Origin of the sequence: Arcobacter lacus (assembly GCF_003063295.1) — a bacterium.
Taxonomy (GTDB): Bacteria; Campylobacterota; Campylobacteria; order Campylobacterales; family Arcobacteraceae; genus Aliarcobacter; species Aliarcobacter lacus.
In genome coordinates this window covers 1-115,343 of record NZ_MUXF01000003.1, presented here as the reverse complement: position 1 = coordinate 115,343, position 115,343 = coordinate 1, and the positions used below count along the sequence as shown (strand labels likewise).

At 26.5% G+C, this 115,343-nt stretch carries 111 protein-coding genes and 1 pseudogene (1 of these 112 running past the window's edge); 62 read left to right on the top strand and 50 right to left on the bottom strand.

The window, feature by feature from the left end; all coding sequences use genetic code 11:
* On the bottom strand, positions 1-149 hold the start of the coding sequence (locus B0175_RS02890; RefSeq protein WP_108527198.1) for a HAMP domain-containing methyl-accepting chemotaxis protein. 1,879 nt of this gene lie to the left of the window's left edge; the window shows 149 of its 2,028 coding nt (coding positions 1-149); its start codon is at positions 147-149; its stop codon lies beyond the left edge, outside the window.
* Between the two features lie 104 nt (positions 150-253).
* Here B0175_RS02890 and B0175_RS02885 point away from each other — a divergent pair, with 104 nt between their 5' ends.
* The 5 genes from B0175_RS02885 to B0175_RS02865 all read left to right on the top strand — a co-directional run bounded on the left by B0175_RS02885 (position 254) and on the right by B0175_RS02865 (position 6,576).
* On the top strand, positions 254-3,028 hold the full coding sequence (locus B0175_RS02885; RefSeq protein WP_108527197.1) for a DEAD/DEAH box helicase: 2,775 nt from the start codon (positions 254-256) through the stop codon (positions 3,026-3,028).
* Between the two features lie 77 nt (positions 3,029-3,105).
* Positions 3,106-5,025, top strand: a complete 1,920-nt coding sequence (gene tkt / locus B0175_RS02880) for a transketolase (protein ID WP_108527196.1) — start codon at positions 3,106-3,108, stop codon at positions 5,023-5,025.
* Positions 5,026-5,142: 117 nt separating this feature from the next.
* Positions 5,143-5,496 (top strand): CidA/LrgA family protein, encoded by a 354-nt coding sequence (locus B0175_RS02875; protein WP_108527195.1) that lies wholly within the window; start codon positions 5,143-5,145, stop codon positions 5,494-5,496.
* Positions 5,486-6,208 carry an LrgB family protein gene (locus B0175_RS02870; protein ID WP_108527194.1) on the top strand — a complete coding sequence of 241 codons (723 nt, stop codon included), beginning with the start codon at positions 5,486-5,488 and terminating at the stop codon, positions 6,206-6,208. Before B0175_RS02875 ends, B0175_RS02870 begins: the two co-directional genes overlap by 11 nt.
* A 14-nt stretch (positions 6,209-6,222) precedes the next feature.
* Complete coding sequence (locus tag B0175_RS02865; RefSeq protein ID WP_012012063.1) at positions 6,223-6,576, top strand: gamma-glutamylcyclotransferase family protein; 354 nt, start codon at positions 6,223-6,225, stop codon at positions 6,574-6,576.
* Between the two features lie 37 nt (positions 6,577-6,613).
* On the opposite strand, the gene B0175_RS02860 is transcribed toward B0175_RS02865, so the two are convergent.
* Complete coding sequence (locus tag B0175_RS02860) at positions 6,614-7,960, bottom strand: cation:dicarboxylate symporter family transporter (RefSeq protein WP_108527193.1); 1,347 nt, start codon at positions 7,958-7,960, stop codon at positions 6,614-6,616.
* Positions 7,961-8,131: 171 nt separating this feature from the next.
* Here B0175_RS02860 and B0175_RS02855 point away from each other — a divergent pair, with 171 nt between their 5' ends.
* Positions 8,132-11,614 (top strand): acyl-[ACP]--phospholipid O-acyltransferase, encoded by a 3,483-nt coding sequence (locus tag B0175_RS02855; protein ID WP_108527192.1) that lies wholly within the window; start codon positions 8,132-8,134, stop codon positions 11,612-11,614.
* A gap of 3 nt (positions 11,615-11,617) precedes the next feature.
* Here the strand turns inward: B0175_RS02855 and B0175_RS02850 are convergent, their stop codons facing one another.
* From B0175_RS02850 to B0175_RS02835, 4 genes are all read right to left on the bottom strand, one after another.
* Positions 11,618-14,149: a [protein-PII] uridylyltransferase family protein gene (locus B0175_RS02850; RefSeq protein ID WP_108527191.1), complete on the bottom strand. Its 2,532-nt coding sequence runs from the start codon at positions 14,147-14,149 to the stop codon at positions 11,618-11,620.
* Positions 14,146-14,898: a transcriptional regulator gene (locus tag B0175_RS02845; RefSeq protein ID WP_108527190.1), complete on the bottom strand. Its 753-nt coding sequence runs from the start codon at positions 14,896-14,898 to the stop codon at positions 14,146-14,148. Before B0175_RS02845 ends, B0175_RS02850 begins: the two co-directional genes overlap by 4 nt.
* A gap of 62 nt (positions 14,899-14,960) precedes the next feature.
* Complete coding sequence (locus B0175_RS02840) at positions 14,961-15,830, bottom strand: hypothetical protein (RefSeq protein WP_108527189.1); 870 nt, start codon at positions 15,828-15,830, stop codon at positions 14,961-14,963.
* Between the two features lie 69 nt (positions 15,831-15,899).
* A complete protein-coding gene (locus tag B0175_RS02835) occupies positions 15,900-17,834 on the bottom strand; it encodes an ankyrin repeat domain-containing protein (RefSeq protein ID WP_108527188.1) in 1,935 nt (644 codons plus the stop codon).
* A gap of 202 nt (positions 17,835-18,036) precedes the next feature.
* Here B0175_RS02835 and B0175_RS02830 point away from each other — a divergent pair, with 202 nt between their 5' ends.
* On the top strand, positions 18,037-18,375 hold the full coding sequence (locus B0175_RS02830; RefSeq protein ID WP_004510256.1) for a P-II family nitrogen regulator: 339 nt from the start codon (positions 18,037-18,039) through the stop codon (positions 18,373-18,375).
* Positions 18,376-19,401 carry a dihydroorotase gene (pyrC, locus tag B0175_RS02825; RefSeq protein ID WP_108527187.1) on the top strand — a complete coding sequence of 342 codons (1,026 nt, stop codon included), beginning with the start codon at positions 18,376-18,378 and terminating at the stop codon, positions 19,399-19,401. It begins immediately after the preceding gene.
* A 21-nt stretch (positions 19,402-19,422) separates the two neighbouring features.
* Here pyrC and fliM read toward each other — a convergent pair whose 3' ends face one another.
* A complete protein-coding gene (gene fliM, locus B0175_RS02820) occupies positions 19,423-20,529 on the bottom strand; it encodes a flagellar motor switch protein FliM (protein WP_108527186.1) in 1,107 nt (368 codons plus the stop codon).
* Positions 20,530-20,532: 3 nt separating this feature from the next.
* Positions 20,533-21,588 (bottom strand): flagellar basal body P-ring protein FlgI, encoded by a 1,056-nt coding sequence (locus B0175_RS02815; RefSeq protein WP_226797429.1) that lies wholly within the window; start codon positions 21,586-21,588, stop codon positions 20,533-20,535.
* A 98-nt stretch (positions 21,589-21,686) separates the two neighbouring features.
* On the opposite strand from B0175_RS02815, the gene B0175_RS02810 reads away from it, so the two are divergent.
* The 11 genes from B0175_RS02810 to B0175_RS02760 all read left to right on the top strand — a co-directional run bounded on the left by B0175_RS02810 (position 21,687) and on the right by B0175_RS02760 (position 29,803).
* Positions 21,687-22,952: a hypothetical protein gene (locus B0175_RS02810; protein WP_108527185.1), complete on the top strand. Its 1,266-nt coding sequence runs from the start codon at positions 21,687-21,689 to the stop codon at positions 22,950-22,952.
* Positions 22,953-22,954: 2 nt separating this feature from the next.
* Positions 22,955-23,215, top strand: a complete 261-nt coding sequence (locus tag B0175_RS02805; protein ID WP_108527184.1) for a flagellar biosynthetic protein FliQ — start codon at positions 22,955-22,957, stop codon at positions 23,213-23,215.
* A 1-nt stretch (position 23,216) separates the two neighbouring features.
* Positions 23,217-23,621: a hypothetical protein gene (locus tag B0175_RS02800; protein WP_108527183.1), complete on the top strand. Its 405-nt coding sequence runs from the start codon at positions 23,217-23,219 to the stop codon at positions 23,619-23,621.
* Between the two features lie 10 nt (positions 23,622-23,631).
* A complete protein-coding gene (locus B0175_RS02795) occupies positions 23,632-24,123 on the top strand; it encodes a MotE family protein (protein ID WP_108527182.1) in 492 nt (163 codons plus the stop codon).
* 1 nt (position 24,124) lies between these two features.
* Complete coding sequence (locus B0175_RS02790) at positions 24,125-24,652, top strand: flagellar basal body-associated FliL family protein (RefSeq protein WP_108527181.1); 528 nt, start codon at positions 24,125-24,127, stop codon at positions 24,650-24,652.
* A complete protein-coding gene (locus tag B0175_RS02785) occupies positions 24,652-25,080 on the top strand; it encodes a hypothetical protein (RefSeq protein WP_108527180.1) in 429 nt (142 codons plus the stop codon). The genes B0175_RS02790 and B0175_RS02785 overlap by 1 nt, the downstream gene beginning before the upstream one ends.
* Positions 25,077-25,781 (top strand): flagellar basal body L-ring protein FlgH, encoded by a 705-nt coding sequence (locus B0175_RS02780; RefSeq protein WP_108527179.1) that lies wholly within the window; start codon positions 25,077-25,079, stop codon positions 25,779-25,781. Before B0175_RS02785 ends, B0175_RS02780 begins: the two co-directional genes overlap by 4 nt.
* A gap of 54 nt (positions 25,782-25,835) precedes the next feature.
* Complete coding sequence (flgK, locus tag B0175_RS02775; RefSeq protein ID WP_108527178.1) at positions 25,836-27,743, top strand: flagellar hook-associated protein FlgK; 1,908 nt, start codon at positions 25,836-25,838, stop codon at positions 27,741-27,743.
* A gap of 27 nt (positions 27,744-27,770) precedes the next feature.
* Complete coding sequence (gene fliD, locus B0175_RS02770; RefSeq protein ID WP_108527177.1) at positions 27,771-29,108, top strand: flagellar filament capping protein FliD; 1,338 nt, start codon at positions 27,771-27,773, stop codon at positions 29,106-29,108.
* 93 nt (positions 29,109-29,201) lie between these two features.
* Positions 29,202-29,558: a flagellar export chaperone FliS gene (gene fliS, locus B0175_RS02765; RefSeq protein WP_108527176.1), complete on the top strand. Its 357-nt coding sequence runs from the start codon at positions 29,202-29,204 to the stop codon at positions 29,556-29,558.
* A complete protein-coding gene (locus tag B0175_RS02760) occupies positions 29,534-29,803 on the top strand; it encodes a hypothetical protein (protein WP_108527175.1) in 270 nt (89 codons plus the stop codon). The genes fliS and B0175_RS02760 overlap by 25 nt, the downstream gene beginning before the upstream one ends.
* On the opposite strand, the gene tilS is transcribed toward B0175_RS02760, so the two are convergent.
* The 4 genes from tilS to B0175_RS02740 form a co-directional block, all read right to left on the bottom strand.
* A complete protein-coding gene (tilS, locus tag B0175_RS02755; RefSeq protein ID WP_108527174.1) occupies positions 29,792-30,772 on the bottom strand; it encodes a tRNA lysidine(34) synthetase TilS in 981 nt (326 codons plus the stop codon). The two genes, B0175_RS02760 and tilS, sit on opposite strands and share 12 nt — an antisense overlap.
* 2 nt (positions 30,773-30,774) lie before the next feature.
* Positions 30,775-32,115 carry a 30S ribosomal protein S12 methylthiotransferase RimO gene (gene rimO / locus B0175_RS02750; RefSeq protein ID WP_108527173.1) on the bottom strand — a complete coding sequence of 447 codons (1,341 nt, stop codon included), beginning with the start codon at positions 32,113-32,115 and terminating at the stop codon, positions 30,775-30,777.
* 67 nt (positions 32,116-32,182) lie between these two features.
* Positions 32,183-33,001: a pantoate--beta-alanine ligase gene (panC, locus tag B0175_RS02745; RefSeq protein WP_108527172.1), complete on the bottom strand. Its 819-nt coding sequence runs from the start codon at positions 32,999-33,001 to the stop codon at positions 32,183-32,185.
* 19 nt (positions 33,002-33,020) lie between these two features.
* A complete protein-coding gene (locus B0175_RS02740; RefSeq protein ID WP_108527171.1) occupies positions 33,021-33,980 on the bottom strand; it encodes an ABC transporter permease in 960 nt (319 codons plus the stop codon).
* A gap of 29 nt (positions 33,981-34,009) precedes the next feature.
* Here B0175_RS02740 and acpS point away from each other — a divergent pair, with 29 nt between their 5' ends.
* The gene (gene acpS, locus B0175_RS02735; protein WP_046996960.1) at positions 34,010-34,366 is read left to right on the top strand and encodes a holo-ACP synthase; all 357 of its coding nucleotides are present in this window, start codon (positions 34,010-34,012) and stop codon (positions 34,364-34,366) included.
* A gap of 35 nt (positions 34,367-34,401) precedes the next feature.
* Here acpS and gltS read toward each other — a convergent pair whose 3' ends face one another.
* Genes gltS through B0175_RS02720 form a run of 3 tightly spaced genes read right to left on the bottom strand, consistent with a single transcriptional unit; the run spans position 34,402 to position 36,938 of the window.
* Positions 34,402-35,628 (bottom strand): sodium/glutamate symporter, encoded by a 1,227-nt coding sequence (gene gltS / locus B0175_RS02730; protein ID WP_108527170.1) that lies wholly within the window; start codon positions 35,626-35,628, stop codon positions 34,402-34,404.
* Positions 35,629-35,649: 21 nt separating this feature from the next.
* Entirely contained in the window at positions 35,650-36,030 is a 381-nt protein-coding gene (gene ruvX, locus B0175_RS02725; protein ID WP_012012090.1) for a Holliday junction resolvase RuvX, read from the bottom strand.
* Complete coding sequence (locus tag B0175_RS02720) at positions 36,027-36,938, bottom strand: methylenetetrahydrofolate reductase (RefSeq protein WP_108527169.1); 912 nt, start codon at positions 36,936-36,938, stop codon at positions 36,027-36,029. The genes ruvX and B0175_RS02720 overlap by 4 nt, the downstream gene beginning before the upstream one ends.
* Before the next feature lie 80 nt (positions 36,939-37,018).
* Between B0175_RS02720 and serB the strand changes: the two genes are divergently transcribed.
* The 3 genes from serB to B0175_RS02705 all read left to right on the top strand — a co-directional run bounded on the left by serB (position 37,019) and on the right by B0175_RS02705 (position 40,059).
* Positions 37,019-37,645 (top strand): phosphoserine phosphatase SerB, encoded by a 627-nt coding sequence (gene serB, locus B0175_RS02715; RefSeq protein ID WP_020847261.1) that lies wholly within the window; start codon positions 37,019-37,021, stop codon positions 37,643-37,645.
* 2 nt (positions 37,646-37,647) lie between these two features.
* Complete coding sequence (locus B0175_RS02710; RefSeq protein WP_108527168.1) at positions 37,648-38,640, top strand: transaldolase; 993 nt, start codon at positions 37,648-37,650, stop codon at positions 38,638-38,640.
* A gap of 66 nt (positions 38,641-38,706) precedes the next feature.
* On the top strand, positions 38,707-40,059 hold the full coding sequence (locus B0175_RS02705) for a class II 3-deoxy-7-phosphoheptulonate synthase (protein ID WP_108527167.1): 1,353 nt from the start codon (positions 38,707-38,709) through the stop codon (positions 40,057-40,059).
* 32 nt (positions 40,060-40,091) lie between these two features.
* On the opposite strand, the gene B0175_RS02700 is transcribed toward B0175_RS02705, so the two are convergent.
* The 3 genes from B0175_RS02700 to tgt all read right to left on the bottom strand — a co-directional run bounded on the left by B0175_RS02700 (position 40,092) and on the right by tgt (position 42,042).
* Complete coding sequence (locus tag B0175_RS02700; RefSeq protein ID WP_108527166.1) at positions 40,092-40,433, bottom strand: arsenate reductase family protein; 342 nt, start codon at positions 40,431-40,433, stop codon at positions 40,092-40,094.
* 150 nt (positions 40,434-40,583) lie between these two features.
* The gene (gene gatC, locus B0175_RS02695) at positions 40,584-40,874 is read right to left on the bottom strand and encodes an Asp-tRNA(Asn)/Glu-tRNA(Gln) amidotransferase subunit GatC (protein WP_108527199.1); all 291 of its coding nucleotides are present in this window, start codon (positions 40,872-40,874) and stop codon (positions 40,584-40,586) included.
* Between the two features lie 46 nt (positions 40,875-40,920).
* Positions 40,921-42,042 carry a tRNA guanosine(34) transglycosylase Tgt gene (tgt, locus tag B0175_RS02690; protein ID WP_108527165.1) on the bottom strand — a complete coding sequence of 374 codons (1,122 nt, stop codon included), beginning with the start codon at positions 42,040-42,042 and terminating at the stop codon, positions 40,921-40,923.
* Positions 42,043-42,149: 107 nt separating this feature from the next.
* Here tgt and B0175_RS02685 point away from each other — a divergent pair, with 107 nt between their 5' ends.
* The 4 genes from B0175_RS02685 to murC are packed head-to-tail and all read left to right on the top strand — an operon-like array spanning position 42,150 to position 46,609.
* Positions 42,150-43,586, top strand: a complete 1,437-nt coding sequence (locus tag B0175_RS02685) for a COG3400 family protein (protein ID WP_228156053.1) — start codon at positions 42,150-42,152, stop codon at positions 43,584-43,586.
* Between the two features lie 8 nt (positions 43,587-43,594).
* On the top strand, positions 43,595-44,725 hold the full coding sequence (locus B0175_RS02680; RefSeq protein ID WP_108527163.1) for a succinyldiaminopimelate transaminase: 1,131 nt from the start codon (positions 43,595-43,597) through the stop codon (positions 44,723-44,725).
* Entirely contained in the window at positions 44,718-45,302 is a 585-nt protein-coding gene (locus B0175_RS02675) for a hypothetical protein (RefSeq protein ID WP_108527162.1), read from the top strand. The genes B0175_RS02680 and B0175_RS02675 overlap by 8 nt, the downstream gene beginning before the upstream one ends.
* Positions 45,302-46,609 carry a UDP-N-acetylmuramate--L-alanine ligase gene (gene murC, locus B0175_RS02670; RefSeq protein ID WP_108527161.1) on the top strand — a complete coding sequence of 436 codons (1,308 nt, stop codon included), beginning with the start codon at positions 45,302-45,304 and terminating at the stop codon, positions 46,607-46,609. Before B0175_RS02675 ends, murC begins: the two co-directional genes overlap by 1 nt.
* Before the next feature lie 8 nt (positions 46,610-46,617).
* On the opposite strand, the gene B0175_RS02665 is transcribed toward murC, so the two are convergent.
* Positions 46,618-47,238, bottom strand: a complete 621-nt coding sequence (locus B0175_RS02665) for a DNA-processing protein DprA (protein WP_228156052.1) — start codon at positions 47,236-47,238, stop codon at positions 46,618-46,620.
* Between the two features lie 247 nt (positions 47,239-47,485).
* Between B0175_RS02665 and B0175_RS02660 the strand changes: the two genes are divergently transcribed.
* From B0175_RS02660 to B0175_RS02635, 6 genes are read left to right on the top strand one after another with little or no spacing between them, the layout of a single operon-like run.
* The gene (locus B0175_RS02660; protein ID WP_108527160.1) at positions 47,486-48,592 is read left to right on the top strand and encodes an AAA family ATPase; all 1,107 of its coding nucleotides are present in this window, start codon (positions 47,486-47,488) and stop codon (positions 48,590-48,592) included.
* Positions 48,593-48,614: 22 nt separating this feature from the next.
* Complete coding sequence (locus tag B0175_RS02655; RefSeq protein ID WP_108527159.1) at positions 48,615-50,786, top strand: S8 family peptidase; 2,172 nt, start codon at positions 48,615-48,617, stop codon at positions 50,784-50,786.
* A 15-nt stretch (positions 50,787-50,801) separates the two neighbouring features.
* Entirely contained in the window at positions 50,802-51,446 is a 645-nt protein-coding gene (locus tag B0175_RS02650; RefSeq protein ID WP_108527158.1) for a TnsA endonuclease N-terminal domain-containing protein, read from the top strand.
* A complete protein-coding gene (locus B0175_RS02645; protein ID WP_108527157.1) occupies positions 51,443-53,284 on the top strand; it encodes a Mu transposase C-terminal domain-containing protein in 1,842 nt (613 codons plus the stop codon). The genes B0175_RS02650 and B0175_RS02645 overlap by 4 nt, the downstream gene beginning before the upstream one ends.
* Positions 53,285-53,296: 12 nt before the next feature.
* Positions 53,297-54,235, top strand: coding sequence for a TniB family NTP-binding protein (locus tag B0175_RS02640; RefSeq protein ID WP_108527156.1), 939 nt, complete (start codon positions 53,297-53,299; stop codon positions 54,233-54,235).
* Positions 54,232-55,380, top strand: coding sequence for a TniQ family protein (locus tag B0175_RS02635; protein WP_108527155.1), 1,149 nt, complete (start codon positions 54,232-54,234; stop codon positions 55,378-55,380). Before B0175_RS02640 ends, B0175_RS02635 begins: the two co-directional genes overlap by 4 nt.
* A gap of 5 nt (positions 55,381-55,385) precedes the next feature.
* Here the strand turns inward: B0175_RS02635 and B0175_RS02630 are convergent, their stop codons facing one another.
* Together B0175_RS02630 and B0175_RS02625 are read right to left on the bottom strand one after the other, a co-directional pair.
* Positions 55,386-57,095 carry a hypothetical protein gene (locus B0175_RS02630; RefSeq protein WP_108527154.1) on the bottom strand — a complete coding sequence of 570 codons (1,710 nt, stop codon included), beginning with the start codon at positions 57,093-57,095 and terminating at the stop codon, positions 55,386-55,388.
* Between the two features lie 3 nt (positions 57,096-57,098).
* Positions 57,099-57,794, bottom strand: a complete 696-nt coding sequence (locus tag B0175_RS02625; protein WP_108527153.1) for a metallophosphoesterase — start codon at positions 57,792-57,794, stop codon at positions 57,099-57,101.
* A 256-nt stretch (positions 57,795-58,050) separates the two neighbouring features.
* On the opposite strand from B0175_RS02625, the gene B0175_RS02620 reads away from it, so the two are divergent.
* Positions 58,051-58,707 (top strand): endonuclease, encoded by a 657-nt coding sequence (locus B0175_RS02620; protein WP_108527152.1) that lies wholly within the window; start codon positions 58,051-58,053, stop codon positions 58,705-58,707.
* Positions 58,708-58,836: 129 nt separating this feature from the next.
* Here the strand turns inward: B0175_RS02620 and B0175_RS02615 are convergent, their stop codons facing one another.
* Positions 58,837-59,058, bottom strand: coding sequence for an excalibur calcium-binding domain-containing protein (locus tag B0175_RS02615; protein ID WP_108527151.1), 222 nt, complete (start codon positions 59,056-59,058; stop codon positions 58,837-58,839).
* Positions 59,059-59,779: 721 nt separating this feature from the next.
* Between B0175_RS02615 and B0175_RS02610 the strand changes: the two genes are divergently transcribed.
* Positions 59,780-61,801, top strand: a complete 2,022-nt coding sequence (locus tag B0175_RS02610) for a hypothetical protein (RefSeq protein ID WP_108527150.1) — start codon at positions 59,780-59,782, stop codon at positions 61,799-61,801.
* A gap of 432 nt (positions 61,802-62,233) precedes the next feature.
* Positions 62,234-63,130 carry a DUF4365 domain-containing protein gene (locus tag B0175_RS02605; protein ID WP_210004242.1) on the top strand — a complete coding sequence of 299 codons (897 nt, stop codon included), beginning with the start codon at positions 62,234-62,236 and terminating at the stop codon, positions 63,128-63,130.
* Between the two features lie 292 nt (positions 63,131-63,422).
* Here B0175_RS02605 and B0175_RS02600 read toward each other — a convergent pair whose 3' ends face one another.
* Genes B0175_RS02600 through ilvC form a run of 3 tightly spaced genes read right to left on the bottom strand, consistent with a single transcriptional unit; the run spans position 63,423 to position 65,842 of the window.
* Positions 63,423-63,617: a DNA-processing protein DprA gene (locus tag B0175_RS02600; RefSeq protein WP_228156051.1), complete on the bottom strand. Its 195-nt coding sequence runs from the start codon at positions 63,615-63,617 to the stop codon at positions 63,423-63,425.
* Positions 63,618-63,662: 45 nt separating this feature from the next.
* On the bottom strand, positions 63,663-64,745 hold the full coding sequence (locus B0175_RS02595) for a divergent polysaccharide deacetylase family protein (protein ID WP_108527148.1): 1,083 nt from the start codon (positions 64,743-64,745) through the stop codon (positions 63,663-63,665).
* A 41-nt stretch (positions 64,746-64,786) separates the two neighbouring features.
* The gene (ilvC, locus tag B0175_RS02590; protein ID WP_257122309.1) at positions 64,787-65,842 is read right to left on the bottom strand and encodes a ketol-acid reductoisomerase; all 1,056 of its coding nucleotides are present in this window, start codon (positions 65,840-65,842) and stop codon (positions 64,787-64,789) included.
* Positions 65,843-65,933: 91 nt separating this feature from the next.
* Between ilvC and B0175_RS02585 the strand changes: the two genes are divergently transcribed.
* A complete protein-coding gene (locus B0175_RS02585) occupies positions 65,934-67,787 on the top strand; it encodes an RNB domain-containing ribonuclease (RefSeq protein ID WP_108527147.1) in 1,854 nt (617 codons plus the stop codon).
* On the opposite strand, the gene B0175_RS02580 is transcribed toward B0175_RS02585, so the two are convergent.
* A complete protein-coding gene (locus tag B0175_RS02580; RefSeq protein WP_108527146.1) occupies positions 67,782-68,156 on the bottom strand; it encodes a flagellar assembly protein FliW in 375 nt (124 codons plus the stop codon). The two genes, B0175_RS02585 and B0175_RS02580, sit on opposite strands and share 6 nt — an antisense overlap.
* Positions 68,157-68,221: 65 nt before the next feature.
* On the opposite strand from B0175_RS02580, the gene holA reads away from it, so the two are divergent.
* The 5 genes from holA to B0175_RS02555 all read left to right on the top strand — a co-directional run bounded on the left by holA (position 68,222) and on the right by B0175_RS02555 (position 70,732).
* Positions 68,222-69,202 carry a DNA polymerase III subunit delta gene (gene holA / locus B0175_RS02575; protein WP_108527145.1) on the top strand — a complete coding sequence of 327 codons (981 nt, stop codon included), beginning with the start codon at positions 68,222-68,224 and terminating at the stop codon, positions 69,200-69,202.
* Positions 69,203-69,289: 87 nt separating this feature from the next.
* Complete coding sequence (gene rpsF / locus B0175_RS02570; RefSeq protein ID WP_012012106.1) at positions 69,290-69,646, top strand: 30S ribosomal protein S6; 357 nt, start codon at positions 69,290-69,292, stop codon at positions 69,644-69,646.
* Positions 69,647-69,666: 20 nt separating this feature from the next.
* Positions 69,667-70,179, top strand: a complete 513-nt coding sequence (locus B0175_RS02565) for a single-stranded DNA-binding protein (protein WP_108527144.1) — start codon at positions 69,667-69,669, stop codon at positions 70,177-70,179.
* Positions 70,180-70,193: 14 nt separating this feature from the next.
* On the top strand, positions 70,194-70,460 hold the full coding sequence (gene rpsR, locus B0175_RS02560; RefSeq protein WP_004510297.1) for a 30S ribosomal protein S18: 267 nt from the start codon (positions 70,194-70,196) through the stop codon (positions 70,458-70,460).
* Between the two features lie 71 nt (positions 70,461-70,531).
* Positions 70,532-70,732, top strand: a complete 201-nt coding sequence (locus B0175_RS02555; protein WP_004510298.1) for a hypothetical protein — start codon at positions 70,532-70,534, stop codon at positions 70,730-70,732.
* Here B0175_RS02555 and cysS read toward each other — a convergent pair.
* Both cysS and nusA read right to left on the bottom strand, forming a co-directional pair.
* Positions 70,727-72,130, bottom strand: coding sequence for a cysteine--tRNA ligase (gene cysS / locus B0175_RS02550; protein ID WP_108527143.1), 1,404 nt, complete (start codon positions 72,128-72,130; stop codon positions 70,727-70,729). The genes B0175_RS02555 and cysS overlap by 6 nt on opposite strands.
* A gap of 4 nt (positions 72,131-72,134) precedes the next feature.
* Positions 72,135-73,310 carry a transcription termination factor NusA gene (nusA, locus tag B0175_RS02545; RefSeq protein WP_108527142.1) on the bottom strand — a complete coding sequence of 392 codons (1,176 nt, stop codon included), beginning with the start codon at positions 73,308-73,310 and terminating at the stop codon, positions 72,135-72,137.
* Between the two features lie 154 nt (positions 73,311-73,464).
* On the opposite strand from nusA, the gene B0175_RS02540 reads away from it, so the two are divergent.
* Genes B0175_RS02540 through B0175_RS02525 form a run of 4 tightly spaced genes read left to right on the top strand, consistent with a single transcriptional unit; the run spans position 73,465 to position 77,234 of the window.
* Complete coding sequence (locus B0175_RS02540; protein WP_004510301.1) at positions 73,465-73,707, top strand: HP0268 family nuclease; 243 nt, start codon at positions 73,465-73,467, stop codon at positions 73,705-73,707.
* Between the two features lie 20 nt (positions 73,708-73,727).
* Entirely contained in the window at positions 73,728-75,038 is a 1,311-nt protein-coding gene (gene miaB / locus B0175_RS02535) for a tRNA (N6-isopentenyl adenosine(37)-C2)-methylthiotransferase MiaB (RefSeq protein ID WP_108527141.1), read from the top strand.
* 2 nt (positions 75,039-75,040) lie between these two features.
* Positions 75,041-75,655, top strand: a complete 615-nt coding sequence (locus B0175_RS02530; protein WP_108527140.1) for a lysophospholipid acyltransferase family protein — start codon at positions 75,041-75,043, stop codon at positions 75,653-75,655.
* 10 nt (positions 75,656-75,665) lie between these two features.
* Positions 75,666-77,234, top strand: a complete 1,569-nt coding sequence (locus B0175_RS02525) for a hypothetical protein (protein WP_108527139.1) — start codon at positions 75,666-75,668, stop codon at positions 77,232-77,234.
* A 12-nt stretch (positions 77,235-77,246) separates the two neighbouring features.
* On the opposite strand, the gene mqnE is transcribed toward B0175_RS02525, so the two are convergent.
* From mqnE to B0175_RS02490, 7 genes are all read right to left on the bottom strand, one after another.
* Positions 77,247-78,308: an aminofutalosine synthase MqnE gene (mqnE, locus tag B0175_RS02520; protein WP_108527138.1), complete on the bottom strand. Its 1,062-nt coding sequence runs from the start codon at positions 78,306-78,308 to the stop codon at positions 77,247-77,249.
* A gap of 5 nt (positions 78,309-78,313) precedes the next feature.
* Positions 78,314-78,631, bottom strand: coding sequence for a hypothetical protein (locus tag B0175_RS02515; protein WP_108527137.1), 318 nt, complete (start codon positions 78,629-78,631; stop codon positions 78,314-78,316).
* A gap of 4 nt (positions 78,632-78,635) precedes the next feature.
* Complete coding sequence (locus B0175_RS02510) at positions 78,636-79,274, bottom strand: carbonic anhydrase (RefSeq protein WP_108527136.1); 639 nt, start codon at positions 79,272-79,274, stop codon at positions 78,636-78,638.
* Positions 79,261-80,367, bottom strand: coding sequence for an aminotransferase class I/II-fold pyridoxal phosphate-dependent enzyme (locus B0175_RS02505; protein WP_210004239.1), 1,107 nt, complete (start codon positions 80,365-80,367; stop codon positions 79,261-79,263). Before B0175_RS02505 ends, B0175_RS02510 begins: the two co-directional genes overlap by 14 nt.
* A gap of 177 nt (positions 80,368-80,544) precedes the next feature.
* The gene (locus B0175_RS02500) at positions 80,545-80,877 is read right to left on the bottom strand and encodes a YraN family protein (protein WP_108527134.1); all 333 of its coding nucleotides are present in this window, start codon (positions 80,875-80,877) and stop codon (positions 80,545-80,547) included.
* A gap of 3 nt (positions 80,878-80,880) precedes the next feature.
* On the bottom strand, positions 80,881-81,081 hold the full coding sequence (gene thiS, locus B0175_RS02495; RefSeq protein WP_108527133.1) for a sulfur carrier protein ThiS: 201 nt from the start codon (positions 81,079-81,081) through the stop codon (positions 80,881-80,883).
* Positions 81,082-81,140: 59 nt separating this feature from the next.
* Complete coding sequence (locus tag B0175_RS02490; protein WP_108527132.1) at positions 81,141-81,866, bottom strand: OmpA family protein; 726 nt, start codon at positions 81,864-81,866, stop codon at positions 81,141-81,143.
* Positions 81,867-81,992: 126 nt separating this feature from the next.
* Here B0175_RS02490 and pyk point away from each other — a divergent pair, with 126 nt between their 5' ends.
* A complete protein-coding gene (pyk, locus tag B0175_RS02485; RefSeq protein WP_108527131.1) occupies positions 81,993-83,468 on the top strand; it encodes a pyruvate kinase in 1,476 nt (491 codons plus the stop codon).
* 18 nt (positions 83,469-83,486) lie between these two features.
* Here the strand turns inward: pyk and B0175_RS02480 are convergent, their stop codons facing one another.
* Together B0175_RS02480 and B0175_RS02475 are read right to left on the bottom strand one after the other, a co-directional pair.
* A complete protein-coding gene (locus tag B0175_RS02480; protein WP_108527130.1) occupies positions 83,487-84,677 on the bottom strand; it encodes an aspartate aminotransferase family protein in 1,191 nt (396 codons plus the stop codon).
* Positions 84,678-84,737: 60 nt separating this feature from the next.
* Positions 84,738-87,059, bottom strand: a complete 2,322-nt coding sequence (locus B0175_RS02475) for a fatty acid cis/trans isomerase (protein ID WP_108527129.1) — start codon at positions 87,057-87,059, stop codon at positions 84,738-84,740.
* 95 nt (positions 87,060-87,154) lie between these two features.
* On the opposite strand from B0175_RS02475, the gene B0175_RS02470 reads away from it, so the two are divergent.
* Genes B0175_RS02470 through B0175_RS02460 form a run of 3 tightly spaced genes read left to right on the top strand, consistent with a single transcriptional unit; the run spans position 87,155 to position 89,578 of the window.
* Entirely contained in the window at positions 87,155-88,042 is an 888-nt protein-coding gene (locus B0175_RS02470) for an aspartate carbamoyltransferase catalytic subunit (RefSeq protein ID WP_108527128.1), read from the top strand.
* Positions 88,039-88,998: an aminodeoxychorismate synthase component I gene (locus B0175_RS02465; protein WP_108527127.1), complete on the top strand. Its 960-nt coding sequence runs from the start codon at positions 88,039-88,041 to the stop codon at positions 88,996-88,998. Before B0175_RS02470 ends, B0175_RS02465 begins: the two co-directional genes overlap by 4 nt.
* Before the next feature lie 10 nt (positions 88,999-89,008).
* Positions 89,009-89,578: an aminotransferase class IV family protein gene (locus B0175_RS02460; RefSeq protein ID WP_210004237.1), complete on the top strand. Its 570-nt coding sequence runs from the start codon at positions 89,009-89,011 to the stop codon at positions 89,576-89,578.
* Here B0175_RS02460 and B0175_RS02455 read toward each other — a convergent pair.
* Positions 89,575-90,129: a PhnA domain-containing protein gene (locus B0175_RS02455; RefSeq protein WP_108527125.1), complete on the bottom strand. Its 555-nt coding sequence runs from the start codon at positions 90,127-90,129 to the stop codon at positions 89,575-89,577. The two genes, B0175_RS02460 and B0175_RS02455, sit on opposite strands and share 4 nt — an antisense overlap.
* 57 nt (positions 90,130-90,186) lie before the next feature.
* On the opposite strand from B0175_RS02455, the gene B0175_RS02450 reads away from it, so the two are divergent.
* From B0175_RS02450 to B0175_RS02440, 3 genes are all read left to right on the top strand, one after another.
* Positions 90,187-90,678 carry a YgjP-like metallopeptidase domain-containing protein gene (locus B0175_RS02450; protein ID WP_004510322.1) on the top strand — a complete coding sequence of 164 codons (492 nt, stop codon included), beginning with the start codon at positions 90,187-90,189 and terminating at the stop codon, positions 90,676-90,678.
* Positions 90,679-90,698: 20 nt separating this feature from the next.
* Positions 90,699-91,448 (top strand): TSUP family transporter, encoded by a 750-nt coding sequence (locus B0175_RS02445; RefSeq protein WP_108527124.1) that lies wholly within the window; start codon positions 90,699-90,701, stop codon positions 91,446-91,448.
* Positions 91,449-91,520: 72 nt separating this feature from the next.
* Positions 91,521-92,087 carry an HPP family protein gene (locus B0175_RS02440; protein WP_020847287.1) on the top strand — a complete coding sequence of 189 codons (567 nt, stop codon included), beginning with the start codon at positions 91,521-91,523 and terminating at the stop codon, positions 92,085-92,087.
* A 2-nt stretch (positions 92,088-92,089) separates the two neighbouring features.
* Here B0175_RS02440 and B0175_RS02435 read toward each other — a convergent pair whose 3' ends face one another.
* Positions 92,090-93,295, bottom strand: coding sequence for a L,D-transpeptidase (locus B0175_RS02435; RefSeq protein WP_108527123.1), 1,206 nt, complete (start codon positions 93,293-93,295; stop codon positions 92,090-92,092).
* A 113-nt stretch (positions 93,296-93,408) separates the two neighbouring features.
* Between B0175_RS02435 and B0175_RS02430 the strand changes: the two genes are divergently transcribed.
* The 4 genes from B0175_RS02430 (at position 93,409) to B0175_RS02420 (ending at position 96,336) form a co-directional block, all read left to right on the top strand.
* Positions 93,409-94,608, top strand: coding sequence for a MotA/TolQ/ExbB proton channel family protein (locus B0175_RS02430; protein ID WP_046998179.1), 1,200 nt, complete (start codon positions 93,409-93,411; stop codon positions 94,606-94,608).
* Positions 94,609-94,614: 6 nt separating this feature from the next.
* Complete coding sequence (locus tag B0175_RS02425) at positions 94,615-95,604, top strand: OmpA family protein (RefSeq protein WP_108527122.1); 990 nt, start codon at positions 94,615-94,617, stop codon at positions 95,602-95,604.
* Positions 95,601-95,723 carry a hypothetical protein gene (locus tag B0175_RS11345; protein ID WP_265735061.1) on the top strand — a complete coding sequence of 41 codons (123 nt, stop codon included), beginning with the start codon at positions 95,601-95,603 and terminating at the stop codon, positions 95,721-95,723. Before B0175_RS02425 ends, B0175_RS11345 begins: the two co-directional genes overlap by 4 nt.
* Before the next feature lie 109 nt (positions 95,724-95,832).
* Positions 95,833-96,336, top strand: a complete 504-nt coding sequence (locus B0175_RS02420; RefSeq protein WP_108527121.1) for a hypothetical protein — start codon at positions 95,833-95,835, stop codon at positions 96,334-96,336.
* 36 nt (positions 96,337-96,372) lie between these two features.
* Here B0175_RS02420 and B0175_RS02415 read toward each other — a convergent pair whose 3' ends face one another.
* Together B0175_RS02415 and B0175_RS02410 are read right to left on the bottom strand one after the other, a co-directional pair.
* Positions 96,373-97,299 (bottom strand): D-2-hydroxyacid dehydrogenase, encoded by a 927-nt coding sequence (locus tag B0175_RS02415; RefSeq protein WP_108527120.1) that lies wholly within the window; start codon positions 97,297-97,299, stop codon positions 96,373-96,375.
* Between the two features lie 15 nt (positions 97,300-97,314).
* On the bottom strand, positions 97,315-98,292 hold the full coding sequence (locus B0175_RS02410; protein WP_108527119.1) for a hypothetical protein: 978 nt from the start codon (positions 98,290-98,292) through the stop codon (positions 97,315-97,317).
* A 177-nt stretch (positions 98,293-98,469) separates the two neighbouring features.
* Between B0175_RS02410 and prpB the strand changes: the two genes are divergently transcribed.
* The 5 genes from prpB (at position 98,470) to B0175_RS02385 (ending at position 105,032) form a co-directional block, all read left to right on the top strand.
* The gene (gene prpB / locus B0175_RS02405) at positions 98,470-99,357 is read left to right on the top strand and encodes a methylisocitrate lyase (protein WP_020847294.1); all 888 of its coding nucleotides are present in this window, start codon (positions 98,470-98,472) and stop codon (positions 99,355-99,357) included.
* 50 nt (positions 99,358-99,407) lie between these two features.
* A complete protein-coding gene (locus B0175_RS02400) occupies positions 99,408-100,517 on the top strand; it encodes a citrate/2-methylcitrate synthase (protein ID WP_108527118.1) in 1,110 nt (369 codons plus the stop codon).
* 90 nt (positions 100,518-100,607) lie between these two features.
* Positions 100,608-103,202, top strand: a complete 2,595-nt coding sequence (acnD, locus tag B0175_RS02395) for a Fe/S-dependent 2-methylisocitrate dehydratase AcnD (RefSeq protein ID WP_108527117.1) — start codon at positions 100,608-100,610, stop codon at positions 103,200-103,202.
* An 89-nt stretch (positions 103,203-103,291) separates the two neighbouring features.
* Entirely contained in the window at positions 103,292-104,467 is a 1,176-nt protein-coding gene (gene prpF / locus B0175_RS02390; RefSeq protein WP_046996463.1) for a 2-methylaconitate cis-trans isomerase PrpF, read from the top strand.
* Positions 104,468-104,540: 73 nt separating this feature from the next.
* Positions 104,541-105,032 carry a DUF4878 domain-containing protein gene (locus B0175_RS02385; protein ID WP_108527116.1) on the top strand — a complete coding sequence of 164 codons (492 nt, stop codon included), beginning with the start codon at positions 104,541-104,543 and terminating at the stop codon, positions 105,030-105,032.
* Positions 105,033-105,066: 34 nt separating this feature from the next.
* Here B0175_RS02385 and B0175_RS02380 read toward each other — a convergent pair whose 3' ends face one another.
* From B0175_RS02380 to B0175_RS02340, 9 genes and pseudogenes are all read right to left on the bottom strand, one after another.
* Positions 105,067-105,609 carry a hydrolase gene (locus tag B0175_RS02380; protein WP_108527115.1) on the bottom strand — a complete coding sequence of 181 codons (543 nt, stop codon included), beginning with the start codon at positions 105,607-105,609 and terminating at the stop codon, positions 105,067-105,069.
* A gap of 59 nt (positions 105,610-105,668) precedes the next feature.
* Positions 105,669-107,414 carry a DUF4153 domain-containing protein gene (locus B0175_RS02375; protein ID WP_108527114.1) on the bottom strand — a complete coding sequence of 582 codons (1,746 nt, stop codon included), beginning with the start codon at positions 107,412-107,414 and terminating at the stop codon, positions 105,669-105,671.
* Between the two features lie 24 nt (positions 107,415-107,438).
* On the bottom strand, positions 107,439-108,377 hold the full coding sequence (gene hemC, locus B0175_RS02370; protein WP_108527113.1) for a hydroxymethylbilane synthase: 939 nt from the start codon (positions 108,375-108,377) through the stop codon (positions 107,439-107,441).
* Between the two features lie 15 nt (positions 108,378-108,392).
* Positions 108,393-109,223, bottom strand: a complete 831-nt coding sequence (locus tag B0175_RS02365; protein WP_108527112.1) for a DsbA family protein — start codon at positions 109,221-109,223, stop codon at positions 108,393-108,395.
* A gap of 61 nt (positions 109,224-109,284) precedes the next feature.
* Positions 109,285-111,216, bottom strand: a complete 1,932-nt coding sequence (locus tag B0175_RS02360) for a DNA polymerase III subunit gamma/tau (RefSeq protein ID WP_108527111.1) — start codon at positions 111,214-111,216, stop codon at positions 109,285-109,287.
* Positions 111,213-111,998, bottom strand: a complete 786-nt coding sequence (gene murI, locus B0175_RS02355; RefSeq protein WP_108527110.1) for a glutamate racemase — start codon at positions 111,996-111,998, stop codon at positions 111,213-111,215. Before murI ends, B0175_RS02360 begins: the two co-directional genes overlap by 4 nt.
* A 223-nt stretch (positions 111,999-112,221) precedes the next feature.
* Positions 112,222-113,574 carry an NADP-specific glutamate dehydrogenase gene (gene gdhA / locus B0175_RS02350; protein WP_108527109.1) on the bottom strand — a complete coding sequence of 451 codons (1,353 nt, stop codon included), beginning with the start codon at positions 113,572-113,574 and terminating at the stop codon, positions 112,222-112,224.
* A 141-nt stretch (positions 113,575-113,715) separates the two neighbouring features.
* The gene (rho, locus tag B0175_RS02345; RefSeq protein WP_108527108.1) at positions 113,716-115,038 is read right to left on the bottom strand and encodes a transcription termination factor Rho; all 1,323 of its coding nucleotides are present in this window, start codon (positions 115,036-115,038) and stop codon (positions 113,716-113,718) included.
* A 161-nt stretch (positions 115,039-115,199) separates the two neighbouring features.
* Positions 115,200-115,343 (bottom strand): annotated as a pseudogene (locus tag B0175_RS02340) (peroxiredoxin); the annotation flags it as partial.

Below are 115,343 nucleotides of genomic sequence, written 5' to 3'. Positions count from 1 at the left end.
AAACTTAAAAGAGCAGGAATTCGTTCTTCACCTACACTATGCATATCATCAGACCAAGTTTTTGCACTATTAAATGCAACCAAACCAATTATAATTAATCCAGCAATTAAAATTATAGACAAAAGTCGTAAACGATTTTTTACTAACATTATATTATCCTTATGTAGTCAATTTAATGATAATAATCAATATAGAGTTAATTAAAAGTTAATTTTGTATTATAAGTAAAACTTTTGGATAGAATAATAATTAAATGAATAATTTAGTAACAAATAATCAAATAACAAATTTTTATAATCATATAACTGAATTATTAAATGAATGTGAAAGTTTCTGTTTTAACGTAGCTTTTATAAATTTTTCAGGAATTCAACTGCTTCTTGATAGTTTTAAAAAATTAGAAGAGAAAAATATAAAAGGTAAAATTTTAACTTCAACTTATCTAAATTTTACGGAAATAAAAGCTTTAGAAAAAATCAAAGAGTTTAAAAATATAGAATTAAAAATCTATGATTGTAATGTTTCAAATATAGGTTTTCATAGTAAATCTTATATTTTTGAATTTAAAGATGATTATAAAATCTTAATTGGTTCATCAAATATAACTGCAAGTGCATTTAAATCAAATATCGAATGGAATGTAAAAACAATAGCAAAAAAAGATGATGCTTTTTTAAATGATGTTTTAAATGAGTTTGAAACTCTTTGGAAAAGTTCAAGAGAAGTAAATGATGAGTTTCTTACTTCATATTCAAACTTTATAATTAGTCAAAATAAAGAGTTTAAATCTTTTAGTTTAAATCAAATAAAAACAAATTTTATGCAAGAAAAAGCTTTGGAGAAATTAGAGAATCTAAGAAAAAAAGGTGAATCTAAAGCTTTAATCATTGCAGCAACTGGTTCAGGGAAAACATATCTAAGTGCTTTTGATGTAAAAAATTTCAAAGCTAAAACTATGCTTTTTTTAGTTCATAGGGAAAATATCTTGATAAAAGCAAAACAGAGTTTTGAAAATATTTTGCCACAAATTAACTCTTTTGGTTTATATACGGGAAATAAAAAAGAGCAAGATAAAAACTATTTGTTTTCAACTATTCAAACTATGAGTTCAAATTTTTCAAATTTTTCGCAAGATTTTTTCGAATATATAATTATTGATGAAGCTCATCACGTAATAAGTCCAAGTTATAAAAAAATCTTAGAGTATTTTAAACCAAAGTTTTTATTGGGACTAACTGCTACCTCAAATCGAATGGATGGAAACTCGATTTATGAAATTTTTGATGAAAATATAGCTTGCGATATAAGACTAAATGATGCATTAGAACATGATTTGATTGTTCCTTTTCATTACTATGGAATAAGTGATATACAAAGTATAGATTATGAAAATGTGGATTTAACAAAAATAGATTTATTAGCGAAACTTTTAAGTGTAAATAAAAGGGTTGATTTTATTATTGATAAGATGAATTTTTATTCAAATAGTGGAAATAAGAGAAAAGTTCTAGGCTTTTGTGTTTCAAAAGAGCATTGTAATTTTATGAGTGAAGAGTTTAATAAAAAAGGTATAAATTCTATAACTCTAACAAGTGAAGATTCTATTTCTAAAAGAGAAGAGTATATACAAAAACTAGAAAATGAAAACGATAGTTTAGAAGTGATCTTCACAGTTGATATTTTCAATGAAGGTATAGATATTCCTTCAATTAATATGGTTTTGTTTTTACGACCAACAAATTCTCCTATAGTTTTCGTTCAACAATTAGGTCGAGGTTTACGAAAATATCAAAATAAAGAGTTTTTAACAGTTCTTGATTTTATTGGAAATCATAAAAAAGCTTATTTAATAGCTCTTGCACTTGTTGGAAATAAGATGATTGATAAAGAAAGCATTAAACTTTCACTACAAAATAATTTTGCAGATTTTAAAAATGCTTTTATAAGTATGGATGAAATTTCAAAAAGTAGAATTTTAGAGCAGATAAATAAAGAAAATTTTGACAAAATAAAATATTTAAAAGAACAATATTTTGAAGTAAAAAATATCTTAGGAAAAATTCCTAATTTAGTTGATTTTTTACAATTTGAAGATGTAATAAATCCTTTAAAATTCATAGATGAAAGTAAGTCATATATTGAATTTTTGGCAAAAGTTGAAGATGATAAAAAACTAAAAGAGTTGATTTTAGATGAGAATTTTATAAAAGCTATAAGATTTATAGAAAATGAACTTCCTATAAAAAGAGTTTATGAATTTGTGATTTTAAAATATCTTTTAAATAATGATTTTTGTGATGAAAATATAGCTTTTAAGATTTTAAATAAGTATTTAGATAGAGTTGATGAAAAAACAATATATCACAGTTTTTTATATCTAAATCAAAATTTTTTAGATTCAGCCCAAAGTAGTAGATATTTAAAATTAATAAATTATGAAAATAAAATCGCACGAAAAACAAAAGAGTTTGAAGAACTTTTGAAAAATGAAAATTATAAAAAAATATTTGAAGATAGCTTGAATTTTGGAATTTATAATTATGAAGAGGAGTTTGGTTCAAGTGATTTTGGAAAACCATTTTTAAAACTTTATTCTAAATACAATATGCTAAAAATTGCAAAACTTTGTAATTTCCCAAAAATTCATAGTTCTTTTAGAGGAAGTGGATTTTTAAAGTATGAAAATGACTTCTTTTTATTTATAAATTTAGAAAAAGAGAAGTTTTCAAAATCTGCAAATTATCATAATGCCTTTTTATCAAAAGATGTTTTTACCTATCAAAGTAAACCTTCACATTCTTTTGATAAAGGTGATGGAAACAGATTGAGTGAAAATAAAAGATTTGGAGTTAAACTTCATATATTTGTGCGAAAATTTGTCCAAGTTGATAAAAAAACGCAAGATTTTATTTATCTTGGAGTTGCGAATACTCTAAAATATTGGGATAATAAACCTATAAATTTAGAGCTAAAACTTGAAAATCCTCTTAGTGATAAACTTTTTGAAGAGTTTACTAAAATAGTTTAGTAACTTAAAAAATTAAATACTTTTTAGATATAATCGCTTAAAAATTTTAAATAACTCACCAAACAATTAGGATAATTATGTCAAAACAACTTCTACAAAAACAAGCAGATACTATCAGATTTTTAGCAGCTGATATGGTTCAACAAGCAAACTCAGGACATCCTGGTGCTCCAATGGGATTAGCTGATATTGCAACAGTTTTAAGTAAACATTTAAATGTAAATCCAGCTGATGAAAAATGGTTAAATAGAGATAGATTAGTATTTTCAGGTGGTCATGCTACAGGTTTAGTTTACTCTTTATTACATCTTTGGGGATTTGATGTATCAGTAAATGATATGAAAAATTTTAGACAAACTCACTCTAAAACTCCAGGACATCCTGAATATGGTCATACTCATGGAATTGAAATTACAACAGGACCTTTAGGACAAGGAATTGCAAATGCAGTTGGATTTGCAATGGCAGGAAAATATGCACAAAATCTTCTTGGAAGTGATGTAATCAATCATAAAGTTTACTGTTTATGTGGTGATGGAGATTTACAAGAGGGTATTTCTTATGAAGCAACAGCAACAGCAGGACATTTAAAACTTGATAATCTTGTAATAATTTATGATTCAAATTCAATCACAATTGAAGGTGATACAAGTATTTCTTGGAGTGAAAATGTTAAAAAAAGATTTCAAGCTATTGATTTTGAAGTAATAGAAATAGATGGACATAATTTTGATCAAATTGATAAAGCTTTAGTTGCAGCTAAAGCATCAACTCTTCCAGTATTAATTATTGCAAAAACAGCAATTGCAAAAGGTGCAGTTACTATGGAAGGAAGTCATCATTCACATGGAGCTCCTTTAGGTGAAGATGAAATTGCTAAATCAAAAGAGAAAGCTGGATTTGATCCAAAAGAAAAATTCTTTGTACCTGCTGATGTAAAAGGTGCTTTTGATAAATTAATCGTTGGTTCAACTGCACAGAATGCTTGGTTTGAATCACTATCAGCTGAAACAAAAGCAAAAATTGAAGAGTTAAAAAATCCAAATTTTGATTCAGTTGTTTATCCTACTTTTGAAGCTGATTCAAGTGTTGCAACAAGAGATTCAAATCATAAAATCTTAAATGCAATAGCAAAAGCAATTCCAGGATTTCTAGGTGGAAGTGCTGATTTAGCACCATCAAATAAAACTGAATTAAAAGATATGGGTGATTTTCCAAAAGGAAGAAATATTCACTTTGGTATCAAAGAACATGCAATGGCAGCTATTACAAATGCAATGAATTTATATGGATTATTTAGAGTTTATTCTGCAACATTCTTTGTATTTAGTGATTATTTAAAACCAAGTGCAAGAATAGCAGCACTTGCAGGTATTCCTCAACACTTTATTTGGACACATGATAGTATTGGAGTTGGGGAAGATGGACCAACTCACCAACCAATTGAACATTTATCACAATTTAGAGCATTACCAAATTTCTATACATTTAGACCAGCAGATGCAAGTGAAAATATTGAAGCTTGGAAAGTAGCACTTAAAATGAAAGCACCAACTGCATTTGTTTGTTCAAGACAAGGGTTAAAAGTATTAAAAGATGAAAGAGCTTATGGAAATGTATCAAATGGAGCTTATTTATTAAAACAAAGAGAAAATGCAAATATTACTATCATGGCAAGTGGAAGTGAATTAATGCTTGCACTTCAAACAGCTTGTTCATTAGAAGAAGAAGGAATTATTGCAAACGTAGTTTCTGTTCCTTGTTTTGATTTATTAATGGAACAAAGTAAAGAGTATGTAGAAAAAATTATTGACCCAAAAACTAAAGTATATGCAGTTGAAGCAGCACGAGGTTTAGAATACTACAAATATGCTGATGTTGTGTTTGGTATGGAAACATTTGGAGCAAGTGGACCAGCTAATGATTTATTTGAAGAGTTTGGATTTACAAAAGAAAAATTAAAAGCAAAAATTATTGCTGACTTCAAAAACAATTAAATAGGTGAGAGTTAAAACTCATCTATTAATTTCTTAATTAATTTAAAAATCTCATCTTCTTTTTATATTAACTTCATATAATCTGTTTTTTTAAAAACTTAATAACAAGGAAAAAGTTTGTTAAAAGGTATTATAGTTTTATTAGTTTTCCAATTTTTAGGTGAGTGTATAGCAAAATTTTTCACTCTTTTAGTTCCAGGTCCTGTAATTGGAATGGTTTTACTTTTAGTTTTTTTAATTATAAAAAAAGGAAGTTTTCATAGTCTTGATAATGCAGTTGCACTTCATTTAAGATATCTTCCATTACTTTTTATTCCTGCAGCTATGGGAATAATCACTCAAATAGATATTATTACAAAAGAGTTTTGGGCAATATTTATAGCTTTATTTTTTGGAACATTAATAGCATTGGTTTTTGCAGCAAAATTTATGGATTTTTTAACTTCAAAGGTGAATAAAGATGAATTATGAAGCATTAACAAACTATATTAGTTCAACTCCTCTTACTTGGTTGATTATAACAATAGCAGCTTTTAAATTTGGAATAATAATTTATGAAAAGTTTAATAAACATACACTGTTACAACCAATTATTATTGCTTATGTGATTATTTTATCTTTGATTGTTTATACAAACACTCCTTTTGAAAAGTATTTTAAAAGTGTTGAAATAATTCATTTTTTTCTTGGCCCTGCAACTGTCGCACTTGCACTTCCTTTATATAAAAATTTGAAATATATAAAATCACTATTTTTACCAATAGTTCTAACTTTGTTTATAGCTGGAGTTTTTTCAATAGTAATTGCAGTTAGTTTACTTTATATTTTTGGAGCACATCTTCCAACAATTTTATCAATGACAACAAAATCAATTACTGCTCCAATTGCAATAATAACTTCGCAACAAATTGGAGCAATTCCATCACTTGCAGTTGGTTTTGTTTTAATAACTGGAATTGTTGGAGCTTTATTTGGAACAATAGTATTTAAGATTTTTAAAGTTAAATATGAAACTTCAAAAGGTTTTGCACTTGGACTTGTATCTCATGGAATTGGAACTGCAAGAGCAATTGAAATAAGTGAAAAAGCAGCAGCTTTTGCAGCACTTGCTATGGGGTTAAGTGGAATATTTACTGCAATCTTTCTTCCAATAGTAATTACATATTTTAAAAATATTTTCTAAAATAAGGAATAAAAGTGAAAGAAACTCTTTTTGTTTATGGAACTCTTATGCCAAATTGTCCAAATGCTCATATTCTAGAAAATATTGTTGGAAAGTTTCTTCCAGCAACTGTAAAAGGAAAACTAGTTGATGCTGGTTGGAGTGCAAGTATGGGATATCCAGGTATTAGACTTGAAGATGGTAGTGATACAATACATGGTTTTTTATTTTATTCAGATAATCTTATAAATCATTGGGATTTTTTAGATGAATTTGAAGGAGAAGAATTTATAAGAATGCCTATAAAAGCTGAAAGATTTGATGAAATTGAAGTTGATACTTATATATATACTTTAAAAGATGAAATTATAGAAGAAGAGCTATATTAATATAATCAATGAGTTTAGTAACTCATTGATTAAAAGTTTATTTTGTCGCTTTTGCTCCAATAACACTTTCAATTTTATCTGGATTGTTAAGTGCATATTGGAATCTTTCCATATCAATTTTTTTATCCCAAACACCTACAACAACAGCAGCAACTGCATTTCCACAAAGATTCCCAACTGCTCTCATCTCAGACATAAATTTATCAACACCAAGTAAAACAGCAACTGTTACAACAGGAATTGCTCCACCCATTGCTCCTAAAGTTCCTGCAAGTACAATAAATCCAGAACCTGTAACTCCAACTGCTCCTTTTGATGTAACCATCAAAATTATAATAATAAACAACTGTTGTTCAATAGTTAAAGGAATATTAAATGCTTGTGATAAAAATATAATACAAAGTGCCAAATAAATATTTGTACAATCAAGGTTAAATGAGTAACCAGTAGGTAATACTAATCCTGTTACAGATTTTTTTACTCCAGCTGCTTCAAGTCTTCTCATAAGTGGTGCTAAAGCAGATTCACTAGAGCTTGTTGCAAATACAATTAATACTTCTTTTTGGATGTATCTCATAAATTTAAAGATATTAACTTTAAAGAATGACATGATAATACCTAATATAACAAAAATAAATGCAAGAACAGATATAAACATAACACCTAATAAACTTGCCATATTAATAAGTGAATCAATACCAAATTTTCCAATTAAAAAAGCCATAGCACTGAAACTTGCTAAAGGAGATAACCACATTAAAATGATTAATATTTTAAAGAAAAAGTTTTGTGCAACTTCAACTGGTTTTAAAATTCTTGCTTTATATTTTCCACCAAAGATAGAAATCAAAATAGATAAAGTTAAAGCCATAAATAAAACTTGTAAAGTTTGTCCTGTTAAAAATGGTGTGATTGGATCACTTGGAATTGCATTTTTTAGGATTTCTAAAACATTTCCTACCTTATCAGGATCTACTTGAGTATATTTATCAACAGTGCTAACACTTTTTTCATCTAAATGATTAACATCAAGATTCATACCATTTCCTGGTCCAAATAAATTACCAAAAATAACACCAATTGCTAAAGCAAATGTACTCACAACTTCAAAATAAATAAATGCCTTAAATCCTAATGAACCTAATTCTTTAAGAGATTCTAGTCCAACAATTCCTGAAATTATCGTAAGAAAAATAATAGGTCCTACAAGCCATTTCAATATTTTAATAAACCAGTCAATACCTGGTTTTGCTTCTATTCCTAATGCAGGATTAACATATCCTACTATGATACCTGCGATGATACCAAATATAACCCAAAAAGCTAAGCTTTTAATGGTATAATCCATCCAAGTTCTTTTTTGTAAATCTACCTCTTGTTCCAAAGTTTGCGTCCTTTTTTTTAGTCTAAGCTTTAATAATAGCGAATATCTTTTTAAATTTTGTTTTAATTTTTATCTTAGTTTTTTAAATAAATGATTATTCAGTTTCATGAAAATTATTGACTTTTTAATCAAATTCATATAAATTAAAAAATATATAAAGGATAATAATAAATGAAAAAAATAGATAATTTATTAATAATAAAAATTGCATTTTTATTTGTAGTTTTTTGTAATGCTGTTGTTGATGTATCTCATAAAGTTTTACTTCAAAATATTGCTTTTAAGATTTTTGATGGAACAACACAAGTTATTTGGGTATCAATTATAAATGTTTTATTGATTATTCCTTTTTTACTTTTGTTTACATTTAGTGGATATTTATCTGATAAATATAATAAAAAAGATATTTTGGTTTATGGTGCATTATCATCTTTTTTATTATCAAGTTTGATGATAGCTGCTTATATTAGTGGAAATTTTTATTTTGCAATGTTTGCTTTATTTTTATTAGCAATTCAAAGTGCCATTTATGGACCTGCAAAACTTGGATTGATTCTTGATATTTATGGTAAAAAGAATTTATCAAGAGGAAATGCAGCTCTTCAAGCAATATCTATAATAGCAATATTATTCGCTATTGGTGTTACTTCATTTATATTTGAAAAATTTTATAACTTAAATAATCTTCAAAATATAACTTCTAAAGATGAGTTATTATTAGCAATTTTACCTTTGACTTATTATATTTTACCAGTTGCATTTTTAGAGATGGTAGTTTCGTTTTTATTTTTAAGAAGAGTTAATACAAATTATGTAAGGAATGAGACAATATCTTTAAATAAACAAGAATTTTTCAAAGGTAGATTATTAATAAATAATATAAAAAATATCTATTCTCAAAATGTAATATTTTTATCAGTAATTGGTTTATCAGTATTTTACGGAGTTTCTCAAGGAGTAATTGCAGTTTTTCCATCTTTTGCAAAAATGTATTTAAATATTCACGATGTTTTTGTAATAAATGGAGTTATAGCAGCTTCTGGAATAGGTATTGCTATTGGGTCAATAATTTATTCAAGAGTTTCAAAGTTTTATATTGAAGTAGGAACTATTCCTTTTGCATCATTTGGAATGGCTACGATGATATATATTTCAACTGTTGTTGAAACTCCTTTTATGTTAACACTTACTTTTTTAGTATTTGGTATTTTTGGTGGAATGTTCGTAGTTCCCTTAAACTCTTTGATACAGTTTAATGCAAAAAAGAAATTTTTAGGAACTATTTTAGCAGGGAATAATTGGTTTCAATCTTTATTTATGTTTTTGATGCTTTGTATAACTACGATAGTCTCTTTTTACGATTTAGACCCATTAAATACAATTTATTTGATTTTATCAATTATTGTAATAGGAACTTTATATACAGTTTATAAATTGCCACAATCTTTACTTTTACTATTTTTAAAAGCTTTTGTTGGTTTAAAATATAAACTTGAAGTTGATGGAATAAAAAATATTCCTTCTCAAGGTGGAGTTCTACTTTTAGGAAATCACGTTTCTTGGATTGATTGGGCTATTATTTTGATGGCAGTTCCAAGAGAAGTAAAATTTGTAATGGATAAAACTATTTATAATAAATGGTATTTAACTTGGCTTTTAAAAATGTTCAAATGTATTCCTATTTCAAATGCTTCAAGTAGAACAACTATGCAAACTATTGCAAAAGAGTTAGATGATGGTAATATGGTTGTTCTTTTCCCTGAAGGTGCTATTACTAGAAATGGACATTTAGGAGAGTTTAAAAGAGGTTTTGAAAAAATCTTAGAATTTACTACAAATGAAGAGATAAAAGTAATTCCTTTTTATATAAGAGGACTTTGGGAATCTATGTTTAGTAGGGCAAATAAAAGATTTAAAGATTCAAATAAAACAAATAGAGTAACAGTATCTTTTGCAAGAATGATGAATAAAAACGACGCAAATGCTATAAGTATAAAAAATGAAGTTTTTGAACTATCTGCTAAATCTTGGAAAGAGCATATAAATCATTTAAAACCTTTAAATGAAGTTATTTTTGATAGATTAAAAGAAGTTTCAAATGAGGTAATTTTTGCTGATTCAACAAATACACAATTAAGTGGTAATAGATTTTTAACGGCCTCAATTTTATTTAAAAATTTGCTAAAAAAAAATTTAAAAGAACAAAATATAGCATTATTACTTCCTTCAAGTGTAGCTGGAGCATTTATGAATTATATGGTTTTATTGATGGGAAAAACAGCAATAAACCTAAACTATACAAGTCAAGTTGAAGCTTTAAAATCTGCTATTATTCAATCTCAAACAAAAAGTGTAATAACTTCAAAAAAATTCGTTGAAAAACTAAAACTAAAAGGTTTTAAAATTGATGAGGTTTTAGAAAATGTAAATGTTTTTTATATGGAAGATTTAAAAACAAAGATATCTAAAAAACAAGGAATAATAACTCTAATTTGCGTAAAATTACTTCCAAGTTTTATTTTAAAATGGCTTTTTTTAACTAAAACAAAAAAAGATGATACAGCTATGATTTTATTTTCTTCAGGAAGCGAAGGAAGCCCTAAAGGAATAGAATTAAGTGGAGATAATATTTTAGGAAATGCTCAACAAATTGCAAATATTATAAATGTAAATAATAAAGATGTAATTTTAGGTTCATTACCACTATTTCATGCTTTTGGAATAGTTGTAAATACATATCTTCCATTAATTGAAGGAATAAAATGTGTAGCACATCCAGATCCAACTGATGGATTTGAAATAGCAAAATTGATTTTTAAACATAAAGTAACTTTTATGTGTGGAACTTCAACATTCTTTAGATTATATGTAAGAAATCAAAAAATTCATCCTTTAATGTTTGAAAGTTTAAGACTTGTTGTTGCAGGTGCAGAAAAATTAAGAGAAGATGTAAAAATTGACTTTAAAAAACGATTTGGAAAAGATATTCTTGAAGGTTTTGGTACAACAGAAACTTCACCTGTTGCAACTTGTAATTTACCAAATGTCATGTCTCCTGATTTTACAGTTCAAATTGGACAAAAGGCTGGAACAGTTGGTATGGCAATTCCAGGAACAACTATAAAAATAGTAGATCCAATAAATTTAGAAGAACTGAATTCAAATGAAGAAGGAATGATTGTAATCTCTGGAATACAAGTAATGAAAGGTTATCTGGGAAATGAAGAAAAAACAAAAGAGGTTTTAAAAACTATAAAAGGAAAAACTTATTATATAACGGGAGATAAAGGTAAAGTTGATGAAGATGGTTTTTTAACTATTATTGATAGATATTCAAGATTTGCAAAAGTTGGTGGAGAAATGGTAAGTTTGACTTCAGTTGAAGATAAAATATCAAAAATATTGGAGTTAAAAGAAGATAGTTCTGTTGATTTTATAGCAACAAATCTTGAAGATGAAAAAAAAGGAGAAAAGATTATTTTACTTATCTCAAATGTTGATGAAAATTTTGTAGCAAATTTAAAAGAGAAAATATTAAATAATTTTGATAATAAATTAATGGTTCCATCAGAAATAAAAATAGTAAAAGATATACCAAAACTTGGAAGTGGAAAAAAAGATTTTAATGCTTCGAAGATTTTAGCAAAAGGTTAAATTTTAACCTTTGCTACAAATTAGATTTATAATTTCTTCTTGTTTTGAACAAAAGTTACCATCTTTTTCAATCAATAATAAATCTCTAGCAACTCCTTTTAGAGTGTGAAGTTTAGCACTTTCTATTTCAACATTAAAATCATCAAAGATTTTAGCAATATAAGCAAATAAACCTTTTTGATCTTTTGTAACTATGTGCATTGAAGCCAAATAAGCTGTATGATTACAATCTATTTTTATATCTTCTTTTTTTATAATTGGAGTTATTAAGTTTGTTCTTTTTGTCATATCAAAAGAGTCATTTATAATATTCTCAATTAAATATATATCTTCAGGATCTATTTTTTCACTAAATGAAATCTCAAAAGCTTTTTTATTGTCATAAAGTTTATATATATTCATAGAATCTATATTTAAAAACTCTAATTTTCCAAGTAAATAACCTAAATTTAAAGGTTGTTTTCTAATAATTCTTATTGTAAGTTGAGCTTCATTTATTATTTTATAAATATATGAATCTACATCTTTTGCTTTAATTGCAATATCTAAAATATCTTCCGCTTTCATTCTTAGAAATATTTGATTTGAAGATATATACATAATCTTTTTTTGCAAAATCATTGGAAGTTCTTTATATCTTTCAAGATTTTTTATAGCATTTTGTTTTGCAGTTCTTCTTTTGCTCTCTTTTAAAAATTCTTGATTGTCAAAAGCTGGAAGTGCTTGATAATATAACTGTTTTAGTAAAGAAGCAGTTGAACTATTAAAAATATTTTGACCAACAGCAGAAATATCACAATAAGTTACAACATAAAGCATTTTTAATGAATCTTTATTTTTCACTATTCCCATAAGATTTAAAATAGTTTTTTCTGAATAAATATCCTCATTTGTAGCCATATATGACATCATATTATGGTATCGAACTAAGTTTGCCCCAACTTTTATAAGTTCTTCATCAAAACCAAAAGATTTCAACATATTTTTAAAAAGTTTTTCTCCAACTATATGATGATCCTCTTTTCTTCCTTTTCCCACATCATGAAAAAATGCCACTAGTCTTACCAACATTTTTTGTTCATTTGTAAGTTCATTAAAGATTGATTTTACATGATCATTTTCTATATTTTGTGCAAATTTTAATGTTTTAATAGAATGAATATCAACAGGATGTCTATGGTAACCATCGAATTGTGGTTGATTGAGTAACATTTTTGTAATAGGAATAATTGATTGAAATAATCCTGCATTATAAATTAGTTTCATCAAAGGATATAATTTTGGTTTTGTTAGTAGCAATTTTATACTTTTTTTTAACTCTTTTGATTGAGTTGCTGGTAACTTTGTTTTACTTGCATAATAAATATAAGATCTATCAAATCTATCAACATCTAAGGGAAGCTCTATTAGTTCTTTTATAAAATTATTTAAACTTTGTGGTTTTGCACTAAAAGAGCAAAATAGTTCATTATTTATAATATAAAGATTTTTTTTGTATCTTAGTTTTTTTAGTTTTGGTATATTTGTAGCTTCAAATAAAGCAACTCTTGTAAATTTTTTTATCATTGTTGCAGTGAAGTTATGAATAATATGTAAACTTGAAATTATCTTTGACATACAAAGTCTATCTTTTGTATATCTTGGTTGATTTTTAAAACCTAGTTTTGCACTTAAATCTGGCAAAATATCAAAAGTAACTTGATCTTGTTTTTTTCTTGCAATACTATGTAAAGCTGTTCGTACTTGAAAAATAAATTCTAAAGCTTGTCTATATTTTTTGTATTCATCTTCACTAAATTGAAAACCTACAAGTTCTTTTACATTATTTAATCCATATAAAATATTTGCTATCCAATACATCATATTTGCTTCTCTAATTCCACCATAACCATCTTTGATATTTGGTTCCATTTTTAAAGGGAATTTTAAAAGTCTTTGTTTATGTTCTTCGAGTTTTTCTAAAATAAACTCTTTTTGGTCAGTTTTTCTTATCTTTTTTAGAATATTTTCATAACTAACCCATAAAGTTTTTGAACCATAAATTATTCTTGATTCTAAAATAGCACTTTTTATTGTTATATCTTCTTTTACTACATTTTCTATATTTTTTAATTCATCAACACGTGATCCAAGTTTTAAACCACAATCCCAAGTTAAAGTTATAAATTCTTCAATAATTGTTTTTAGATTGTAACCCCTTGTTTCTTCATATAAAATCATAATATCAATATCAGAATATATACAAAGTTGTTCTCTTCCATAAGAACCTAATGCTATTAAAGTTATTGGAATAGAGTTACTCATTGGTTGATGTACACCAAAATTTTTTCTCAAAATATATTTATATAAAAGTATTAAAAATTTATCAGTATGTTTTGTGTGTTTTATAAAAAAATCTTTTCCACCAGTTGTTTCAACTGTTGTATCAATAGAATCTAAATAGTTTTTATAATAAGTTTTGAATACTTTTGAAATCTGAAAATCTGTTGCGTTGTTTGATATTAATTCTTCAATTTGAATATTTAGCTCTGTCATAAGGACTCTTTATATATTTCTAGTTTTTTTCTTAATGTAATTCTATTCAAATCTAGATGTTTTGCAACTTGAACTTGAGATTTATATTTTTTTATTGCAGCTTTTAGCAAAGGTATTTCAAAAAGATACAATAAATCTTTATAAGAACTATTTTTAGATAGATTTTCACTTAGATATTTTTCCAAAAATGTCAAAATTTCATTTTCTCCGATTGTTTCAAAAAGGTATGAAAAGTAAATAGATTTTCTTAGGCTATGAGTATTATTTGAGATATTTGTTATAAGTCTTGAAGAGCTTACTAAAGGCATTTCTAGAATAGAACTAGCTTCTAGTGAGAATTTATTTATCAAAGCTTTGGTATCTTCAACTCTACTTTTTAAAGGTGGAATTTCTAAAGTAATTATAAATAAATCTTTTAGTTTTTGATTTAAATTTGAAGCTTGAGAAGTTGCTATTACTCTTATTTGATTTTTTTCTATCCAATTAACAAATATATCAATATTTGTAATTTCATTTATTTTATCAATAATTATTGATTCATTTTGTATAGTTAAAATATTGTCAATAATATCTTTTTGTAAAGCTTTTGCTTCATAAATTTTTGAATTTGGTAAGATATATTTTGCTAAAGATTTTTTCCCAACTCCATTTTCACCCAAAACTAAAGCATTAACTTCAACTGATTGAAGAAGTTTCGCTGAATTTAAAATCTCTTTAGAGATACTATCTAGTGCTATATATTCTTGCATTTATTCTACCTTCTTAAAATATATACTACATCATATGATTATAATGTATAAAAAATAAACAATCAAGACTGTATATATTTTTTTTGTGAAAAATATATAAAGATTGTCAATGACACCAAAATTAGAGCAATACCAGCTATTAAATAGAAAGCATTAATCATCTGAACATAATCATTAATCGCAATTTTAAATACAACAATTAAAGCTTCAATAGAAAGAGCAATTATAATTGTAGTTAAAAATTTTGTTAATATTTTTGTTTCAACTCTTGAATTTTTTGAATATGATTTGAAAAATACCTCTTGTTCTAAAATAGTTTTTGCTAAATCAAATATAGCAATACTTAAAGTCAAAGAAATTATAGGTTTAAAGATCATTTCCAATGATAAATCATGATTTGAAAATATATATAGCATAAAATCATATAAAGAGAAAAAAATTGTAAGAATTGATAAAACTATCATAGAAAAACCAGCAATAACATAAAAACCTTTTGTAACACTATGAAAAGGTTTATTTAATTCGATTAAATTTAACTTTTGAAGTAAAATATCAATTCTAAAATCTAAAAAAAATATTTCATTTTCCTCTTTTATAGTTACTGTTACACAAGTACTTCTCGTAGCACTACTTATATAAGGTTTTGAAAAAGCTATGTTTGAGTCAGTAAAATGAAGTTTAGAAATAAGATGAGATCTATCTTTGTTTTTTGCATTTTCATCAATTTTATATCTATAAAAGTTATTTGATGTTTGAATTTTTGTGTGTTTATCAATAATATAAACCAATTCTAAAGAAGGAAATATTTTATAAAGTTGTTTAAAATCATTTTTTTTATGATTTGATAAACTCCCAATATTTTTAAGACTCTCTTGTAAAAAATACTCTATATCCTCTTGGTGTTGATTATATGTTTCAAAAAACTCTTTCATACAATTTCCTATACTTTTCTTTATTATATAAAAAATAAAAAAATGTATAAATAAAAAATTGTATAAAAATTAAACAGATGTTTTTATATTAAACTCTTTTATCATATTTTGTGCAAGTAGATTGAGATTTGCTTTGTCTGATTCATCTTTTACACCAATAGTAAGATTTAGTATATTTTTATGATATTTTTCAAGAAAAGATAAAATCTTTGGCGATTTTTTATGATGATTATTTATTAAAGCACCCATTGCTAACATTTCAAGAACTAAATCTTTTTTGCCCATAAATGCAGCATAATTTATAGGCCTTGTTCCAAAAGAATCTGCTAAATTTATAATTTCTTGATTAGATTGATGAATTTCTTTTATATAAAGTGTTTTATCTTGAAAAATACAAGTATGAATTAAAGTTCTACCTTTTTCATCAATCAGATTACAAGATGCTCTTAATTCCAATAAAAGTTTAACAGTTTCTTTACAATTATTAAAAATTGCAAGCTGCAAAGCTGTAAGTCCATCTTTATTTGTTGCATTTATATCAACACCTACATTTACAAGATTTTTTATAGTATTTAAGTAAATCTTTTTATTTTGTATTTTATTTTCATAATTTAAATTCATTAATTTAAAAATAATATTATCTTCATTTTCATCTTTTTTATTTAAATCTGTATTTTTTGTTCGTAAAATTTTAAATAAAGAAAAATTGAAATTTAAAAGAGAAGAGAAAAATAAAGGTTCACCTTTAGAATTTAGTTCATTTATTTCAACATCATAATTTTTTATAAATAATTCCAAAATATCTTTATACTGTGCATCTTCAACTAATAAAAGTTTGTATTCTGGTTCAATCTCAATTTTATTGTCTTGATGTAAAATTATGTCTATTAAAATTTCTATAGTTGTTTTTCCAAATTTATTTTTTGTATTTAGGCTTGCACCTTTTTCTAAATATAATTTTATTAAATCACTATTTTTTATTCCATTTAAAACTAAAATAGTTAAAGGAGTTAATCCTATATTATTTTGTTTGTTTAAATTAATATTTAGTCCATTATTTAAAAAATAGTGAATTAAATCTCTGTCCTCACTTCTTGTAATATTGAAAAAAACAGTTTCATTATCATTGTCAATTGCTTGAATATTGATATTCATTTGAACTAACTCTTTTATCAGTTCAGCTTGGCCATTTACTGTTTTTTTATCATCTTTTGGAAGATTTAAAAAATGATTTGTTGCTTCCATTAAAATATTTCTATTATCTTTATTTTTCAAATTTAAATCAAAACCAAAAAAACTTGCTCTTTTTATAAGATTCATATTTTTTATTCCATTTAAAACAGAATAAAAAAGGAAACTTTTCCCATTTCTATCATCTATCGTTGGATTTGCTCCTGATTCTAATAAAAACATCGCTAATTCATTGTTTTTTAAAACATTTTCTAAGTGTAATACACAATTACCTTGATTGTTTATCTCATTTATATCAATTTTTTTTAAAGAAACAATATTTTTTATGAGATTAAAATTTCCATTTGAAATTGCATCAAAGATAAGATTATTTCCATTTGTATCTTTATTATTTAGAACTTTAGTAATTTGTAATAAATACCTTATTACTTTATTATTTGAGTTATTTATTGATTCTTGTAAAGCAGTTCTATTTTTATTGTTGATATGATTTACATTTACATTAAAATCAACTAAAGTTTTTAACATTTTACTGTCTTTTGAATATATAGCATAAAAAATAGCTGTCTCTTTTTGTTCCGTTTCAATTTCAGTATTAATATTATGTTCTAATAACCAAAGTACTGAGTCAAATAAATCTTTTTTACAACAAGTATGTAAAATAGGTTCATTATGGTGATAAAGAGAATTTAGTTCAATATTTGAATTTTGATATATTTTATTTAGTTGTTCAACTGAAGGGCTTGGATTTATAAGTTCTTTTACTAAATCATCTTCTGTAAATTTTGATTTATTTGTTAATATATTTAACATATTTTCCTATAACTAGTTTTCATAAATTTGGCTAGATTATATAATAAATTTATTAATTATTTACTTTATGAAATATTAAACAAAGTAAATGTAGTTTTTAATTTCTATATATTTTATGAGTTGCTGTAATCTAAAATTTACTTAATAATATTAGTTTAATAATCTTTTGTTAAAATAATGCGAATTTAAAAAAGGATTTGTAGTGAAGAGAATTGAAGCTGTAATCAAGCCATTTAAACTTGAAGATGTAAAAGATGCTTTACAAGAAGCAGGAATTACTGGTATGACTGTATCTGATGTAAAGGGATATGGAAGACAACAAGGACATAGTGAACTTTATAGAGGTGCTGAATATGTTGTTGATTTCTTACCAAAAATCAAAATTGAGTTAATTGTTGCAGATGAAAATGTTGATAACATAATTTCAGTTATTATAGAAGCTGCAAGAACAGGAAAAATTGGAGATGGAAAAATATTTGTTTCTCCTATTGAAAAAATTGTAAGAATTAGAACGGGTGAAGAAGATGAGGAAGCTATTTAGATGAATAACTTTCAATCATTTGAAATAAATGAACCTTTGGATATGCATCTTCATTTAAGAGATGCAGATATGCTAAAACTTGTAGGACCTCTAACATCAAAAACATTTAGTGGTGCTTTAGTTATGCCAAATTTAGTTCCACCTATTACAACAAAAGAAGCTTTATTATCATATAAACAAAGAATTAAAGAAGCCTGTAAAAATGATCAATTTGAGCCTTTTGTAACACTATTTTTCAAAAATGATTACTCTTATGAATTTTTAAAAGATATAAAAGACGAGATAATCGCTATTAAACTTTATCCTGCAGGAATTACAACAAACTCTGAAACAGGAGTTTCTTCTATGGATATCGAAGTTTTAAGACCTACTTTAGAATCTATGAGTAAATTAGAAATCCCACTTTGTATTCATGGTGAAACAAATGGTTTTGTAATGGATAGAGAAAAAGAGTTTATGCCAATTTATGAATCAATTGCAAAAGCCTTTCCAAAATTAAAAATTATTATGGAACATATCACAACAAAAGATGCAATAGAGTTGTTAGATAAATACGATAATCTTTTTGCAACTGTAACTCTACATCATTTACTTATAACTTTGGATGATGTAGCTGGTGGTATGTTACAACCACATCTATTTTGTAAACCAATAGCAAAAACTCCTATTGATAGAACTGCTTTATTAAATGCTGCATTAAAAGCATATCCAAAACTTATGTTTGGAAGTGATAGTGCTCCTCATCCAAAACATAAAAAAGAGTGTTGTGGTTGTGCAGCTGGAGTTTTTACTTCTCCTATAGCTTTACAAGTACTAACACAACTTTTTGAAAAGCATAATGCTTTAGAAAATCTAAATGCTTTTGTTTCTTTGAATGCACAAAAGATTTATAATTTGAAATTGGATAAAAAAACTGTAAAGTTAGTAAAAAAAGATTTTGTAGTTCCAGCAATTTATGAATACAAAGAAGAAAAAGTTGTGCCTATGTATGCAGGAGAAACTTTGTCTTGGAGTTTAGAAGATTAAATTAAAAAGAGCTAGTTTTTATTAGATAAAATTACTAGTTCTTTCATTCAATAATTTTTTCAGAGTTTCAGCAGATTCTTTTGCTTTTTGCTCTCTATCCTCTCTCATTTCTCTTAAAGTATCAAGAGTTTCTTGTTTTTCTTTATCTAGATTTGCTTTTATTTGAACAGCTTTTCTATTATTTGAAATTCCTGAAACTGCCGAAAATTTCTCTTTTTTATTGACATAAATTGTTGCAGATGATGACGAAGCATTTTTATTAAATACTATAATATCATTTTCTTTTAGATTAAGAATTTCTGCAGTCGTAAGTTCAGTTTCAGCCATAATTGCTTCAACTTTCATTCTTGCTCCAGAAATAAGAGTTTTTATATCTTCTTTTCTACTAAGCTTTTTATTTTTACCTTCACTAAAAATTTTATCAACGATTTTATTTAATAAAGGTTCAATATAAGAAATAGGATAGCAAATCGATAAGAACCCTGAATCTTCATCAATAGTGATTTCAAAAACAACAAGTAAAACTATATCGTGGTCAGATACTATTTGTATAGCATTTGCATTTGTATCACTTGATTCTATTCTAAAGTTCAAACTTGAAATATCACTCCAAGTTTTATATAAAATTTTTATAAACATTTTATAAAAGTGTTCTAAAACCTTTATTTCTATTTCTGTTAATTCTCTATCTAAATTGTCCATAGTATTTACAGCACCACTACCCAATAAATCAGCGATTACTTTATGTGAAATAGTTGGGTTACACTCAATTACTATCTTTCCATCAAGTGGTTTCATAGAGAGTGTACTTAAAGATGTAACTTGTGGAATAGATAAAATAAATTCTCCATAAGTCATTTGTTCAATTGTTGTAAGTTTTATGTCTACAATTTTTCTAAGCATTGAAGATAGATCATTTATGAACTCTCTTAGCATTTTATCATGCATTGTAGTTAATGCTTTTAATTGGTCAAGTGTAACTCTATTTGGTTTTTTAAAGTCATAAATAGAATAGTTTTTTTCTTTTGCGGTAAACTTATCTAAAGGATTTGTTCCATCAATGTCATCGCCTTGTTCAGCGATATCTAAAAGTGCATCAATCTCATCTTGACTTAAAAATTCTGCCATTTATTACTCTCTTAATTCAATATCAACATCAATTGCACCCATATCTTTTATCATTTTTAGGGTATCTATTATCTCTTTCATTGGAAGTTTCATAACTTTCATTGAACGAACTAAATCAGCAACTGTTGGAGGATTTTTTGTATTTATCATTGCATTATTTATATCGATAACTGGTTTATCTGCAATTCTTACATCATCGCCAATATCAACACCTGTATTTATTGTAGGATTATTCCAATCAACTTCACCTAAGCCCGTTTTATTTATTCTAATAGTAAAAGTATCTCTTGCTATTGTAACTGGATCGATTACTATATCTCCTCCTGCAAGAATTGATTCTCTATTCATATCAATTATAAGTTTCTTTTTAAATGAAGACTCTAATTCTATATTTTGAACAAGAGAAATAAATTTTACAATAGACATACCATCAGGTTTTTTTACATCAATAGTTCTTGTATCCAATGCAGTTGCAAGCTTTTTCCCAAAAGTATCATTGATTTTTGTTTCAATTAAATCAGCGTTTTTTGCAGAATTTTTTAAAAGACTTAGTTGGATTGAGTCTTCACTTTGTAAATCAAAATTTATTTCATTTTCAACAGTTGCTCCATCATAAATAAATCCAGTAGTTTTATTATTTTCATTTGCAACAATTGTTCCTTGGGCCAAGGCATAAACATTTCCATCAACACCTTTTAATTGAGTTATTAAAAGTTCTCCATGGTCAACAGATTTTGCATCACCAATAGTTGAAATATTTACTTTTATTTTATCACCTTGTCTTGCAAATGGTGGTAAATCAGCAGTTACCATAACTGCTGCAATATTTTTTGAATTGATTGAACCTGCTGGGATTTTAATATAAGAATTTCTAAGAAGATTTTGCAAAGATTGCATAGTAAACTTTGATTTGTCACCAGTTCCAGCTAATCCAACTATCAAACCATAACCAATCAGTTGGTTTTCTCTAATTCCGATGATATTTGAAATGTCTTTAATTGTTTGAGAATATAAAGATGATAATAATAGTGTAATAATAAAAAAATATTTCAATATCATCCTCCTAAGTTATTTTAATATATATTTTAACGAAAATTTAATAAAAAAAGGTATAATCTGAATTAAAATAAAATTATCTTTAATAGGATTTATAAGAATTGAATATTTATATATATGGTAATCAAGGTTTTAAAAAAGAGATTTATAAGATATTAGAAAATTCTCAAATTAAAAAATTTGATAATAATGTAATCATAAAAGAAATTAACAATTTAAAAGATTTAAAAGAGATAATAAAAGAACAACCTAAAGATATTTATTTAATTGATGATGAAAAAATAATAAAAAAAGATTCATTGAAGTCAAAATTCTTTCGCCCAAAAGATGGAATTGAAGAACAATTCTTAGTAGAAAGTGGAGTAAGCGATTTAACAATCGATTCTTTAAATGAAATACCAGTATATATAATCAGAAAATATGAATTAGAAAAGAACTTGAGTGAGATAAAAAAAGAGAACCAAATGGAACTCGATGATGAATTATCTAAACTTCTTACTAATGAAAATGAAGTAGGAAATATTTCTGAAATAAAAGAAAATGAGGCTTTAAGTGGTGTAAATTTAAATGAATTGGAAAATCTAATAGACTCACCTATTCAGGAAATAAATGTAGAAGCTAACCATGATAATAAAACAAATGAATTAGAAAATTTTAATAATGATTTTGGATTAAATAATATATCATTTGATTACGATGATGATAATATTTTAAATGATAATTCTTTAAGTGATGAAGATTTGTTGTCTCAAATTTTAAATTCAAGTAGTATGGATGAAGATAATTATGAATTTTTAGGTGAAACGTTTGAAGAAGTGAATTTTTTAGAAGAACTTTTTCCTGAAAAAGCTGAATTTCTTGCAACTTTTGAAAAACCTGAAAAACCTGAAAAGCAAATTGAAAATTTTGAAAATGAAATAGAAGATGACTTTGAACATTTTGATGAAGATGATGAAGATGTACAAATTCCTAAAGAAGAAAATATCCAAAATTTAAAAGAAGATGAAGAAGAGGAAGATACTTTAGAAAATGAGAGAAAAGAAGTTATCATAGAGCCGATAGAAAATGAAGAATTAGATGAAGAAGAAAAAGATGAAATTTGTGAAAATTTTGAAGGAGAGATTATGGATGAAAATGACTTTTCTGAATTAGATAGCTTAAATGAAAAAGATTTAATGGAAGCTTTGAATTATAATGCTGATGAAATAGTTCAAGTGCCTAAAAATGAAGAAACTTCTAATATAGTTTCAGGTAAAAATAAAGAAACTGTAACTTTAAATAGTTCAAATGTTGATGAAATCTCACAATTAATTTCTAAATTATTAAATAATAAAACTTTAGAAATAACTATAAAATTAAAAGATTAATTATGGATTTAATAGGAATTGCAGAAAATACGGTAAAAATAATTTTAATATTGGGTTTACCATCTTTAATCGTGAGTATGATTATAGGTTTAGTAATTTCTATTTTTTCAGCTGTAACTCAAGTAAATGATGCATCTTTATCATTTGTTCCTAAAATGATTTTTGTATCAGCATTTATTTTAATTAGTCTTCCTTGGGTTGGAGAGCATCTTGAAACTTTTACGAAAGATTTGTGGGATATAATTTTGACATTCGGACATTAAATTGATTGAAAAATTATATAAATTAAAAAAAAATCAAACAGACCAAAAATTAATAGAAAAAGCTACTTTAGAGCAAGAAGTAGAGAAAATTGATTCAGAAGTTGTTTTTACCCAACATAAAATTGATACAGCAACAGTTGATAAATTTGGTGCAATTTCTGATTTTTTAATTTTAGCAATGCATAAAGATACAATGAGATTACATATCCAAAAGCTTTTAAATAGAAAAAATAGTTTAGTCTCTCAAATAGCAAATTTGGTAAACGAAATAATAGAATTACAAAAAGAGAGTGAACAGTTTAAATATATTTTAGATGAAGAAAAAAAAGAAAAATTTAAAAAGATTTTGGCTGCAGAAGAAGAGGCGGCAAGTGAATATGTACAAAGTAAATATATAAGAGCATAGGAGAATTAATTTGATTTATAAATTTATAATATTAACTATTTTTTTTGTAGTAGAAATAAATGCAGTTGAAACAAGTAGTTCTTTAACTAGGCAAAAAATGGAAGTTTTAGAACTAAAAAATGAGTTAAATAATTTTTATAATGAAAAAGAAAAAGAGTATCAATCACAAAAAAAAGAGTTAGAAAATCTTCTTGCTCAAGTAGAAAAAGAAAAAGCAGAAACTAAAAGATTACATGATAAAAATTTGGCACTTTTAAAAGATATTAGAGCGGAAGTTCAAAGTAAAACTGTAAAAATTTATGATGGAATGAAAGCTAAAAATGCAGCTGAAATTTTTGATCAAATGATAAATGAAGGCAAAATTGAAGATGTTTTTGATATAATCTTAAGATTAAGAGAATCTAATGTTACACAAATTTTAAAATTTTTAACTGTAACAAATGCATCAAGGTTGACACAAAAACTTGAAAAGTACAATTTAGATAAAGAAAAAAAGGATTAAAATGGCAGAAGAAAACGGTGAAGTAACAAAAAAATCTTCAGATGGGAAAGGGCTATTAATCGTATTAATGGTTCTAATTGTAATTTTAATTATGGCTGTTGCTGGCGGAACATATTTCTTATTAGACAGGATTTCAAATACAGCAAACAATGGACAAAAAACAGAAGATACAGCTCAATCGGCAACTCCTTCTAATACAGCTGAGGCAACTTTTAAGGCAGATGTAAATGATTTAGTTTTAAATTTAACGGATTCAAGAGGAAAAGAAAAAGTTATGAAATTGTCTTTTTCTATAAGAAGTAATGATCCGTTAATAGCAACAGTAGTAGAAGAGTATAAAGCAGAAATTACTGATGTTGTAATATCACAAATTAGTTCAAGAAGTTCAGAAGAACTTTTAACAGTTGGCGGAAAAAACTTATTGAAAGATGAGTTGATAGCCGAAATAAATAATGTTATAAATTATGTTACAAAGTCTAATCGTAATGTAGTTAGTACAATATTATTTACTACTTTTGTAATTAAATAATGATAGTAGCTGTTAAAAGAAACAAAAATCAAAAAATTTTAAAAATTATAATAATTGCTCTATTAGTTTTTGGAGGAATTTATTTCTATAATGACTATAGAGAAACTGTTAGAATAAATGCTGAAAAACAAAAAATTGAAGAACAGCAAAAAAAAGAGTTAAAAGCAAAAGAAGAAGAGCAAGAAAGAATAAAACAAGAAGCTCAAAGAGCAATATTAACAGAAGTTGAAAAAGCTGTAAATTTAATTGGTCAAGAATATATAAAAGATGTAAAATTAATTAAAAATAAAGTTGTATTTGTTTGTGATCCTGATACAAATATTGATGCTTTAATCGTAAGATATGGTGCTATGGCTTTAGTTAAAAGAACTTTTGATGAAATAGTTATAGTTGTTGATATTGATTTTATTTTAAAGAATAAATTATGAAAATAACTTTATATTTATTATTAGCAGGATTACTATTTATTGGTTGTGCTTCTCAAGAACCACAAATAAATTTTGAAAAACCAGAAATTCAAATTCCAAAAAAACCTCCTGAAGCTAAAAAAAATAAGGGTTCATTGTATTCTATGCAAGGAACATCATTGTTTGCTGATAAAAAAGATTTACAAATTGGAGATATTATTCAAATTGTGATAAATGAAGATTTGACAGCAAAAAGTGATAATAAAAGAGAATTAACGAATGATAGAAATAATAGTTTAGGTGGTGGATTACTTACTCCTATGGGTACTAATACTTTGGGTGGAGCAGTAGGAAATATTACAAATAAAGTTAATGAGAACTTAGGAGTTAATTTTGGAACAGAAAGTTCAACTTCAGATAAAGGAAAAGTTAAAACTCAATATAATGAAACTTTTGAAACAACGATTTCTGCTATTATAGAAGAGACTTACCAAAATGGAAACTATTATATAAGAGGTGAAAAAGAGATGTTAATTGAAGGACAAAAACAAAAAATTATTATAAGTGGAGTAATAAGACCTTATGATATAACTTCAGATAACTCTATAAATTCTTCTCAAATAGCAAATTTAAAGCTTTTATATAATAAAGACGGGACTGAATCTGATATTTTAGATACACCATGGGGATTAAATTTTGTACGTAAGATTTGGCCATTTTAATCTAATTTTAAGAAATGTTCTGTAATAATTTTAAAGATTATAAAAGGAGTTAATATGAGTTTGTTTGGTACGTTTAGTGTTGCTCAAACTGGACTTAGTGCTTCAAAATATGGTATTGAAACTGTAAGTAATAATATCGCAAATAAAGATACTGATGGATATAAAAAACGTGTAACAGATTTAAGTGAAGTTGGGCAAATGGGGTCTAGTATCACTGGAAGAGGTGTAAGCGTTGATGGTGTATCTAGAGTTACTTCTCAATATTTGTATGATAATTATATGAAAGAATATACTAAAACTAGTTACTATGATAAAATGACTAGTATGCTGGGTAGTGTTGAAAAAGTATTTGCTGAAACTGATACTGCAGGATTATCGGTTGATTTAAATAACTATTTTACAGCAGTTGAACAGTTAAGATCTAATCCAAATTCTCAAATTTATAAAAGTTATTTACAATCACAAGGACAAGTCCTTGTTGAAAGTTTACAAAGACTCTATTCAAGTGTTGAACAACAGCAAGCACTTGAAAAAGTTGAATTAAAAACAGATGTTAAAGAAGTGAATTCTATTTTAAAAGAAATTGCTGATATCAATAATAAACTTGAAAATTCTACAACTTCTTCAAATGATTTATTAGATAAAAGGGATGCTTTAGAACTTAAACTATCAAAATATGTAGATGCAGATATAAATAGGGATAATGGTTATGAAATAAAAATTGGTGGAGCAGTTGCATTAAGCAATGGAACATTCAATAGAGAAATCGAAATTAATTATAAAGATACTAAACAAATAGACAAATTTAATTATATAGATAGTACTACAGGAAAAGTATTAGATTCTTTAAAATATAATGAAGATGGAACAGCAAAAACAGTTTATGACACAAATGATGTAATTACATATACATTAAATAATGATGATAATCTTTCTGTATCAATTCAAATTGGAGAGGTGTTACCTGCAGGTTGGGATGGTAATCCATCAACACCTGCAACTACAGTTGATAATGACAATTTAACTAGAGCTTTAGCTTATAAAATAAATAATAATCAAAATTTGAATCAATATGTTACTGCATATAATGGGGATTACAATAATGATTATATGGTTTATGCAGATGATGATAGAGGTTTGAGTACAGCTTCTGATAAATATTTAACAGTAATATCAAATGAAGCAGGTATAAATAATGAATTTACAGGAACAATTAGTGTAGTTAGATATGATGCAGCAAATGAAGTTCAAGAGAGAGAGGCATTGTATAAAAATGAATCTCAAAGCACAACAGCAGAATCAGATGTAGTTCTTAAAATACTCGAGCAAAATGTGAATTTATCAAGTGGAAGCATAAAAGCTCAAGTTGAAAATTTATCTTCATCTTCACCAAATAATAAAATTCAATCGTATCTTGATGGCTTAGATTCTTTGGCAGCAACTTTATCGGATATTTATGATCAATATATTCAAGTTGGTGAAAGTGATTATATTTATGGACAAAATGCAGCCAATGATTATAATGGAACTCCTATGGGAGAAATAGTTTCTGTTGGATTATTCACAGGAACAAGTGTTAAAACATTAGCATTTAATAAAAATGCTGTAAATGATTTAAAACAAGATCAAATAGAATATTTAGCGACAATACAGTGGAAAACTGATCTGTCTTTTGATGAAAAAGGGCAAGATTCAACAGCTACAAATACAACTTCTCTGAGTGAGTATTTTAGAAATATAAAAGTGAACATTTCAAGTGATACTGAAAGTGCAAAATATTCACAAGAAATTCAAAGTAATGTTGCACAAACAATAGGAACAGCATATAATAATATTGTAAAAGTTGATGAAGATGATGAAATGGTAAATTTAATGAAATTGCAAGCAGCATATACTGCAAATGCACAAATGATAACAGCTATTGATGAGATGATACAAGTTATACTTGGATTAAGAAGTTAAAAGTTAAATTAAAAAAAGGAGTATAAAATGGCTGGCGTATTAGGACTAGGTTCAAGTGGATCAACAAGTTTAAATAGTGAAATGATTGAAAAATTAAAAGAAGCAGATAAAGCGTCTAGTGTAACACCTTTAGAAGAAAAGCTAGAAAAATTTACTACAGAAAAAGAAGTAGTTGCAAATATTCAAACAAAAGTTAGTGAACTATTATCTGCTGTAAAAGTATTTAGTTTAAATCAAACAACTGGAGTAAATGCGTTTCAACAAAAAAGTGCAAATGTAACGGGAGATGGTGTATCTTTTGATTCTGATGATCTAAGCGCTTTAAAGAATGGAACACTTAGTGTAAAAGTAGAACAATTAGCACAAAAAGATGTTTGGCAAACAAATCAATTTGATGGAACAACTGTAACAAAAGATAGTTTAGTAAATCAAGGTAGCTTAACTATTAATGGAACTACAATTGACACAAGTGACAAATCATATAGTGATTTAGTTACAGAAATAAATAAAATTGATGGAGTTCAAGCTTCTTTAGTTGAAGATTCTGCTGGTAAATTTAGAATTTCTATAAAAAGTAGCGAAACTGGAGAATCAAATAAAATTGATTTTACTGGTTCAGATTCTACAGCTTTGTCTCATTTTGGATTTGATAATAGTGCAAACAATGTTTTACAAGCGCAAGATATGAAAATGAAAGTTGATGGGGTTGATTATTCTGGTAGCTCAAACACTATAACAATAGATGGAATTAAAATAACAGCAACTAAATCTACTGGAGAATCTACTATTAGTATTGAAGATGATAGTTCTAGTCTTACTACACAGATGCAAGCATTTGTTACAGCATATAACAATTTAAATTCATTAATATCTGATGAAGTATATAATACAGATTCTTCTTTAGGAGATAAAGCTTCTATTAGAGATATTATGTCTCAATTAAAAGAACAGCTATTTGGTACAGGAAATAACGACAAAACAATATTTAGTTATGGATTTTCTTTTGATTCATCAAATGGAAATTTAGTTTTGAGTACAACAGAATTTGAAAATGCAATTAAAAATGATAAGGAAGGATTACAAAGTTTATTTGTTGGAGTTCCTGAAAAAAAAGGTATAGCGACAGCATTAGATGAATTAATTTCTAATAGTGGAATAAATAAAGCTTTAATTGATTATGAATCAAATATGTTATCAAGAGAAACAAAATTAACAGAACAAAAAGATGCTGCACAAGAAGCATTAGATGCTAAATATGAGTTAATGGCACAACAATTTGCTGCATATACAACAATAATAACTCAGATGGAGAATTCATTTTCTGGATTGAAATTATTAATCCAACAGTCAACATCAAGTAGTTAAGTAAGAGGGAATAGATAAAAATCTATTCTTCTTTTATATTTTAAGTAAAAACTTTATATACTATATAAAGAATTATTTTGGAGTTATGAATTTATGGGAATTGAAGAATACAATCAGCAAAATGCCATATCAGATGATCCTTATGTTTTAGTATTAAAACTGTATGAGGGAGTTATCAAGTTTCTTTCTTTTGCAAAAAGTGCAATACAAGATGGAGATATAGAAAAAAAGTTTACTTATATAAATAAAGCAATTGCAATCTTTGATGAATTAAGAAGTGTTTTAGATTTTGATGGAGGAGATGTAGCTTATTATTTAGATGGACTATATTTATATCAAATAGAAACACTTTTTTCTGCTGGTATTGATGACAATGTTAATTCAATTAATCAAGTTATGAAAGTTACACAAGGACTAATGGAAGCATGGAAAGACGAAACTGGTCTTTAAAAGCATTAAATGAATTGATTTATATTGATTCACTTGATTCATTTGAAAAAGGCGATGCTTTAGTAAATTGGTACAATGACTATTTGAGTGAAAATCCAATTGAGAAGTTTGATTTAGAACTTAAAGATTTAAAAATGTTAGAAGAGTTGTTTTTTAGAAATATTAACTTTTTAAAAGAGATAAAAGAAGAAGCTAGACAAGAGTTAATAAGAATAAGAAAAGTAAAAAATTTTTTAAAAAACTAATTCATTTATCTGAATTTTATTAGTATAAATATAGTTTCTAATATTTTTAGGTATATTATTAACTCTACACAATTCTTTAAACTTTTTATCCATTGACTTCTCAATTTTAGGTGCTATCCAGATAAATTTTTCTGTAATAGAAATATTTATTTTATGACTAATAGTTATCTCTTTTTGTTTTAAAATCTCTTCCCTTTGCGCTGAGCTTAATAAAAAACCTCTTTTTTTTAAACTATTATCTATAATTCTAATATTTAGATTATTGTCATTTTGATTTTTATAAATTTCTAATTCATTAAAATTTTTTATAGGTTTAATTTCAATATTTAAAGAATTTATATCATCTTGTAGATACTTAAATGATTTTTTTATTCCATTAGTATATTCACTCAATAATTTATCAGAAAAATTATGTCTAAAATAGTTTCTTTTATATTTTTCATCAAAATTTGAATTATCTATAAAATATTTTATATTTTCTTGTTTTAAAAAGTTTTCTAACTCTTCTTTTGTAATTTCAAGTAAAGGTTTATAAACTTTGTAGTTTTCTTTTTGTTCAAATTCATTAAATCCAATTAGTTCAACTAAACCTGCACCTTTTGTTAATTGCATTAAAAACCACTCTAATTTATCATTTAATTGATGAGCTGTGATTAGAGTTTCATAAGAGTTTTCATCTATTACTTCTTCAAAAAACTTATATCTTATATCTCTTGCTGTTTTTTCAAAATTTGAAGTCGATTCCAATTTTATATCTTTTATATAAATTTGTTTATTATATTTTAAAGCTAACTCTTTTGCATAATTAACTTCATCTTTTGATTGAACTCTTACGTTATAGTTTACAATTGCAATATCAAAGGGAATATTTTGTTTTAAAAGTAGGAAAAATAGTGCAGAAGAATCAACTCCAGCAGAGAATGCTAGAAGATTTTTTGACTCTTTTATTGCACTAAAATTTAAGTTCATAATTATTTGATTACTGTTGCAAGTAATTTATCTCCAACAAGTTCAGTTACTTTTACAGTATAAATTTGACCAAATTTGATTTGCTCACCTTCACTTAATTCATTATCATTTATATAAATTTCACCATCAATACTTGGAGCCCAAATAGTTTTTCTAGCACTCAATAGATATTCGTGTTCTTCACTTTCACCATCAATATAAACTTCAAAAGTTTTTCCAATTTCATTCTCAAGTGATTCTTGTGTAGTTTGAGAAATGATTTCTCCTAAAACTTCAGCTCTTTCATCGATTAGTTCTTGTTCAACTTTATCTGTTCTAGTTTCAGCAGTCGTTCCCTCTTCATCAGAATATGAAAATACATTTGCTCTATCGAATTTAAAGTTTTCTACATAATCGCAAAGTGCTTCAAAATCTTCTTCCGTCTCTCCTGGATGTCCAGCAATAAATGTTGTTCTTACAAAAGAGTTTGGTTTACTTTTCATGTGATTCATAAGCTCATTTAATTGTTCAACACCTTTTCCTCTTTTCATAATTTTTAACATTGAAGGAGTTATATGTTGTAAAGGCATATCAAAATAGTTTACAAAAACTTTTGAATCAGCAATTTTGTCTATTAAAGATGAAGTTGTTGTTGATGGATATAGATATAAAATTCTAGCTGTTTTAATACCTTCGATTTTTTCAACTTCTTCTATTAGAAGTTCAAGTCCATTTTTTACATCTAAATCTCTTAAAAATGAAGAAGAGTCTTGAGATACAAAGGAAAAATCAACATAACCTTTTGCTACAAGTGCTTTTACTTCTTTTACAAGTGACTCTAATGTTCTTGAGTGAAGTTTTCCTTTAAATGAAGGAATAGCACAAAATGAACAGGCTTGGTTACAGCCTTCGCTTAGTTTTACATAAGCATGATATGAAGAACCTGTTATTACTCTTTCATTTGTTTCACTTGCTAAAAATACTTCAGAAGTAAAGTTGCTTCTTTTTTCATTTACAAGTTCATCGATTTTATCATAATCACCAACTCCAGTGAAAACATCAATTTCTGGAAGCTCTTTTTGTAACTCTTCTTTATATCTTTCACTTAAACATCCAGCCATAACTAAAACAGATTCATTTTTTCTATCTTCATGAAGGCTTAAAATTGTATTGATACTCTCTTGTTTTGCGCTATCTATAAATCCGCAAGTATTTACTATAATCACATCTGCATTTTGTGCATCATCTGTTAGTTGATAATCACTTAATCGTCCAAGCATAACTTCACTATCTACTAAATTTTTTGTACAGCCAAGGCTTACCATATGCAGAGTTTTTTTAGGTTTTTGTATTGAAAATTTCATTAATTTAATTTATCCATATTATTTTTCGCGAATTTTAGCATAATCGATTGTTTTTGTAAAATTTATTTTAAAGCCAAATATTATCAAGTAATCTTGTATTTCCAAATCTAGCAACTACTAAAATGATTGTATTTGTAGGCTCAATAGTTTCAAGTTCATTAAATTCTTTATCTACAATAGCTACATATTCAACATCTAGTATTGACATAACTTCATAAATTTTATCTTTTACAGCTTTTACACTTCTTTCTCCACTTGAAATTAATGAACCAGCCATATAAAGTGATTTTGAAATTAATAGTGCATCTTTTCTTTGTGTTGGGTTTAGATAAATATTTCTTGAACTAAGTGCCAATCCATCTTCTTCTCTTACAATATCACATGGAACAATATTGATTGGTAAAAAGAAATTTTTTACCATTTGTTGAATAAGTGTTAGCTGTTGAGCATCTTTTTTTCCAAAATAAGCATTTGTTGGTTGAGTTAAATTAAATAGTTTTAAAACAACTTGTAAAACACCATCAAAATGTCCTGGTCTTGTTTTTCCTTCTAAAATATAACTTTTATTTGGAGCTTTTACTAAAACTTCTTCTTTTGTATACATTGTTGAAATTTCAGGCATAAAAACATAATCAACTTTACACATTTGACAAATCTTTTTATCAGCTTCATCACGTCGAGGATATGCGTCTAAATCTTCACCTGGTAAAAATTGAGTTGGATTTACAAAAATCGAAACTATTACAATATCATTTTCATTTCTTGCTTGTTTGATAAGAGAAATGTGTCCATTATGTAAAGCACCCATTGTTGGTACAAGACCAACTTTTCCTAAAGAGTTTTTTCTTATGTTTTGTAACTCTTCAATAGTTTTTAAAACTTGCAAAATTTATCCTTTTTTATATTTATTTTTCTTGATAGTTTGGATTTAATTTTAGTAAAAATAAATCAGCAATCATATTTCCAATAAGTGTTAAAAATGCTCCAATTATAAGTATTCCCATAATAACTGGATAATCATGGCTTAATGCACTTTGATAAAATAGTAATCCCATTCCATCTATTGAAAAAATTGTTTCAAGTATTACTGAACCACCAATGATTCCTGGAAGAGAAAGTCCTAGTAAAGTTATAACTGGTGGATATAAGTTTGGTAAGATATAAAATCTTAAAATCTGTTTTTTATTTAATCCTCTAGCATGAGCAAAAAATATGTAATCACTTTTTAAAATCTCAACAGTCAGACTTTTAATATATAAAATTAAACTTCCTATTCCACCAAAAACAATAATAAAAATAGGCAAAACTAAATGCCAAGTATAATCTAAATAATAAGTTAAACTTCCATCGTTTGGAACACTATGAAGTCCAGCTATTGGAAAAATCTCAAAATTTATTGCGAAAACTAAAACTAAAATAAGTGCTAAATAAAAAGATGGCATTGCAAAACTTAAAAGTGAAAGTTGTTCTGTAGCTTTATCAAAAAATGAGTTTTTGTTTAAAGCTGATTTAATACCAAAATATAAAGAAATGATGAAAATTAGAAACATCGATAAGAGATTTATTGTAAGAGTGATTGGGATTCTATTTAAAATCTCATCTTTTACCATCTCTCCACTTGAAAAAGAGATTCCAAAATCAAGTTTTAAAATAGAATAAATCCAAGAAAAAAATTGTACATACAAAGGTTTATCAAGCCCATAAATAGCTTTTAATTGTTCGATTGATTCAGGAGTTATATTTGGATTTAATTCTCCACTTGCAAAAAAAGAGTTTGGTGCAGCATTTATTGCAATAAATGAAATCAAGCTAATGATAAATAACATAACTATAAGATATAATAATTTTTTTATAAAAAGTTTCATGGTCGAAATTATACAAAAGATAGGTTTAAATGATAGGTATAGATATAACTTCAACAGATAGAATAAAAAAAATGTATGAAAAATTTGGTGATAAATTTTATGAAAAGTTTTTAAATCCTGATGAAATTGAATTAATCAAAAAGCCAGAAACAGCAGCTGGATTTTGGGCGGCAAAAGAAGCGGCTTCAAAAGCAATAGGAACTGGAATTGGCGGTAGTTGTAGTTTTCATGATATTAAAATAAAAAAAGATGAGTTGGGAGCACCAAAAATAAAGTATAAAAAAGAGATTAGAAAAAAATTTGGTATAAAAAAATCTCACCTTACAATAACTCATGATGCAGGTTTTGCAATAGCAGTTGTTGTAAATGTTTTGAAAAAAAAGTAAAGATACTATAAGAATTACTTCTTATAGCATTTTTATTAAAACAATTTCAAAATAACTTGAATTATTGTAGCATTTATTAAATCGACAAAAAACGCTCCACAAAGAGGAACAATTAAGAAAGCTTTGTGAGAAACTCCATATACGTTTGTTATAGCTTGCATATTTGCAACTGCTGTTGGAGTAGCACCTAATCCAAAACCACAATGACCAGCAGCTAAAACACTAGCATCATAATTTTTACCCATAGCTCTAAATGTTACAAAATAAGCATATAAAATCATAACAATAACTTGAGTAACTAAAATTACAGATAATGCACCAGCTAAATTCGATAATTGCCAAAGTTTAAGTGAAAGCAGTGCCATTGCAAGAAATAAAGATAAAGAAGCATTTCCAAATACGTCTATAGCTCTATCAAAAATTTCTACTTTTAGTATATTTTCTAAAACATTCCTTAAAATTACACCACCTGCTAATGCCCAAACAAAAGTAGGTAATTCAAATGATGTTCCTTTTGAAAAACCTGTCATAAAATCAGCAAAAGCTAAACAAGCTGCAAAAAGTCCTAAAGTTGTAATTGCACTATTTGTAGTGATTAACCTTACTGCTTTTGGATACTCAAATGGTACAAATTCATCAATTACTTTTTTATTTCCAGTGTCATTCTCGTCTTTTTGAAGATGTCCATTTTTAATTTTATATCTATTTATTAGAAGTTTTGCAAGTGGTCCACCAATAATTCCACCCATTACAAGACCAAAAGTAGCACCTGCCATACCAAGAGCAGTAGCATTTTCTATACCATATTTTGTTTCTAATATACTTCCCCAAGCACCAGCAGTTCCATGTCCTCCCGTAAGAGTTATTGAACCAGCGATTAATCCAATAAGTGGATCAATACCTAAAATTGTAGCAAGTGAAACACCAACAAAATTTTGAACTACAATAAAACTAGCTATAACAAAAAGAAAGATTACAAGGCTTTTTCCACCTTCTTTTAGTTTATAAAAGTTTGCACTAAGTCCAATTGATGCAAAGAAAATTAGCATAAAACTTGTTTGAAGTTCTGTACTTGTTGTTATACTATATCCAAAAAAGTAGTGTACAACAGTCGTACAAAGTGCTGCAACAAGACCTCCAGCAACTGGTTCTGGAATATTATATCTTTTTAGAAAGTCTATTTTATTTACTAAGACTTTTCCTATAAGTAAAACTATAACGGCTATAATTAGTGTGTAATATGGATTAAATGTAAAATTCATAAGTTTTTTTCCTTTATTAAATTATTTATTTTTTAAATATCGTTCTAATATTATTTTAGCAGCAAGTGAGTCAACTCTGCCATCTCTTTTATATTTTATTTCACCTTTGATTAATTCTTCTGCTTCAATTGAACTCATATTCTCTTCACAAAATTCATATGGAATTTGAAGTTCAAGTAGGTTAACAAAGTGTTTGATTCTGTTTTGCATATCTTCACTTGAAGTGGGGAAACCAACGATTAGTTTTTCAATTTCCCACTCTTTTAAAAAAGTATTTACATCATTAGCAGCTTGATTTCTATTTTTTCGTAAAATTGCATTTTGTGGAGTTACTATATCACTTGTAAGACAAATGGCAACGCCAATTCTTTTAAGACCTACATCAATCGAAGCTAATTTCAAGAGATAATCTCATTTGCAACATCAAATCTATTTGCTGTCATCAAGTGAATTTTTGGATGAAGTTTATTTAACTCTTTAAATAAATTGTTACTTAATTCCATTCCTACTTTATACTCTTCTTCTTCACCAATATTGTGAGCTTTCTCAAGAGCATCAATCCAAAATTGTGGAACATGAATTCCAGGAACTTGTGCAGATAAAAATAGTGCTGTTCGTAGTTTTGTTATAGGGAAAAGTCCAAAAATTAATTGAGATTTTCTTTTATCTCCTTCAACATTTTCTTTAGCTATATCAAAACTTTCAAGAAGTTTTTGTGCATTTTCTATATCGAAAATAGGTTGAGTGATAATTCCTATTGCTCCATTTTGAATTTTTAAGTGCATTTTTTTCTCTAAAGAAGAGAAATTTTTTGCATAAGAGTTTACAACAGCAAAAGGAAATATTTGTTTTGGTTCGATTTTAAAAGGATGTCCTGCAAAGTCCATTCCATAATTAAATGATTTTATCATTTTCAAAAGCATTAAAGAGTTTGCCTCAAAAACACCTTTACTATTTGGCTGATCACTCATTTTAGCTGGATCACCTGTTAATGCTAAAATTGCACGAACATCAAAATCATTTGCTCCAAGTAAATCTGATTGCAAAGCAATTTTATTTCTATCTCTCATAGTCATTGTTGCAATTACTGGTTTTTTAAACTCTTGTTGTAATTTTAAAGCAGCAAATAAAGAGTTGTATCTTAACTTTGCCAAAGGATTATCTGTGCATGAAAAACCATCAATTTTATCTTGTAGATTAAATTTTTTTATTTTTTCAATGATATTGTGCATTGAAGGCTCATGTTGAGGAGTTGTTTCAAGAGTTAAATATTTATCTTCTTGCAGTTTTTGTATAAGTGTTTCAAACATTAGAAAAAAGTTTCCTTTTATATATTTAGTTAAAATTGGGTATTATTATACCTTTTAAAGACTAAAATTAGGGAAAATTGATGAAATTAGCTGTTTTTGATTTTGATTCAACACTTATGGATGGTGAGACAATAGATTTTTTAGCACAAGAGTTAAATCTTGGTGCAAAAGTAGCAAAAATCACTGAAGAAGCTATGAGTGGAAGATTAGATTTTTTTGAATCTTTAACTACAAGAGTAGCTTTATTAAAAGGTTTAGAATATAAAAAAGTTGTAGAGATTTGTGAAAATCTTCCTTTGATGAATGGTTCGTATGAACTTATTCCTGAATTAAAAAAGATGGGTTATAAAGTAGTTTGTTTTTCAGGTGGATTTAGAGTTGGAACAACACCCGCTAAGATAAAATTAGGTCTTGATGCTGATTTTTCAAATGTTTTACATGAAAAAAATGGAGTTCTAACAGGACTTGTTGGTGGAGATATGATGTTTGGTTTTTCAAAAGGTGATATGCTTCAAAGACTTCAATCAATTTTAGGTGTTTCAAGAGAAAATACTTTGGTTTGTGGTGATGGAGCAAATGATTTATCTATGTTTGAACATGCAGATACAAGAGTTGCTTTTTGTGCAAAAGAGATTTTGAAAAAAGAAGCAAATATCATAGTTGATACAAAAGATTTAACAAAAATTTTAGATAATATAAAGGCTTAATAATGGGATTAAAAGAAGAAATAAATTACTCTTTATGGTGTGATTTTATTGAAAGAGATTTTTTAGAAAATAGATTTAAAGAGATAATCAACAAAGGTATTATTCAAGGTGCAACTTCAAATCCTGCTATTTTTGAATCATCAATTACAACATCGGTTGCATACAAACAACAACTTGATATGTTACAAGCAAATAATGAAAAAACTATTTATGAAGAGTTGGCATTAACTGATATTAAAAGAGCAGCTTTTTTACTAGATGATTTACACAAAAAAGATGCAGATGATGGGTTTATTTCTATTGAAGTTGATCCACTTTTATGTGATGATGCTGCTGGAACTATTGAAGAAGGAATTAGACTTTATAGCTCTATAAATGCTGAAAATGTTATGATAAAAATACCTGCAACAAATGCTGGATATATAGCTATGAGAGAGTTGACTTCAAGAGGAATAAATGTAAATGCAACTTTGATTTTTTCTCCTTTTCAAGCTATTAAATGTGTACAAGCTTTAGATGAAGGAATAAAAGATTCAAATAAAGATATAAAAGCTGTTATTTCGGTATTTGTTTCAAGATTTGATAGAATGATGGATAGTGAACTTTCTAGCAAGGGACTACAATCATCAAAACTTGGAATCATCAATGCAACAAAATGTTATTATGAAGTAAATAAATTTGAAAATGCTAATATTAGAACTTTATTCGCAAGTACAGGTGTAAAAGGAAATGAATTAAGTCCAAGCTATTATATAGATAATTTGATTTATCCAAATTCTGTAAATACTGCACCACTAGCTACTATTGAAGATTGGTTAACTGATGGAAAAAAAGAACAAACAACAATTATGAGTGAATCAGATTGTGACAAGTATTTTGAACTTTTAAAAGATAAAGGTATCAAAATGGAAGAAGTTTATGAAAAACTTTTAACTGATGGTTTAGAAGCATTTAAGAACTCTTTTAAAGATTTGCTTTCAAAATTAAAACATTAAAAAGATTTTAAGATATATTGGATAAAATTTTTCCAATAATAAAATAATATAATAAAGGTAAACAAAATGAATAACTGGACTCCAAGTAGCTGGAGAAATTTTCCTATAAAACAACAACCAACTTATAATGATTTAGAAACTTTGGCACAAGTAGAAAAAGAACTTGCTTCTTATCCTCCTTTGATATTTGCTGGTGAAGCATTAAATTTAAAAAAACAACTTGCAAAAGTTGTAAATAGAGAGGCATTTTTACTTCAAGGTGGAGATTGTGCTGAATCATTTAATGTTTTTAATGCAACAAATATAAAAGATTTATTCAAAGTAATGATGCAAATGGCAGTTGTTTTAACTTTTTCAGGTGGTTGTCCTGTTGTAAAAGTTGGACGAGTTGCAGGTCAGTTTGCAAAACCTAGAAGTGCTGATTTTGAAGATATAAATGGATTAAGTCTTCCTTCATATAGAGGAGATATTATAAATGATATTGATTTTTCTTTAGAATCAAGAGAACCAAAAGCAAAAAAACTTTTAAAAGCATATAATCAAAGTGCTGCAACAATGAATCTTTTAAGAGCATTTGCAAGAGGTGGAATGGCTGATTTAAATCAAGTTCATTTATGGAATTTGGATTTCGTAAAAGATAATACTTTAGGTACAAAATATGAAGAACTTGCAAATAAAATAAGTGAAAGTTTAGCATTTATGAAAGCCTGTGGAATTACAAGTGAAAATACTCCACAATTAAATCAAACAACACTATTTACTTCTCATGAAGCATTGTTGTTAAATTATGAACAAGCATTAACTAGACGTGATTCAATAACTGGTGATTGGTTTAACTGTGCCGCTCATATGTTATGGATTGGAGATAGAACAAGAGAACTTGATGGTGCTCATATTGAGTATTTTAGAGGAATTAATAATCCAATAGGATGCAAAGTAGGACCATCTATGAAAGAAGATGAATTACTTAAATTAATAGATACTCTTAATCCAAATAATGAAGCTGGAAGATTAAACTTAATAGTTAGAATGGGTGCAAATAAAATAGCAGATCATTTCCCTAAACTTCTAAAAAGAGTTGAAGAAGAGGGTAAAAAAGTGCTTTGGTCAAGTGATCCAATGCATGGAAATACAATCAAAGCTGAAAATGGTTATAAAACAAGAGATTTTGAAGCTATTTTAAGTGAAGTAAAACAATTTTTCCAAATACATAGAGCTCAAGGTTCTTATGCAGGTGGAATTCACCTTGAAATGACAGGGCAAAATGTAACAGAGTGTACAGGAAGTAAATCTTCTGCTGTAACTGAAGGAGATTTAGCAAGTAGATATCATACTCAATGTGATCCAAGATTAAATGCTGATCAAGCTTTGGAATTGGCGTTTATGATAGCTGACACACTAAAAGAAGCAAGAAAGTAGTAAAAGAAAAATTTCTTTTACTGCATAATCATTTATAAAAAAATCTTTTTATACTCTTCTTCATCCCAAGCTACAACTAACTTATCACCATATTCAATAACAGGTCTTTTAAAAAGCATTGGTTCTTTACAAAGCCACTCATATTTTCCATTATCATCAAGATTTAGTTCTTTTAGATTTAAAGTTTTATATTTTGTACCTTTACTATTAAAAAGAACATTTATATCTACTTTTGTAGTCCAATTTTTTATTTGAGAAGCTGTTGGAGAATTCTGTTTAAAATCAAAAAAATCAACTTCAATATTATGGTCTTTAAAAAATTTTAGAGCATTCCTTACACTTCCACAAGTTTTTATTCCATAAACTGTAATCATATACTATTCCTTTAAAAAAGTTCCCTTTTTAAAGGGAAACCAAAATATTTTATGACTACTTTTTAGCAGGATTTATAAAAAATCCTTAAAAGTAGCTTGTTCTTTAGAACTCTCTTTGAAAAAATTCTAAAGAGCTTTATGAATAAAGCTTTACTCGATTATTTTTGGAACTATGAAATAACCATCTTCACTTTTTGGAGCATGATTTAAAATATGATTTGATAGTTCTAAATTTTGTTTTGAAGTATCTTCTCTTAGTGGAGTTCCACCTTCAATAGTGCTGAAAGTAGCTTCGATATTTGATACATCAATATCATTTAAGTTTTCAACAAAGTTTATAATATCAGCTAATTCTGATTTTAGTTTCTCTTTTCTTTCATCATCAACTTGTAAACTTGATAATTTTTCTAATTTTGCAATTAATTTATCATCAACTGTAATCATTTTTTATCCTTAATTTTTCTCATTTATTTTATCAAAAAAGTGTTTATTTGCTTCTTTTAGCGTAAAACTCTTTTTTAAATTCACCCCAATTATCTGCTAATATAGCTTCTCTAGCTTGTTTCATAAGATTTAAATAGTAGTGAATATTATGAATTGAAGCTAGTCTAAAATATGTTATTTCTGCTGCTCTAAATAGATGATTTAGATAAGCTCTACTGAAGTTTTTACAAGTGTAGCAATCGCATTCGTTATCTATTGGATTTGCATCATCTTTAAATTCGGCTTTTTTGATATTTAGCTTTCCAAAACTTGTAAACAATGTTCCATTTCTTGCATTTCTTGTAGGCATAACACAATCAAACATATCAACACCACGTTCAATATTTTCAACTAAATCTTCAGGTGTTCCAACGCCCATAAGATATCTAGGTTTATCTTTTGGCATAAATTGAGTTGTCCATTCAACAGTTTCATACATATCTGCATTTGGTTCACCAACACTTAATCCACCAATTGCAAAACCATCATAGTCAGTCATTGCACAAAGTTGTTGGGCACTCATTTTTCTAAACTCTTTATCTGTACCACCTTGAATAATCGCAAAGATATTTTGATGCGTTCCAATACCTTTTGATTTTTGTTCCATATGATAATCAATAGCTTCTTGTGCCCATTTTGTGGTTCTTTCAATTGATTTTTGGATTCTTTCTTTGGTATTTGGAAGAGCTACTAAATCATCTAAAATCATCATAATATCGCTATTTAAATCATATTGAGTATCCAAAACACTTTGTGGTGTAAAGTAATGTTTACTTCCATCGATATGAGATTTAAAAGTGATTCCATTTTCATCTGGTTTACTATTATCACTTAATGAAAATGCTTGAAATCCACCACTATCAGTTAAAAATGAGTTAGGAAATTTTGAAAAGCCATGAAGTCCACCAAACTTTTTGATTAGTTTACTTCCTGGTCTTAAATATAAGTGATAAGTATTTCCAAGAATTATTTTTGCTCCAAGTTCAAGCATATCATTTGCATCAAGAGCTTTTACCGTTCCTTGTGTTCCAACTGGCATAAAAACAGGAGTTAAAATAGTGCTATGAGCAGTTTTAATTGTACAAGCCCTAGCTCCTTGTGAAGTTGCATCGATTTTAAATTCCATAAATTATAAAAACCTTTTTTTTAGATAAGCTGTTATTGTATCTAAAGTAAGATTTATCTATCGTAACTCAAATATAGAATTAATTTTTTTAAGATATAATTTTGCCTATGAAAAAAATATTGATTATATTAGATGGAATAGTTGCAAAAAAACTATTACAAAGAATTGTAGAAGCAAATACAGGTGATAATAGTTATGATGTTATTTACATAAATGATGTTATTTTACCTGTTCAAAAACCTTCAAACTTTACATTTTATAAATTTGACCCAACATCAAAATCAAAACTATCTATGGTTTTAGATAAAAATATCCATACAGAAGTTTTGATGGCACTTAATTCAAAAGATGAAATATTAAATGTTATTAAAAATATTAGAGAATATAAGAAAAACCTTCAAATCACAATTTTAGACTATTGGGGAATAAAAGTTAGCAATGACCCAATGCTAAATGTATATAGAGGAATTGAAGTTTTAGCAAATGGAATGGTTGAACGTCTTCCTAATGTTCCAGTTTTAGCACAAAATATTGGATTAAAACAAGGTGAAATTATGGAAATAAGAGTTCCATTTGGAAGTTCTTATGCATATCGTTCTATTGGTTCAATTGAGCAAAAACAGTGGAGAATTTTTGGGCTTTATAGAAACCAAAAAATGATAGATATAAATCCAACTTTAGTTTTAAAACCAAATGATTTGATTTTAGTTATTGGAAAACCAAATATTTTGATGAATATTTATAATGCTATAGGAAAAACACAAGGACAATTTCCTATGCCATTTGGAAGTAAGATTTATTTGTATTTAGATTTATATTTAGAGAATGAAATTAGTATAAAAAAAGCTCTTGATGAAGCAAAATATATGAATGAAAAACTAAAAAATTCTTTATTGATAGTAAAAGTTACACGACCAACAACTGTTCCAATTATGAATTTAATAAAAGAAGAGTTAAAACACTTCCCAACTATTGTTTTGCAAATTGATTATGCAAACAAAGGTTTTATAAAAATATTAAAAGAAGATAGTAGAAAATATAATATTGGTATGTTGATGCTAACATCTGAAATGTTTAAGTATAAAGAGTTTATAAAAGATACATTATTTGATTTAAAAATCCCAATATTCAAATTTGGAAAAGAGAGTTTAAAAGCAGTAAAAAGAACAGGTGTTGTTTTAAATGACACAAAATCTTATGAACAAATTTCTCCAATAGTATTTGATGTTTCAAGTCAATTGAAAATAAAAACTAAACTTTTTGATTTAGACCCAATTGGTGAAAAAGATGGAAAAATAACTTTAGTTGACCATTTTGAGAATTTAGCAAAATTGTATAATGAAAAAATAGAAATTGTTTCAAGTAGTGAAAACCCAATCCGAGAATTGAAAAAACAAAAAGATATGCTTCAAATTTTGCCTTTAAAGAAAAAAATGTTTAAAAAAAGAGTACTTTTTAAAATTTTTAATACAAATAGCGATGTTATAGCATTTGACATGAATAAATTTAACCAACTTCTAATCCCAGTTTCAGAAGAAAATTAAGGAAATATATGAATTTTGAAAAATATCCATTTGAAAAATTAAATGAACTATTAAAAGATATAGTTCCAAATGATAAATATGAATTATCAGCTTTAACTATTGGTGAACCAAAGTTTGAAACACCACAATTTATACAAGATAAATTAAAAGAGACAAGCTCTTTTTTACGAAAATATCCCTCAACTATTGGTGAACCTTTTTTGAGAGAATCTATGATAAATTTTGTAAAAAATAGATTTAATGTATCTTTAAAAATGAGTCAAATAATTCCAACATTTGGAACAAGAGAGGTTTTATTTAACTTTCCTCAGTTTGCTTTATTTGATAAAAAAAATCCAGTTATTGCATTTACTAATCCTTTTTATCAAATTTATGAAGGTGCAGCAATTGCTAGTCGTGCAGAGGTTATTCATATAAACTTGACAAAAGAGAATAATTTTAAAGCAAATTTGAGTGATGAAGAACTAAAAAGATGTGATTTAGTTATTTTAAATTTCCCAAATAATCCAACATCAGCTTCAATGGATATTGATGAATTAGGAATTTGGGTTAAAAAAGCTTTAGAATTTGATTTTATACTTGTAAATGATGAGTGTTATAGTGAAATCTATTTTGATGAAAATACAAAACCAGCTTCTCTTTTAGAAGCATCTATAAAAGTAGGTAATAGTGAATTTAAAAATGTTTTAGTTATGAACTCTATTTCAAAAAGAAGTTCTGCACCAGGACTACGAAGTGGATTTATAGCTGGTGATGAAACTATTTTGAAAGATTATTTGCAATATAGAACTTATATTGGTTGTGCAAGTCCTGTTCCTTTACAAGAAGCAGCAGCAGTTGCTTGGAATGATCAAAATCATGTGGCAGAGTTTAGAAAAATATATAAAAGAAATTTTGAGATTGCACAAGAGATTTTAGGAATACCAACTCCTGAAGCAACATTTTATATTTGGCTTGAAGTAGAAAATGATTTAGAATTTACAAAAAGTTTATATAAAGAAAAAAATATCAAAGTTCTACCTGGAAGTTTTTTAGGAAGAGGTGGACTTGGAAAAGAGTATGTAAGAATTGCTCTAGTTGAAAATGAAGAGAAAACTAAAGAGAGTTTAAAAAGATTAAAGGATTTTATAGATGGATAAAGAAGAGCTTTTTCAAGCAAGAACAAATCTTGATTTTCTAAAGTATTTAAATGAAACAAGAGTTAATTCTATAAAAGCAAAAGATATAGCTTTAATGTATGAAACTCTTGATTCAATGTTGGTTTTAGATTTAGATGAAGAACAAATAAATGAACTTTACCAAGAAATCTTAAAATTAGCATTTGAAAATGTAGAAAAAATCATAAATAAAAATAAAAAATTAAAGCTTGAAGATGAACATCTTTTTTATGCTAGAGCTTTATATGAACATGCGATTGAAAAGTGGTCAAATGAAAATTTTGATGGAGCAAAAGAGCTACTTTTTGTAATGGTAAATCTAATTGAAGATGAACTTTTACAAAAAGCTCTAAATGTATTAATCATCTTTTTATCTTCAAAAATGGAACTTGATGAATTTTATGATTCAAAAGTTGATTTAGAAAAAGCTAGTGATGAGAAGTATGGATATTTTATAGTGAATTTTAATTTTGATAGCCAAAAGTATTTAAAAGAAAATAAAAAAATTTTAGAACAAGAGTATGAGAATCTAAAACATTTGATAGTGGAGCATAAATAATGAAAGTGCATTTTATAGGAATTGGTGGGATTGGTCTTTCTGCATTAGCTAGATTTTTAAATTTTGATGGACATGAAGTATCTGGGTCAGATATGAAAAATTCACCAATTACAAAAGCTTTGGAAGATGAAGGAATAAAAGTTTCTTGTCCCCAAGATGCATCTAATATAAAAGATGATTTTGATTTAGTTATCTATTCAGCAGCTGTTACAGATGAAAATCCAGAATTAATACAAGCAAGATTAAAACAGATTAGAACACTTTCAAGAAAAGAAGCTTTACCTATTATTTTAGGGGACAAAAAAAATTACTGTGTTGCAGGAGCACATGGAAAATCAACTACAACTGCAATGCTAGCTTCTATTTTAAATAGTTCTGCATTAATTGGAGCAATTTCAAAAGATTTTGGTTCAAATTTTAGATATGTTGATAAGTTAGTTGCTTTTGAAGCAGATGAAAGTGATGCTTCTTTTTTACTTTCAAATCCATATTGTGCGATAGTTACAAATGCTGAGCCTGAGCATATGGAATATTATCACTATGATTATGATAAATTTTATGAATCTTATGAAAAATTTTTAAGTTTGGCAAAAGTAAAAGTTGTAAATGGTGAAGATAAAGATGTTGCAAAACTAAAAATAGAAAATGCAACTATTCTTTATCCTTCAAAAGATATAAAAAATCTTTGTTATACTTTAAAAGATAATCAACCTTGTACTAAATTTGATTTAAAAGATTTAGGAACTTTTGAAGTTTGGGGATTTGGTTTTCATATGGCTACAAATGCTTCTTTAGCAATTCTTGCCGCTTTAAATGAACTTGATATTGAAACTATTAGAAAAAATCTTTTAAACTACAAAGGAATTAAAAAAAGATTTGATATTGTTCAAGCAAATGAAAAATTTGTTGTAATTGATGATTATGCACACCATCCAACAGAAATAGAAGCAACTATGAAATCAATTGAGTTATATGATAACCTTACAAATTTAAATAAAAGAATAGTTCTTTGGCAACCTCACAAATATAGTAGAACAAGTGATAATCTTGAAGGTTTTAAAAAGTGTTTTAGAAGATGTGATGAGCTTATAATTCTTCCTCTTTGGACAGTTGCAGGCGAGAAAAAAATAGAAATAGATTTTCCAAAAGAGTTCGCATCATATAATCCAATTTTTGCAGATAGAGTTGTTGCAACAAAAGGAAAGATTGAACTTATAAAAGATGATAAAATCATACAAACTTATGAAGAAGGGATATTTTTAGGCGTTGGTGCTGGAGATATTACTTATCAATTAAGATTAAAATAAAAATTGGATTAGTTTAAAAAAACTTTTCCATTTTCAATTTTGATTTTTCCATCAAGTTCATATTCTAAAATCTCATTTGGGTATTTTTGCATAGCATCTTCAATATTTGGAGATGTTTTACAATATTCTAAGACTTCATCTAGTTGTTCTTTCTTATTCTTATTTCCAGTAAAATTCTCAACAAACTCATCAATATCATAAATAACTTCAGCTAAACCTTTTTTAATTAATTTTTGTGTTCCTAAACTTTCATTTAATCGATGAGGTAAAGTATATATTTTTTTATTCATATTTAAAGCAAATTCTACAGAAGTTAAACTTCCCGAGTTTAAATCAGCTTGAGTTACGATTAAGACCTCACCAAGTGCAACTACAAATTCATTTCTTAATACAAAAGTGTAGTTTCTAGCAACTTCTTTTTCTTTATAAGTTGATAAAATAAGTCCATTGTTTTCTATATCGATAATTAAATTTTTATTTACACTTGGATATCTTATATCAAGTCCATTTGCGACAACTGCAATTGTATTATTTGATTTTGCACCAGTATGAGCAATACTATCAACACCCATTGCTGCACCACTTACAATACAAATATTATTTGAGGATAATTTAGATGTTATCTCCAATGATAAATCGAACTCAAATTCCTCCTAATTCAACATATTTTCATCTTTTATGACAAGAATAAAACAAACTAATTACATAAATAAATAGAAATAAAATTCGGATTACAATAAAAAGGAGAAATAAATTATGAAAAGAATATTGTTAAGAAGGAGAAATAAATTATTAAATATTTGGTGTGGACTTGTAAAGTGATTTAATAAGTAAATAAGTCCACTTAGTATAAAATTTTAACCTTATGGAGATATTATGAACAATTTTATGGAAGAAAAAAGTTTTACAAATAGATTTATTATTGATTTAGTAGCTGATTTTTTAGAAAATAATAGCAATAGTTATAGTAAAAAAATAACTAATATATTAATAAAAGAGATTAATAAAAATGATAGAATTCTAGCAAATAAGTTTAAAAACTTATTTAATAATAGTAAGATAATAGAAAGTGGAATAACTAGAAATAAGTCTTTTGGCTATTCTAATATTCCAATGGATAACAATAATAGTTTATTAATTGATATTTCAAAAGTAGAAATTAATCAAGATTTAATTATATGGAATGAAGATATAAAAAAATCATTACATCAAATTATTTTAGAATATAAAAATAAACAAAATTTGTATAAAGATGGACTAAAGCCAATTCAAACAGTTTTATTTCATGGTTTACCCGGTGTTGGAAAAACATTAGCTGCACAATACTTGGCAAAAGAACTAGGGCTTCCACTGTATGTACTAGATTTAGCTACAGTTATGAGTAGCTATTTAGGGAAAACAGGAGGAAATATTAAAACAGTTTTTGAATTTGCTGCAAATAATGAATGTATATTATTTATCGACGAATTTGATGCAGTAGCCAAACAAAGAGGAGATGAAACAGAAATTGGAGAGCTGAAAAGACTTGTAACAGTTTTACTTCAATCAATTGATACTTGGAATGATAATTCAATATTAATTGCGGCAACAAATCATCAAGAACTTTTGGATAGAGCAATTTGGAGACGATTTGATGAAGTTATCGAATTTGAGTTACCAACAATTAATGCAATAAGTTCTATAATTAATAAATATTTTAATGATTTACCAATTGAAATGATTGAAATACTTAGTAAACTAAATATAGGAAAATCATATGCTGATATCGTTCGTATTTGTTTAAAAATAAAAAAGAATATCAGTTTAAATAATGTTAAGACTATAGAAGCAGTTTCTGAGTATATTGTAAATAATAATTTATTACTTGATAAGGAATTGAAAGTTTTATTTGCTACTATTCTTATACAAGAGTTAAAATTTAGTCAAAGAAAAGTAAGTGAATTATTGAATATTTCACGGGATACAATTAGAAAGAATATATAATTAAAGGGGAGGGGAAGAAGAAATGAATTTTATATTAGGTAATGGGGAAAGTCTTATTTCAGAACAGACACCTAAAAGATTGAATATAAACCCCAAAGAATTAATATATTCATATCAAGAGGTTGCTGAAAGATTATATGATGAGATTTCAAATATTATAAATATATCTGAACAACTTCCTCCATTTGCAATACCTAATAATGAAATTGTTTTTTCTCTTATTTTACATCCTTCTTATTTAGCAAAATCATATTTTCCTAATAAAATTCTAGAATATTTAAACTTTAAAATTATAGGTAGTAAAGAAGTATTATGTAGCCCCATTAAAAATTCAAAAAGTAAAAATGCTAGAGAAATAGAACCAACTATATTATATTATATCTCTACTACGATTGATAATCTTAAAATCACACAAGATTTATTATTTAATATTGAAGATGAAAAATTACAAGATGAATTTGTAAGAATTGAGGAAGTAAAGCCATTATTAGTTAAAGATAAAATTAAAATAAAAGATATAAATGAAGTTAATGATGAAGTAGAAATTATTTTACATGCTTCTGAAAAAGAATCTTCAAGAAAAACTGCATTAATGGATTTTGCTAAACATATAGATGATAATATTAAACTTGAATATGAAAAAAGCATTGATGGGATTACTTTTATAAATTTGAAAATTTCAAATAAAAATATTGAAGAATTGGCAGAGTTTAGTTATATACGTGCTATACGAAAAGTTCCAAGATTAAGAAATATTAATTTAAAATCACATGAAAAAATCAAAATTAATATTCAAGATTATTCTATTGATACGACTTTTTTAAATAAAAATATTAAAGTTGCAGTACTTGATGGAGGATTTGTAAATAAAGATGGTTTTTTAGGACAACTAGTCAGGTATACAGATTTATTTACTAATGGAGAAGATGAAAATTTACTTTTACACGGTACACAAGTTACTTCATCTGTTTTATTTGGTCCGATTAAGGATAAAATGCGATTACAACCATATTCAAGAGTTAATAATTATAAAGTTTGCGATCCTCAATTAAATATATATCAAGTTTTGGAAAGAATTGTTGATGCAATACAAAGTGATAATCCAGAATTTATTAATATAAGCTTAGGACCAGCTGGTGAGATAGATGATGATGATGTTCATCTTTGGACATCAACTTTAGATAATATTTTTTCTTCTGGTAAATATTTATGTACAATTGCAATTGGCAACGAAGGGGAAACTGATTTTCCTAGAATAAATGTTCCTTCTGATAGTATTAATGCTTTAGGAATCGGTGCATCAACTTCTGAGGATTTTACTGGGTGGGAAAAGACTAGTTATAGTTGTGTAGGACCTGGACGAACTCCAGGTTTTATGAAACCTGATGGTATAGCATTTGGGGGCACAGATGAAGAACCATTTTCTGTAATATCAAATGGTTCAATTTATTCGGTTCAAGGTACAAGTTTTTCATCTCCTTATGTTTTAAGAACAGCAATAGGAATTAAATCTATTTTTGGAGAAGAATTGACTCCAGCTGCAGTAAAAGCTTTATTAATTCATAGTACTTTTAAGAATAATTATTTAAGTAAAGATGTAGGTTGGGGTAAGTTTTTTACGGATCCTATAAAAGTAATGTCATGCAATAATAATGAGATTAAAGTATTATATCAAGGTAAAATCTCAAGAGCTAAGCAGTATAAAGCAATTATACCTTATCCTGAAGGAGGATTTACTGGTAAAATAGATATTGCTGCAACATTTTGTTTTTTTACTCCTGTATCTGCTGAGCATCCAACAAATTATTCAACCAGTGGACTAGAAGCAGTATTTTATAAAACAAATTCAAATCATAAATTAAAGCCTGTGAGTGAATTCTTTAGAGTTTCAAATAATTATACAGATGGAACTCATATTAATGAAACAGAGCTAAGAAGAAATTTCCACAAATGGGAAACAACAGTAAAAGGTGAATTATTAAATAAGCAAGGAGCATCAATAATTGATCCTTATTTTATCATTAAGCATAGTACTAGAGAATCAACAGGAGCTTCGAGTAGTAAAAAGAGTGAGTTGTCTTTTTCTTTAGTAGTTACTGTTACTTGTCATCAGATGAATAATTTGTATAACTTAATTGAGAGTAAATATACCATGCTTAAACCTATTCAACCAAAAGTACAATTACAAATTTAAAATAGGTATTGTGATATGGCAATAAGAAAAATTAATAAAAGCCATATTTCAGTAACTGGTTTTTTTTCAAGTTATAAAAATAAAAGGCAAATAAATTTTGAATCAAAACTTGAACATGATTTTTACTTACTACTTGAATTTGATAAAACTGTTAAAAGTTACCAAGAACAACCTTTTAAGGTTTATTATATATATCAAAATATAAAAAGAAGATATACTCCTGATACATTAGTAAATTATATTGATGGTACACAAAAAATATTTGAAATAAAACCAATATTTAAAATACAAAATGATATAGAACTTCAAGAAAAAATTGAATTACAAAAACAAAAAATCAAAGAAGAAAAAAATTTAGAATTATGTATTTTTACAGAAGCAGATATCGATAAAATTTATTTGGATAATATAAAGATAATATACAATTTTGCATTTATTAAAGAAAATAAAGAAATACAAGATAAAATCAGAAATGAATTTTTTAAATTAAATATACAGATAGCAATAAAAGAATTATTAGATAAAATAACAAATAATCAATCTGATAGGCTAAAGTATATACCATATATTTGGAATTTAGTTTTTAATAATACTGAGTGTATTGATTTTACAAAAAAGATTACAATGGCTTCAATAATTAATCCCAAAGGATTAAAATGAGTAAATTAAGAATTAAAAGAAATGAAAAAGTTTTTTACCAAAATGAACAATATAGTATTATAAAAATAATTGATTTTTATTCTGTGCGAATTCAATCTATAAAAAATCCAGATACTAAACTTGAAGTACTTATTTCAGAACTATCATTAGAAGAAAATACAAATAGTATTTTACTTGATAATATTACCGATGAAGAATGGGCAATAGCAGAAAAACGATATGAAATTATAAAAGATTTACTTTTTGTAAGTAGAACAAAGCAAGAAGTTATAGATTTAGCAAAAGAACATAATATTGCATATACCACAGTTTATAGATGGATTAAACAATATGAAGAAAATGAACAAAAAAGTTCATTGGTACCAAATACAAAAAATAGGGGTAAAAAAGGAAGTAGATTAGACCCTAATGTTGAGTTAATTATTGTAAATATAATTGAAGAGTTATATTTAAATAAACAAAGATATAGTTTAAATAAAATATTTAGAAAAATAAAACAACAATGTCAAGCTGAAAATGTAGAATTTCCTCATGAAAATACAATAAGAAATAGAATTAAAAAAATTGACCCAAAATTGGCTCTAAAAAGAAGGCATAGTTCTCGTAGAGCAAATAGAGAATTTGGTAATTTTGAAGGACAATTTCCTGATGGTTTATGTCCTATGGATGTAATTCAAATTGACCATACTCCATTAGACATAATATTAGTTGACGAAAAATATAGAAGACCTATAGGAAGACCAACTCTTACTTTAGCAATTGATGTTTATTCAAGAATGATTGCTGGATTTTACTTATCATTGCATTCTACAGGCTATTTTAGTGTAAATCAATGTCTATACCATACTTTTTTGCCTAAGAATGAATTTTTAAAAGAACAAAATGTTAAAGGAGAATGGAGTATTTATGGAATACCTAGAATAATTCATGTAGATAATGGTGCTGAGCTAGTTGGATTAGATATGGAAAGAGTTTGCTCCGAATTAAATATAACATTGGTTAAAAGACCTGTTGGTGAGCCTCAATTTGGTTCTCATGTTGAACGTTTTTTCTCAACACTAAAGAATGAAGTGCATAATTTACCAGGAACAACTGGTTCAAATATAGAAGATAGAGATGGATATGATTCTGTAAAAAAAGCATCATTTAGTTTAAAAGAACTAATTCGATGGTTAACACAATATTTTATACAATATCATAATAATTTTCATTTAGGTATTAATAATACTCCTGCAAAACAATATGAAATAGGAATTTTTGGAGATGATGAAAATATTGGTGTTGGACAGCTACCTGATATTCTTGAAGATAAAGAAAATATAAGAATTACGTTATTACCTGCAATTTATAGAACTATTCAAAGAGATGGCATCACACTTGATGGACTTAATTATTATGGAGACGTGTTGCGTCATTGGATTAATAGAAAAGATGAAAAAGGAAATAAGCTAAAATTTAAAATAAAAAGAGACCCATTAAATATTAGAAAGATATATTTCTTTGACCCTGAACTTGAAGAATACTTTGAAATTTATTATAAAAAAATAGAAGCCCCTGAAATGACACTATGGGACTTGATTAGTGCAAAGAGATATTTAAAAGAAAAAAATATAGAAAATTATAATGAAAATGATATTTTCGAAGCACATGATATTTTAGAAAAAATTGAAGATGAAGCTGTATCAAATACAAGAAAAGCAAAATTGCGTAAAACAAAATCTCTTAAAATGAAAGATGTAAAAGAATCTAAAAAAGTTGAAGATAAAGCTATTCAAAAAGATAACAGTTTAGATGATTTATTTTCAGATATTAAATTATTTGATATTCATAAGAAATAAAAAGGATTAAATTTGGATGACATTCAATTAACAGCTGAAACAAAAGAAATCCTTTTAAAAACTGATGAAGAAAGATTAGAATATATTTCAAAAACATATTGGATAGATTATCCTACAGCTTCTGATATTTTACAAAAAATGGAAGATTTAATTAGATATGAGAAAGGTAAACTACGGGTTACAAGTATTTTATTAGTTGGTTCAAGTAATAATGGCAAAACATCATTACTTGAAAGGTTTAAAACATTACATAAAAATTATGATTTGAATCTTTGTACTATAGAAGAACAAAGAGAAAAATATTTTAGTGAATATCATGCAACAGGAATGCCAGTAATCTATATAATTGCACCAACAGAGGTAACAGAAGGAAGATTATATTCTGAAATTTTAAGTACACTTAATGCTGAATATAAAGAAAGAGATACAACGGCAGCTAAAAAGAAATTGGTTGAACATTATTTTCATAGTTTGAATGTTGAAATGTTGATTATAGATGAGATACACAATATTTTAGGTGCTTCTCCACTTAAACGAAATGCAATGATGGATACAATTAAAAATTTAAGTAATCAATTAAAGATACCAATTGTTTTATCGGGTACAAAAGATGCTTTAAGAGCTATTAGTACTAATAGTCAAATAAGCAGTAGATTTAGACCAATGTATTTAACAAAATGGAAAATGAATAAAGATTTTATTACTTTGTTAGCAACAATTTTAAGTATGCTTCCTTTGAAAAAAAAGACGAATATTTTAAATAAAAATACAGCACAATTTATACTTGAAATGTCAGAAGGGTATATAGGTGAAATAATAAATTTATTAAAAGAATCTGCTATATATGCAATAAGAACAGGAAGTGAACAAATAACAATAGATGAACTTAGAAATTGTGATTTCAATAGTTTAAAAAATGTTCATAAAAATGAGAGTTTAAAAGATATATGATAAAGAAAATTAAAAATCCATTGATTGAAAAATCAAGATTTTTAATTATTCCTGAACCATTTAAAGGTGAGATTTTTTCTTCATGGTTTGCTAGATGTGCATATGCTCATAAAACCCATCCAAGAACATTTTGGCATTTACATTTTCCAAAAGACAAATTTATTTATACTCTAAGCCAAAATATTGATGCTACTGTATCTGATGAAATTCTTCAAATATTATCGATAAAAACATCATTTAGTTTTTCTAAATTAAGAAATATGACAATGAAATCGTATGATGGATTTTTACAAGAAGAGATAATTAGTAATGGTAATAATAAATTTCTAACAAATTATAGGTTTTGTCCTAAATGTTTGAAGGAAGATAAAATACCTTATTTTAAAAAAGAACATAGAGTTGTATTTTCAACATTTTGTAAAAAACATAAATGTTATTTACAAGATAAATGTCCTAAATGTCAAAGTCAAATTTCAGTACTTAAAATGTTTAATAATGAATTATCCTATGAGTATTGTTGTAATTGTGGTTTTAAATTGGCAAATAGTGATGTTAAGTATATAAAAAATAAATCTAAGTATGAATTGAATTGTAATTTAATAAATATTTTGAAAAAAGGTTACATTCAATTAGAAGATTATTATATATATTCATTTGTATTTTTTGATATTATCTCACATATAAGTAAGTTAGTATTATCATCAAAAAAAACCATAATTAATGGTATTGAAAATAAAATATTAAAAAAAATTTCTAGAAAGAATTTTTTAACTAGCAAAAGTTCTTTTTCTCAAATATCAATAAAAGAACAATATATATTATTTACCATAATTCTATCAATATTTGAAAAATTTCCGAAAAAATTTGAATTATTTATAACTCAAAATAAATTATCAAATTTTGAAATGATTAGAGATATTAAGGTAGTTCCATATTGGTATGAGAAATCAGTTAATGAAATATCTCCTAAAATAGTTTATCTTGCAAGAATGGTAAGTGAAAAAGAAATATTAAATGCAATAAAATATTTAAAGAAAAACGATATATTAGTCAATCAAGCAAATTTGACAAAACTTTTAGGTTATAATTTTTTTAGTTCCTATAATCAATTAAGAAATTTATTGAAACAATTTACTATGGAGTAAATATACTATTTCTTATTGTTATTTTTCTTATTATATTCTTCTCTGATTTTTTCTATCACACTTTTGTAATCTATTTTTTCTAAATTATAAAGAACATCATCAACCCAATGATATAATAGATATTCTTCTTCAATTTTTTTTACATGAGCTTTTTTATACATAACTAAATCATATTCCATACAAACATATTCTCTTAAGTCATCATAGGATTTACATTCACCTATATAATAACTTATTATATCTTGCACAATAGTTTCAGTTAGTTGAAAATCTTCCTCATTTTGATAAATAAAAAACCATGTTGATATTCCTTGCCATGACTTATCTAGTTCAATTTCAATAATAAAGATATATTTATTATTGTATAAAAAATCTCCATACAAGTAATTTCTATTCTTTTTTGATGAAAGATAATATTTTGTAGAAATATTATTCTTACTATTTTCTTTTGGAGTTATAGTAATTAAATCGGATATACTAATAGCTTCAACTCCAGTTTCTTGTGAAAGAAGATTAAAAAGTATATAAAAATCATTTACGTTAAATATATTAATTCCATTATTTTCACTTTCTCCATAAAATGAATAAACTGATTGAACTAATTCATTAGAGCCACTAGATTCTGAATTTTCAAAAGTTGGATTAACGATGTCATCTGTAAATTCAGTTGCCATTTCAGCTTCTGAAATTTTATAAATATCTTCAATCTTAATTTCAATATTCTGAGTATTTCTATCTTTTTGAGCTATGTCACCATCTAAGTTTATAGTGTAACTAGAAGAGGGCACTCCAGTTTTTATAGTTTTTTCAATTTTATTAGATATTTTCTTTTTAAATCTTTTTTTATTAACAGGAATATCGATTGAAATAGAAGATTTACTAGATTTTGAAGTAAATTTCTCTACATGAATTTTATTAAAATTAAAGGATGAAGAATCATTAAAGATATCAAGTACCAAAATTTTTGGTTTAGGATGCTTATTTAAGATTATATATGAAGTATCAATTTCAAACTTTTCTTTTGTTGGGAAATTAGCTTTTATCTGACCAAAATGTTTAACTTTATCTTGAATACTTTTTTGGTTTATAAAATAGTTTAAATTATCTTTAGCATCTTTATTCTCTAAAAATCTACATATAAATGGATAATCTCTTTTTGCAGCTGTAGGACGTACTGAAATAAATACTGTATTACCATCTTTATAAAATTTTTTATCTTCACATAGAGATGAAAGAGAATTGACAAATATTGCTTTTTTCATTGAAGAAGAAAGAAAATAAAATCTATTAGCGATAGTATAGGTTGGTATTATTAATTCGAACTTATCAAAATCAAATGAATAACAATATTGTTTTAGATAAAAATGTTTTAGATAATCATAAGTAACTAAATTTAAATCAGACTCACTAATTACTTCTTTTAAAGTTTTTATTTGTAATTCATTTGAAGTATCAATAGTAAAAGTTGCTGATTTAATTAAAGTATTTTTACCAATAGTTTTATTGCCTTTATAAACATTACCTATCTTATATCTATATCTTAATAATTCAGGTGGAATTAAAATTGTCGTATAAAAATTTGTTTTAATATCTTTAACTAAAACTTTGTAATAGTAAGGATAGCCAGAGTAATCAATGTCTAATATAAAAATGATTTCATATGAAGTATTAGGATTATCATTAAAAAATTCAAGTATAGGTTTATCATTCTTCATTTTCTAATCTTCCAAACTTTCTTGAGTATAAATCTTCATAGAGGGAAATTCTAAAGCACAAAGTCTAGGATTTGGTAATTTCTCTTTATTTTTATAGAAGCAACCTAAATCAATCCCACAAGAATAATTATTTAATAATGGCTCTTGAAAAATTGTATGACCATACACATTAAATATTTCTTCATTATCATAATTTTTCCATCTACTCCATTTAACAAAATGATTAAACTCTTTAATGTCATCTACATTTATACTATTTCTTAAATTCCATACTTTTCCAACAGTTGAATGGGAAACAACTAAATATCTATTGTCTTCTGTTTTATAATCTTCATATTCTATATAATGAGGTAAACTTTTTAAATATTCAATATGTTCATAAAACTTTTCTTTTGAAGAATATGAATTTAAAGTATCTTCTCCACCACATTTAAAAAGCCAATATCTCAAATCTTCATGGTATATATCATTTTCAAGGTGAGAATGATAAAGTATCATCATTTCATCATGATTACCTAATACACAATCATAATTATTGTTTTTAACAAATTCAATAACATCATGAGTATTTTTACCTTTATCAACTAAATCACCAACAAAAACTATTTTAGAGTTTTGTTTATTTGGAAATTGGTCTATTAGAGCTAATAAGGTTTTATAACAACCATGAACATCACTTATTATATATATTTGTTTCATTATAAATTTCCTTTTTTATTTCTATCAAAAAAATATTTTACTATTCTCTTTTTGGGATTGTGTGGTTGGAAATGATAATTTAGTAAATCCTAGAGAGCAGTTTTTTCTAAAAAGATTTTATATTTTGAATATTAAAAATTATTCTAAAATACCTAACTTTATAATTATATAGTAGTTTTAGAAAAAATTAAAAAATATAACAATTTGAAATAAAATCAACTATAATTCAAAACTTTAAATATATAAGGAAAAACATTTGAAAAAAATACTATTACTAATAACTCTTTTATTAACAACAATATTCGCAGAATCATTTAGTGAATCAAAAAAACTGTTAAAAGAAATATATAAAGACCATCAAACAACTTTTTATTGTGGTTGTAAATATAATCCTCTAGATAAAGATAATATGATTGATAGAAATAGTTGTGGTTATGTTCCAAGAAATGAACTAACAAAAAAAGGTAAAGAGAATGAGAGAGCCAATAGAATAGAGTGGGAACATATAATGCCTGCTGAAAACTTTGGAAGACATTTAGCTTGTTGGAAAGATGGTGGAAGAAAAGCTTGTTCTAAAGACCCTATATTTAATAAAATGGAAGCTGATATGCATAACCTTGTTCCTGCTATTGGTGAATTAAATGCTGATAGAAGTAATTTTAGATATGGAGCAGATAAACCAAAAGTTGGAATGTATGGTGAGTGTAAATTTGAAGTTGATTTTGATGTTAATAGAGCTTATGTAAGAGATGAAATAAAAGGTGATATAGCAAGAGCATATCTTTATATGAGTAAAACATATAATATTAATTTATCTGACCAAGAAAGAAAACTAATGGAATCTTGGGATAAGCAAGACCCAATAGATGAATGGGAAATTGAGAAGAATAAAAGAATTGAGAATATTAAATAAGGGTTAGGAATAGTGGAAGATTTTCAAAATGAAATAATAGGCTTTATTGTTGTTGCTATTGTTGTGATAATGTTAGCTTTTTATGAATCAAAAATAAAAGAAAAAAATAAAGTAGATAAGAAATAACTCTTATCTACAGATAGTCTCACAAGGAATACCGTCTTTATCTCTATCTAGTCTTGATACTCCACACTCTCTTAGATAAAACATTGCTTCTTTACAACTTTTCATCTCTTTACACGTTTTTTTACCTTCACACTTGAATTCTTGCTTTACTTCTGTTTTTTGCTTTTTTGTTTCTGCTGAGAAAAGAGATAATGTAAGCGCAATTACTATTAGAATTTTATGCATAGAATAATCCTTTTCAATTGATTATAGCATTTTGATTGTTTATTTCTAATATTATGTTTGTAAAATGACTTTTCTTTAATTTTTGAAAAACAAAGCTAAAATTCGTATAATAACCAATTAAAAAGTAGTATTTTTTATTGGAGATGACATGACTCTGATAAAACTGATTTTGCATGTTGTTGTACATTTTAATTAATTTAATTTATTACAAAAACTTTTGATGAATTCCAAAAGATTATAAATTTAGTTTCAATTTTAAAAGAAAACAAAAGAGTCATGTCATTAGGTATTTTAGTAAACATAATATATTAAATTATATTGTTTAAACCACAGCACGTTGAATTATGTAATTTAAAAACCTTACTTTTCGGATATGCTCCAAAAATTAGATTTTATAAAACTTGTGTTTATAACTCATCTTTGTATCAATTTTTATATACATAGTATTTTAATATATGTAACAACAGGTTTATCCCGATATTGCTTTAATATACATACATAGATAATATACAGTAATCACTTAATATATACATAAAAATTATAGTAAAAAATCAAAATTGGTTGAAAAAATATTTTTAAAAGTTTTATATTTACATTATGTTAGAGTGTTTTGCTAATATTTCAATATAGACATTTTATATATTATTTATTTATTTTTTTAGGCTAACTTATATATAATGTATATTTAATAAATAGTTGTATATAAAAAATAAGGTAATAAATGAATAAAACAGAACTATCAATATCAAAAAATCTTGCTTCTTATGCAGTATATAAAGAATTATATGATTCTAAAAAAGATAATTATGATATTATTATTGAATTTATAAAAAGTTCAATTAAAACAAAAAAGTTATTGAGATTTACAGCACAAGATATATATTTAAATTTGAAAGAGGATTTTGATTTTGAAATTCCAGAATCAATAATTAGAACAGCTTTAAAAAGATTAAGAGCAGAAAAGTCAGAAGGTTACTATAGTATAAGCTATGATGCTAGTAGTGAAAATCTAATTGTGGATAATAAACAAGAAAAAATTATTGAAAACAATGAACACATAATTGCAAATTTATACTCATATATAGAAGGGAAGAATCATAAAACACTAATACAAAATGATAAGGATGAGATTTCACAAAGCTTTAGCTCATTTTTATTAAATGAGAATGGCTTTGAAAATAAATTTTATGAAGATATTAGTAGTTTTATAATATCAAATCAAAATAATTTAGAATTTAAAAAACAATTAAATATTATCAGAGAGGGTGTGATTTTATATTCAGGAGTGAGGTATGGCGAAATCACACAAAAAAGAAAAGAACTAGTTGATTATTTAGTAATTTATTTAGACACTGAAATATTATTTCATTTTGCAGGTTATAATGGAGAACTGTATAAAAGTTTATTTGAAGATTTTTATAAACTTGTAAAAGAAATAAATTCAAGCAATAGAAAAATATTTTTTAAATATTTTAAAACAACTGAAGATGAGATTAATGGATATTTTAAAAAAGCTGCATACCTTTTAGATAAACCAACCAAAATCGATCCTTCAAAAACAGCAATGAATAGCATTATTGAAGGATGTTCTAAAGGTAGTGATATTATTTCAAAAAAAACTAACTTTTTTAAATTATTAGAAACTTATAATATTGATATTGATACGACAGAAAACTACATAACAGATAATACTTATAAATACAACCTAATAAGTCAAGATTTATTACAAGATTTAGAAAAAAATACACCCTATGAAGAATATGAAATAAGTAATTCTTTAAATAAATTAAATTCTATTAATATATTAAGAGCAGAAAGATGTAACAATAGTTTTTACAATATTGGGTATATTTTACTTAGTGGAAATTCAAAAATTTTTAAAATTGCATGGAATCAATATCTCAAAACACAAGGAGAAGTACCTTTAGTTACGCATTTGGATTTTTTAATAAACAAATTTTGGTTAAAGCTAAATAAAGGATTTGGTAATACTAATTTTCCAAAAATATTTGACGTAATTACAAAAGCACAAATAGTATTATCAAACAATATTAATAATAATGTACATAAAAAATATTCTGAATTACAACAACTAGTACAAAATGGCAAAATAGATAAAGACGAAATTATTGATACAATTATTAATTTAAAATCTGAAGTTAAACAACCTGAAGAAATATCACAAGAGAGTTTGTCAGATATTTTAGATACATTAAGTATTAAAGATATTGAGAAATATAAATATGAAAAAGACAAATTTAAGAATAAAGCTGTTAAAAGTGAAGAAGAAAATGCAAAACTAAAAAATGATATTAAGTCAATAAGAGAATTAACAGAAGAACAAAAAAAAGAGTTACTAGAAAGTAAAAATAGTGAACTAGAAGCATTAAAAAAATTAAAAAAAATTGCAGATGAAAACTCTAGTAAACAAATTGATAGGTATAAAACTATTTGGGGTAGTTTAATTATCGGATATTATGTATGCTTTTTTATCTTTATTTATAACTTTGAGTGGAATATTATGGAGCAATGGGCATGGATATTTGGTGCATTTCCAATTGTTGCGTCTCTTCTATACACTATACTTTATGAAAGAAAATTTGATATTCTTAATCATTTATCTAACAAAAGGGAAAAATACATTCAAAGAGAATATAAAATATTGGAATTAAATGTTAACAAATTATCTCAATTAGAAATAGATGTACAAAATATACAACAAAATATAGCACTAAATAGGTAAACAAACGTTATATTAAAAAGATAATATTATGGCACGCAATAAAAATACTATAAATGGAATAATTGATAAATATGTGAACAAGAACGATTAAATGGAGGAGAGGTCAATTATTAAAATGAATTTAAAGGTACATTGAATATCGGTTATCAAGAAATATAATCAAATAAATGGGCTAAAAAGTATCCTGTACTGGTTATGGCAAGTGTGTACCTTTGGCAGAAAAATCAACTTTGGAAATATAGAAAATATTTGATTACCAAAATGCTTTACAAAATGCAAGAGAAGGTAAAAAACAAAAATTAATAGATATGTTTATGAGTTTAGCTAAAAATCCTATTAATAAAGATTTTGTGTATCGTATCCCGATTTTTAGGCTGTTTTATATATAATACCTATCTAATAAATAGTTAGAACATGGAAAGGAATAATAAAATGGAGTTACCAACTAGAGATGCAAAACATGTAACTGAGACTAGTTCTTATAAAATATTCTCTAGAAATATACCCAACCATTGGATTATTAGAGAAGTTAGTGAACGAGACTATGGAATTGATTGTTATATCGAGTTAGTAAACAATCAAAATCAAGTTACAGGTGAACTTATTTCAGTTCAACTAAAAGGTAAACAAAAAATAAAGTGGACGAAAGATGACTATTTTACTTTTTCAGGAATAAACATATCAACAACGAATTACTGGATGAAGTTTCCCACTCCAGTCTTTATATGTCTTGTTGACCTAGAAACTGAAGAGGTTTTTTATTCGTCAGTTAAAGAGTCAGTTAGAAAAAACTTCTATTCCTATATTAAACAGGATACATTTTCTTATAAGATTTACAAGAAAGATAAGCTTGAAGTTTCAACTTTAGAAAATTTTATATTTTCTTATTTTTCTGATAAACATTGGAAAAACTTAGATATAAATATAAATACATTTTTATCAAATTACGCACGTTATACAGATTTCATTAAAGAGAATACCGGTAGAGACTGTTTTATGGGAGTAGATATTGATAGAGTTCTATATCTTAAAGTGTTCTATGAAAATATACGCTTTTTATGTCTGCATTTTCAAATTGAGTGGAAATTAAAGTCAATTAGTGATTATTTTTCAGAAAGCCAGAAATCTTTTGGCGATGCTTATTATATTCATGAATATTATATCGATGAAATAGTGACAAAATTAGGGGAGCTACTTTCTCCAGTTTCACTAAAAATTAAAGATCATATAACCAATATTGAATCTGAGTATTGGCATATTATGGATTTACAGCTATACAATCTTGTAATAAATATTGATGATGATGGAAGTGTTCCTTCATTTATTTAAATGGAGGTTCTAACAAATCATTGGAAAGAAAAAAACAAGGTTGCACTACAGCTATTTAAGTTTTTACCTCATAAAGTTACTTGGGATAAAGATTTGAATAGACAAATGAAGATATCATCTTGTTTTTCAAATCAACCATCCCACAATCTCTAGTTTTTAGAACACTAAACATTTATTTATATTAGGAAAGATTATTTAGAAAGGTACATGGAAAAAAATAAACAATTAATTTGGTTGCAATAAACTGAAAAGAAGTTTGAAGCCTAATAGTTCTAATTATTATTGTTGAGTTCTATTTATTATTATAAATGACATTAGAAGCTAGTTTATGCGTAAACTCTTTTGTATAAGAAGAGGGTCTTCTTGTTCCTATTATAGATATTTTTCTTTTTTTTAGAAGTTCACAATTCCCAATATAAAAAATCTCATTAGGATACTTTTTCATAGATAATAATTCAGGAATTCTAAAATCAATAGTTCTAATCATAATAATCCAATTATAGGAAATAAAATTATTATAACTTATTTTTTATTAATGTGGTAATTTATTTACAAGAATAGGATCAACATCATTTAAAAGGTGTTTAGACTCTTTTAGTACTTTTAGTGTTATATCATATGGATGACCAATAGCAACTGCATATCCTTGCTTTTTTGCCAGTTCAATAGTTTTGATGAGTTGAGATTTTATATATTCGTAGCTTTTTTCATTGTCAAGAAATATATTTCTTGATATATAAGGAAGATTGTGTTTGTTTGCATACTTTTGTGCAACTGATTTTGCGCTTGTTTTACTATCAACAAATATAAAGTTGTATTTAACTAAAGCTTTAAATAATTTATCCATCGCTTCATCATTTTCAGTGAAAACTGAACCTGTATGATTATTTGTATATTTTGCATTTGTATACCAGTTTCTTAGTTGTTTTACTCTATTTTCAATAGTTTCATATGAATCAGTTATTTTTAGAGTATTAATTTCTTCACCTTTAAAAGCACTAGATGCTTGAAGAGGAAAGTGTATCATATAAAAAGATAGATTTTGAGCGACTTTTGCCGAATCCTTATGTGTTGGAGTTGGTGGTAAAAAAGCCATAGTTATTGGATAACCAATATTTAAAATTTTATTTTTTTGTGAATCACTAACTACATCATCTATTATTATTGCAATTTTTGGTTTATCTTTCTTATTATAAACATATGTATCTTTTTTTATTGGTGCTGCTTTTTCTTCAACTAAAGGAATATTTTCTTCACCTATTTCAGTTGTTTGCTCATACTCTTTTTTATTATCTTTAATCTCTTTTACTTTTTCAAGTATTTTATGGTTTATATCTATATCTTTTAAAAAAATATCATTTTCTTTTAATATATCTTTTTTTGAAATTTCAAGCTGAGTTAAAACTTCTTGCATAACTTCTTCATTTGTTACTTTTTGTTCTTGTAGTTTTATTTCTTCTTTAGAAGAGATTTCTTTTTGATTTATATAAAAATAACTAATAGTAGGAATTAGTAATAATAAAAGAGTTATTAAAAGAAAAATTTGTACTAGTTTTTTTCTCTTTAGATATCTTTGTAATAGTTTTTTTCTTAGTCGAATTTTTTTTAGATTCATTTAAGTAGTTTTATTTAAGGAAAAATTCCTTAAATAAATTTTTAGTTAGTTTCTTGATTTACTATTTTTTTAGAAGCAATCCAAGGCATCATATTTCTTAATTTAACACCTGTTTGTTCTAATAAAGAAGCTTTTGTATAAGCTCTTTCAGCATTCATTCTTGGGTAACCAGCTTGACCTTCTAAGATAAAGTCTTTAGCAAATACACCATTTTGGATCTCTTTTAAGATTTGTTTCATAGCAGCTCTTGACTCATCATTGATAACTCTAGGTCCTGATACATAATCTCCATACTCAGCTGTATTAGAAATAGAATATCTCATATCAGCAATTCCACCTTCATACATTAAGTCAACGATTAATTTTAATTCGTGTAAACACTCAAAGTATGCCATTTCTGGTTCATATCCAGCTTCAACTAAAGTTTCAAATCCAGCTTGAACTAATGCAGTTGCTCCACCACAAAGTACAGCTTGCTCTCCAAATAAATCTGTTTCAGTTTCATCTTTGAAAGTTGTTTCGATAATTCCAGTTCTTCCTCCACCAATTGCACTTGCATATGCTAACGCAACTTGTTTTGTATCACCGCTTGCATCTTGGTGAACTGCGATTAAATCAGGAATTCCTCCACCTTTTACGAACTCACTTCTTACTGTGTGTCCTGGAGCTTTTGGAGCGATCATCATAACATTTGTTTTTGAACAAGGAATAATTCTTTTATAGTGAATGTTAAATCCATGACCAAATGCTAAATATGCACCATCTTTCAAGTTTGGTTTGATTTCATTTGCATAGATATCAGCTTGATTTTCATCTGGTAATAAAATCATTACAACATCAGCAATTTTTGTAGCTTCTGCTACTGTTAAAACTTTGAAACCTTTAGCTTCAGCTTTTTTCCAAGAACTTCCATCTTTTCTTAATCCAACGATAACTTCAACTCCAGAATCTCTTAAGTTTTCAGCGTGTGCGTGTCCTTGTGAACCAAAACCAATCATTGCAACTTTTTTTGATTTGATTAAATCTATATTACAATCTTTGTCATAGAATACATTTATTGCCATTATTTTTTCCTCTAAATAATAAAAATTTCGCAGATTATACAAGAAACTATCTAAATATTTGATAACTTACTAGATTAAAGGGAAGAATATTGTAATATTAGCTGATTATAAAAAAGGATAAATTTTGTTAAAAGAACTATTTATAAAAATACAAACAAACTTTAAAGATTATACAAAAGAAGAGTTAATTGAAATAGAAAAATTTATTAAAGAAGAGATTGTTTTAAGAAATGCAAATAATGAATTTGAGTTAAATTCAAAGTACAAAATAGCAACTTTAAAAATAGAAAAAAACTTTGCTATTTTAGAAGATTTAGTAACTCCTTTAAAAAATATAAAAATAGAATTAGATGAATTAAATGGTGCTTTTGATGGAGACTTAGTAATTGCAAAAAGAGTATTTAATCCAAAAAGTAAAATAAAAGCAAAGATTATAAAAATTATTAGTAGTAAAAAAGCAGAAATTTTAGTATATGTAAAAGATAGAGCTTTTTACACAGTAAAAGAAAATATAAGAATTGAAAATAAAAAAGCTTTAACATTTAATGAAAATGATGTTTTAGTTGTTGACAACAAATCTTTTGAAGTTATTAAAAATGTCGGTAATATAAGTGATTCTAAAGTAGATGAATTTATATCATTGTACCTTTACAAAGAGCTTTATAGATTAGAAAAACTTGATTTTGAAATAGATGCAAAAATGGATGATAAAAATCAAAGGGTTGATTTAAGAGAACTTCCATTTTGTACAATTGACCCAAATAGTGCAAAAGATCATGATGATGCAATATATTTTGATAAAGATGAAAATATTTTATATGTTGCTATTGCAGATGTTTCATATTTTGTAAAAGAAGGAAGTGATTTAGACAAACTTGCTTTTAAAAAATCAACATCAATTTATCTTCCAAGTAGAGTTTTACCAATGCTTCCTCCAATTTTAAGTGAAGAGATGTGCTCTTTAAAAGAGGGATTAGATAGATACTCATTTGTTTTTAAACTTCATTTAGATTTAGAAAAATTAAGTGTAAAAAAAGCTGAACTTTTTGAAGCAGTTATAAATTCGCATAAAAATTTTTCTTATGGAAGAATTGATAGAGTAATTGAAGGACATTTGGATTTATATTCAAAACTTGATAAAGAAATTTTTGATTATTTAATTCCTTTATATGAAATTACAAAAAAGTTTAGAAAAAAAAGACTTGAAAAAGGTTATGATTTTAGAACTACTGAAAATAGGTTAAAATTAAGAAATAGTGAACTTGAATCAATAGAAGTAGAAACTTCAACAGCTTCTCATCAACTAATTGAAGAGTGTATGCTTTTAGCAAATATTGAAGCTAGTAAAAAAGTATCAAATATTGCAATTTTTAGAGTTCATGAAGAGCCCTCATTTAAAGCAATTTCAAAACTTGTTGATGATGTAAATATTTTAGGAGTAAATGTAAAACTTCAAAAAGATGTTCATGAAACTATAACTCATATTCAAAAAAGTGCAAAAACTTCTATGTTAAGTGCAGAAGTTGATGAACTTATTATTCAATCTCAAACTCAAGCAAAATATAGTTCAAAAAATTTAGGGCATTTTGGTCTAGGATTTTCTTCTTATTCACATTTTACATCTCCAATTAGAAGATATTCAGATTTAGTTTTACATAGGATTTTGAAAACAAAACAGACACCAAAAAATATAGATGAAATTTGTGAACACATATCTTTAAATGAAAGAAAAGTAGATCAACTTGTTTGGGATTTCGAAGATAGAAAATACGCAAGATGGGCTTATAAACATATAGGTGAAGAGTTAAAAGTAAAAGTAGTTGATATCGAAAAAGCAAAAGCTGTTTGTTATGAAAAAATAATAGGAATGAAAGTTATATTAGAAAACTATAAAGGACAGAAACTATTTTCTAAAATGAGAGTGAAAATAAAATCTGCCGATATAGTAACAAAAGTTATCGTGGCTAATATATTATAAAGTAGAACACTTATTAATAGAAGCTAAATAAGGTTCAACTTTTTCATTTGTTACATATTGCCCTATTAATTTCTCTTTTTCATTTATAAGAATTGGAGATACAAGGTTTATAATCGAGTGTTCAACTGGATTTTGAGCAACAACTGAAAAATAAATATTGAAATCTTCTCTTGAGTTAATTTTCAACTTTTCTAAAACGTCTTTATCAATTTGAAAATCAAATGATACTTTACTTAAACCATCAATATTCACAACAGAAATTCTAGTTTTATCATCTAAAACTAAAAAAGATATTAAATCATCTAATTTCTCAATTTTTAAAGTTTTGATATCTTCAAAACCTAAGATTGGAAGTACAACTTTATACATATAAAACCCCTTAGTAGTAATATTAAAAAATTATATTAAAAGTAAACTTAGGATATTATTTTATTATGTATAAAAATGAATTTGATAACTATTTAAAACAAAATAAAAAATTTAAAGTGTATATGTTTTATGGGCAATCTACTTTTTTGGTTGAACAATATTCTTTATCTATTGCACGAATGTTTGGACAAGATGATGAAATAGAAAAATTATATTTTGAAGAATATGATTTTAAATATGCAAAAGATAAATTGTTGCAATCATCACTTTTTTCTTCAAACAACATTTTATTTATTAAAATAGATAAAAAAATTCCTAAAAAAGAGTTAGATGTTTTAATAGAAGCTTGTAATGCAAATCCTGATAGCACTTTGGTTATTGCTTGTATGGGTGATAGTGATTTTAAAACTATGGAAACTAGCTTTTCATTAAAAACTAATAGTGCATGCGTTCGATTTTTTCAACCAACTGATTTAGAAGCAACAAAATTTTTGGAATATGAAGCAAAAATGCTTCAAATTCAATATGAAGTTAGTGCTTTAAACCATTTATATTTTATGCATAAAAATGATTTAGCATTATGTGTGAATGATTTAAAAAAATTAGCAATTTTAGATGAACTTATTACTATAAATATTGTTGATACTCATTGTTTTGGAATAGGAAGTGTAAATTTTGAAGATTTTTTATATGATTTACTAGCTGGAAAAGATATAAGCAGTGATTTATCATCGATTTTAGAAGAAGGAATGAATGAAGTGTTTTTATTAACTCAAGTAACTTCTTTTATTCAACAATTGTTTATGATTAGCTCTTATGCTAGAACTTTAGGGCAACCAAATCCAAAAGAAATTTTAGGATATATTCCACCAAAAAATATTTGGGAAAAAAAATCAAAACTTGCAATTAATATAAAACCAGAAGTTTTTCAAAATATGTTAGAGTATTTATTGGATATTGAACTAGATTTTAAAACTTCAAAAATCGAAAATCAGAATTTATATTTACAAGCAACTCTAAGAAAGTTTACAGCTTTATTTAGATAAAATCCAAAACTTTACAAAAAAAGAATCCTTGCTGATAATTAAAATAGGAAATGTAAAGAAAATCGGCACAATCTATAAGGAGAATTAATGTCAAAAATCAAACATTACGAAACAATGTTTATCTTAAAACCTACATTAACTGAAGAAGAAACTGTAGCGCAAATCGATGGAATAAAAGCTCTTATCGAAAAAAATGGTGGAGAAATCTCATCAACTGACAATGTTGGAATTAGAGAATTAGCTTATGAAATCGAAAAATGTAAAAGAGGTTACTACTATGTAATCTATTTTAAAGGTAACCCATCAGGAATTGCTGAAATCGAAAGAAATTATAGAAATAATGAAAATCTTATTAGATTTATTTTTATTAAATATGATACAAAAAAAGAGATCGCTTCTTGGACAAAAATGAGCGATGAGGCTGCTAAAAAAGCTACTAAGTAAATAATATATAGGAGCCTTAAATGTATAATAAAGTAATTATGGTTGGAAATTTAACAAGAGATATTGAGTTAAGATATTTACCTTCAGGTTCAGCTATTGCAAAATCTGCAATTGCTACGTCTTATAAATATAAGTCAGCAACTGGTGAACAAAAAGATGAGGTATGTTTTTTAGATTTCAATATTTTTGGAAGATCTGCTGAAGTTGCTAATCAATACTTAAAAAAAGGTTCTAAAGTATTATTAGAAGGAAGACTTGTTTTTGAACAATGGACTGCACAAGATGGATCTACAAGAAGTAGACACTCTTTAAGAGTTGATGCTATGAAGATGTTAGATTCAAAAGGTAGTTCTGAATTTGCTGGAGATGCCCAAGGTTATAGTCCTCAACAAGGAAGTTATAATCAACCAGCAAATCAATATGACGAGCCAACTTCTTTTGACAACAGTTATGGTGGTATGAATCAACAAAAACAAAAAGTTGAGCAAAGAATACCTGAAATTGATATAGACGAAGACGAAATACCGTTTTAGGAAAGGAAAATCAAATGGCTGAAAGAAGAAAATACGGAAAAAAATATTGTAAATATACTGAAATGAAAGTTGATTTCATTGATTATAAAAACACTGAGTTATTAAAATTATCTATGAGTGAAAGAGGTAAAATTATGCCTAGAAGACTTACTGGTAACTCTAAAAATGCTCAAGAAATGGTAGAAAAAGCAATCAAAAGAGCTAGACACATGGCTTTAGTTCCATATATTGTTGATACAAAAAATATCACAGATTCTGCATACGCAAGATCATTTTACTAAGATTTATTTCTAGTAAAGTAAAGGGAAGAAGTTTAACTTCTTCCCTTTTTTTATTGTACAAAGGTTTATAAATGTCAAATAATAATTTAAAAACTGCTTTAAAAATGCGTTTTGAGTATTATAATTTATATGAAGGCAAAGAAGAAAAATGGCATGAGAAATATAAAAATCATGATTTATATGAAGTAGTGGTAAAAAGTTTTAAATATGATTTTAAAGAGATAGGTGAAATGTTACCAAAACTTTTGAAAGAGTTTGAAAAAAACCTATAGTTTTTCCCAAACAGTTCCATTTACTGTATCCATAAGTGAAATATCCATAGCTGAAAGCTCATCTCTTAATTTGTCAGCTGTTTGAAAATCTTTAGCTTTTTTGGCTTCATTTCTTTTTAAAATTAAACTTTCTATTTTTTCTTTTGTTGATTCATCAATTCCAAATTGAAAATAAGCATAAGCATCGTTTCCACCAATTCCTAAAGCTTCTTCAATAAAATTAATATTTGAAATTAACTCTTTTTTTAGATTTTTATCTTTGGGATTTGAATCTAGTTTATCATTTGCACTATTTATCATTTCATCAATTACTGAAAGGGCAATTGAAGTGTTTATGTCATCATTTAAAGCATTTAAAATACCTTCTTTAAATTTTTTATTTACACTTGAATCTTCAACTCCATAAACTCTTTTTTTAAGCCTATAAATCTTATCAAGTCTTTTTTTAGAAGCGATTAAATCTTCTTCATTAAAACTCAAATCTGCTCTATAATGAGTACTCATTAGATAAAATCTAATTACTTCACCACTATATGATTTTAAAACATCTTTTAAGAAAAAAGAGTTACCTAAAGATTTACTCATTTTTTCACCATTTATATTTACAAAACCATTATGCATCCAATATTTTGCAAGGTTTTGTCCACTTGAACATCTTGTTTGTGCAGCTTCATTCTCATGGTGTGGAAAAAGTAAATCAGCTCCTCCAGCATGAATATCAATTTGATAAGGTGAATCTTTATATGCTAAATGTTTTTCTATCATTGCACTACACTCTATATGCCAACCTGGACGACCTTTTCCAAATGGAGCATCAAAACTTACATCATTTACTTTTTCAAACTTCCATAAAGCAAAATCAGCAGAATTTCTTTTTTCTTGATTTTCTTCAACTCTTGCTTGAGAATTTTCGTCATTTGATTTATGTGATAAAGTTCCATATAAATTATCTTTTGAAGTATCAAAATATACACTATCACTTGTTTTATACGCTACATCTTTTGAAATCAAGTTTGAAATCATCTCTTTCATAATTTCAAGATTTTCAGTAGCTTTTGGTTCGATTGTATTATCTAATATATTTAAAGCTTTCATATCAGCTTTATAAGCATTTATATATTGATTTGTTATATCTTCTAATGTTTTCTTTGTTTCATACATTTTTTTGATGATTTTATCGTCAATATCCGTAAAATTTTTTGTCATAATTACTTCATAATCATTTGTTTTTAAAACTCTATGAAGTAAATCAAAGGCAATTGCACTTCTTGCATGACCTAAATGAGAATCATCATAAACAGTTGGTCCACAAACGTAGATTTTAACCTTTCCTTCTTGAATAGGTTTAAATTCTACTTTCTCTTTTTTTACTGAATCAAAGATATGTAAAGTATTCATTTTTTTACTTAAATAAGGCTTCTAGTGATGCAGTATCAGTTGTTTTTTCATCTACTTGAATATTAGTTTCATTGTTTAACGTAGGAGTTTTTGAACCAATTTCAATTAATTCAATATCATATTTTGTTAACATTGAAGCCAATCTGATATTTAAACCAGCTTTTCCAATAGCTTTTGATTTTTGATCACTTGGAATTGTAACTACTGCTTTCCCTTTTTCTCCATTTTCTGGATTTTTTTCAATTTTTACACTATGCACAATAGCAGGAGATAATGCTCTTGAAATAAACATTTCTGGAATTTCAGAGTATTCAACACAATCAATATTTTCTCCATTTAATTGTTTTGAAACCGAACCAATTCTAACTCCTTTTACTCCAACAACTGCACCAATTGGATCTATTTGTGCGTCAATTGTTGAAAGTGCAATTTTAGATCTAGTTCCAGGAATTCTTGCACTCGCTTCAATAGCAATTTTTTTATCTTTAAGTTCAGGAACTTCTAATACTAAAAGATTTTCTAAAAATTTAGGGCTAGTTCTTGAAATTTCAACTAATAAACCATTTGTTTTATCGATGTTTACACTTTTTACAACTGCTTTTACAACATCTCCAACTTTAAAGAACTCACCTTTTATTCTACTTTTTCTTTGTAAAATACCTTTTATTTCACCAATTTCAATATAAGTATTATCAGATTTATCAATTCTTGTAACTGTTCCTGAAATAGTTTTTCCTATTTTTTCCTTATATTTACCAACAATATTTTCTTCTACAAATCTTTGAAGTCTAAATTCAAAATTACTTAAAAGAATTGTTGCCGCATTTCTTCCCATATTTTCGAATTCTAATTCATAACTCATAAAATCACCAATATCTAAATCAGAGTTAATCTCTTTTGCTTCTTCTAAAGAGATATAGTTTTCTGGATTTATAGGCGTTCCTTCTTTTGTAAGTGACCCTTCTTTTAATCTATCATCATCTTTTGAAACAACTTCAATTTTTTGGAATAGTTCAAGTTTCTTATTTGCTCTATCAATATTTGCATCAAAAATTAAAGTTGTATCCACCATTCTTTGAGCAGTTTTTATTAAAGCTTCTTTTAGTGAGTTTTCAACATCATCAATTTTTAGACCTTTTTCATAAGCAATCGAATCTAAAATATCTATTATTTTATCCATTATTAATAACCTCTTTTTTGTGACATTGAAATGATTAGTTTGATTTTCAATGTAGTAATAGGATAATAGTATATCTAAAATAGCCTTTTATAGAAATTAAAGTAATTTTGGGGTAAAATGGAGGATTAATAATATAAAGAATAAAGGTTCATAAATGGAATTATTACTTGCAAGAAATGAGTTAAATGAAAAACCAAAAAAAGTGCAATTAGATAAAATTAAAGAGGATTTAGAAAAAGATGGTCAAAAAATTTTTTATTTTGACAAAGATAACTCTCATAAAGATATGATGGCTTTAGTAAGTGCTTTAGAAAAGAATGGATTAAACGTATATTTTAGAGAAGTAAGATATGGTTTGGCTGATGATGAATATATGTATGAGGTTCATGCACTTTAATATTTTAGTGTTATAAAATTATGAGTTCAAACAAAAAACTATTTATACAAACTTTAGGGTGTCAAATGAATGACACAGATAGTCAGCATATTCAAGCAGAGTTAGAAAAACATAAAGGTTATGTTGCTACACAAAATATTGAAGATGCTGATTTGATTATCATAAATACGTGTTCAGTTAGAGAAAAACCAGTTCAAAAACTTTTTTCTGAAATTGGACAGTTTAATAAAAAGAAAAAAGAAGGCGCAAAAATTGGTGTTTGTGGCTGTACAGCTTCACACTTAGGGCAAGATATTATAAAAAGAGCTCCTTATGTTGATTTTGTAGTTGGAGCTAGAAATATTTCAAAAATAAAAGATGTTGTTGATGTAAAAGGTGCAGTTGAAGTATCTATTGACAATGATGAATCAACTTATGAATTTTCAACTGCAAAAACAAATAAATATAGAGCAAGTGTAAATATCTCTGTTGGTTGTGACAAAAAGTGTACTTATTGTATTGTTCCAAGCACAAGGGGAGAAGAGATTTCTATCCCACCTGAAATGATAGTTGAACAAGTTCGTAAATCAGTTGAACAAGGTGCAGTTGAAGTTATGCTTTTAGGGCAAAATGTAAACTCTTATGGTAGAAGATTTAGTGATAAAAGAGAAAAATATACTTTTACTAAACTTTTACAAGATGTTTCAAAAATTGATGGTTTAGAAAGAATCAGATTTACTTCTCCTCACCCTTTACATATGGATGATGAGTTTATTGAAGAGTTTGCTAAAAATCCTAAAATTTCAAAATGTATTCATATGCCTTTACAAAGTGGTTCAACTTCTGTTTTAAAAGCTATGAAAAGAGGATATTCAAAAGAATGGTTTTTAAATAGAGCTAATAAGATGAGAGAACTTGTTCCAAACCTTAGAATTACAACTGATATTATCGTAGCATTTCCTGGTGAAACACAAGAAGATTTTCTTGATACTTTAGATGTTGTAGAACAAGTGAAATTTGATCAAATCTTTAATTTTAAATATTCACCAAGACCTGGAACTGAAGCTTTAAATTTAAAAGATAAAGAGCTTCCTGATGAGATTGGTAGTCAAAGATTGATTGATTTAATAGAATTACATAAAAGATATTTAGAAGAGTCTATGCCTAAATTAATTGGAGAAACTTTAAATATTTTAGTTGAAAGTCTTAAACCAAATGGTGAAGTAAGTGGATATACAGATAATTATCTACAAGTTTTTGCCAAAGGAAGTGATGAATTGCTTGGAAAATTTGTGAATGTAAAAATTACTGATGTAACAAGAACTTCGTTAAAAGGTGAAGTGGTAAATTAGAAATGTTTAGATATTTTAAATTAAATATTTTGCCACATTTACTTTACTACTTAGTAAAATTAATTTATGCGACAAATAAAAAAGTTTATCATCATCCAAAAAATGATAATAAAGAGGCAATGATTATTTGTATGTGGCATGGAGATTTGATGTCGCAACCATATAATTATTTTGCTTTTAGAAAAAATGGAATTGTAAAAGCGATGATTAGCCATAATAAAGATGGTGAGATTATTACAAAATTGGTATCTAATTTTAAAATTGGAGCAGTTCGTGGTTCAACTTCTAAAGGTGCTGCGAAAGTAATGATAAGTGCAATAAAAGAGCTAAAAGATGGAAATGATATAGCTATAACTCCAGATGGTCCAAGAGGTCCTAGATATAGTATAGCAGATGGAATAGTTGCTATTGCACAAAAAAGTGGAAAAAATATAGTTTGTTTTAATACAATTCCTACAAAATATTGGCAGTTCAACTCTTGGGATAAGTTTATTTTACCAAAGCCATTTGGAAAAATAGATTTTTATATTAGTGAACCATATGATATAAAAGATATGGAATTTGAAAAAGCAAAAGTGTTTATAAAAGAAAAAATGTTAATACACTCAATAGCATAAGTGAGATAAAATGTTTACAAAAGAGTCTTTATATATTAATGTCGTTAAATATAATAATCAGCTAAAACTTGAATACAAAAAATTAAGAAATGATGATGTTATAAAATCTGATAATTCAACTTTTTTAGTTGATAATGATATTTTGCCACAAAATATTGTTCAAAAAATAAATACACTGCAAAAAGAGGAAGATTTTACATATATTTCCACTCTTTTACTAAGTGATACAACAAAACTTGTTCCTAAAAATTTATCTTCTAAAATAAAAGATTGTGAAATTGTGGAGTTCAATAAAGATTATGATATTGTAGTACTTAAAACAACTTTATTTGAAACACAAAATTATTTTGGAAAAACAGGAATAGATTATATATATTCTGCCTTTCATATTATGAATATGCATATTGAAAAAAATAAATCAAAAAATGAGTTACTATTTTTTATTTATAATAATAAAGCTTTTATTTTAATTGTTGATAAACTTGGGAACATTGTTTATAATGAAACATTTGATTTATTGACTTTTGATTCTGTTAAAAGAACACATTTTTATGAAGATGATTTAGAAGGGCAAAAGCTTTTTGATGAACTTTATTTTTTAGAATTAACTCAAACAATACAAAAAATATTGGATGATTTTTATAGTAAACAAAAAGATGAAGTTTTTATACAAAAAGTATCTATTTTACATGTTTTAAAGATTTTAACAAAAGAACAATTATCACAGTTAAGCCAAGAATTATTACTGAAAGTAGATGATTATTCAGTAAATGTTGATGAAGAAATTTTTAAATTAGCAAAACAAAAAGATTCAAAAAATAGTTTTACAAAACATCGAAAAAAGAAAAAAAGAAAAGATCCAAGATATATATTTCTAATTATATTATTAACGCTTCTATCTTTAGGATTCTATAAAATATATTCAACTATTGATTTTAATCCAATTTTGAAAAAGTTAAATATCAAAACTAATAATCAAATAGCATTAGAAAGTTTACCAAATCATATAAATATAAATGATAAAATTGAAAAAAGGGTGAAAACTATTTTTAATTCAGTACCAAATAATGTAGCTATAAAAGAGATGCATATTGATGAAAATAATTTAGAATTAAAAGTTTTTTCTATTCAAGAAGAAAATTTAAATTTATTAAATCTAGCTTTAAACTCTTTATATGTAAATAATGAATCTAAAATTTTAACTCCTGAGTCTAAAACAAATTTCGATGCAGTTGTTGTATCGAAAAATGAGATAGAAATCAATACAGATTATGATAGTTTTACAAAAGAATATTTAACAGATGAGCAATTTAATATTGAAAGTGTAACTGAACAACTAAAGATATTAATGCCAGAAACTGCAATAGTTAAATATATTGAGACTATTGATGCAAAAAAAGTTGAAATTTTTAGTTATAAAGTTGCTATTTTAATAACTGAACCTAATGAGTTTTTTGAATTAATCAATAAGTTAAATGAAGAGTTATATTCAATAAATTTAAAATATCCAATTAGCTTTAAAAGAATAGATAATGGTATAGAAGTAGAGTTTAATTTGGAGTTTAATCAGTTAAAATAAAAGTTTGGTGTATTACCAAACTTTTAATTCATTATAAATACTATCTCTTTCAACTGGAATAAATCCAGAGTTTTTTATAAGTTCCACAAATTCATTTTGAGCAATTCCATTTGCACTTTTTGCACCTGCTGCACTTTGAATTGCTTCTTTTTCAATAGTTCCATCAACATCATTTGCTCCAAATTCTTGAGCAATTAAAGCAAGTTTAACAGTTGAAGTCGCCCAATAAGCTTTTATATTTGGAATATTATCAAGTAAAATTCTAGAAATTGCATAAGTTTTTAAAATTTCTTGTCCTGTTAAAGCTTCTTTAACTTTTAAATAATTGTTTTCTGTTTGATAAACAAGAGGAATGAAAGCATTAAATCCACCAGTTTCATCTTGTAAACTTCTTAATCTTAAAATATGGTCAATTCTATGCTCTCTACTTTCAATATGTCCAAAAAGCATAGTTGCATTACTTTTTCTTCCTTTTTGATGCCAAAGTTTATGAATTTCCAACCATTGTGCTGAAGTTACTTTTCCACCACAAATTCTTTTTCTCACTTTTTCATCAAAAATCTCAGCACCACCGCCAGGCATAGAATCAATACCATTTTCAATCATCATATCAATTATCTCTTGATATGACAGTTTATATTCAGTACTTAAAAAATGAATTTCAGCAGCTGTTAAAGCTTTTACATGAATATTTGGATAGTTTTCTTTTATCAATTTAAAAACATCCATATACCATTTTAAACCTGTATGTGGATTATGTGCTGAAACTATATGTACTTCTTTTATGTTGTTTTTTGAAGAATTTTTTACGATTTCAAGTATCTCTTCATGGCTCATTGTATATTGATGTGGATTTTTTCTACTTGCACTATAAGCACAAAATTGACAAACATCTTTACAAATATTTGTTGGGTTTATGTGTCTATTTATATTAAAGTAAGTTTTTTTACCATGCTTCTCAGTTCTAAGTCTATTTGCATATGATGCTAATGTAAAAAGATCTAAATCATATAATTTTATAGCATCTTCATATTCTAATCTTTCATTATTTTCTAGTTTTTCTATAATACTCATTTTTCCTACTTACAATCAAAATCTTTACTATATAAGTCATCTTTTTCTTTATGAAGAAAACCAATACAAGTTTGATTCAAATCATTATCAAAAAACTTAACTTTAAAAACATTACTTTTAAGTTTAGTTTGAATATCTTCTACACTTAGTTTATTTATAATTTTTAGCTCTTTAATATTTGTATGTCCCAAATCTGCCAAAATTTCAGTGAATCTTTCTTCTTTTAAAATAGTTTGTACAAGAAATATAGCAACTGCTATAATAACCATAACACAAATTATAATAACTGTTTTTCTAGGTAGTTTTCTTACTTCATAACTCATTACTTTACTCACTTAATGGTTTAAATGTACACTCTTCACCATCATAATACTCAATAGAACCATCTTCAATTTTATAATACCAACCATGAATTTGTAACTCACCATTTTTTACTCTATCTTCAATATATGGAAATGTTAGAAGGTTTTCCATTTGATAAACAATAGAGATTTTTTCAGTTGTTCTATATAAATTTTCTTCATCACTTTTATCTTGAAGTGCTAAAAGAGTGTATTCTTTTGCTTTTTTTCCTAATTCTAACCATTTTTTTACATTTACCATATTTGGAGAATCTTCTAAGTTTTGATATAAACTTTTACAAGCTCCACAGTGTGAATGTCCACAAACAATAATATGTTTTACATTTAATACATTTACTGCATACTCAATTGCAGCTGAACTACCATGATAATCATTGTCTGGATTATATGGTGGAACAAAATTTCCAACATTTCTTAGAATAAACATATCACCTGGTTTTGTATCAAGCATTAAATCAGGTGTTACTCTACTATCGCTACATCCTATGAATAAAACTTCAGGTTTTTGACCTGTTTTCACTAATTGTTTTAAATCTGTTTCATATTTAGAAAAGCTTGCTTCTCTAAATTTTTTATTACCTTTTATTAAATCATTTATTAACACTTTTAAATCCTTTAATTAAGTTACAAACTTCTATCAAATCATTTTTTTCTATATCAATTTTTGCAATTAATCTAATAATTGCATTTTTTACTGTTGGTTGCCTAATTGCACCCACCAAAAAACCTTTGTCTTTTAAAACTTTTTGGATTTCAATAACTTTTTTATTATCTCCAATAACTATTGGAATAATTAAACTTTGTGATTTTATACCCAAAATTTCGTAAATTATATTCAGATTTTCCTCAATTTTACTTTTTAAAATTCTTTTATTTTCAATAATATATTCTAAAGATTCTATTGCTAAAGCTGTATCAAATAAAGATGGAGCAGTTGAATAGATAATAGGTTTTGCTCTATTTACTAAAAATTCAATAATTTCTTTAGAAGCCAAAATATAAGCACCATAAGAACCATAGGCTTTGCCTAAAGTTCCCATTTTTATATGATAATTATTTGGTTTAATTTTATAATAATCAAATATACCTAAAAGATTTTCTCCTATTACGCCAGAACTATGTGCTTCATCTACTATTAAAAGAGCTTTGTATTTATTTGCTATTTCAAATATTTCAAAAGGAGCTAAATCGCCACCCATTGAATAAATACCTTCAATTGCAATAATTTTTCTTCCAATTCTTTTATTGTCTAAAATCTTTTTTTCTAAATCCAAAAAATCATTATGTTTAAAAATTACCACTTGATCTGGTTTTAGAAGTTTTGTAGCTAAAATACCACTTGCATGATACTCTTCATCAATAAATAAAGTATCATTTTTTCTAACAAGCGCTTCAATCATAGAAATATTTGCTAAAAAGCCAGAACCAACTGTAATTGCTGATTCAAAGCCATTTGCCATACAAAGATTATTTTCAAACTTTTTATGAATTTTGCTATAACCATTTACTAAAATTGATGCTTTGGGAGAAAAAGAGTGAAGATTTGAAATATTTTCATAGGCTTTTTGTAAAAGAGTTTTATTGGAAGATAAAGCTAAATAATCATTGGAAGCAAGATCGACTATATTTTCATCAAAAATCTCTCTTGTTCTAAAACGATTTGACTTTTTAATAGATTCTAATTCTTTTGAATACAAAAAATTCTCCATAAGTAATTACAAATAGTAACAAAAATTTACTAAAAAATAAGTAAATGAAATCTTTCTAATTTATTGCTATATTAATGCTATTAATTTTTATTATAATTCAAGCATACTAATTAAGTATAAGAAATTTGGCTAAAGGTGTTTTTGCGACCTTCACCTTTAGTCATGCTACATTGTAATATTTTCTAAAATTTCAATTTTTTCATCTACAACTATAATTACATCTATTGAATAAGAGATATTTAAATCTTTTTTTTGAATATAAAAATCAACACTTCTTTTTATTTTAGATAATTTCTGAGGAGTTATATTATTTATTGCAGTTTCATAATCGTTTGCAGATTTTACTTCGAAGAAATGGTAAATTTTATTTTTTTTTGCAATGATATCTATTTCACCAAGCTTTTTAGCATAAAAATTTTTTTCTATTATTTCAAAATTTAAATTTTGCAAAAAGGAAATTGCTTTTTTTTCAGCAATATTTCCTTTCTCTTTACTCATAAATCAACCACCACCAACAAAGTTAAGAAGTTCTATTGAGTCATTTTCTTCTGGAATAAAACTATTCCAATCTTGTTTTTTTATGATATTCATATTTACTGCTGCTGCCATTACTTTATTTTCAACTTTCAAATTTTTTATTATATCATTTAGAGTAAGACTACTTTCAAACTCTTTATTTTCACCATTTATTATAAGTTTCATAAATATTCACCTTTTAATATTTAAAATATATTGATTATACAAAGAGTTGCCTTATTTTCCTATCTACAAACATCAATAACTGATTCTTGATTTGGATATAAATATACTTCTACTCGTCTATTTAAAGCCATGTTAGCATCACTATTATTTAAAGCAACTGGTTTATCAAAAGAGCAACCTCTTGAAAATATTTGATTTGAAGCACCTGAATTATAAATAATATTACCTACATTAGTAGCTCTTTGTTCTGATAGAGTTTGATTATAAGCATGAGTTCCTCTACTATCTGTATGACCTACAACTTGAACTAAAGTATTTGGATATTTTTGTAAAACAGAGTTTATTTTAGATATTTTTGTTTGAGCACTATAAGTTGGATTTGCAGAATTTGTTTCAAACATCATATCATCTCTAAACATTATTTTTACATAGTTATCTGTATTTGAAACTATTAAATCTTGATTTGGATCTAAAACAGCTTGAGGGTTATTATTTACATTTGTATTTAAGCTTTGTGCAACCTCTTGTGCTTGTTTATCCATACTATAACCAATTGCTCCACCAATTGCTGCACCTGCAACTGCTCCAATAACTTTATTTCTTCCTTTATTTCCACCACCAACATTATTTCCTAAAACAATACCTGCTATTGCTCCAAGTGTTGTACCAATAATCGCATTTTGGTTATTATCATAAGTTTCATAACCAGTTTTTTGAGCACAACCAGCTAATAAACTAGCAATTAATGCAGATGATAATAAGAACTTAAAATTTATATATTTCATATTAAACCTTTTTTTAAATTTTCAAAATTTTAGCATACTAATTGTGTAAAAATTATAAATATGTTTTGTAATCTTAAAGTAATATAGTTTAGGTATAATTTGCCATATTTTTTCAAAGGAGAATTTATGAAAAAAAGAACAAAAATTTTAGCAACACTAGGCCCAGCAAGCCATACTGTAGAGATGATTGAAGGATTGATAAAAGCTGGTGCAAATATGTTTAGATTAAATTTTTCTCATGGAAGCCATGAATATCATTTAGAGACTTTAAATAATATTAAAACTGCTATGAAAAATACTGGAAAAACAGTTGGTATTTTACAAGATATTTCAGGACCGAAAGTAAGAATTGGAGATTTAAAAGAGCCATTTTCTTTAACAAGAGGAGATATCTTAACTTTCGTAAAAGATGAAATTATTGGATATAAAAAAGCTGATAAAGAATATGTTGTATCTATAAATTATCCAGATATTCTAGGCAAAATAAAAGTTGATGAATATATATATTTATATGATGGAATAATTAGAGCAAAAGTTATAAAAGCGGGAGATGAGGTACAAGCAAGAATTGAAAATAATGGTACATTATCTTCTAAAAAAGGTGTAAATTTTCCAAACACTGTAATTGATATTGATGTAATTACAAAAAAAGATGAAAAAGATATTGCTTGGGGAATTGAAAATGAAGTAGATTATTTTGCTATTTCATTTGTTCAAAATGCAAGAGATATGAGAAAAGCTAGAAGTCTTTTAAATGGTTATAAAGGAAAATTAATTGCAAAAATTGAAAAATTTGATGCAGTTGCAAATATCGATGAAATTATAGAATCAAGTGATGGATTGATGGTTGCAAGGGGAGATTTAGGAATTGAAGTTCCATATTATGATGTTCCAACTATTCAAAAAATGCTTATTAAAAAAGCAAATTTAAAAGGAATACCAGTTATTACAGCAACTCAAATGCTTTTATCAATGACTCAAAATGAAAGAGCTACAAGAGCAGAAATTTCTGATGTTGCTAATGCTGTTTTAGATGGAACTGATGTAGTAATGTTAAGTGAAGAGAGTGCAGTTGGAGAAGATCCAATAAATGTTGTTGATACAATGCATAATATTATTGCAAAAACAGAAGGAATCTATGATTATGACAAACAATATAAAATGTCATATTTAGATGAATTTGATGTTATTCAAGCAACAGTTACAAAACTTGCAGATGATTTAGGAGCAGATGGAATCTTGGCACTTACAAGTTCAGGAAAATCAGCTATTAAAATGTCAAGATATAGACCAAAATCTCCAATTTTTACATTTACACATAAGAAAAAAGTGCTTAACTCTTTAACTGCTGTTTGGGGAATAGAACCAGTTGCTGTGATAAAAGAAGCACAAGCATCTAAAATGTTTCAAAAAATGTTAAGAACACTTGATGAAAAAGGCATTTTAAATAGAAAAGGTATTTATGTAGCTACTGTTGGTTATCCAGTTGGAATGCCAGGAAGTACAAATACTATTAAAATTTTAACTCCAAGTGAAATAGAATATTATTTTAACTTTGAAGAGAATAGAAAAAAAGAGAAAGAAGAGAAAAAATCTAAATAAAAAGAGAGATTTCTCTTTTTATTTTTTGATTTTATCAAGTGCAGTTTGAAGTCTTTTAAATCCTTCATCAATTTCTGCTTTTGAGATAGTTAAAGCTGGTAGAAATCTTAAAGTATTATTTCCAGACTTAAGCACCATAACTCCACAATCAAATGCAGTTTTGATTAAAAGAGCTAAAGTATCACCATCTTTTACTCTTAATCCTCTCATAAGTCCTAAACCAACATGAGTTACAAAAATATCTTTATTATTTTCATAAAGTTCATCTAATTTTTTTGTGAAGTGAATAATAGTTTCATCTAATTTTCCACTATCTTTTAACTCTTCTAAAATATCTAAAACTTCAAGTCCTGTTGATGTAACAAGATAGTTTCCTCCAAAAGTACTTCCATGGTCACCAGCACTCCAAATATCTTTGTGAGTTGTTAAAACTGCACCTATTGGAACACCACCACCTAAACCTTTTGCTAAAGTTATAATATCTGGCTCAATTTCATAAAGGTTAGAAGCTAAGAACTCTCCTGTTCTAAAAATCCCTGTTTGAACTTCATCAACTATCAGTAAAATATTATTATCTTTTAGAAATTTTGCTAACTCTTGAATTTTATCTTTTGGAAATGGAAAAACTCCACCTTCTCCTTGTACAAGTTCTATCATAACTGCAACTGTTTCATCATCAATTGCATTGTAAACATCATCAATAGCATTAAATGAAAAACCTTCTGGATAAGGAGCAAATTTACTTTGATGAAATGAACTTTGTCCCGTTGCTTTAACTGTTGTTATTGTTCTTCCATGGAAAGAATTTTCTAAAGTTATGATTTTATATTTTTTATTTTCAAATTTTGTTTCACCATAAGTTCTAGCTATTTTAATTGCACCTTCATTTGCTTCTGCACCACTATTTGAAAAAAATGTTCTTACATCATAACCACTTAATTCTTTTATCTTTTTTGCTAATTTTGCTTGTGGTTCTATTGCATATAAATTTGAAGTGTGAGTTAGATTTGATACTTGTTCAAAGATTTTTTGAGCAACTTTTTTGTTCCCATGACCAACACTAACTACTCCAATTCCTGAAGTAAAATCTATATAATCTTTATTATTATCATCAAATAAAGTTGCATTTATACCTTTTTTAAAATTTACATAATTTCTTGCATAAGTATGAAGTACATACTCTTTGTCCATTTGTTCTAAATTTTCCATATTATCTTTCCTAATTTATTATTATTTTTGTGAAATTATATCTATAAAAGAGTTAAAAAATTACTCAATTACAGCCTCTCTGTAATATCTGTTTAAATCAAATAATCCATATTCTAAAGGATCTGATTTTTTAAATTCATTGCTAAACCAATCAAAAACTGTCCAAAACTCTGGATTAGCCCTATTTATTACATAATCTTTGATTTTTTCTTTACCTTCTATATGTTTTGAATAATTTTTCATTAAATCAAAAAAATCACCTAAATCATCTTGTTTTACAACAGCAAACATATTTGGATAAGAACTAATAAATCCCTCAACAAAATCTATATCATCTTTTGAAGGATCTAATCTTGAATCTTCATCAAACATCAAAGCAACATTTTTATGCCACCTGTTAATTACCATTGAATATATTAGATTTTCTCCATTATTCATCATTATTTTTATTAAAATTACATTTGCATCTTTTTGTGTAAAGTGTTTTATAACATCAACACTATTTGGAGTAGCCAGAGATTTTAGTGTTTCTTCAATCTCTTTTTTTGTGTTATAAACTTTTTTAATTGGTGTTGGTTTATACCAATTTTCTAAAAAGTTTATAGAATCTCTTTTTGTATTTGTATAATCTAATACCATATTTGCAAATTCATATTTATAATCAGTTGAATAATATTTTATATTTGTTTCATTGTTTGAAGGTGTGTAAACTGTAAGATATTGTGCCAACCAACCTTCATACCAAGAGTTAAAATAGTTTAATCTACTTTTTTGAGGTAAAAATTCTAAAAAATTACTTTCACCTTCAACTCTTAATCTATCCATATGCGTTCGTACTAATAACTGATGAGCAGTATTTCCAAATACATCAAATCCAGCAACAAGAGAATAATAAATTCGCTCTAAAAGTGGGAAGTCAATTACCCAAAGAGTTTTTGGAATACTTCCTAATGCTCCATAATGAAGTGATGCTGAATCAAAATGTCTATATACAGTTAAAATAGAGTCATTTTTTTCACTTTTTCTTATATATTCAAGTTTCATTCCATCAGGATAATATTTTTTATAGATTTTTGCTCTATACTCTTCATACTTTTTCGTATCAACTTCTCTTCCTAGATTTTTAAAAGTTTCATAAAGGCTAGGATCTTCTCCTAATTGATTTGGAATACTAAGTGCTTTTAAATTATCTTTTAAAAAATTTTTATCTTTTACACTTAGATCATAATTTGGGTCTAAAAACATTACCCAAAAGTGATCTTGTATAACATTGAGTGCAATTTGTCCTTTGCAAACAGGTCCTTTAATAAAAGTATTGATTATAAAATATATATCTTCAAGTAAAAACTTATATCTACTACTTGGTGGAATTTGTTTGAATACTTCAAGAGCATTTGGAGCTAAACTTACATCATAAGATGGAATATATGGCTCTTCTTCCCAAAGAGGTTTTATAAAAATATCATTATAGAATTTCAATTTTTCATCATTTATTTTATAAATCATATGGGTTTTATGGACTATTGTTGATTCAATTTTTTGTAATCTATAATAAAATGGTTCTTTTACTTCATCATAAGGAAATCTTGTAGGAATTATTTTAGGTTTTTGTCCTGTTGGTGTACTTGAACGAATAAGTTCAAAGAAATTTCCACTTTTTTCATCAAAATAAATATGCGCTAAAAATAGGTGTTCATATATATATCTTGCAGTTACTTTATGTTTTATATCAGAAGTATTTAAAAAATCTTCAAATTTTTTAATTTGAGCATTTTCAAAAGCTGTAAAAACTCCTTTTTTTGTATCATCAATAGCACCACTATCAAGCCAAGTCATCAAAAGATTATATTCATCTTTTTGTAAGGCTGGAAAACCATACGGCATACCTTTATGAGGATTATCATCAAAAAATTCTTCTAATTCATCTTTATTTTTTACACAAGTTAGTTCGTCAGTTTCAGGTGAATATGCTCCCAAATTTAAAGGATTAACTTCTTTTTGAAAAAGATATTGCATCATAATAGAAGCATTTGATTCTTCTAATTTATCAACCATTGAATTAAAACCTTTTTTTCTCCAACTAGAAGTATTTAGTGCATCAACAAAAAGTCTAGTTGGGTTTGCAGCATTTATTCTATTTGCATAAACATCAACTTTTGAACTTCCTCTATCAAGTCCATCAAAAGAATCAAGTTTTAACTGACAAGGTGAGTTATAACATGAGTGACAAGATACACATCTACTATCTAAAATAGGTTTTATATCTTTTGAAAAAGATATTTTTTTATCTACCTTATCATACTTTACTGGTTCTAAAGGCTTTACAGAACAAGCTACAAAAAATAGTGAAAAAATAAAAATAAGTACAATTTGAAATTTCATAAAAAATCCTAGAAGTATTAGTAATATTCATTATACAAAAAATTTTTTTTTAAAGTGCTTTTTGATAATATCCAAACTAAAATTAAAGGAAAAATATGCAACATCTTATCAGAACTTCAGATTTTACAAAAGAGGAAATTTTAGATATTTTTAAAGATGCAAGAGGTTTTTTAGATTTTAAACCTTGCGAAATCTTAAAAGGTAAAATTATAGTAACTTTGTTTTTTGAAAACTCAACAAGAACAAGAAGTTCATTTGAAATTGCAGCAAAAAGATTGGGAGCTGAAATTGTAAACCTTGATGTTGGAACTTCATCAACTAAAAAAGGTGAAACAATGTATGATACAGTTGCAAATATAAACGCGATGGGACCAGATGCTATTGTTATTCGACATAGTGAATGTGGATTACCTGAAAGTTTAATTGGTTATGTTGATTGTCCTATTATAAATGCAGGTGATGGAAGACATTCTCATCCAACACAAGCTTTTTTAGATTTATTTACAATTTATGAACATTTTAATGGACAAACTGAAGGTAAAAAAATAGCAATTGTTGGAGATGTTAGAAACTCAAGAGTTGCAGGAAGTAATAGAAGACTTTTACCTAGATTTGGAATAGATGTAAATTTAGTTGCTCCTGATTGTTTTAAATATGAAGGAGATGAATTTAAACAATTTAACACAATAGCAGAAGTAATTGATGATATGGATGTTGTTATGAGTTTAAGAAGTCAATTAGAAAGACATAACATAACTTATTTTGAATCTTTACAAGAGTATGCAAAAGATTTTTGTATAACACCTGAATTAATGGAAGGAAGAAATTTCTTACTTTTACATCCAGGACCAGTTAATAGAAATATTGATATTAGTGATGAAGTTTTAAAAGATCCAAGATGTAAAGTTTTAGAGCAAGTTAGAAATGGAGTTGCAGTAAGAGCAGCAATACTTAAAAAGTTAATTTTAAATAATAAAAATTGAATAAAAAGATAATAGAAGAGCAGATAAATAAATTTGGCTTTGAAAAAGAGCCATTTTTATTTTTAATCTCTTATGATTTTAAAAAATTCTATATAGAAAAACTCTCAAACCTTTCGAATCAAATCAAATATGAAATAAATCAAAAAGAGACAAAAAGTAATAAAAGAGTAGATTTGGAAAAATTTCCTATAACTTTTGAAGAGTATAAAAAAAAGTTTGATGTTTTACAAGAAGAGATAAAAGAAGGTAATAGTTATCTTTTAAATCTTACAGCAAAAACGAAAATTAGAACAGCACTTAATTTAGAAGAGATTTACAAAAATACAAAAAGTATGTTTAAATTAAAAGTTCATATTAAAGATGAGAATTTTGTATGTTTTAGTCCTGAAAAATTTGTAGAGATAAAAAATAGTAAAATTTTTACTTATCCTATGAAAGGAACTATTGATGCAAATATAAAAGATGCAAAAATAAAGATCTTAGAAAATCAAAAAGAGTTAGCAGAACATACAATGGTTGTTGATTTACTCAGAAATGATTTAGGAATAATTGGTTCAAATGTAAAAGTTGAAGATTTTAGATATGTGGATATTATAAATGCAGGAAATAAAGAACTTTTACAAGTAAGTTCAAAAATCTCTGCAACTTTACAATCAAATTGGCTTGAAACTTTGGGCACAACTATGATTTCACTTCTTCCAGCAGGAAGTATAACAGGAACACCAAAGAAAAAAACAGTTGAAATTTTGGAAAATGTAGAGAAGTATGAAAGAGAGTTTTATACTGGAATTTTTGGAATATTTGATGGAAATGATTTTGATAGTTATGTTTTAATAAGATATATTGAAGAAAAAAATGGTGAATTATTTTATAAAAGTGGTGGTGGAATAACTTGTGATAGTGATGTTTTTTTAGAATATGAAGAACTTCTTGATAAGATTTATTTACCATTTTAAAAGGAACAATATGCAGTATTTTGAAACAATCAAATGTGAAGATTTTGAAGTTTTTAATTTAGATTACCATCAAAAAAGAGTTGCAAATACAATAGGTTTAAATATAAATCTACAAGAGTATATTAATCCAATTTCAGAAGAATTATTAAGATGTAAACTTATTTATGATGAAAATGGAGTTGTTGATGTTTTATATTTTTCTTATAAAAAAAGAGAGATAAAAAGCTTTAAAATCATTTCTGATAATGAAATAGAATATTCAAAAAAATATTTAAATAGAGCAAAACTAGATGAGTTATATGAAAAAAGAGATGATTGTGATGAGGTAATTATTATAAAAAATGAGATAGTTACAGATACAACAATTGCAAATATTGCTATATTTTACGAAAATTCTTGGATTACTTCAAAAAATTGTTTATTGGGTGGGACTACAAGAGCAAGATTGCTTGAAGAAAAAAAATTAATTGAAAAAGATATAACTTTGGATATGTTAAAAAATGCTTCAAAAGTTGCTTTAATGAATGCAATGATAGGTTTTGATGAAATAAAAGATTTTAAAATTAAAGAAGAGATTTAACTCTTCTTTAAAAAGCAAGTAAGAAGTACAATTTTTACTCCGTTTACTCTTCCTTCTATTTGTTCAGGATTTGAAGTTAGCGAGATATTTCTAACTGCAGTTCCTCTTTTTGCAGTAAATCCAGCACCTTTTACTTCTAAATCTTTGATGATTGTAACTGTATCACCAGCTTGTAAAATAACACCGTTTGAGTCTTTATGAACTATTGAATCATCAATAGCTGAAATACCAGCATCTGCCCAAGCTTTTTCCTCATCTTCTAAATACATCATATCAAGTGAATCTTGATTTCCAAGTTTTTTTAGCATTCTATATGTTGCTACTTTTACTGCTGGAATTTCGCTCCACATTGAATCATTTAAACAAAACCAATGATTAGCATCTATTTTAGAATCATCTTCAAATTGTTCTTTGCATTTAGCGCACAAAAGTACACATTGTTCAGCACTTCCATCGCTTGGTGAGATTTCATATACACTTAAATCATTAGGAGATTTACAAAGTTCACATGAAGACTCACTTCTATTTATTAGTTCTTGTTCTATGCTCATAATCACCTCTTTTTAAAAAATAAGCCTCGATTATATCACAATTAGTTATAATCCCTTATGAAATATTTAAGCCATTATCCAAAGCATCTGCAAGAGCAAGTTCAAAGTTTGTGTGAAAAAAATCAACTAACTTCTTATATAAAATCGAAATATCCAAATTCTCATTCTTATACAAGTGATAAAGCTTTATATGATTATGTAATGGATTTTAAAAATGAGTATTTTAAAAAATATCAAATCTCAAAAGTATTATATGATGGGAAAATAAATGTCATAAACAATGCACTTGGAATGCACACATTTGTTTCAAGAGTTCAAGGTGGAAAATTAAAATCAAAAAATGAAATAAGAGTTGCAACTATTTTTAAAAATATGCCTGAAGAGTTTTTAAAAATGATTGTTGTTCACGAATTATCTCATTTTAAAGAAAAAGAGCACAATAAAAGTTTTTATGATATGTGCTGTTATATGATGCCAAATTATCATCAAATGGAGTTTGATCTGAGAGTTTATTTAACACACATTGATAAGTTTGGAAAGATTTATTAAACTAAAAGGTATAAATAATAATGGAATTTACAGTTGAGATATTTTTGCTTCTTTTTTTTGTAGCTTTTATAGCAGGATTAATTGATACTATTGCTGGTGGCGGTGGATTATTAACTATACCTACACTTTTATATGTTGGAATACCACCTGCTACTGCACTTGCAACAAATAAACTTCAAGCAACTTTTGGTTCATTTACAGCAGCAATGTATTTTATAAGAAAAAAAATGGTTAATATCAAAGAGATAAAATTGATGCTTATACTTACTTTTTTAGGAGCTATTTTAGGTGTATTTACTCTTTTACAAATTGATGCTTTTATTTTAAAACAAGTTATTCCAATTTTACTTATAATAATTGGATTTTATTTTTTATTTTCTCCTAGTGTTGGAGCAATTGATAAAGAAAAACGAATTTCAATTATAGTTTTTAGTTTTACATTAGCTTTTGGTGTAGGTTTTTATGATGGTTTTTTTGGTCCAGCAACTGGTTCATTTTTTGCAATAGGATTTATAGCTTTATTAGGATTTAATTTAACAAAAGCAACAGCACATGCAAAGGTATTAAATTTTGTTAGTAATATATCTTCTTTGTGCTTTTTTATGTTTTTTGGCAAAATTTATTGGAGTATTGGATTATGTATGGGAGTTGGACAAATATGTGGAGCTTTAATAGGTGCAAGATTAGTTCTTAAAAATGGACAAAAGATTATTCGACCAATTATTGTTATTATTAGTTTTGCAATTTCTATTAAACTATTCTTCTCATAAATTGATTTAAATCATTAAAATAGAGTAGTTTTTTCATTAATATAACTTTTCAATTTAAAAAAAAGTTATAAAATGAAAAGATTTTTTAAACAATTTAAAAAAATAAACTCTGAAAATTTAGATAAGTCAAATATGCTTTGGTCATGGATTGGCTCATTTTTAGGAATTTTTGCAATTTCATATTTTCATAAAAATTTTTTAGATGATACAGATTTGACTTTAGTTTTAGGTTCATTTGGTGCAAGTGCTGTTTTAATTTATGGAGCAGTTAATTCGCCTCTTGCTCAGCCTAAAAATTTAATTGGTGGACATATTATTTCAGCTATTATTGGAGTTATATCTTTTAAATTATTTTCTCAAAATATGTTTTTTGCAACTGCTTTTGCTGTTTCAACTTCAATTTTAGTTATGCAATTAACTCTTACTTTGCATCCACCAGGTGGAGCAACAGCATTAATCGCAGTAATTGGAAGTGAACAAATACATGAATTAGGATTTTTTTATGTTTTGATTCCTGTTACTTCAGGAGCTTTTATTTTATTAATTATTGCGATGATAGTAAATAATATACCAAATAACAGAGCTTATCCAGAATCACTTAAAATATTTCTAGATAAGCATTTTAGTAGGAAAAAGTAGTCTTAATAAAGTACAACTTTTATACTATCTAAGCCTTTGTAATTTGCAAATTCATCAATCAAATTTGCAAGTTGTAAAACATCACTATTTCTCATTCTAATACAGCCAGCAGACTCTTTTGTCCCAATTGTTTTTTCATTTAAAGTCCCATGGATTCTATATGTACTTTTACCATCAACTATATGAGTAAGGTTTATTTTTGCTGCCCCCATATAGTTATATTTATGACCAGAAGGAACAACTTTTGGCAAAATTATCCCTTTTTTTTCAAAACTTTTTAAAGTATCTTCTGTTGGATACCAAACAGGATCCAATGAAACTTGAGAAATTTTACCAACACCAAATGGTTTTTTTACACTATCTTTTCCTGTTGAAACAATATAAGTTTGTATATCTTTTAAATGATTATTAATTTTTGCTTTTACTTTCATAATATTTGTAGCTGAATCAACTTCTATAATCATTTGTTGAAAATTTTGAACATTTGTTAAATCATTATTTATAGGTTTTATAACTTTTTTTTCATGACTTTTTGTAGGATGTTCTATTTTATTTGCTTTATCAAATTCATCCATACTTATTTGTTTTAATTCTTCTTTATCATTTTCATCTAAGGTATTATCATCTTCTCCAGAATCGTCAATATTGTTTTGATTTGATACTTCTTGAGTTTGTTTTATCTCTTTTTTTTCTACTGGTTTATTTTCATTATAAGGATAAAATCCAACTAGTTCCAAATTATCAGGTATTGCAGATACAAGAGGAATTAGTGATTCTTGATTCTGAACTTTTTTAGGTTCTTTTTTCATCTCTTCTTGTTTTACTACAATCTCTTTTATTTCTGATTTAATATTTTGAGTTGGTTGTTCATTTACATCAATATATAGTTTTCTTTTATTTATCTGTTTTACAATTTTTTCATCAATTTGTTTTATAAAAGGATTTTGTTGTTTTACATAAGCTGAAGCATTTTTTATCGTAACTTTTGCTATTTCTTTATCTTCATAAATATTTAAGTATGTATGAAATTTATTATTCTCTTTTACAATAAAAACATCACCAATTGTTTTTTCAAAAATATTCTTTTTACAAGCTAAAGCATTTTCCAAATTTGAAGTTGTACAAACAGATATCGTATATTTTTCATCTTGTGCATATCCCAACAAAACGTAAAAAATAGGTAACATAAATAGAATTTTTTTAAACATAGTTTTCTTTCTTTAAAAATTTTTCGTATTTTACTCTTAAATTGATATAAATTTATTTATATAGGCAAATTATGTTAGAATAAATCCAATTTTAAAATTTATAAGGATTATTTATGTTTATAGAAGATGATTTTATTGAACTAAATTCAAAATTTTATACGACTTGTAAACCAACTTCAAGAATTGTAACTTTACTTAGTGTTCCAATCGTACTTTTTATAGCAGTTTTACTTTGTTACATAGGAATTTTTCCTTTAAATGTAGAAATTCATAGTGTGATTTTAATTGGAATTATACTTTTTATTTATCTATTTTTTGTAAAACATAATGCCTATTATGTTTCTTGCAAGTTTAAAACTCAATATGAAGATTTAGCATATAATTTAAAAGAGTATATAAATAACAATCTTTTAACTATTGGTGAAACAACAAAAGCAAATGGAAGTGTTGATGATTTTTTACAAGATTATACAAGCAATATTAGAAATACAAATTTATCAACTATTGCAAGTGGAATTTTCCCAACATTAGGGATTTTAGGAACATTTATTTCTATTGCTTTATCTATGCCAGATTTTACAGCTGGAACAACACAAGCTTTAGAGTCTGAAATTACAGTTTTACTTGGTGGTGTAGGAACGGCTTTTTATGTTTCTATTTATGGGATTTTTTTATCTATTTGGTGGATATTTTTTGAGAAATTTGGAATGAGTAGATTTGACCATGATAGTTTTGTAATAAAAGAGAGTACAAAAAGTTTCTTTTGGACAAGAATAGATATTGAATCAATTCATATAAAAAGTAATTTAGACAACTTTACAAAAATGAGTAATGTATTCAATCAACTAACATCAAGTGATATTTTAGAAACAATCAATAATTCAATAGAAAGAAGATTTAAAGCTTTAGATGAATTATTAAATAAAGAGTTGATTTTATCTTCAAAACTTGATGAAAATATACAAATGTTAAATAGCATGTCAAAAGATATAAGTTCTACACTAAATAGTTTTGAAAAACAAAAAAATCTATATACTTTAAGTGCAGAGTTATTAAATGCAAATATTATAAAACTAAACTCTCATATGGATAATTTAAGTAGTGAAAATCTAAAATCGATATATACAAATATTGTAAAAAGTATTGAAACTATGAAAAATGATATGGAAAAAATTGAGTGGAAGTTTAAAAAAGAGATTGATGAATATGATGAAAAAATAACACATAAATTACAAAATTCATTAGAACTGATTGATGTTGAAACATCAAAAATTGTAAAAGATTTGAGTGAATTTAAAGAGTTATCAAAGTAGTAAAAAATGTATAAAAAAAATCAAAACAATGATGAAAACTTTTGGATATCTTATGCTGATTTAATGGCAGGATTACTTTTTGTTTTTATTTTAGTAATTGGAGCTATTGTAATAAAATATGTTTATGCTCAAAATAGTTTGGAAAGTAGTGAAGAAGCAAAATCTCAACTTTTTTATGAATTGGCAAAAACAAAAAATCTATATGAAACAACAAAAGATGAACTAGATAAAGCAAAAAATGAGATAAATTTAAAACTTAGTGAAATAGAAAAATTAAAAGCTTTATTATTAGAATATGAGCTTAATTCTAAAGATGAAAAAGATAAAAATGAAAAACTAGCTTTAGAGCTTAGTGACAAAACAAATTTGATTAGTTTAAAAGATGATGAGTTAAAACTTCTTGCTGATAAACTTTTGGTGCTTACACAAGTTCATCAAAAAATGGTTGAAGAGTTTGATATAGCAAAACTAAAAATCAAAACTTTAACTGGTATAAAATTAAACGTTATATCAAAACTTAGAGAAAAACTTGGAAAATCTATAAACATAGATGAAAAAAGTGGTGCAATTAAATTTTCTTCAAATATTTTATTTGACCAAAACTCTTATATATTAAAAGAAGAATCAAAAAAAGAATTAAGTACAGTTTTAAGACAGTATTTAAATACTTTACTTGATGATAAAGAGATAAAAAAATATATAGAAAGTATTACTATTGAAGGTCATACAAATAGTGATGGAACTTATTTGAGTAATTTACAACTATCTCAACAAAGAGCACTTGCCGTTATGCAGTTTTTATATGAGTCAAATATTATTGATAAAAAACTTTTAGGAACTTATGTAAATTCTAGTGGGAGAAGTTCTGCTGATTTGATTTTAAAAGATGGGGTTGAAGATAAAGATGCTTCAAGAAGAATAGAGATTAAATTTACTATAAAAAATGAAGAAGCTATGAAAGAGATTCAAAATTTTTTAGGTGAGAAAAAAGAGTGAAAGAGTATCTTTATAAACCAACAAATCTTGAAGAGTTATCAAAAGATATAAGTTCAAAGCTTGAAAAAAAGAAATTATCTTTTTTTCAAAAGCTTTTTAGATTTTTCTTTAGAAGATAAAATAATTTATAAAAAAAGTAAGGAAGAAATTACAAGTTAATTTCTAGTAAATTTATTATTTAAGTAATTTTAATATAGTATTTAAACTCTTTATATTAAAAGGATATTTGTGAATAAACTTCTAAAATTTACTGAGCACCCAATTTTATCTGGAATTATAGTTTTAATGATAGGTGGTGGAAGTATTAGTTTAACAGGATTTGATGTATTTTGGCAATATATAAAAACTGTCTTTAATTATTCTATTGATGGAATACTTTTTATTCTATTATATGAAGTTTCAATATGGAAATTAATTATAGTTTTTATTTTATTAATAATATGTTTATTGATATATGTAAAATCACAAAGAAATTTACTTAATGAAGAATTAACCGAATTAGAGATTAAGATACTTAAAATTTTTGATCAAGAAATAAATTTTTGTAGAGAAATTGATATCATAGAAATTTCTCGATCAATAAACACTGGTGATATATTAAGTGTTGAAGATGCTGTCTTAAATTTAACACATACTTTAAATTATTTAAATCGTATTGATAGATCTAGGCAAAATACAAAATTCACACTAAATGGATATGGTCGAAAATATATATTAAAAAATTTTCGTTAAGTTACTAGGAATATAACTTATCAAGTAAAAATTAATTTACTTGATAAAATCTTCTATATTTTTAGCAACCATATTTACAAGTCTTGTTCTAGCTTCTATACTTGCCCATCCAATATGTGGAGTTAATAAAAGTCTATCTTTATTTTTTACTTTTAAAAGAGGATTTGATTCTTCTACTGGCTCTTTTGAAACAACATCTATTCCGCAATAAATCTCTTTTTCATCAATAAGTTTTGCTAAACCATTTTCATTTATAATTCCACCACGACCAAGATTTAGTAAAATTGCTCCATCTTTCATATTTTTCATATTTTCATAAGTTAAAAGATTTTTTGTATTTTCATTTAAAGGTGCATGAATAGAGATAATATCACTAGTTTTAAGTAATTCTTCTAAACTTATACTTTTGTATTCACTATTACTATTTTTTCCACTAGTTGAATAATATACAACTTCACAATCAAAAGCTTTAGCTTTTTTTGCAAAGTTTTTCCCAATTTCTCCAAGTCCAATAATTCCAACTCTTTTTTTATCAAGTTCAAAAAATGGCTCATCAATATGAGTAAATAGTTCATTTTTTTGCCAATTTCCTTCATCTACATATTTTTTATAATAATTTAGTTTTTGTACAAAATATAAAATCATTGAAAATCCTACTTGTACAACGCTTGATGTTGAATATCCAGCAACATTTTTAACTGCTATATTTTTTTCTTTTGTATATTCTAAATCTACATTATTCATACCAGTTGCTGTTATACAAATAAGTTTAATGTTTGAATTATCTATTTCATTTTTTCCAATAACTACTTTATTTGTAAGAACAATATCAGCATTTTTTACTCTTTGAGCTGTTTCATTTTCTTTTGTAGAGTCGTAAGATGTAACATTTCCAAATTTTGAAAAAATATTAACATCAATATCAAATCCTAAAGTTGCTCTATCCAAAATAACTATTTGCATTTCTTATCCTTTATATTAATTTCTTTTTTGTCCTGATTTTGGCAAACTAACCTCTTTTTGTAAATCAACACTTAAGTTATTATAAAATAGTTCACCATAATTTGTCTCACGATTTATAGTTTCATAGGCTTGTTTTATAGTATTGTTATATTTTAGAGCATCTTGAAGTATTTTTATAATTTTAACTGATTCTAAAAAATTTACATGACTTGGTGCCTCAATAGGTGAACTATAATATTTATGCATTCTTTCAACTAAACTTTTGTTTCTAATTTCTATAAAAACAGATTCAATAGGAGATTTAAAAAATAAAATCTTTTGTTTAACGTTTATTGAAATATATGTTGTTTCCATTCCATAAATTTTTCTTGAAAATGAATCAAATAAAAACAATTTTTTATTGTAATTATTATTAAAGAGTTCATAAATTAGTTCTAAAATTTTGATTTTTTCATCTTTTGTAAAGAAATTTCCAATACTTGCAAAACAGAAACTCAAGATTGATTTTATTGAATACCATTCAGTTGTATCATAGTCATATCTTAACATTTGATCTATTCTTTCTTGTTTTAACTCTTCTATATCAACACTTGTACCATTTTTGTACACTTTTTGTACGGCACTATCCCTATACATTGGTCCAGGAAATTGTGCTTGGATTACAAATCTTCTATTTTTTTCATGTTCAATTATATATTTTAATCTTCCTTTATAGTCTTCATCAATAATTCTTACTTCTTTTTGTGGAATTTGAGTGATAGATTTTAAGAACTCTTCACCATAACAGCCATCTTCCCAGATATAATCAGGATATCTGAAAATCTGACAAATTTTGTCCTTTACTTCTTTATTTGGTTCTATGTCTGTTACGCTATCAATCCACGATGTAACAGTTCTTCTGTCTTTATTTATCATTGAAGCAAATTTAGAAATACTTAAATTTGACCTTTTAAATATTTCCAAAAACTTTTCTATAGAATTTTTATAGTTCATTAATAAAACCTTAAAATTAAATTTTAGTTATTGTACCATTTTTATTCATAAAACATAATTTTTGTACATTTTATAAGATATAAGAAATAAGTTGTAAATTTACTAATAAAATAGTGCAATACTACTAAATACAAATCATGTATAATCATATTCAACTTAATTTTAAAGGATGTGTGTATGACAAGCGCAGGAAAAAGATTTAGAGAAGCTTTAAAACAAGAATCTCCATTACAAATTGTAGGAACAATCAATGCTTACCAAGCATTACAAGCTACAAAAGTAGGGCATAAAGCTATCTACTTATCAGGTGGAGGAATTGCAAATGCTTCTTACGGTTTACCAGACTTAGGTATGACAATGTTAGAAGATGTATGTATTGATATTAGAAGAATTACTTCTATTTGTGATACTCCATTAATCGTTGATGCTGATACAGGTTGGGGACATGCATTTAATATCGCTAGAACTGTAAAAGAGTTCATTAGATATGGTGCTGCTGGACTTCATATTGAAGATCAAGTTGCTGCAAAAAGATGTGGACACAGACCAAATAAAGAGTTGGTTTCAACAGAAGAGATGTGTGATAGAATCAGAGCAGCTGTAGATGCTAAAAAAGAATTAGACCCAGATTTCTATATTATTGCTAGAACTGATGCACATGCAAGTGAAGGTCAACAAGCTGCTATTGATAGAGCAAAAGCTTATGTTGCTGCGGGTGCTGATGCTATTTTTGCTGAAGCAATTCACACTTTAAAAGAATATAAAGAATTTACTGATGCAGTAAAAATTCCTGTATTAGCAAATATTACAGAATTTGGTGCAACTCCAATGTTTACAACTGAAGAATTAGCATCAGTTGGAATTGATATGGTACTTTACCCATTATCAGCATTTAGAGCGATGAATAAAGCTGCATTAAATGTTTACCAAGAATTGAAAGATAAAGGTACTCAAGAAGCAGTTATTGATACAATGCAAACAAGAATGGAACTATATGATATGTTAAATTATCATGCTTATGAACAAAAAATGGATGAATTATTCTCAAAAGGTAAAGCTAAATAATTAGCTTTTCTTTTATAAAAAAGAATTTTAATTTTAACTAAGGAGAAAATATGAGTGGATTAGCAGGTGTTACAGCTGGACAATCAGCAATTTGTACTTGTGGTTTAGGAAATGGACTTAACTATAGAGGTTATGATATTGCAGATTTAGCATTAAAAGCAAATTTTGAAGAAGTAGCTTATTTACTATTAGTTGGTGAATTACCAACTGAAAAACAATTAAAAGATTTTACAAGAAAAATTATTGCTGGAAGAGAATTACCAATTTCAGTTAAAAATGTATTAAAATCAATTCCAGCTTCTTCTCATCCAATGGATGTTATGAAAACTGCAACTTCAGCTTTAGGATGTGTTGAACCAGAAGCAGAAGATTTTTCTGATCAAATGGCTAAAATAATTAGATTATTAGGGGCTTTCCCATCATTCTTAGTTTATTGGCATCACTGGCATAAAAATGGTAAAGAAATCTGTTTAAAATCTGAAGAAACAACTATTGCAGGATTCATTTTAGAAAGATTAAAAGAGAAAAAACCATTTGATGTTGAAGTTAAAGCTATGAATGCTATGTTAACTTTATATGCAGAGCATGAGTTTAATGCTTCTACATTTGCTAACAGAATTACAGCTTCTACATTATCTGATATTTATTCTTGTATGACAACTGGTATTGGAACTTTAAAAGGTCACTTACATGGTGGAGCAAACGAAGTTGCTATCAAATTTGTTTTACAATTTGACAATGTTGAACATGCATTAAAATCAGTTGATGAATTATTTGCAAGAAAAGAAAAAATTATGGGATTCGGGCATAGAGTATATAGAAACTTAGACCCAAGATCTCCAGTAGGTTTTGAATTAGCTTCTGAGTTAAAAGAATTAGAAACTTCTGATCCAAAATTATTTGATATTGCAAAAGCTATCAGAGATAAAGTAAAAGCTGATAAAGGTTTACCTGATAATATCGACTTCTTTGGTGGATTAATTTACCACTATATGGAAATTGAAAGATTATACTATACTCCTCTATTCATTATGTCAAGAGCAGCTGGATGGGCAGCTCACGCATTTGAGCAAAGAGCAAACAATAGAATCATTAGACCAAGTTCTGAGTATACAGGACCTGAGCCAAGAGCGTTTGTTCCTTTAAAAGATAGAAAATAATTTTAAGTTAGCAAAATGCTAACTTAAAACTGGTGGGTTATATATACCCCAAATTCTCAATAATTAACTTCAAAATATGGATATAAAACAATGACAAACGAAAAATATCTTAAAGACCTTCCTGGTGTAGCAGATGTTAAGTATTATGATGTAAAAAGTGCTGTAGAGGATATTACTCCTGGTTCTTTTGCAAAATTAAACTATACATCAAGAGTATTAGCAGAAAACTTATTAAGAAAATGTCCGAGTGAAGATTTAAAAGATTCACTTGTTCAATTAATTGAAAAAAGAACAGATAAAGATTTCCCTTGGTATCCAAGTAGAGTTATCTGTCATGATATCTTAGGATTAACTGCATTTGTTGATTTAGCTGGACTTAGAGAAGCTGTTGCTTCAAAAGGTGGAAACCCAGATAAAGTTAATCCAGTTGTTCCAACTCAACTTATCGTTGACCACTCTTTAGCAGTTGAATGTGGTGGATTTGATCCAGATGCGTTCCAAAAAAATAGAGATATCGAAGATAGAAGAAATGCAGATAGATTCCACTTTATTAATTGGACTAAAGAAGCATTTAATAATGTTGATGTTATCCCTCCAGGTAATGGTATTATGCACCAAATCAACCTTGAGAAAATGTCACCAGTTGTTCACTTAAATGATGGTATTGCATCTCCAGATACATTAGTTGGGACTGACTCACACACTCCTCACGTTGATGCACTTGGTGTAATTGCTGTTGGTGTGGGTGGATTAGAAGCTGAAAACGTAATGCTTGGAAATCCTTCTTATATGAGGGTTCCTGAAATCATTGGTGTTGAAATCGTTGGAACAAGAGCTAGCGGAATCACTGCAACTGATATTGCATTATCATTAACTTCTTTCTTAAGAGAAAACAATGTAATTTCTGCATATTTAGAATTCTATGGTTCGGGTATTAAATATCTTAACTTAGGTGATAGAGCAACTATTGCTAATATGACACCAGAATATGGTGCAAGTGCTGGTATGTTCGCTATTGATGAGCAAACTATTTCATATTTAAGAGTAACAGGTAGAGAAGAAAAACAATGTCAATTAGTTGAAGCTTATGCTAAAGCTAATGGGTTATGGGCTGATGCATTTGCAAATGCAACATATGCAAGAACATTGAAATTTGATTTAACAACTGTTACAAGAAGTTTAGCAGGTCCTTCTAAACCTCATAAATTAGTACCAACTTCAACTTTAAAAGCTGAAGGTATTGTAAAAGAGTGGAAACAAGATGGTGATAAAATTCCAGATGGTGGTATTTTAATTGCAGCTATTACTTCTTGTACAAATACTTCAAATCCTAGAAACGTTATTGCTGCTGGTTTAGTAGCTAAAAAAGCTAACGAATTTGGATTAACAAGAAAACCATGGGTTAAATCTTCATTAGCACCAGGTTCAAAAGTAATTGAAGTTTATTTAAAAGAAGCTGGATTGTTACCTGAATTAGAAAAATTAGGATTCGGTGTAGTTGGTTTTGCATGTACTACTTGTAATGGTATGAGTGGAGCTTTAGATCCAAAAATCCAACAAGAAGTTATTGATAGAGATATCTATTCAACAGCTGTATTATCTGGAAACAGAAACTTTGATGGAAGAATCCACCCATACGTAAAAGAAGCATTCTTAGCATCTCCTGCACTTGTTGTTGCATATGCATTAGCTGGAACTGTAAGATTTGATATTGAAAATGATTCTTTAGGTAAAGATAAAAATGGTAAAGATATTAAATTAGCTGATTTATGGCCAACTGATGCTGAAATTGATGCAATTGAAAAAGCATCTGTTAGACCAGAAATGTATAAAGCTATTTATGATCCAATGTTCGCAAGAAATGGATTATCAGGAATTAAAGCTGAACCATTCTATAAATGGAATAAACAATCTACATATATTAATAAACCACCTTATTGGGAAGATGAATATATGCAAATGCCAGCATTAAAAGGAATGAGACCATTAGGAGTATTCCCTGATAATATCACTACTGATCACTTATCTCCATCAAATGCAATTTTACCAACAAGTGCATCTGGTGAATACTGTTTAAAAATGGGATTACCAGTAGAAGATTTAAACTCTTATGCAACGCATAGAGGAGATCATAATACTGCGTTAAGAGCAACTTTAGCAAATCCAAAATTATTTAACGAAATGGTTAAAAAAGAAGATGGAAGTGTTAAACAAGGTTCATTAACAAAAATTATGCCTGAAGGTAAAGAATCTAGAATGTGGGAAGCAATTGAGACTTACATTGGTAGAAAACAACCATTAATTATTATTGCTGGAACTAACTATGGACAAGGTTCATCAAGAGACTGGGCAGCTAAAGGTGTAAGACTTGCAGGTGTTGAAGTTTTAATTGCTGAAAGTATTGAAAGAATTCACAGAACTAACTTAGTTGGAATGGGAGTTTTACCATTACAATTTAAAGATGGTGAAACAAGACATACTTATGCTATTGATGGGACTGAAACTTTTGACATCGAAGGTGAAATCACTCCAAGATGTGATTTAACAGTTGTTATGACAAGAGCAAATGGAGAAGTTGTTAAATTCTCTGTATTATGTAGATTAGATACTTCAGCTGAAGTTGAAGTTTACAAAAATGGTGGAATTTTACAAAAATTCGCTAAAGATGTTATCGCATCAAAATAATTTTTAAGAGAGTGTAAAAGCTCTCTTAAGATTTTTTAAAAAGATAGAAAAATCTTTTTAAAAAGTTTTAAAATATTAGGAGAAAGAATATGAGTTATGAGCCACAAATGAGAGTTAAAGCAACATATATGAGAGGTGGAACTTCAAAAGGAACATTTTTTAATATAGCAGATCTTCCAAAAGAAGCGCAAGAAGACAAAGTAAAAAGAGATAAACTTCTTCAAAGAATAGTTGGAAGTCCAGATATTTATAAACAACAAATGGATGGTATGGGAGGAGCAACTTCAAGTACTTCTAAAGCAATACTTGTAGGAAAGTCAACTGTACCAAATCACGATGTTGATTACTATTTTGGTCAAGTAGCAATAGATAAAGATTTTATGGATTGGAGTGGAAATTGTGGAAACTTAAGTTCAGCAGTTGGACCTTTTGCTATTCATGAAGGTTTAGTTGATAATGTACCACAAAATGGTGTTTGTTGTGTAAGAATTTGGCAAGCAAATATCAAAAAAACAATTCTTTGTTATGTAACAATGGTTGATGGACAAGTAAAAGAGATGGGTGATTACTATATTGATGGTGTTGCTTTCCCTGCTGAAGAGATTTTATTAGAGTTTGCAGAACCAGTTGATCCAAGTGAAGAATTATTTCCTACTGGAAATTTAGTAGATGATCTAGAAGTTCCTGGAATTGGAACATTTAAAGCAACTATGATAACAGCAGGAATTCCTACAATATTTTTAAATGCTGCTGATATAGGATATAAAGGAACAGAACTTCAAGCTGATATTAATAGTGACGCTGAAGCACTGGCAAGATTTGAAAAAATAAGAAGTTATGGTGCTTTAAAAATGGGTCTTATAAGTGATTTAAAAGAAGCAGAAACTAGACAACATACTCCAAAAATTGCATTTGTTGCTCCAAAAAGTGATTTTATAACTTCAAGTGGAAAAGAAGTAAAAGCTGATGAAATAGATTTACATGTACGTGCTTTATCTATGCAAAAACTTCACCATGCTATGATGGGAACAGCTTCTGTTGCAATTGGTGTTGCAGCTTGTATTGAAGGAACTTTAGTAAATTTAGCTGCTGGTGGTGGAGAAAAAACTGCCGTTGAGTTTGGACATCCATCTGGAACACTAAAAGTTGGAGCAGTTATCAAAAAAGAAAATGGAAAATATATAGTTGATAAAGCTACAATGAGTAGAAGCGCAAGAATCATTATGAAAGGTGAAGTTTATGCACCTGCTGATATTATGAAATAAATATCAATAGTTTAAAAATACAGGAGATAGAGTTTTCTATCTCCTTTTTTTATTTGATTTGTAAGGAAAGAATTTGAGAAATATAATAAAGTTAACTTTTTTAAACTTAATTGCATTAGTAACATTTACAGCCTGTATGGAAGATAATCCTGAAACAGTTACAAAAAAATATATGGAAGCTTTAAAAAATGGAAATTTCAATGAAGTTTCTAAAGTTGTAAGTGAAGAGATGAAAAGTAACCTATCAAATAATATATTTGTCAATTGTATAATTAATCCTGATATAAAAAATGAAGTTATACCAAAGTTAGAAGAAAATAAAATCGATATTGATGAATATAACAATCTTTCATCTGACAAAAAAAATAAAATTATAAATGAGTGTTTTAAATCTTGGAGTAAATCTTTAGATAATATAGCTTCATATAAAATCTTGTTTTCTAAAGTAAATGAAAAATCTAATGATGCAATTGTAAGTGTAGAAGAAAAACTAAAAAATAGTGAAATAAAACAAGAATTTATAAGTTTAAAAAGAATTAATAATGAGTGGAAAGTTATAGAGTGATAAATAAAATATTAAAGGCTAAAGCCTTTAATATTTATTTCACTAAAGATGAAATTTCTTTAAAACAAGGATTCTTTGCATCAAGTGTAAGTTCAAATAAAATTGATTCATATGTTGTTGGAATAACTCCAGCTTGAATCAATCTTTTTATAGCAAATTTTGTATCATTTTCTTTTCTTGAGCTACAACAATCAGTAACTAAAACTACTTTAAACCCATTTTCAAGTAAATCAATACAAGTTTGAAGTACACAAACATGAGTTTCAATACCTGCAACAATTACTACTTTTTTATTTGCATTTTTTATAGCTTTCATTGTTTCATTATTTTGACAACAAGAAAATGTAGTTTTTTCATAAGATGAATAAGTTTCAACTAACTCTTTTAAAGAAGGAATTGTTTCACCTATACCTTTTTTATACTGTTCATTTACAATAAAAGGAACATTTAAAACTTTCAAACCTTTTACTAAAGTAAGAAGATTTTTTTCTAAAATTTCTTTATTTCCTATATGTGGGAAAAGTCTTTCTTGTACATCAACTAAACAAAAAAGTGCATCTTCAACTCTTATTCTCATTTTTCTCTCCTTAAGTTAAAATGTAAAGATTATTTTACATAAAATCTTTGTGTTTTAACTTATTTAAGATACTTAATTAAAATATATGTACTTGGATAAACAACATCTCCTGATAATTCACTAATACTCATAGAATAAAAGAAAAGTTTTATTTTCATATTTTTATCTTGAGCTATAAATGTCATATCATTTTCATTATATTTTACACTTTTTGATTCATTTGTATCAGATTTTTTAAATTTATTTATAAAATCTGACATATCAAATTCACTAAAACTTAAATTATCTTTTGTAGGAATTTTGATTGTATATTTACTATTTTCATGAAAAATTGTCAAAGCATTTCTATTCATTACATCATATCCAGATACATCTATTATATCTGTTGTATTGTTACTGTAAATGTATATATTATCATTTTGATATGCAGTTTGATTTTTCCCGCATTCCCAATTTGATAAATATTTGAATCCTAATTTTTCTGTAGCATAGTTTGGAAAACTATAATATCTATTTGAATATTCTTTATCTTTTATATGTTTATATTTATCATAAATATTTGGCATTGCTTGATTTAGAAATTCTATATTACGATGTGTATATAATGAATCAATAGCGCTAGAAATATCACATCTAATAGTTTTATCTGTTTTATTTGATAACTCACTATTTTGTGAAATTAGTTGAGTTAATCTATTTAGTTGAGCTATGTCATTTACATAATAGCTATTTATTTTATAGCCATATTGACTTATAAATAGCATTAAAGCAAAAGCTAGAAATATATGATCATATCTATATTTTTTGTAAATTAATATATATACAAATGCTGCAACTAACCAAATTGCAGTTAATACAATCATATATCTATTTGTACTCCAACCATATTGAGTTATTCTCATATAAATAGCTACAAAAAGTAAAGATAGTTGAATAAGAGCTACAAAGATTAAAAGTTTTTTATATTTATTTTCATAAGGTGTCCAAAATATGTAAGTAAGTAGAGAAAAAATAGCAAATGTAAGTGATAACCAAACAACTACACCATTTGGCCACTCTTGAAGAAATAGTATTTTGATGATATAACCTAATAAAATCAAAGAGTATATTACAACTATTGTTGTCAAAATGTATTTACTAAAAAAGTTTCCTATTTTATTGTAAAAAGTTAAGTTTAACTCTGAAGTTTGTGGATTTTTATTAAGTGATAATAAAAAGTAGTGTGTACAAAAAACACCAAAAACAATAATCGCTAAATATTGAGCATATATAAATTTTTCTATTCTTAAATCAAATAGTATAACAATTGAAGTAATTGCAATATACAAAGATACAAATAAAATAATTCCGAAAATAGAACTTATTACAATTGATTCTATAATATTTATAGCCCAATTCAAAAACCTTTGATTATCTTTTTGTTCATTATGAAATGGAATATATAAAAGTAATGATATACAAATAGCTATTACACAAATATATTTTGCAAAGAAAATAACAGTTGAATAATCTTCATTAAAAGGTAAATAATAAAAATATAAACCTGTTAAAAATAAAGAAATAGCTAATAAAATCTTTTTTTTCTTACTAAAATATGCAACTAATGTTAGTAAAAATCCAACTGATGAAGCATAAATTACATTTATAAGATAGATATATTCTTTAGAACCATAGTAAAAATTTTTATCTACTAATAAGATAGAAGCAATAGAAAATAAAAAGATAAAAAATGAAGAAAATTTATACTCTAGTGCAGAGCCTAAAAGTTTTTTTAAAAAATTTGAAATAATAGTATTTAAGCTCATGATAAATTTTGCACTAGTTAAGTTTTATTTAAAAGCTACTTTTTCTGCTTTTTCTAATAAATCTTTTGCACCTTGATCAATAAAAATTTGAGCTAAATTTTGTCCAATAGTTTTATAATCTTCAATATCAGCAGTTATATCTTCACTTATATATTCACTACCATCTGGCATTCCAACTATTGCTTGAACTCTTATTGAATTTTCATCTAAAATAGTAGCTTTTACGCCAATTGGAACTTGACAACCACCTTGTAAAGTATCAACAAAACTTCTTTCAATTGTTGATTCAATGTGGGCATTGTTATCGTTTAGAACTTTTAGTATTTCTAATATTTTTGGATCATTTGTTGTTTCAATTCCTAGTGTTGCTTGTCCCATTGATGGAATCATAATATCAGTTGAAATTGGAGAGAAATATTTTACTTCATTTTCAATTTCAAGTTTTTGAATACCTGTTGCTGCAAGTATTATTGCATCATATTCACCTGCATTTAGTTTTGAAATTCTTGTATTGATATTTCCTCTTAAGTCTTTAAGTTCAATATCTGGTCTTAAAATTTTTAATGCCATTCTTCGTCTTAAACTTGTTGTTCCAACTATTGCACCTTTTGGTAACTCTTCTAATGAAGTATATTTATTACTTAAAAAAGCATCTCTTGGATCAAATCTTTTAGTAACAGCAGCAAGCATTAAACCATCTTCAAATTGAGTTGGTACATCTTTTAAAGAGTGAACTGCAAGATGTGCACTTCCTTCAAGCATTGCAACTTCAAGTTCTTTTGTAAAAAGTCCTTTTCCTCCAATTTTTGCCAAAGGAACATCTAAAATTTTATCCCCTTTTGTTACAAATTCTTGAAGTTCTATTTGCATATTTGGATAATGTTCTAAAAGTCTTGCTTTTACATATTCACTTTGCCAAAGTGCAAGTTGGCTTCTTCTTGTTGCTATTACTAATTTTTCCATATTATCCTCTTAGATTTATTTTTTGCCTAATGTTTTATAAAGTTCTCTAGTTGTATCTTTTGCACCATTTACAAAAATTGTTGGTGTTCCTGTTACCATAACATCTTCACCCATAGACATATCTTTTGAAAGTTTTTCATTTATATCTTTTGAAGCGATTTCTTCAAGTTTTATATTTGTTTTTAACTCTTTGTTGAAAGCTTCAAGTATTTTTTTCTCATCATTTTCTTTAGGAGAAAAATATGCTTCCCAATCAGTCTCATAGGCTTTTAATTCAATATTTTTAATACCTTTATTTTTTGCAACTTCAATGATTTTTGAAAGAGCTTCAGATGCAGGATGAATTTGAACTAAAGGAAAAGCATAATAATATAAAGCAATGCTATCACTATTTTTATTTACATAATTTATAACTTCAGGGATATATTCCATACAAAATGGACAAAGAGGATCAGAAAAAACTACTATTTTGTCTTTTGCATTATGATTTCCTGCAATTAATTTTGTTTTATCATAATAGTTTGAAGTTAGATTTGGAGTTACTAAATCTTTTAAAGATTTACCAGTTTTTGCGTCAATTAAATCTAAAGCAATATAATCACCATTGCTAAATAAAATATCTTTTACTTTTAGAGATTTTTCTTGAACAATTGCTTCAACATCTAAAATATAACCATTCCAACCAGCAAGAGGTAAATCTTTTTTTACATTAACTTTTACATCTTTTACTTTTACATTTGGATTTTGGGCAACTCTTTTTTTCTCAAAATCAATAACTGTATTATCATTTGCAAATAATGTTGCACTTAAAATAACACTTAAAGACAATATTTTTGTAAAATTCATTTTAATTCCTTATAAAATTTTTAGTAGTTTATCTATTTTTATTTAATCGAAAGTTAATATTTTAACTTCTTGTTTTTACTGTAATTTTTTTGATATCAAATAACTCTTTGGCTTTATCAACCATTTTTGAGTTTAAAATATCATTTATTTGTAACTCTTTTTGAGAAGGTGTTATAACAGAACTTTTTGTTATATCAGCAACACAACCAGAACCTAATTCTATATCTTCAATCATTGAAGAAGTCTCTTCAATATTCTCACTAACAAGAGGTTTCTCATCTAGTATGGTGGCTTCTTCCTTTTTGAAATCTAATTCAACATTTGAACCGAAAATATCTTGTGCAAAAGCTTTTATAAGTCCAAAGTATTTAAATAAAAGTTTTCTATCTTCATCTTGTGCATAAGAAATTATATGTAATTTATCATCACTAAAGCCATTGAATATAAAGTTTTTTTCAAAACATTCACCTAAAGAGTAATCTCTATCGTAAACTTTTGCAGTTAGTTGATTGTATAAATCTAAAAATTTATCAGATTCATCTTCTAATGGAATTATTTCAACTTCTTGTGTTGGGTTAAAAGATACTTCATTTTCAAAAGAGATATGTTCAATTTCTAGTTCTTTTATCTCTTCAATCTTTTCTTCTTTTTGATTTTCAATTGGTTTTACTATTGGTAATTCATCAAATGGTGTTGAATAATTTATAGTTTCTATTGAATTTGTAATTCCTAAATCTACAATATTATTTGTTTGAATTAGAACTTCATCTAAAGCAGTTACCTCTTCTATTTTTGTCTCTTCTTCAACAATTAAAGTATTTACTTTTTCTTTAACTACTTCTTTTTGTGGTATTTCAGGATTTTTAACAGAACTATTTTCAATTGTAGGAGTAGTTTTTTCACTAATCAACTCTTTTTTAGGTTCTATTTTTTCAACCTGATTTATAATATCATCAATTGTTCTTAGATTTGTAGCTTCAATCATTTTCATAAAAGTTAAAATAAGAACAAAAGTACCATCACTATTTATTGCAAGTAATTGTTTTGCATCACTTAAAATTCTAAAGAATCTATCAAATAAAAGTAAATCAAATTTATTATCACGAGATAACATTTTATCTTTTAAATAGATTGTCATTTCATCACAAATTTGCGAAACTTCATAAACTTCTAACTCTTTAACTAATTTTGTGATATCTTCTTTATTTAAAATCATAGAGAAAATATTATCCATCATTTTAGGATCAATTAATCCTAACATATCAACAACACTTGTTGTGTTTACTTTCCCTTTTGAAAAGATTATAGCTTGGTCTAAAAGAGTTAATGTATCTCTTAAACTTCCTTGACCACTTCTTGCTAAAATTTCTAAAGCATTTTGTTCAAAATCAATATTTTCTTTATTTAAAATGTATGAAAGATGATGAACTACATCACTTTGAGCAATTTTATTAAATCTAAAATGTTGAGTTCTACTTAAAATTGTAGCTGGAAGTTTTAATGGATCAGTTGTCGCAAGTATAAATTTTACAAATCCTGGAGGTTCTTCTAAAGTTTTTAATAAAGCATTAAAAGCTTGAGTTGTAAGCATATGAACTTCATCGATTATAAAAACTTTAAATCGTGCAGAACTTGGTTTATATTTTGTATGTTCAATCAAGTCTTTAATATCATCGATTCCTCTGTTACTTGCGGCATCCATTTCTATAATATCAAGATGTTTAGATGCATTTGCACTTTTACAATTATCACAAATATCACAAGGTTTACTTGTTGGTCCTTGTGAACATAATAAAGCTTTTGCCATTATTCTTGCTGTTGAAGTTTTCCCACTTCCTCTTAGACCTGAAAAAAGGTAAGCATGAGATAATCTATTTGAATCAAGAGCTAAAGATAGAGTTTGTGATATTGTACTTTGTCCTATTAAATCTTCAAATCTTTTTGGTCTATATTTTAGGGCTAGAACTCTGTCTTCTAAATTTTCTTTATTCATATTTCGCATTTCCTAATTTCAATATTTTTATTTTCTAAAATGTTTTCTATCATATCTAAATTTATTAATCCTGTATGTAAAACAGTTACTTTTAAATCTCCAATATTTTGGTGACCGTTTTCTTCACTTAAAGATAAAAGTCTTTTAGCTATTGCATCACCTGTTTGGATTAAAGTTATATTTTCTCCCATTATCTTTTTTATAGTTTGACTAATCAAAGGATAGTGAGTACAACCAAGAACTATTGTATCAACATTTGCTTCTTTCATTGGAATTAACCACTTTTCTAACATTTTGTAAGTAGTTAAAGTATTTATTTCACCTTTTTCTATTTGCATTGCCAAACCAGGACAAGCCTGTTCAAAAAGATTTACTTTTTTGATAGAAGATAAGTCATTTACTAATAATTGATATTTATCACTTTTTAAAGTTGAAGGTGTTGCTAAAATACCTATATTAGAACTTTTTGTATTTAAAATAGCTGGTTTTATACCTGGCTCTGTTCCTATTACAATCAAAGATGAGAAATTATCTCTTAAGTGTTTTATTGCTGCACTTGTTGCAGTATTACAAGCAACAATTAAAGCATCTATTTTATATTTATCTAAAAGATATTTTGTAATAGCTTCAGATCTTTTTAAAATTTCATTATTACTTTTTTCCCCATAAGGAGCATAAGCAGTATCAGCGATATAAAAAATTTCAGCATTTTTTAAAACTTTTAAAATAGATTTTAGGACAGTTAAACCACCAAGTCCAGAATCAAATACTCCAACTTTCAACTTAAGCCTTATAGAAAATTTAGAAGGGATTATATCAAAAAAGATATAACTACAATGTTAAAATTATGTAAAAATTTGAAAGCTAAAAATCATTTTTGGAAGGAAAATAAAAATTTGTTTTAGCTTTCAAAATAGTAAAAAATAGGTGAGGAAAATATTAAGATGTAGGATATAACGTAGATTACCTAAGGTTTTTAAACCTTAAGTATAAATTTTGTTTGTATCACACAATACCTTGTTCAATCATAGCATCTGCTACTCTTCTAAATCCAGCGATATTTGCTCCTAATACAAAGTTTGTTGGTTGTCCAAACTCTGCTGCTGTTGTGCTAACTGATTCAAAAATATTTCTCATAATTTGTTCAAGTTTTGCATCAACTTCTTCAAAAGTCCAAGAAACCATAGAAGCATTTTGAGCCATTTCAAGTTGACTAGTTGCTACTCCACCAGCATTTGCAGCTTTTCCTGGTCCATAAGCAATTTTTTGTTCTACAAAATAATCAACGGCTTCATTTGTTGAAGGCATATTTGCACCTTCACTCACACATTTACAACCATTTTTTAATAATTCTTTTGCATCTTCAAGGTTTAATTCATTTTGTGTTGCACTAGGGAATGCAGCATAACAAGGAATAGACCAAATCGCATTTCTACCTTTTGGATATTCTGTAACAGGAGTATACTTAGCATTTTTTCTATATTTCACATATTCAGATAATCTTGCTCTTTGATTTTCTTTTAAATCTTTTAATAAATTTAAATCGATACCTTCTTCATCTAAAATCATACCAGCAGAATCACTACAAGCAATTGGTAATGCACCCATATGATATAATTTTTCAATAGTATAAATAGCAACGTTTCCAGAACCAGAAACTACACATCTTTTATCTTTTAATGTTTCACCTTTTGCCTCAAGCATATTTTTAGCAAAATATACACAACCATAACCTGTTGCTTCTGTTCTAGCTAATGAACCACCCCATTTTAAAGATTTTCCAGTAAAAGTTCCATCATATCTATTTGTAAGTTTTTTATACATTCCAAACATATAACCAATTTCTCTTCCTCCAACTCCAATATCTCCTGCTGGAACATCTGTTGTCGCACCAATATGTCTATATAATTCACTCATAAATGCTTGACAGAATTTCATGATTTCTCTATCACTTTTTCCTTTAGGGTCGAAGTCACTTCCACCTTTTCCTCCACCAATTTGAAGACCTGTTAGTGCATTTTTAAAGATTTGTTCAAATCCTAAGAATTTGATAATTCCAGTATTTACACTTGGATGAAATCTTAATCCACCTTTGTATGGTCCTAAAGTAGAACTAAATTCTATTCTATAACCTTTATTAACTTGAATCTCTCCACTATCATCAACCCATGCTACTCTAAATAAGATTTGTCTTTCTGGTTCAACTAATCTATCTAAAATTTTATTTTCTTTATAAATTGGATATTTTTCAAATAGTGGTTCAAGTGAGTGTAAAACTTCTTCTGTTGCTTGATGAAATTCCTCTTGTCCAGGACTTGTTCTTTTTAAATAATCTAAAAGTTCGTCTATGTATGTCATGTATTTTTTCCTTCCTTGAATCAAATTTGGATAGGAATTATATCAAAAGTTGTATATATTTTATATAGTTTCTATATAAAATATACACATATTGTAAAAAATTTACTTTTTTTCTACATCTTTAAGCATATTATAAGAATATTATTCGTTCATTGAAGCAAAAAACTCTTCATTATCTTTTGTTTTTTGCATTTTTGAATATAAGAATTTAAGTGCTTCAACTTCATCCATTTGTGAAATTGCATTTCTTAAAATCCAAGTTTTTTGTAAAATATCAGGAGTAAGTAATAATTCTTCTTTTCTAGTACCTGATTTAATAATATCAAGAGCAGGATAAACTCTTTTATTTGCAGCATTCCTACTTAAAACTACTTCACTATTTCCTGTTCCTTTGAACTCTTCAAAAATAACTTCATCCATTTTTGAACCAGTTTCAATTAAAGCAGTTGAAATAATAGTTAAACTACCACCTTCTTCAATATTTCTAGCTGCTCCAAAAAATCTTTTTGGTTTGTGTAAAGCATTGGCATCAACTCCACCTGAAAGAACTTTTCCTGAAGATGGTGTTACAGTATTATAAGCTCTTGCTAATCTTGTGATAGAGTCAAGTAAAATTACAACATCTTTTTTCATTTCAACAAGTCTTTTTGCTTTTTCAATAACTATCTCAGCAACTCTTACGTGATTTTGTGCAGGTAAATCAAAAGTAGAACTATAAACTTCACCTTTTACGCTTCTTTGCATATCTGTAACTTCTTCAGGTCTTTCATCAATTAAAAGTACCATAAGAGTAACTTCTGGATGATTTTTACTTATTGCATGTGCTAATTCTTTTAAAAGTTCTGTTTTACCAGTTTTTGGAGGTGCAACTATAAGTCCTCTTTGTCCTTTTCCCATTGGTGCAAAAAGATCAAGCATTCTACCTGTCATTTTTTGTGAGTCATATTCAAAGTTAAATCTTGTTGTAGAATAAAGAGGAGTTAAGTTGTCAAATAGAGGTCTGTTTTTTGATTCTTTTACGGGAAGATAATTTATTGCTTCAATTTTGAGTAAAGCATTATATTTTTCACTCTCTTTATTGGGTGGTCTAACTTGGCCTGAGACAATATCTCCTGTTCTTAATGCAAATTTTCTAATTTGTGTTGCACTTACATAAGAGTCATTTGATGTATCAGAGAAGTTTCCATCTATTGCTCTTAAAAATCCAAATCCACCTTCTTTAATTTCTAAAATACCAGTAAATAAAATAAATCCACCAGCATCAATTTGAGATTTTAATATCATAAACATTAAATCTTGTCGTTTTAATTCTTGAGGATTCTCAACTTCTAATTCATTTGCTATGTCAATAAGAACTTCTAACGGTAATTCTCTTAGTTGTTCTATTTTATAGCCTTCAACAGGAATATGTGTTCTTGTTTTTTTTACATTTTTTACTTTTGTTTCTTCTTTAGACTCTTCCATGAGTATGTTTGCCTTTTAGTTTTACATAAAAATTATGTAGTATTGTAGTTTTTGTAGTTTTTTAAAGTATGAATATAATTTTAGTGTTTATTTAAAAAATTGTCAAGAAAATAAAAAAGGGTATCAGAATTTGATACCCTAGTATATAATAAAATTAAATATTATAACTTACCTTCGTTTTTAGCTAAGTAATCAGCAACACCATCTTTGTTTGCTTTCATACCTTCATCACCTTTTTGCCAACCAGCTGGACAAACTTCACCATATTCATTAGTAAATAACATAGCATCAACCATTCTAATCAT

Coding starts and splice junctions, on each gene's coding strand:
- B0175_RS02885 (WP_108527197.1), top strand. CDS start 254: ATGAATAATTTAGTAACAAATAATCAAATAACAAATTTTTATAATCAT.
- tkt (WP_108527196.1), top strand. CDS start 3,106: ATGTCAAAACAACTTCTACAAAAACAAGCAGATACTATCAGATTTTTA.
- B0175_RS02870 (WP_108527194.1), top strand. CDS start 5,486: ATGAATTATGAAGCATTAACAAACTATATTAGTTCAACTCCTCTTACT.
- B0175_RS02855 (WP_108527192.1), top strand. CDS start 8,132: ATGAAAAAAATAGATAATTTATTAATAATAAAAATTGCATTTTTATTT.
- B0175_RS02850 (WP_108527191.1), bottom strand. CDS start 14,149: ATGACAGAGCTAAATATTCAAATTGAAGAATTAATATCAAACAACGCA.
- B0175_RS02845 (WP_108527190.1), bottom strand. CDS start 14,898: ATGCAAGAATATATAGCACTAGATAGTATCTCTAAAGAGATTTTAAAT.
- B0175_RS02840 (WP_108527189.1), bottom strand. CDS start 15,830: ATGAAAGAGTTTTTTGAAACATATAATCAACACCAAGAGGATATAGAG.
- B0175_RS02835 (WP_108527188.1), bottom strand. CDS start 17,834: ATGTTAAATATATTAACAAATAAATCAAAATTTACAGAAGATGATTTA.
- pyrC (WP_108527187.1), top strand. CDS start 18,376: ATGAATAACTTTCAATCATTTGAAATAAATGAACCTTTGGATATGCAT.
- fliM (WP_108527186.1), bottom strand. CDS start 20,529: ATGGCAGAATTTTTAAGTCAAGATGAGATTGATGCACTTTTAGATATC.
- B0175_RS02815 (WP_226797429.1), bottom strand. CDS start 21,588: ATGATATTGAAATATTTTTTTATTATTACACTATTATTATCATCTTTA.
- B0175_RS02805 (WP_108527184.1), top strand. CDS start 22,955: ATGGATTTAATAGGAATTGCAGAAAATACGGTAAAAATAATTTTAATA.
- B0175_RS02790 (WP_108527181.1), top strand. CDS start 24,125: ATGGCAGAAGAAAACGGTGAAGTAACAAAAAAATCTTCAGATGGGAAA.
- B0175_RS02785 (WP_108527180.1), top strand. CDS start 24,652: ATGATAGTAGCTGTTAAAAGAAACAAAAATCAAAAAATTTTAAAAATT.
- B0175_RS02780 (WP_108527179.1), top strand. CDS start 25,077: ATGAAAATAACTTTATATTTATTATTAGCAGGATTACTATTTATTGGT.
- flgK (WP_108527178.1), top strand. CDS start 25,836: ATGAGTTTGTTTGGTACGTTTAGTGTTGCTCAAACTGGACTTAGTGCT.
- fliD (WP_108527177.1), top strand. CDS start 27,771: ATGGCTGGCGTATTAGGACTAGGTTCAAGTGGATCAACAAGTTTAAAT.
- fliS (WP_108527176.1), top strand. CDS start 29,202: ATGGGAATTGAAGAATACAATCAGCAAAATGCCATATCAGATGATCCT.
- B0175_RS02760 (WP_108527175.1), top strand. CDS start 29,534: ATGGAAAGACGAAACTGGTCTTTAAAAGCATTAAATGAATTGATTTAT.
- tilS (WP_108527174.1), bottom strand. CDS start 30,772: ATGAACTTAAATTTTAGTGCAATAAAAGAGTCAAAAAATCTTCTAGCA.
- rimO (WP_108527173.1), bottom strand. CDS start 32,115: ATGAAATTTTCAATACAAAAACCTAAAAAAACTCTGCATATGGTAAGC.
- B0175_RS02740 (WP_108527171.1), bottom strand. CDS start 33,980: ATGAAACTTTTTATAAAAAAATTATTATATCTTATAGTTATGTTATTT.
- acpS (WP_046996960.1), top strand. CDS start 34,010: ATGATAGGTATAGATATAACTTCAACAGATAGAATAAAAAAAATGTAT.
- gltS (WP_108527170.1), bottom strand. CDS start 35,628: ATGAATTTTACATTTAATCCATATTACACACTAATTATAGCCGTTATA.
- B0175_RS02720 (WP_108527169.1), bottom strand. CDS start 36,938: ATGTTTGAAACACTTATACAAAAACTGCAAGAAGATAAATATTTAACT.
- serB (WP_020847261.1), top strand. CDS start 37,019: ATGAAATTAGCTGTTTTTGATTTTGATTCAACACTTATGGATGGTGAG.
- B0175_RS02710 (WP_108527168.1), top strand. CDS start 37,648: ATGGGATTAAAAGAAGAAATAAATTACTCTTTATGGTGTGATTTTATT.
- B0175_RS02705 (WP_108527167.1), top strand. CDS start 38,707: ATGAATAACTGGACTCCAAGTAGCTGGAGAAATTTTCCTATAAAACAA.
- B0175_RS02700 (WP_108527166.1), bottom strand. CDS start 40,433: ATGATTACAGTTTATGGAATAAAAACTTGTGGAAGTGTAAGGAATGCT.
- tgt (WP_108527165.1), bottom strand. CDS start 42,042: ATGGAATTTAAAATCGATGCAACTTCACAAGGAGCTAGGGCTTGTACA.
- B0175_RS02685 (WP_228156053.1), top strand. CDS start 42,150: ATGAAAAAAATATTGATTATATTAGATGGAATAGTTGCAAAAAAACTA.
- B0175_RS02680 (WP_108527163.1), top strand. CDS start 43,595: ATGAATTTTGAAAAATATCCATTTGAAAAATTAAATGAACTATTAAAA.
- B0175_RS02675 (WP_108527162.1), top strand. CDS start 44,718: ATGGATAAAGAAGAGCTTTTTCAAGCAAGAACAAATCTTGATTTTCTA.
- murC (WP_108527161.1), top strand. CDS start 45,302: ATGAAAGTGCATTTTATAGGAATTGGTGGGATTGGTCTTTCTGCATTA.
- B0175_RS02660 (WP_108527160.1), top strand. CDS start 47,486: ATGAACAATTTTATGGAAGAAAAAAGTTTTACAAATAGATTTATTATT.
- B0175_RS02655 (WP_108527159.1), top strand. CDS start 48,615: ATGAATTTTATATTAGGTAATGGGGAAAGTCTTATTTCAGAACAGACA.
- B0175_RS02650 (WP_108527158.1), top strand. CDS start 50,802: ATGGCAATAAGAAAAATTAATAAAAGCCATATTTCAGTAACTGGTTTT.
- B0175_RS02645 (WP_108527157.1), top strand. CDS start 51,443: ATGAGTAAATTAAGAATTAAAAGAAATGAAAAAGTTTTTTACCAAAAT.
- B0175_RS02635 (WP_108527155.1), top strand. CDS start 54,232: ATGATAAAGAAAATTAAAAATCCATTGATTGAAAAATCAAGATTTTTA.
- B0175_RS02630 (WP_108527154.1), bottom strand. CDS start 57,095: ATGAAGAATGATAAACCTATACTTGAATTTTTTAATGATAATCCTAAT.
- B0175_RS02625 (WP_108527153.1), bottom strand. CDS start 57,794: ATGAAACAAATATATATAATAAGTGATGTTCATGGTTGTTATAAAACC.
- B0175_RS02615 (WP_108527151.1), bottom strand. CDS start 59,058: ATGCATAAAATTCTAATAGTAATTGCGCTTACATTATCTCTTTTCTCA.
- B0175_RS02610 (WP_108527150.1), top strand. CDS start 59,780: ATGAATAAAACAGAACTATCAATATCAAAAAATCTTGCTTCTTATGCA.
- B0175_RS02605 (WP_210004242.1), top strand. CDS start 62,234: ATGGAGTTACCAACTAGAGATGCAAAACATGTAACTGAGACTAGTTCT.
- B0175_RS02600 (WP_228156051.1), bottom strand. CDS start 63,617: ATGATTAGAACTATTGATTTTAGAATTCCTGAATTATTATCTATGAAA.
- B0175_RS02595 (WP_108527148.1), bottom strand. CDS start 64,745: ATGAATCTAAAAAAAATTCGACTAAGAAAAAAACTATTACAAAGATAT.
- B0175_RS02580 (WP_108527146.1), bottom strand. CDS start 68,156: ATGTATAAAGTTGTACTTCCAATCTTAGGTTTTGAAGATATCAAAACT.
- holA (WP_108527145.1), top strand. CDS start 68,222: ATGTATAAAAATGAATTTGATAACTATTTAAAACAAAATAAAAAATTT.
- rpsF (WP_012012106.1), top strand. CDS start 69,290: ATGTCAAAAATCAAACATTACGAAACAATGTTTATCTTAAAACCTACA.
- B0175_RS02565 (WP_108527144.1), top strand. CDS start 69,667: ATGTATAATAAAGTAATTATGGTTGGAAATTTAACAAGAGATATTGAG.
- rpsR (WP_004510297.1), top strand. CDS start 70,194: ATGGCTGAAAGAAGAAAATACGGAAAAAAATATTGTAAATATACTGAA.
- B0175_RS02555 (WP_004510298.1), top strand. CDS start 70,532: ATGTCAAATAATAATTTAAAAACTGCTTTAAAAATGCGTTTTGAGTAT.
- cysS (WP_108527143.1), bottom strand. CDS start 72,130: ATGAATACTTTACATATCTTTGATTCAGTAAAAAAAGAGAAAGTAGAA.
- nusA (WP_108527142.1), bottom strand. CDS start 73,310: ATGGATAAAATAATAGATATTTTAGATTCGATTGCTTATGAAAAAGGT.
- B0175_RS02540 (WP_004510301.1), top strand. CDS start 73,465: ATGGAATTATTACTTGCAAGAAATGAGTTAAATGAAAAACCAAAAAAA.
- miaB (WP_108527141.1), top strand. CDS start 73,728: ATGAGTTCAAACAAAAAACTATTTATACAAACTTTAGGGTGTCAAATG.
- B0175_RS02530 (WP_108527140.1), top strand. CDS start 75,041: ATGTTTAGATATTTTAAATTAAATATTTTGCCACATTTACTTTACTAC.
- B0175_RS02525 (WP_108527139.1), top strand. CDS start 75,666: ATGTTTACAAAAGAGTCTTTATATATTAATGTCGTTAAATATAATAAT.
- mqnE (WP_108527138.1), bottom strand. CDS start 78,308: ATGAGTATTATAGAAAAACTAGAAAATAATGAAAGATTAGAATATGAA.
- B0175_RS02515 (WP_108527137.1), bottom strand. CDS start 78,631: ATGAGTTATGAAGTAAGAAAACTACCTAGAAAAACAGTTATTATAATT.
- B0175_RS02500 (WP_108527134.1), bottom strand. CDS start 80,877: ATGAGTAAAGAGAAAGGAAATATTGCTGAAAAAAAAGCAATTTCCTTT.
- thiS (WP_108527133.1), bottom strand. CDS start 81,081: ATGAAACTTATAATAAATGGTGAAAATAAAGAGTTTGAAAGTAGTCTT.
- B0175_RS02490 (WP_108527132.1), bottom strand. CDS start 81,866: ATGAAATATATAAATTTTAAGTTCTTATTATCATCTGCATTAATTGCT.
- pyk (WP_108527131.1), top strand. CDS start 81,993: ATGAAAAAAAGAACAAAAATTTTAGCAACACTAGGCCCAGCAAGCCAT.
- B0175_RS02480 (WP_108527130.1), bottom strand. CDS start 84,677: ATGGAAAATTTAGAACAAATGGACAAAGAGTATGTACTTCATACTTAT.
- B0175_RS02475 (WP_108527129.1), bottom strand. CDS start 87,059: ATGAAATTTCAAATTGTACTTATTTTTATTTTTTCACTATTTTTTGTA.
- B0175_RS02470 (WP_108527128.1), top strand. CDS start 87,155: ATGCAACATCTTATCAGAACTTCAGATTTTACAAAAGAGGAAATTTTA.
- B0175_RS02460 (WP_210004237.1), top strand. CDS start 89,009: ATGCAGTATTTTGAAACAATCAAATGTGAAGATTTTGAAGTTTTTAAT.
- B0175_RS02455 (WP_108527125.1), bottom strand. CDS start 90,129: ATGAGCATAGAACAAGAACTAATAAATAGAAGTGAGTCTTCATGTGAA.
- B0175_RS02450 (WP_004510322.1), top strand. CDS start 90,187: ATGAAATATTTAAGCCATTATCCAAAGCATCTGCAAGAGCAAGTTCAA.
- B0175_RS02445 (WP_108527124.1), top strand. CDS start 90,699: ATGGAATTTACAGTTGAGATATTTTTGCTTCTTTTTTTTGTAGCTTTT.
- B0175_RS02440 (WP_020847287.1), top strand. CDS start 91,521: ATGAAAAGATTTTTTAAACAATTTAAAAAAATAAACTCTGAAAATTTA.
- B0175_RS02435 (WP_108527123.1), bottom strand. CDS start 93,295: ATGTTTAAAAAAATTCTATTTATGTTACCTATTTTTTACGTTTTGTTG.
- B0175_RS02430 (WP_046998179.1), top strand. CDS start 93,409: ATGTTTATAGAAGATGATTTTATTGAACTAAATTCAAAATTTTATACG.
- B0175_RS02425 (WP_108527122.1), top strand. CDS start 94,615: ATGTATAAAAAAAATCAAAACAATGATGAAAACTTTTGGATATCTTAT.
- B0175_RS02415 (WP_108527120.1), bottom strand. CDS start 97,299: ATGCAAATAGTTATTTTGGATAGAGCAACTTTAGGATTTGATATTGAT.
- B0175_RS02410 (WP_108527119.1), bottom strand. CDS start 98,292: ATGAACTATAAAAATTCTATAGAAAAGTTTTTGGAAATATTTAAAAGG.
- prpB (WP_020847294.1), top strand. CDS start 98,470: ATGACAAGCGCAGGAAAAAGATTTAGAGAAGCTTTAAAACAAGAATCT.
- B0175_RS02400 (WP_108527118.1), top strand. CDS start 99,408: ATGAGTGGATTAGCAGGTGTTACAGCTGGACAATCAGCAATTTGTACT.
- acnD (WP_108527117.1), top strand. CDS start 100,608: ATGACAAACGAAAAATATCTTAAAGACCTTCCTGGTGTAGCAGATGTT.
- prpF (WP_046996463.1), top strand. CDS start 103,292: ATGAGTTATGAGCCACAAATGAGAGTTAAAGCAACATATATGAGAGGT.
- B0175_RS02380 (WP_108527115.1), bottom strand. CDS start 105,609: ATGAGAATAAGAGTTGAAGATGCACTTTTTTGTTTAGTTGATGTACAA.
- B0175_RS02375 (WP_108527114.1), bottom strand. CDS start 107,414: ATGAGCTTAAATACTATTATTTCAAATTTTTTAAAAAAACTTTTAGGC.
- hemC (WP_108527113.1), bottom strand. CDS start 108,377: ATGGAAAAATTAGTAATAGCAACAAGAAGAAGCCAACTTGCACTTTGG.
- B0175_RS02365 (WP_108527112.1), bottom strand. CDS start 109,223: ATGAATTTTACAAAAATATTGTCTTTAAGTGTTATTTTAAGTGCAACA.
- B0175_RS02360 (WP_108527111.1), bottom strand. CDS start 111,216: ATGAATAAAGAAAATTTAGAAGACAGAGTTCTAGCCCTAAAATATAGA.
- gdhA (WP_108527109.1), bottom strand. CDS start 113,574: ATGACATACATAGACGAACTTTTAGATTATTTAAAAAGAACAAGTCCT.
- rho (WP_108527108.1), bottom strand. CDS start 115,038: ATGGAAGAGTCTAAAGAAGAAACAAAAGTAAAAAATGTAAAAAAAACA.